The 115,343-nt window shown below is 61.1% G+C and carries 89 protein-coding genes and 2 pseudogenes (2 of these 91 only partly in view); 40 read left to right on the top strand and 51 right to left on the bottom strand.

Features of this window, described 5'->3' with window-relative positions; all coding sequences use genetic code 11:
- From Q7F16_RS03635 to Q7F16_RS03600, 8 genes are all read left to right on the top strand, one after another.
- On the top strand, positions 1 to 348 hold the final stretch of the coding sequence (locus tag Q7F16_RS03635) for an efflux RND transporter permease subunit (RefSeq protein WP_409556986.1). 2,733 nt of this gene lie to the left of the window's left edge; the window shows 348 of its 3,081 coding nt (coding positions 2,734–3,081); the start codon falls outside the window, past its left edge; its stop codon occupies positions 346 to 348.
- A 52-nt stretch (positions 349 to 400) separates the two neighbouring features.
- Positions 401 to 1,693: a beta-ketoacyl-ACP synthase II gene (fabF, locus tag Q7F16_RS03630; RefSeq protein ID WP_046064262.1), complete on the top strand. Its 1,293-nt coding sequence runs from the start codon at positions 401 to 403 to the stop codon at positions 1,691 to 1,693.
- Between the two features lie 984 nt (positions 1,694 to 2,677).
- On the top strand, positions 2,678 to 4,393 hold the full coding sequence (locus Q7F16_RS03625; protein WP_409556985.1) for a type I secretion system permease/ATPase: 1,716 nt from the start codon (positions 2,678 to 2,680) through the stop codon (positions 4,391 to 4,393).
- Positions 4,394 to 4,412: 19 nt separating this feature from the next.
- Complete coding sequence (locus tag Q7F16_RS03620) at positions 4,413 to 5,723, top strand: HlyD family type I secretion periplasmic adaptor subunit (RefSeq protein WP_413211829.1); 1,311 nt, start codon at positions 4,413 to 4,415, stop codon at positions 5,721 to 5,723.
- Position 5,724: 1 nt separating this feature from the next.
- The gene (locus Q7F16_RS03615; protein WP_409556983.1) at positions 5,725 to 7,065 is read left to right on the top strand and encodes a TolC family protein; all 1,341 of its coding nucleotides are present in this window, start codon (positions 5,725 to 5,727) and stop codon (positions 7,063 to 7,065) included.
- Between the two features lie 91 nt (positions 7,066 to 7,156).
- Positions 7,157 to 9,778, top strand: a complete 2,622-nt coding sequence (locus Q7F16_RS03610; RefSeq protein WP_409557461.1) for a M10 family metallopeptidase C-terminal domain-containing protein — start codon at positions 7,157 to 7,159, stop codon at positions 9,776 to 9,778.
- Between the two features lie 147 nt (positions 9,779 to 9,925).
- Entirely contained in the window at positions 9,926 to 10,912 is a 987-nt protein-coding gene (acuI, locus tag Q7F16_RS03605; protein WP_409556981.1) for an acrylyl-CoA reductase (NADPH), read from the top strand.
- Positions 10,909 to 11,316, top strand: coding sequence for a hypothetical protein (locus Q7F16_RS03600; protein ID WP_046064268.1), 408 nt, complete (start codon positions 10,909 to 10,911; stop codon positions 11,314 to 11,316). Before acuI ends, Q7F16_RS03600 begins: the two co-directional genes overlap by 4 nt.
- A gap of 38 nt (positions 11,317 to 11,354) precedes the next feature.
- Here Q7F16_RS03600 and Q7F16_RS03595 read toward each other — a convergent pair whose 3' ends face one another.
- From Q7F16_RS03595 to Q7F16_RS03585, 3 genes are all read right to left on the bottom strand, one after another.
- Positions 11,355 to 11,918: a cytochrome b gene (locus tag Q7F16_RS03595; RefSeq protein ID WP_046064269.1), complete on the bottom strand. Its 564-nt coding sequence runs from the start codon at positions 11,916 to 11,918 to the stop codon at positions 11,355 to 11,357.
- A gap of 98 nt (positions 11,919 to 12,016) precedes the next feature.
- Entirely contained in the window at positions 12,017 to 13,471 is a 1,455-nt protein-coding gene (locus Q7F16_RS03590) for an aldehyde dehydrogenase family protein (protein WP_409556980.1), read from the bottom strand.
- A gap of 44 nt (positions 13,472 to 13,515) precedes the next feature.
- Positions 13,516 to 14,889, bottom strand: a complete 1,374-nt coding sequence (locus Q7F16_RS03585) for an aspartate aminotransferase family protein (protein WP_024618791.1) — start codon at positions 14,887 to 14,889, stop codon at positions 13,516 to 13,518.
- A gap of 215 nt (positions 14,890 to 15,104) precedes the next feature.
- On the opposite strand from Q7F16_RS03585, the gene Q7F16_RS03580 reads away from it, so the two are divergent.
- From Q7F16_RS03580 to Q7F16_RS03570, 3 genes are all read left to right on the top strand, one after another.
- Positions 15,105 to 16,073, top strand: coding sequence for a helix-turn-helix domain-containing protein (locus Q7F16_RS03580; RefSeq protein ID WP_046064340.1), 969 nt, complete (start codon positions 15,105 to 15,107; stop codon positions 16,071 to 16,073).
- A gap of 198 nt (positions 16,074 to 16,271) precedes the next feature.
- The gene (locus Q7F16_RS03575; RefSeq protein ID WP_046064272.1) at positions 16,272 to 17,720 is read left to right on the top strand and encodes an APC family permease; all 1,449 of its coding nucleotides are present in this window, start codon (positions 16,272 to 16,274) and stop codon (positions 17,718 to 17,720) included.
- Positions 17,721 to 17,839: 119 nt separating this feature from the next.
- Complete coding sequence (locus Q7F16_RS03570; protein ID WP_409556979.1) at positions 17,840 to 18,547, top strand: haloacid dehalogenase type II; 708 nt, start codon at positions 17,840 to 17,842, stop codon at positions 18,545 to 18,547.
- Positions 18,548 to 18,649: 102 nt separating this feature from the next.
- Here the strand turns inward: Q7F16_RS03570 and Q7F16_RS03565 are convergent, their stop codons facing one another.
- Positions 18,650 to 19,642 carry a ribose-phosphate diphosphokinase gene (locus tag Q7F16_RS03565; RefSeq protein ID WP_409556978.1) on the bottom strand — a complete coding sequence of 331 codons (993 nt, stop codon included), beginning with the start codon at positions 19,640 to 19,642 and terminating at the stop codon, positions 18,650 to 18,652.
- Positions 19,643 to 19,754: 112 nt separating this feature from the next.
- On the bottom strand, positions 19,755 to 20,321 hold the full coding sequence (locus tag Q7F16_RS03560; RefSeq protein WP_046064275.1) for a phosphoribosyltransferase family protein: 567 nt from the start codon (positions 20,319 to 20,321) through the stop codon (positions 19,755 to 19,757).
- Positions 20,322 to 20,663: 342 nt separating this feature from the next.
- Between Q7F16_RS03560 and Q7F16_RS03555 the strand changes: the two genes are divergently transcribed.
- Together Q7F16_RS03555 and Q7F16_RS03550 are read left to right on the top strand one after the other, a co-directional pair.
- Complete coding sequence (locus tag Q7F16_RS03555) at positions 20,664 to 21,560, top strand: universal stress protein (RefSeq protein ID WP_046064276.1); 897 nt, start codon at positions 20,664 to 20,666, stop codon at positions 21,558 to 21,560.
- Between the two features lie 55 nt (positions 21,561 to 21,615).
- Positions 21,616 to 22,320 (top strand): phosphoribosyltransferase, encoded by a 705-nt coding sequence (locus Q7F16_RS03550; protein WP_409556977.1) that lies wholly within the window; start codon positions 21,616 to 21,618, stop codon positions 22,318 to 22,320.
- Positions 22,321 to 22,452: 132 nt separating this feature from the next.
- Here the strand turns inward: Q7F16_RS03550 and Q7F16_RS03545 are convergent, their stop codons facing one another.
- The 6 genes from Q7F16_RS03545 to oxdA all read right to left on the bottom strand — a co-directional run bounded on the left by Q7F16_RS03545 (position 22,453) and on the right by oxdA (position 28,772).
- Entirely contained in the window at positions 22,453 to 23,703 is a 1,251-nt protein-coding gene (locus Q7F16_RS03545) for a GTP-binding protein (RefSeq protein WP_046064278.1), read from the bottom strand.
- A complete protein-coding gene (gene nthB / locus Q7F16_RS03540) occupies positions 23,700 to 24,344 on the bottom strand; it encodes a nitrile hydratase subunit beta (RefSeq protein WP_046064279.1) in 645 nt (214 codons plus the stop codon). Before nthB ends, Q7F16_RS03545 begins: the two co-directional genes overlap by 4 nt.
- 37 nt (positions 24,345 to 24,381) lie before the next feature.
- A complete protein-coding gene (nthA, locus tag Q7F16_RS03535) occupies positions 24,382 to 24,984 on the bottom strand; it encodes a nitrile hydratase subunit alpha (RefSeq protein ID WP_046064280.1) in 603 nt (200 codons plus the stop codon).
- Between the two features lie 93 nt (positions 24,985 to 25,077).
- Entirely contained in the window at positions 25,078 to 26,592 is a 1,515-nt protein-coding gene (locus tag Q7F16_RS03530) for an amidase (protein WP_046064281.1), read from the bottom strand.
- 116 nt (positions 26,593 to 26,708) lie between these two features.
- Positions 26,709 to 27,578: a transporter gene (locus Q7F16_RS03525; RefSeq protein ID WP_409556976.1), complete on the bottom strand. Its 870-nt coding sequence runs from the start codon at positions 27,576 to 27,578 to the stop codon at positions 26,709 to 26,711.
- Positions 27,579 to 27,713: 135 nt separating this feature from the next.
- Complete coding sequence (oxdA, locus tag Q7F16_RS03520; RefSeq protein ID WP_409556975.1) at positions 27,714 to 28,772, bottom strand: aliphatic aldoxime dehydratase; 1,059 nt, start codon at positions 28,770 to 28,772, stop codon at positions 27,714 to 27,716.
- Between the two features lie 521 nt (positions 28,773 to 29,293).
- Between oxdA and Q7F16_RS03515 the strand changes: the two genes are divergently transcribed.
- Positions 29,294 to 30,229, top strand: a complete 936-nt coding sequence (locus Q7F16_RS03515; RefSeq protein ID WP_046064284.1) for a helix-turn-helix domain-containing protein — start codon at positions 29,294 to 29,296, stop codon at positions 30,227 to 30,229.
- Between the two features lie 233 nt (positions 30,230 to 30,462).
- Here Q7F16_RS03515 and Q7F16_RS03510 read toward each other — a convergent pair whose 3' ends face one another.
- Together Q7F16_RS03510 and Q7F16_RS03505 are read right to left on the bottom strand one after the other, a co-directional pair.
- Positions 30,463 to 31,173, bottom strand: a complete 711-nt coding sequence (locus Q7F16_RS03510; protein ID WP_200899360.1) for a hypothetical protein — start codon at positions 31,171 to 31,173, stop codon at positions 30,463 to 30,465.
- A 148-nt stretch (positions 31,174 to 31,321) separates the two neighbouring features.
- Positions 31,322 to 32,506: an aldo/keto reductase gene (locus tag Q7F16_RS03505; protein ID WP_409556974.1), complete on the bottom strand. Its 1,185-nt coding sequence runs from the start codon at positions 32,504 to 32,506 to the stop codon at positions 31,322 to 31,324.
- Between the two features lie 187 nt (positions 32,507 to 32,693).
- Here Q7F16_RS03505 and Q7F16_RS03500 point away from each other — a divergent pair, with 187 nt between their 5' ends.
- A complete protein-coding gene (locus Q7F16_RS03500) occupies positions 32,694 to 33,674 on the top strand; it encodes an AraC family transcriptional regulator (protein ID WP_172436032.1) in 981 nt (326 codons plus the stop codon).
- Between the two features lie 133 nt (positions 33,675 to 33,807).
- On the opposite strand, the gene Q7F16_RS03495 is transcribed toward Q7F16_RS03500, so the two are convergent.
- From Q7F16_RS03495 to Q7F16_RS03480, 4 genes are all read right to left on the bottom strand, one after another.
- A complete protein-coding gene (locus tag Q7F16_RS03495) occupies positions 33,808 to 34,830 on the bottom strand; it encodes a transketolase family protein (RefSeq protein WP_409556973.1) in 1,023 nt (340 codons plus the stop codon).
- Entirely contained in the window at positions 34,827 to 35,675 is an 849-nt protein-coding gene (locus Q7F16_RS03490) for a transketolase (RefSeq protein WP_046064288.1), read from the bottom strand. Before Q7F16_RS03490 ends, Q7F16_RS03495 begins: the two co-directional genes overlap by 4 nt.
- A gap of 16 nt (positions 35,676 to 35,691) precedes the next feature.
- The gene (locus Q7F16_RS03485) at positions 35,692 to 36,993 is read right to left on the bottom strand and encodes an MFS transporter (RefSeq protein ID WP_046064289.1); all 1,302 of its coding nucleotides are present in this window, start codon (positions 36,991 to 36,993) and stop codon (positions 35,692 to 35,694) included.
- A gap of 95 nt (positions 36,994 to 37,088) precedes the next feature.
- Positions 37,089 to 37,838 carry an SDR family NAD(P)-dependent oxidoreductase gene (locus Q7F16_RS03480; RefSeq protein WP_409556972.1) on the bottom strand — a complete coding sequence of 250 codons (750 nt, stop codon included), beginning with the start codon at positions 37,836 to 37,838 and terminating at the stop codon, positions 37,089 to 37,091.
- 189 nt (positions 37,839 to 38,027) lie between these two features.
- Between Q7F16_RS03480 and Q7F16_RS03475 the strand changes: the two genes are divergently transcribed.
- Together Q7F16_RS03475 and Q7F16_RS03470 are read left to right on the top strand one after the other, a co-directional pair.
- Complete coding sequence (locus Q7F16_RS03475) at positions 38,028 to 38,945, top strand: LysR substrate-binding domain-containing protein (RefSeq protein WP_409556995.1); 918 nt, start codon at positions 38,028 to 38,030, stop codon at positions 38,943 to 38,945.
- 338 nt (positions 38,946 to 39,283) lie between these two features.
- Positions 39,284 to 40,327, top strand: coding sequence for an NAD-dependent epimerase/dehydratase family protein (locus Q7F16_RS03470; protein ID WP_409556971.1), 1,044 nt, complete (start codon positions 39,284 to 39,286; stop codon positions 40,325 to 40,327).
- Positions 40,328 to 40,388: 61 nt separating this feature from the next.
- Here Q7F16_RS03470 and Q7F16_RS03465 read toward each other — a convergent pair.
- The 3 genes and pseudogenes from Q7F16_RS03465 to Q7F16_RS03455 form a co-directional block, all read right to left on the bottom strand.
- Positions 40,389 to 40,649 (bottom strand): annotated as a pseudogene (locus Q7F16_RS03465) (MerR family transcriptional regulator); the annotation flags it as partial.
- A gap of 30 nt (positions 40,650 to 40,679) precedes the next feature.
- Positions 40,680 to 40,837 (bottom strand): annotated as a pseudogene (locus tag Q7F16_RS03460) (aldehyde dehydrogenase family protein); the annotation flags it as partial.
- Positions 40,838 to 40,926: 89 nt separating this feature from the next.
- Entirely contained in the window at positions 40,927 to 41,841 is a 915-nt protein-coding gene (locus tag Q7F16_RS03455) for a LysR family transcriptional regulator (protein WP_014338228.1), read from the bottom strand.
- Between the two features lie 257 nt (positions 41,842 to 42,098).
- Here Q7F16_RS03455 and Q7F16_RS03450 point away from each other — a divergent pair, with 257 nt between their 5' ends.
- The 4 genes from Q7F16_RS03450 to pgm all read left to right on the top strand — a co-directional run bounded on the left by Q7F16_RS03450 (position 42,099) and on the right by pgm (position 48,526).
- A complete protein-coding gene (locus Q7F16_RS03450; protein ID WP_046064292.1) occupies positions 42,099 to 43,124 on the top strand; it encodes a zinc-dependent alcohol dehydrogenase family protein in 1,026 nt (341 codons plus the stop codon).
- Positions 43,125 to 43,803: 679 nt separating this feature from the next.
- A complete protein-coding gene (locus Q7F16_RS03445) occupies positions 43,804 to 45,294 on the top strand; it encodes a hypothetical protein (RefSeq protein WP_409556970.1) in 1,491 nt (496 codons plus the stop codon).
- Positions 45,295 to 45,390: 96 nt separating this feature from the next.
- Positions 45,391 to 46,788, top strand: coding sequence for an aminotransferase-like domain-containing protein (locus Q7F16_RS03440; RefSeq protein ID WP_046064294.1), 1,398 nt, complete (start codon positions 45,391 to 45,393; stop codon positions 46,786 to 46,788).
- Between the two features lie 91 nt (positions 46,789 to 46,879).
- Positions 46,880 to 48,526 carry a phosphoglucomutase (alpha-D-glucose-1,6-bisphosphate-dependent) gene (gene pgm / locus Q7F16_RS03435; RefSeq protein ID WP_409556969.1) on the top strand — a complete coding sequence of 549 codons (1,647 nt, stop codon included), beginning with the start codon at positions 46,880 to 46,882 and terminating at the stop codon, positions 48,524 to 48,526.
- A 133-nt stretch (positions 48,527 to 48,659) separates the two neighbouring features.
- On the opposite strand, the gene Q7F16_RS03430 is transcribed toward pgm, so the two are convergent.
- Positions 48,660 to 49,355, bottom strand: a complete 696-nt coding sequence (locus Q7F16_RS03430; RefSeq protein WP_409556968.1) for a pirin family protein — start codon at positions 49,353 to 49,355, stop codon at positions 48,660 to 48,662.
- Positions 49,356 to 49,592: 237 nt separating this feature from the next.
- Here Q7F16_RS03430 and Q7F16_RS03425 point away from each other — a divergent pair, with 237 nt between their 5' ends.
- On the top strand, positions 49,593 to 52,064 hold the full coding sequence (locus tag Q7F16_RS03425; protein ID WP_409556994.1) for a UvrD-helicase domain-containing protein: 2,472 nt from the start codon (positions 49,593 to 49,595) through the stop codon (positions 52,062 to 52,064).
- Positions 52,065 to 52,140: 76 nt separating this feature from the next.
- Here the strand turns inward: Q7F16_RS03425 and Q7F16_RS03420 are convergent, their stop codons facing one another.
- Positions 52,141 to 52,578 (bottom strand): Lrp/AsnC family transcriptional regulator, encoded by a 438-nt coding sequence (locus Q7F16_RS03420; RefSeq protein ID WP_003202176.1) that lies wholly within the window; start codon positions 52,576 to 52,578, stop codon positions 52,141 to 52,143.
- Positions 52,579 to 52,711: 133 nt separating this feature from the next.
- On the opposite strand from Q7F16_RS03420, the gene Q7F16_RS03415 reads away from it, so the two are divergent.
- A complete protein-coding gene (locus Q7F16_RS03415; RefSeq protein ID WP_014338235.1) occupies positions 52,712 to 53,605 on the top strand; it encodes a DMT family transporter in 894 nt (297 codons plus the stop codon).
- A gap of 18 nt (positions 53,606 to 53,623) precedes the next feature.
- On the opposite strand, the gene Q7F16_RS03410 is transcribed toward Q7F16_RS03415, so the two are convergent.
- From Q7F16_RS03410 to Q7F16_RS03335, 16 genes are all read right to left on the bottom strand, one after another.
- Positions 53,624 to 55,249, bottom strand: a complete 1,626-nt coding sequence (locus Q7F16_RS03410) for an NADP-dependent glyceraldehyde-3-phosphate dehydrogenase (protein ID WP_046064299.1) — start codon at positions 55,247 to 55,249, stop codon at positions 53,624 to 53,626.
- A gap of 263 nt (positions 55,250 to 55,512) precedes the next feature.
- Complete coding sequence (locus tag Q7F16_RS03405) at positions 55,513 to 56,430, bottom strand: autotransporter domain-containing protein (protein ID WP_409556967.1); 918 nt, start codon at positions 56,428 to 56,430, stop codon at positions 55,513 to 55,515.
- Positions 56,431 to 56,724: 294 nt separating this feature from the next.
- Entirely contained in the window at positions 56,725 to 59,148 is a 2,424-nt protein-coding gene (locus Q7F16_RS03400) for an autotransporter family protein (protein WP_046064301.1), read from the bottom strand.
- Positions 59,149 to 59,327: 179 nt separating this feature from the next.
- Positions 59,328 to 60,092 carry an endonuclease/exonuclease/phosphatase family protein gene (locus Q7F16_RS03395; RefSeq protein WP_046064302.1) on the bottom strand — a complete coding sequence of 255 codons (765 nt, stop codon included), beginning with the start codon at positions 60,090 to 60,092 and terminating at the stop codon, positions 59,328 to 59,330.
- 253 nt (positions 60,093 to 60,345) lie between these two features.
- Positions 60,346 to 61,110 carry a PIG-L deacetylase family protein gene (locus Q7F16_RS03390; RefSeq protein ID WP_046064303.1) on the bottom strand — a complete coding sequence of 255 codons (765 nt, stop codon included), beginning with the start codon at positions 61,108 to 61,110 and terminating at the stop codon, positions 60,346 to 60,348.
- Positions 61,111 to 61,361: 251 nt separating this feature from the next.
- Positions 61,362 to 63,521 (bottom strand): glycogen debranching protein GlgX, encoded by a 2,160-nt coding sequence (glgX, locus tag Q7F16_RS03385; protein ID WP_409556966.1) that lies wholly within the window; start codon positions 63,519 to 63,521, stop codon positions 61,362 to 61,364.
- 244 nt (positions 63,522 to 63,765) lie between these two features.
- The gene (locus Q7F16_RS03380; RefSeq protein ID WP_046064305.1) at positions 63,766 to 64,089 is read right to left on the bottom strand and encodes a DUF2934 domain-containing protein; all 324 of its coding nucleotides are present in this window, start codon (positions 64,087 to 64,089) and stop codon (positions 63,766 to 63,768) included.
- Positions 64,090 to 64,109: 20 nt separating this feature from the next.
- The gene (locus tag Q7F16_RS03375; RefSeq protein ID WP_409556965.1) at positions 64,110 to 66,896 is read right to left on the bottom strand and encodes a malto-oligosyltrehalose synthase; all 2,787 of its coding nucleotides are present in this window, start codon (positions 66,894 to 66,896) and stop codon (positions 64,110 to 64,112) included.
- Positions 66,893 to 68,971 (bottom strand): 4-alpha-glucanotransferase, encoded by a 2,079-nt coding sequence (malQ, locus tag Q7F16_RS03370; RefSeq protein ID WP_409556964.1) that lies wholly within the window; start codon positions 68,969 to 68,971, stop codon positions 66,893 to 66,895. Before malQ ends, Q7F16_RS03375 begins: the two co-directional genes overlap by 4 nt.
- Positions 68,968 to 70,770 carry a malto-oligosyltrehalose trehalohydrolase gene (gene treZ, locus Q7F16_RS03365; RefSeq protein ID WP_409556963.1) on the bottom strand — a complete coding sequence of 601 codons (1,803 nt, stop codon included), beginning with the start codon at positions 70,768 to 70,770 and terminating at the stop codon, positions 68,968 to 68,970. Before treZ ends, malQ begins: the two co-directional genes overlap by 4 nt.
- Before the next feature lie 7 nt (positions 70,771 to 70,777).
- Positions 70,778 to 72,349 (bottom strand): glycogen synthase GlgA, encoded by a 1,572-nt coding sequence (gene glgA, locus Q7F16_RS03360; protein WP_409556962.1) that lies wholly within the window; start codon positions 72,347 to 72,349, stop codon positions 70,778 to 70,780.
- 633 nt (positions 72,350 to 72,982) lie between these two features.
- A complete protein-coding gene (locus Q7F16_RS03355) occupies positions 72,983 to 73,945 on the bottom strand; it encodes a D-2-hydroxyacid dehydrogenase family protein (protein WP_046064309.1) in 963 nt (320 codons plus the stop codon).
- An 11-nt stretch (positions 73,946 to 73,956) separates the two neighbouring features.
- Complete coding sequence (locus Q7F16_RS03350; protein WP_046064310.1) at positions 73,957 to 74,988, bottom strand: alpha/beta fold hydrolase; 1,032 nt, start codon at positions 74,986 to 74,988, stop codon at positions 73,957 to 73,959.
- An 85-nt stretch (positions 74,989 to 75,073) separates the two neighbouring features.
- Positions 75,074 to 75,508, bottom strand: coding sequence for a YqaA family protein (locus Q7F16_RS03345; RefSeq protein ID WP_046064311.1), 435 nt, complete (start codon positions 75,506 to 75,508; stop codon positions 75,074 to 75,076).
- The gene (locus Q7F16_RS03340) at positions 75,508 to 75,954 is read right to left on the bottom strand and encodes a DUF411 domain-containing protein (RefSeq protein WP_046064312.1); all 447 of its coding nucleotides are present in this window, start codon (positions 75,952 to 75,954) and stop codon (positions 75,508 to 75,510) included. The genes Q7F16_RS03345 and Q7F16_RS03340 overlap by 1 nt, the downstream gene beginning before the upstream one ends.
- A gap of 527 nt (positions 75,955 to 76,481) precedes the next feature.
- A complete protein-coding gene (locus tag Q7F16_RS03335; protein ID WP_014338251.1) occupies positions 76,482 to 76,619 on the bottom strand; it encodes a hypothetical protein in 138 nt (45 codons plus the stop codon).
- A gap of 150 nt (positions 76,620 to 76,769) precedes the next feature.
- Here Q7F16_RS03335 and Q7F16_RS03330 point away from each other — a divergent pair, with 150 nt between their 5' ends.
- Entirely contained in the window at positions 76,770 to 76,958 is a 189-nt protein-coding gene (locus Q7F16_RS03330; RefSeq protein ID WP_003202135.1) for a hypothetical protein, read from the top strand.
- A gap of 9 nt (positions 76,959 to 76,967) precedes the next feature.
- On the opposite strand, the gene Q7F16_RS03325 is transcribed toward Q7F16_RS03330, so the two are convergent.
- Positions 76,968 to 77,348, bottom strand: coding sequence for a fe2+ zn2+ uptake regulation protein (locus tag Q7F16_RS03325; protein WP_046064314.1), 381 nt, complete (start codon positions 77,346 to 77,348; stop codon positions 76,968 to 76,970).
- A 296-nt stretch (positions 77,349 to 77,644) separates the two neighbouring features.
- On the opposite strand from Q7F16_RS03325, the gene pvdQ reads away from it, so the two are divergent.
- The gene (pvdQ, locus tag Q7F16_RS03320; protein ID WP_409556961.1) at positions 77,645 to 79,993 is read left to right on the top strand and encodes a bifunctional acylase PvdQ; all 2,349 of its coding nucleotides are present in this window, start codon (positions 77,645 to 77,647) and stop codon (positions 79,991 to 79,993) included.
- A gap of 136 nt (positions 79,994 to 80,129) precedes the next feature.
- On the opposite strand, the gene Q7F16_RS03315 is transcribed toward pvdQ, so the two are convergent.
- On the bottom strand, positions 80,130 to 81,131 hold the full coding sequence (locus tag Q7F16_RS03315) for a FecR family protein (protein ID WP_409556960.1): 1,002 nt from the start codon (positions 81,129 to 81,131) through the stop codon (positions 80,130 to 80,132).
- Between the two features lie 160 nt (positions 81,132 to 81,291).
- Complete coding sequence (locus Q7F16_RS03310; protein ID WP_409556959.1) at positions 81,292 to 86,124, bottom strand: dermonecrotic toxin domain-containing protein; 4,833 nt, start codon at positions 86,122 to 86,124, stop codon at positions 81,292 to 81,294.
- Between the two features lie 233 nt (positions 86,125 to 86,357).
- Between Q7F16_RS03310 and Q7F16_RS03305 the strand changes: the two genes are divergently transcribed.
- Both Q7F16_RS03305 and Q7F16_RS03300 read left to right on the top strand, forming a co-directional pair.
- On the top strand, positions 86,358 to 87,389 hold the full coding sequence (locus tag Q7F16_RS03305; RefSeq protein ID WP_046064318.1) for an Ldh family oxidoreductase: 1,032 nt from the start codon (positions 86,358 to 86,360) through the stop codon (positions 87,387 to 87,389).
- Between the two features lie 100 nt (positions 87,390 to 87,489).
- The gene (locus tag Q7F16_RS03300; protein ID WP_046064319.1) at positions 87,490 to 88,203 is read left to right on the top strand and encodes a GntR family transcriptional regulator; all 714 of its coding nucleotides are present in this window, start codon (positions 87,490 to 87,492) and stop codon (positions 88,201 to 88,203) included.
- Between the two features lie 148 nt (positions 88,204 to 88,351).
- Here the strand turns inward: Q7F16_RS03300 and Q7F16_RS03295 are convergent, their stop codons facing one another.
- The 3 genes from Q7F16_RS03295 to Q7F16_RS03285 form a co-directional block, all read right to left on the bottom strand.
- The gene (locus Q7F16_RS03295) at positions 88,352 to 89,302 is read right to left on the bottom strand and encodes a PDR/VanB family oxidoreductase (RefSeq protein ID WP_409556958.1); all 951 of its coding nucleotides are present in this window, start codon (positions 89,300 to 89,302) and stop codon (positions 88,352 to 88,354) included.
- Positions 89,299 to 90,384: an aromatic ring-hydroxylating oxygenase subunit alpha gene (locus Q7F16_RS03290; RefSeq protein ID WP_046064321.1), complete on the bottom strand. Its 1,086-nt coding sequence runs from the start codon at positions 90,382 to 90,384 to the stop codon at positions 89,299 to 89,301. Before Q7F16_RS03290 ends, Q7F16_RS03295 begins: the two co-directional genes overlap by 4 nt.
- Positions 90,385 to 90,522: 138 nt before the next feature.
- Positions 90,523 to 91,428: a LysR substrate-binding domain-containing protein gene (locus tag Q7F16_RS03285; RefSeq protein WP_014338259.1), complete on the bottom strand. Its 906-nt coding sequence runs from the start codon at positions 91,426 to 91,428 to the stop codon at positions 90,523 to 90,525.
- Between the two features lie 157 nt (positions 91,429 to 91,585).
- Between Q7F16_RS03285 and Q7F16_RS03280 the strand changes: the two genes are divergently transcribed.
- The 8 genes from Q7F16_RS03280 to Q7F16_RS03245 all read left to right on the top strand — a co-directional run bounded on the left by Q7F16_RS03280 (position 91,586) and on the right by Q7F16_RS03245 (position 98,174).
- Positions 91,586 to 92,710: an NAD(P)/FAD-dependent oxidoreductase gene (locus Q7F16_RS03280; RefSeq protein WP_409556957.1), complete on the top strand. Its 1,125-nt coding sequence runs from the start codon at positions 91,586 to 91,588 to the stop codon at positions 92,708 to 92,710.
- Positions 92,700 to 93,029, top strand: coding sequence for a (2Fe-2S)-binding protein (locus Q7F16_RS03275; protein WP_409556956.1), 330 nt, complete (start codon positions 92,700 to 92,702; stop codon positions 93,027 to 93,029). Before Q7F16_RS03280 ends, Q7F16_RS03275 begins: the two co-directional genes overlap by 11 nt.
- Entirely contained in the window at positions 93,022 to 94,395 is a 1,374-nt protein-coding gene (locus tag Q7F16_RS03270; protein ID WP_409556955.1) for an FAD/NAD(P)-dependent oxidoreductase, read from the top strand. The genes Q7F16_RS03275 and Q7F16_RS03270 overlap by 8 nt, the downstream gene beginning before the upstream one ends.
- The gene (locus tag Q7F16_RS03265) at positions 94,392 to 94,742 is read left to right on the top strand and encodes a RidA family protein (protein WP_046064324.1); all 351 of its coding nucleotides are present in this window, start codon (positions 94,392 to 94,394) and stop codon (positions 94,740 to 94,742) included. Before Q7F16_RS03270 ends, Q7F16_RS03265 begins: the two co-directional genes overlap by 4 nt.
- A 144-nt stretch (positions 94,743 to 94,886) precedes the next feature.
- Complete coding sequence (locus tag Q7F16_RS03260) at positions 94,887 to 95,669, top strand: ABC transporter substrate-binding protein (protein ID WP_003202106.1); 783 nt, start codon at positions 94,887 to 94,889, stop codon at positions 95,667 to 95,669.
- Positions 95,670 to 95,726: 57 nt separating this feature from the next.
- Positions 95,727 to 96,152: a GlcG/HbpS family heme-binding protein gene (locus tag Q7F16_RS03255; RefSeq protein ID WP_003202104.1), complete on the top strand. Its 426-nt coding sequence runs from the start codon at positions 95,727 to 95,729 to the stop codon at positions 96,150 to 96,152.
- 528 nt (positions 96,153 to 96,680) lie between these two features.
- Entirely contained in the window at positions 96,681 to 97,517 is an 837-nt protein-coding gene (locus tag Q7F16_RS03250) for an AraC family transcriptional regulator (RefSeq protein ID WP_046064325.1), read from the top strand.
- 54 nt (positions 97,518 to 97,571) lie between these two features.
- Positions 97,572 to 98,174 carry a LysE family translocator gene (locus Q7F16_RS03245; RefSeq protein WP_003202101.1) on the top strand — a complete coding sequence of 201 codons (603 nt, stop codon included), beginning with the start codon at positions 97,572 to 97,574 and terminating at the stop codon, positions 98,172 to 98,174.
- Positions 98,175 to 98,233: 59 nt separating this feature from the next.
- Here the strand turns inward: Q7F16_RS03245 and aldA are convergent, their stop codons facing one another.
- From aldA to Q7F16_RS03225, 4 genes are read right to left on the bottom strand one after another with little or no spacing between them, the layout of a single operon-like run.
- A complete protein-coding gene (gene aldA, locus Q7F16_RS03240; RefSeq protein ID WP_046064326.1) occupies positions 98,234 to 99,667 on the bottom strand; it encodes an aldehyde dehydrogenase in 1,434 nt (477 codons plus the stop codon).
- An 11-nt stretch (positions 99,668 to 99,678) separates the two neighbouring features.
- Positions 99,679 to 100,479 (bottom strand): aldolase/citrate lyase family protein, encoded by an 801-nt coding sequence (locus tag Q7F16_RS03235; protein WP_095974352.1) that lies wholly within the window; start codon positions 100,477 to 100,479, stop codon positions 99,679 to 99,681.
- The gene (rhmD, locus tag Q7F16_RS03230) at positions 100,476 to 101,675 is read right to left on the bottom strand and encodes an L-rhamnonate dehydratase (protein WP_095974353.1); all 1,200 of its coding nucleotides are present in this window, start codon (positions 101,673 to 101,675) and stop codon (positions 100,476 to 100,478) included. The genes Q7F16_RS03235 and rhmD overlap by 4 nt, the downstream gene beginning before the upstream one ends.
- A 17-nt stretch (positions 101,676 to 101,692) precedes the next feature.
- A complete protein-coding gene (locus Q7F16_RS03225; RefSeq protein ID WP_046064329.1) occupies positions 101,693 to 102,988 on the bottom strand; it encodes an MFS transporter in 1,296 nt (431 codons plus the stop codon).
- Positions 102,989 to 103,111: 123 nt separating this feature from the next.
- Between Q7F16_RS03225 and Q7F16_RS03220 the strand changes: the two genes are divergently transcribed.
- The gene (locus Q7F16_RS03220; RefSeq protein ID WP_046064330.1) at positions 103,112 to 104,053 is read left to right on the top strand and encodes a LysR family transcriptional regulator; all 942 of its coding nucleotides are present in this window, start codon (positions 103,112 to 103,114) and stop codon (positions 104,051 to 104,053) included.
- Between the two features lie 140 nt (positions 104,054 to 104,193).
- Positions 104,194 to 109,296 (top strand): dermonecrotic toxin domain-containing protein, encoded by a 5,103-nt coding sequence (locus Q7F16_RS03215; RefSeq protein ID WP_409556954.1) that lies wholly within the window; start codon positions 104,194 to 104,196, stop codon positions 109,294 to 109,296.
- 161 nt (positions 109,297 to 109,457) lie between these two features.
- Here the strand turns inward: Q7F16_RS03215 and Q7F16_RS03210 are convergent, their stop codons facing one another.
- Together Q7F16_RS03210 and Q7F16_RS03205 are read right to left on the bottom strand one after the other, a co-directional pair.
- Entirely contained in the window at positions 109,458 to 110,405 is a 948-nt protein-coding gene (locus Q7F16_RS03210) for a class I SAM-dependent methyltransferase (protein WP_046064332.1), read from the bottom strand.
- Positions 110,406 to 110,512: 107 nt separating this feature from the next.
- Positions 110,513 to 111,196 carry a murein L,D-transpeptidase catalytic domain family protein gene (locus Q7F16_RS03205; protein WP_409556993.1) on the bottom strand — a complete coding sequence of 228 codons (684 nt, stop codon included), beginning with the start codon at positions 111,194 to 111,196 and terminating at the stop codon, positions 110,513 to 110,515.
- Between the two features lie 162 nt (positions 111,197 to 111,358).
- Here Q7F16_RS03205 and Q7F16_RS03200 point away from each other — a divergent pair, with 162 nt between their 5' ends.
- A complete protein-coding gene (locus Q7F16_RS03200; RefSeq protein ID WP_409556953.1) occupies positions 111,359 to 112,921 on the top strand; it encodes a L,D-transpeptidase family protein in 1,563 nt (520 codons plus the stop codon).
- A gap of 2 nt (positions 112,922 to 112,923) precedes the next feature.
- On the opposite strand, the gene Q7F16_RS03195 is transcribed toward Q7F16_RS03200, so the two are convergent.
- Positions 112,924 to 113,550: an NAD(P)H-dependent oxidoreductase gene (locus tag Q7F16_RS03195; RefSeq protein WP_409556952.1), complete on the bottom strand. Its 627-nt coding sequence runs from the start codon at positions 113,548 to 113,550 to the stop codon at positions 112,924 to 112,926.
- A gap of 100 nt (positions 113,551 to 113,650) precedes the next feature.
- Between Q7F16_RS03195 and Q7F16_RS03190 the strand changes: the two genes are divergently transcribed.
- Both Q7F16_RS03190 and nirB read left to right on the top strand, forming a co-directional pair.
- On the top strand, positions 113,651 to 114,274 hold the full coding sequence (locus tag Q7F16_RS03190; RefSeq protein WP_046064335.1) for a TetR/AcrR family transcriptional regulator: 624 nt from the start codon (positions 113,651 to 113,653) through the stop codon (positions 114,272 to 114,274).
- Between the two features lie 586 nt (positions 114,275 to 114,860).
- Positions 114,861 to 115,343 carry the 5' end (the start) of a nitrite reductase large subunit NirB gene (gene nirB, locus Q7F16_RS03185; protein WP_046064336.1) on the top strand. Its footprint extends 2,079 nt past the window's final position, so only the first 483 of its 2,562 coding nucleotides appear in the window; the start codon lies at positions 114,861 to 114,863; its stop codon lies beyond the right edge, outside the window.

Below are 115,343 nucleotides of genomic sequence, written 5' to 3'. Positions count from 1 at the left end.
AACGCCCTGGTCGGCCTGATCGCACTGTCGGGCATCCTGATGCGCAACACACTGATCCTGATCGGGCAGATCCATCACAACAAACAAGAAGGGCTGGAGCCCTTCCATGCGGTCATTGAGGCCACGGTGCAACGGGCCCGTCCGGTCCTGCTGACGGCACTGGCGGCCATCCTGGCTTTCATTCCGCTGACGCATTCGGTGTTCTGGGGCACGTTGGCCTACACACTGATCGGTGGCACGTTCGTGGGCACCATCATGACGCTGGTGTTCCTGCCAGCGATGTATTCCATCTGGTTCAGGATCCGTCCTGACCATTCAGCACACGCTCAGACAGCACCGCAGGTTTAAGCCCGTGCACTTGTGCTTTTTAGTGAACATTGACTGATATGAAGAGGTTCCAATGATGACTTCCCAAGGGCAAAAACGCATCGTCGTCACCGGCGTGGGCATTGTCGGCCCATTGGGCTGTGGCGTTGAAGAAGTCTGGCAGCGGTTGTTGGCCGGGCGCTCCGGCATTCGCCTCCTGTCGGGCGATATCACCGAGGGGACGGGCGTAGCCGTGGGCGGCCAGGTGCCGTCGCTGGAAGAGGACCCCATCGCCGGTTACGACCCGGAGCGCATCATCCCGGCCAAGGATCGCAAGAAGATGGACCGCTTCATCGAGTTCGCGCTGGTGGCGGCAGAAGAAGCGTTGCAGCAGGCCGGCTGGCAACCGGCCGATGCCCACGACCAGGAGCGGACGGCGACCCTCATCGCCTCGGGCGTGGGTGGCTTTGGCGCGATTGCCGGCGCCGTACGCACCACCGATGAGCGTGGCCCGCGGCGATTGTCGCCGTTCACGGCGCCGGCTTTTCTCGCCAACATGGCGGCCGGGCACGTATCCATCCGGCACGGTTTCAAAGGCCCGCTCGGTGCGCCGGTCACCGCCTGCGCGGCGGGTGTGCAGGCCATTGGCGACGCGGCCAGGCTCATTCGCAGTGGCGAAGCGGATATCGCCATATGCGGTGGTACGGAAGCGGCGATAGACCGCGTGACCTTGGGTTGTTTTGCCGCCGCCCGTGCGCTCTCCACCGGTTTTGCCGAACGTCCGCAAGAGGCTTCGCGGCCCTTTGATCGTGATCGCGACGGTTTTGTCATGGCCGAGGGCGCCGGGTTGCTGGTGATCGAGTCGCTGGAGCACGCCCTCGCACGTGGCGCCAAGCCCTTGGCAGAGCTGGTGGGTTATGGCACCAGTGCCGACGCCTACCACCTGACGGCGGGCCCGGAAGACGGCAACGGCGCCCGGCGTGCGATGGAACAGGCGCTGCGCCAGGCCTCTGTCAGCCCCTCGGATGTGCAACATATCAATGCTCACGCGACGTCCACCCAGGTTGGTGATAACGGCGAGCTGACTGCGATTCGCTCGGTGTTCGGGCGCGATTCCGATGTGGCGATCACCTCCACCAAGTCGGCCACCGGGCATCTGCTGGGGGCGGCTGGCGGTATCGAGGCTATTTTTACGGTGTTGGCGCTTCGGGACCAGATCGTTCCGCCTACCCTGAACCTGGTTCATCCTGATGAGGCTGCATTGGGGCTTGATCTGGTTGGCTTGGAGGCCAGGCAGATGCCGATTACCTATGCGCTTTCCAATGGGTTTGGGTTTGGTGGGGTTAATGCCAGCGTGTTGTTTCGTCGTTGGGGGGCTGAGGTTTAGGGGGCGTGTGTATATCCGTTGCTGCGGTAACGGCCGCTTATGGTTCCGCCCTGACGGCGGGTCACTTTTGGAAAGCGCCAAAAGTAACCAAAAGCGCTTTGCCCCACCACTCGGCACCTCGCCTAGGCTCGGTGTGCCCTCACTCCGGCATTGCTCCGTGGGCCCGCCGCGAAGGGCCATCCATGGCCCAGCGCGGCTATCCCGGCATCCATGCCGGGATGCCCACTCCACAATGCCTGCGTTCGGCCATCGTGGTTAACTGGGCCTTCAGATCAAAAGCAAAGGCGAGGCGGCCTGAGAGCCGACCTGGTTCTTCGTGGACCGCGTTCCTCCTGTGGGAGCGAGCTTGCTCGCGATGACGTCGGTCCATCCAACATCACTGCAAACTGAACCACCGCTATCGCGAGCAAGCTCGCTCCTACAGTGGGCTTCGGGTGTTCACATTGTCTGAGTACGACACAAGAACCTGTGGGAGCGAGCTTGCTCGCGATGACGTCGGCACATCCAACATCACTGCAAACTGATCCACCGCCTTCGCGAGCAAGCCCGCTCCCACAGTGGGCTTCGGGTGTTCACATTGTCTGAGTACGACACAAGAACCTGTGGGAGCGAGCTTGCTCGCGATGACGTCGGTACATCCAGCATCGCTGCAAACTGATCCACCGCCTTCGCGAGCAAGCCTGCTCCGCATCTCAAAAGTGAGCAACTGCAGCCCACACCGCAGAAATGGATATACCCACCAGTCCGTCTGGAAAAGCCAAGTAGATACCAGGCTTCCCCAACCCAACCTCGACGTAATCGCATGACCCATACCCCGTTACGCCAATTTTCCTTAAGAACCGATCAAGCGTGCCGATACAGCACGGTAGATCCGATTGCGCGGGTGCTCCAGTGGTGTTCCGCCGAAAGATATTCCAGGCGCTCACGCACCTGTCCCTTGTGATTTTTCAGGTTTGATCAGCATCGGACCTCAGGTAATGAACCATGTCAGCCCACGTCAGGACCGAACTGGAAGGCGCCCTTGCCGTCTGCAAAGGTAGTTTTCTTTCCGTTGGTTTTTTCAGTTTTTTCGTCAACTTGTTGATGCTGGTTCCTTCGTTCTACATGCTGCAGGTGTATGACCGCGCGGTAGGCAGCGCCAGCCTGTCCACGCTGTTGATGCTGACGCTGATCATGTTGCTGTTGATGGTCACGATGGGTGGCTTGGAGTGGGTCCGTTCGCGAATCATGGTGCGAATCAGCACTCGCCTGGACACGCTGCTGAGCCAGCGTCTGTTCGACGCCAGTTTCAAGCAGGCGCTCAATACCAGTGGCATGCATGCCACCGCCCAGCCTTTGAACGACCTGAACGGTTTGCGCCAGTTCCTGACTGGCAACGGCCTGTTTGCGTTTTTCGACGCGCCGTGGATCCCGATCTACCTGGCCGTCATGTTCATGTTTCACCCCTGGTACGGCTGGATGGGGATCGTGAGTGCCACGTTGCTGGGGGCGCTGGCCTTCGCCAATGAAAAACTCACCCACGCGCCGCTGCAGGCGGCCAATCGTGAACAGATGGCGGCCTCTGCGTTCACCCACAAAAGCCTGCGCAATGCTGAAGTGGTGGAGTCCATGGGCATGCTGGCCAGCCTGCGCCAGCACTGGAGCGGGCGAACCCACAAGGTCCTCGCGCTGCAAAGCCTGGCCAGCGACCGCGCCGCGACCATGACGTCGTTATCCAGGACATTCCGCCAGATCGTTCAGTCGCTGGTGTTGGGCCTGGGCGCCTATTTGGTGATCAATCACGAGATTTCGTCCGGGCTGATGATTGCCGGCTCCATCTTGCTGGGGCGTGCGTTGGCGCCCATCGATCAGTTGATCGGCGTATGGAAAGGCTTTCTGGGCGCCCGCTCGCAATATGCCCGGCTGCACGAATTGCTGCTCAAGATTGCCGCCGAACCTGAACGCATGTCGTTACCGGCGCCTGAGGGGGAGATCCGCGTCGAGGGTCTTTCGGCGGGATCCCCGGACGCTCGTAAACCGATTATTCGCGGCGTGGACTTTCAGGTGGCCGCGGGCGAAGTCGTGGGCATCGTTGGTCCCAGCGGCGCTGGAAAGTCGACACTCGCCAGGGCGCTGCTGGGCGTCTGGCCAAGCCTGGCCGGGACCGTGCGCCTGGACGGCGCGGACATCAGCCAATGGCGTCGGGAGGAGTTGGGCCCTTACATCGGCTATCTGCCACAGGACATCGAGTTGTTCGAGGGCACCATCAGCCAGAACATTTCCCGCTTCGGCCCGGTGAACGCACCTGCCGTGGTCGCTGCCGCGCGCATGGCGGGTGTGCATGAGCTGGTGCTGCAACTGCCCGATGGCTACGACACTTTGATCGGCGCCAATGGCGGTGGATTGTCCGGCGGCCAGCGGCAACGTATCGGCCTGGCGCGCGCCTTGTACGGTGAGCCGCGCCTGGTGGTGCTCGATGAACCAAACTCCAACCTTGATGACGCCGGCGAAAAAATGCTCGCCGAGGCGCTGCAAAAGCTCAAGCAGAGCAGGGCCACGGTGTTTGTCATTACCCATCGACCCGGGGTGTTGGCGCAGGTGGATAAATTGCTGGTTCTCAATCATGGCGAACTGAGTCTGTACGGGCCGCGGGACCAGGTCCTGGCGCGCCTGCGAGACGTAACGCCCGCGGCCCGCCAGGCTGCCGCGATTCAACCGTAGGAAGTGGATGAGCGATTTCATGCAAAACAGTCAACACTCGTCCACTGCGTTGCTTGTCGATGACACGCCGGTAAGGCGCGTCGGCTACCTCATGCTGCTGGTCACCTTTGGCCTGTTCGGTGGTTGGGCTGCGTTGGCCCCGCTCGACAGCTCGGCACTTGCGCCGGGCGTGGTCACGGTCAAAAGCTACCGCAAGACGGTGCAGCACCTGGAAGGCGGCATCGTGCGCGAACTGCGCGTGCACGACGGGGACTTGGTAAAAACCGGTGATGTGCTGCTGGTGCTCGACAGCACCCAGGCGCGTTCGGACATGGAAATGACGCGCAGCCAGTTGATCGCCGCGCTCCAGTTGCAGGCCCGCTTGGAGGCTGAACGTGACGCACTGCCCGAGCCTGTGGCGGTGCCCGCCCTGGATCCTGCCGACCCGCGAGTACAGGAGGCCCGCGACAGCGAAGCCCGGATCTTCCAGACCCGACGGACCTCGTTGATGGGCGAAATCGGCTTGCAGGAAAAGACCATCGGACAAATCGAAGAACAGATACGCGGCTTCAAGACCATTATTGGCAGCAAGCAGACGCTGGTGGCTTCCTATCAAGAAGAAATAGTCGATTTGCGGGCGCTGCTTGCCGAAGGCTACGTGGACAAACAGCGTCTGCGCGAGCAGGAGCGCAGCCTCTCTCGCCTGCAAACCGAAATAGCCGAAAGCCAGTCCGAGATCGCGCAAGCGCGGGTCCATATCGACGAGGCGAGATTGAAGATACTGCAGTTGAAAAAGGCCTTCGCCAGTGAAGTAGCCGGCCTGTTGGGCGATGCGCGGAGCAAGGTGTACGAACTGCGCGAGCGACTGGCCACCCTGCAGGACCGCGATCAGCGTACCGATATCCTCGCGCCCGAGTCAGGAATGGTCATGGGCATGACGGTCCACACCCTCGGCGCGGTGGTCAGCCCAGGCACTGCGCTGCTGGACATCGTCCCGGCCAACGAGGAGCTGATCGTCGAGGCGCAAGTGTCGCCGATGGACATCGACCGCATCGCCTTGGGCAAGTTGGCGGACATTCGCTTCAGCGCGTTCAAGAGCAGCACCACGCCCGTCATCGAGGGGCGGTTGGTGCAGATTTCCGCCGACCGCCTGATCAACAAGGACACCGGCACGGCTTATTACCTGGCCCGCGTGGCCCTGACGGACAAAGGGCGTCAGACGCTCGGCAACCTGACCCTGGTGCCGGGAATGCCTGTCGAAGTGCTGGTCAATACGGGTGCACGAACGCTGTTGCAGTACTTGATACAGCCTGCGAGCAATGTGTTCGCCCGTTCGTTGATCGAGGACTGAGATGAAGCTCCTGATCACGCTGTGCCTGGCCTTCATGCCACTGGGAGCGCTCGCTGACGAGACGTATGTCGACCTGTGGCAATTACATCAGGAGGCGCAGGGGGCTGATCCGCGCGTCCTGCGGGCACAAGCCCTGGTTCGAAGCGGCGAGGGCAAGGAGCGCGCGGCCTTTGGTCAATTGTTGCCACAGCTCAACGCCAGCGGCAGCGTCAACCGCAGTCGACGCGACGACGACCTGGACCGTATCCAGTACAACGGCAAACGCATGGCCGTGATGCTCAATCAGGTGATCTACGATCCGCAGGTCTGGCGCAGTTACCAGAAGTACATCGAGTTGGCCCGGCAGAGTGGCTACGAGTCGGCCGATACGCAGGTGCAGGCCAGTATTGATTTGTCCGAGCGTTACTTCGCCGTGCTTGCGGCGGAGGACGAGTTATCGCTGGTGCGCAGCGAGCTAGAGGCGACCGAACGTAACCTCAAGCGAGTCAAGGCCTTGTACGCGCGGCAGATGGCGATGGTGACCGATGCACTCGATCTTGAGGCGCGAGTGGATGCGCTCAAGGCTGACGAGATCGAAGCCAGCAACAAAGTCCTGGTCAGTCGTGAAGCCATTTCCGAACTGGTGGGGCGCGATGTCAGCGAGCGGTTCAAGCGCATCGGCGACAATCCAGCCTTCAACCTGCCGGCCCAGGCGCAAGATTACTGGGTGCAGTCAGCGCTCGACAGTAACCCGGCATTGCACGCCCGCGAGCACAGCGTGCGCGCCGCCGAAGCGGCTATCGATGAAAACAAGGCGGGTCACCTTCCTCGACTGGGCCTGAACTTGACGGCGCAACGCAGTGATATCGGCTATGAAGGCGCCGTGACGCCTCGCTCGGATAACCTCGTCGCGTCCCTGGACTTGCAGGTGCCGCTCTACAGCGGCGGCTCCACCCGGGCACGGGTATCGAGCTCCGAAAGTGACAAGGAAGCCGCCCAGCAAGAGCTGGAAGCCTTGCGTCGCCAGGTCATCAAGGAAACCCGCACCGCTTATCTCGGCATGACGGCCGAACTCAGTCGGATCAAGGCAACACGTCGCGCGCTGGAATCGGCTGAAAAGTCTCGGGTAGCCACGGAAAAAGCCTTCGGCTATGGCGTCAAGAATGCAGTCGATGTGCTGGACAGTATCAAGGACGAGTTTCGTGCTCGGCGTGATTTCTATCAGTCCCAATACCAGTTCGTGACCAGCTTGCTAGTGTTGCACCGCTGGAGCGGAAGATTGGGAGATGGGGATATTCGCCGGGCCAATGAATGGTTGGTTGCGCCATCGTCGCCGGATTCCGGATCAAAAAGCAGTGGCTAAGTGATATCAATGCTGCTGTTTCTCATGCAAAATAACCCCTATGTAGCGGCCGCATCCAGGAAGGTCCGCAGATAGCCCACAGGAAACATACATGCCCAGTCCATTAGGTTACTCATCCATTTCGTACGCAAAGCTGACCGGCAACGCACAGGTCAATAGCTTGCTTTACGGCACTTATTGGGCTGGCAACTTGAGCACCACGTCCCTGACGTACAGCTTCATGACCATGAGCTCGTATTTCGCCAGCGATTACAGCAGCGATAATGAATATGAGGCCGGCTACGTCCTCTCGTCGGCGCAGAAAAATGGCATTGTCAGTGCGCTAGGTACATGGAGTTCGGTTGCCAACATCAAATTCCAACAGGTCAGCGAGACGGCCAGTAACGTTGGCGACTTGCGATTCGGCGGTTACCTGTACATGGACGATGACACCGCTGCCTGGGGCTATTTCCCCGGTAGGACCCCCAGCGCGGGTGATGTCTGGCTGGGGCCGGTCACGAACAATCCCGCGCCTGCCAAGGGCACCTACGATTACCTGGTCTTCATGCATGAGATCGGCCACGCCCTGGGTCTCAAGCATCCGTTCTCGACAAGTGCGTCGAATTCCACGGTGCTTTCTGCTCAGTTCGATGATGTTCGTTACACGATCATGAGCTACAACACCGCGTACTCCTATGAGCCTACTACCCCCATGCTGCTGGATATTGCCGCCATCCAGAGTCTCTATGGCGCAAACACCCAGTGGCAGGCGGGTAATAACACCTACAGCTGGGCCGTCGGCCAATCGGTTTTCGAGACGATCTGGGACGCGGGCGGTATTGACACGATCAACGCGAGCAATCAGCTGGCAGCGGTGCGCATCAACCTGAATGAGGGCCAGTTCAGCAAGATCGGCCAAGCGTTTCTGAAAACCGACACCCAGACGGCCTTCAATGAAGGATTGGCAATTGCCTACGGTGCCAAAATTGAGAACGCAGTCGGCTCGGCCAATAACGACAGCCTCATCGGCAATGCGTTGGCCAACATTCTGGACGGTCGTGCCGGTAGGGACACGATGATCGGTGGCACCGGCAGTGACACCTACGTGGTCGACAATCTCAATGACGTTGTCAGCGAAACCAGCACCCTGGCCAGCGAAATCGATACCGTACGCTCTTCGGTGAGCTGGAGCCTGGGCGCTAACCTGGAAAACCTGTCCCTGACCGGCATTGCCCATCTCAATGCCACCGGCAACACCCTGGGCAACGTAATCGCCGGTAATGCCGGCAACAACGTGCTCAACGGTGGTGTCGGGCGGGATACGCTGATCGGCGGGGCGGGGAACGACACCTATATTCTCGACAATCTTGGCGACAAGGTCACCGAACTCACCAACGCGGGCGTCGACCTGATACGCACCTTGGTCAGCTACACCCTGTCGACCAATGTCGAGAATGGCCAACTTCTTGGTGCTGGCGCCCTCGATCTGGTCGGCAATACCTTGAACAACAGCCTGGTGGGCAACAGCGCTGCCAACGTGCTCAATGGCCTGGGCGGCGCGGATATCCTGGACGGTGGTGCCGGGATCGACACGCTCATCGGCGGCACCGGTAATGACACCTACGTGGTCGATAACCTCAGGGACGTCGTCAGCGAAACCAGCACCCTGGCCAGCGAAATCGACACCGTTCGCTCTTCGGTGAGCTGGAGCCTGGGCGCCAACCTGGAAAATCTCACATTGACCGGCACTGCCCACGTCAATGCCAGCGGCAACACCCTGGCCAACGTAATTGCCGGTAATGCCGGCAACAACGTGCTCAACGGTGGTGTCGGGCGGGATACGCTGATCGGCGGGGCGGGGAATGACACCTATATTCTCGACAACCTTGGCGACAAGGTTACCGAACTCGCTAATGCAGGCGTTGACCTGATACGCACCTCGGTCAGCTACACCTTGTCGACCAACGTCGAGAATGGCCAGTTGCTTGGCGTTACCGCCCTCAATCTGGTCGGCAATGCCCTGAACAACAGCCTGGTGGGCAACAGCGCTGCCAACGTGCTCAATGGCCTGGGCGGCGCGGATATCCTGGACGGTGGTGCCGGGATCGACACGCTCATCGGCGGCACCGGTAATGACACCTACGTGGTCGATAACCTCAGGGACGTCGTCAGCGAAACCAGCACCCTGGCCAGCGAAATCGACACCGTTCGCTCTTCGGTGAGCTGGAGCCTGGGCGCTAACCTGGAGAATCTCACGCTGACCGGCACGACCAATCTCAATGGTATCGGCAACACGCTGAACAACGTACTGATCGGCAATGCCGGCAACAACGTGCTCAACGGTGGTGTCGGGCGGGATACGTTGAGCGGCGGAGCGGGGAACGACACGCTGATTGGCGGGATTGGCACTGACGCTCTCACTGGCGGTGTCGGCGCCGACCGGTTTGTTTTCGGTGCGTTGAATGAGCTGGGCATAGGCAGTGGTCGTGACGTCATTTTCGACTTCAGTCGCCTTCAGGGCGACAAAATTGACCTCTCGAAATTCGATGCCAATGTCCTGACCGCTACGGTTAATAAGTTCAGTTTCATCGACTCGAATGAGTTCACGAGCGCAGGACAATTGCGCTTCGTCGACCAGATACTTTACGGTAACGTCAACGGCGACCTGGGGGCGGATTTTGAAATCCAACTGGTGGGTGTCAGTACCCTTAATGCCACCGATCTGATTGCCTGATAGAGCACTTCGGGGGCCTGAGGGAATGATCAGGGCCCTGAACCATTGAGCGCTCAGTGTCCCGGCGGGCGCTCATTCAAGAAAAACCATGAACCCCATGGCGAGGAAGCACGCTGACCATCCGTTTGAACGAACAGGATAAAAACCATGACATTCAAAGCGCTGCTCTCGAGCAAAACCGGCGATGCGATCTCGACCCATCTGGTCGACTTCAAGGAAGAGGACCTGATGCCCGGTGACGTCACCGTCGCGATCGAGTTCTCGACCGTGAACTACAAGGACGCCATGGCCCTGAGCGGACGCTCCCCCGTCATTCGTCAGTTTCCGCTGATTCCGGGCATCGACTTCGCCGGTATCGTCGAGACGTCAAGTCACCCGGGGTTCGGGGCCGGCGACCGGGTGCTGGTCAACGGCTGGGGGCTGAGTCAGACCCACCACGGTGGCTTTGCGCAGAAGGCGCGGGTGAGCGGTGACTGGCTGGTAAAAGTCCCGGAGGTATTCTCGACCCAGGCGGCCATGGCCATCGGCACCGCAGGCTACACGGCGATGCTCAGTGTCCTGGCATTGGAGCATGGCGGGCTGACCCCGGATCGAGGCGATATCCTGGTCACCGGTGCCAGCGGCGGCGCCGGCTCGGTGGCCATCGCACTGCTGTCGGGCCTGGGCTATCGAGTGATCGCCTCGACCGGACGGCAAGAGGAGGGCGACTACTTGCGCGACCTTGGGGCGACGCAGGTCATCGACCGCAACACCTTGTCGCAGCCGGGCGCGCCAATCGCCAAGGAGCGCTGGGCTGGCGTCATTGATTCAGTGGGCAGCCACACTTTGACCAATGCCTTGGCACAGACCCAATATCGCGGCGTTGTCGCTGCCTTCGGCCTGGCCCAGGGCGCGGATCTGCCCGGCTCGGTACTGCCTTTCATCCTGCGCAACGTGACCCTGGCCGGTATCGATTCGGTCAATGCTCCGCAAGCGGTGCGCCTGCAGGCATGGTCGCGACTCGCCCAGGACCTTGATTTGAGCAAGCTGGCCCGCACCACCCAGATGGTTGGCTTGGCAGAGGTGCCGGCCGTTGCCGCTCGGGTACTGGAAGGCAAGGTGCGCGGGCGCACTGTCGTGGACGTGAATGCATGAGCAACGCTTCTCGCGCTTTTCGCTACCTGGCGAGCTTTTCGGCGCTGTTGTTTTTTGCGTTGGCGGCCATCTGGTTGTTCGCGCCGGCCACGTTGCTGGCCAATTGGGGCGTGATCTTCGATGGCGGTACCACGGGGTTGGTAGGCCGGCGTGCGGCACCACTCTACGTGGGCATTGGTGTCGCGTTGCTGTTGGCATGCAATGCGCCGCCCTCGCCGGGACGAGCCGCCGTGGTGGCGGGGTTTGTCACCACGTGCCTGCTGCTTGCGCTGCTGGGGCTGGGCGAGTGGGCCGTGGGACATGTGGAGTCGGGCATCTTGCCAGCGGTGCTGGTGGAAGTTGCCCTGGGGCTGGCGTTCTTGTTTGTCGTAGGTGCCGAAGGTGGGGCAAAGGCTCAGCGCTGAACATCTGGGGACCGCGCCGATGCCTCGTCAAGTCAGCGTCACAGCATGCGGCGCAGGACGTCGTTTCGAGGGTCACGGTCATAAAACCGGTGCTTGAGGGCGCCGGCAATATGCACCAGGATCAGACCGAGCAGCGTATAGGCGAGCACTTTGTGCAGCCATTGAAAGACGACGAACCAGTCGTCATTCTTGGCCAGCAGCTCGGGAAGGTTCACCCCAAAAAAGAACACCCCGTCACTCATCGTGTAGGTACTCGACATCGAATAGCCCATCAACGGCACGATCACCAACAGCGCATACAAGGTACGGTGCGCGAGCCTTGACGAAACCCGCTCATATCGCGCAAGCGTCTCTGGCGGTTGTGGCAGCCTGGCCGTTTTCACCCGCAGGGCGATCTGGACCAGCACCACCAGGAATGCCAGCACCCCAAAGGATTTGTGCCACGGGTAATAGAGCTCATATTTGCTTGCCACTTCGTCGTCGAGCCCGGTCATGTGCCAGCCTGCCCAGAGGAGGCCGGCGATGAGCACGGCGCGCACCCAGTGCAAAATCCGCAGGGACGTCGGATACCGATCAATTATTGTTTGATTTGCCGGATTCATCGCGGTCTCTCCATCCATCATCAAGGCATCGGAAATGCACGTTTGAACGGCCACCCTCTACGACACAGGGGTGGTCCGGTCAGTGCGGTTTTTTGTTCTCAGCTGGGTAGCAATACGGTAATGACTTTCTCCTCGGTATAGGCCAACGCGCCGCTAAATCCGCCTTCACGGCCAACGCCGCTGGACTTGACGCCGCCCCAGGGCAGGTTGGCGTCCAGCGGGCTCCAGCAGTTGATGCCCACGGCACCGGCCTTGACCGCTGCGGCGACGCGGTGCGCTCGCACCAGGTCGCTCGTCCAGACCGTGGCCGCCAGGCCGTAGTTGGAATCGTTGGCCAGCGCGATCGCCTCGTCCTCGCTGTCGAACGTGATCACCGTGCCGACGGGGCCGAAGATCTCGTCCCGGGCGATCGCCATGTCATTGCTGGCATGGGCGAAGATCGTCGGGCGGACAAACCAGCCCCGCTCAGGGCTTGATACGCCGCCGGCCAACAGGGTGGCTCCTTGGTCGATGCCCAGTTGGATGTAGCGGTTGACGCGATCCAATTGCGCCTTCTTGGCCACCGGCCCCATCTGTATGTCGGGTTGGCGAGGGTCGCCGACCTTGACGGCCCGCGCGGCATCGGCAAGCGCTGCGGCGAAGCGATCAGCGATGTTGCGTTGGACCAGGATGCGCGAGCCAGCCGCGCAGGTCTGTCCCTGGTTGGCGAACAGGCCGAGCGAGCAGCCGAACAGCGCGTCCTCGAACGAGGCGTCGTCGAAGACAATCTGTGGGCTCTTGCCGCCCAGCTCCAGTGCCACGTGCTTGAAAAGTACACCAGCGGTGCGTTGGATTTCGCGTCCGGCCTCGGGGCTGCCGGTGAAGCTGATCTTGGCGACGTGTGGGTGCTCGCACAAGGCGCGCCCCACCTCGTTGCCGTAGCCGGTGACCACGTTGATCACGCCGTCGGGGAAGCCCGCTTCCTGAGCCAGCGCCGCCAGGTGCAGGGCCGACTGTGGCGTCTCTTCCGAAGGCTTGATGACCACGGTGCAGCCGGCCGCCAGCAAAGCGGCGAGCTTCCAGACTGTGATCATCAGCGGCGAGTTCCAGGGAACGATCGCGCCAACCACGCCCACCGGCTCGCGGATCGTGTACGAGAGGGCCTTGGTGCCGAAGTAGCCGCCGGTGGGAATGGTGCGGCCCTCCAGCTGGTTGGCCCAGCCGGCGGCGGCGCGCAGGTTGGCGATGGCATTGGGTACGTCCAGCCGGCGCGGCTCGATCGGTGAGCGCCCGATGGCATTGGCGTCCAAGTCAGCCAGCACGTCGGTGTCGCGCTCCACCAGGTCCGCCAGCTTCGACAACAGTCGTGCACGCTGGGCGCCGTCGAGCTGGCTCCAGGCGCCACCTTCAAGTTGGCTGAGTGCCGCCGCTACGGCACGGTCCACGTCCTCGGCGGTGCCGCGCGCGGAGCTGCCGTAGATCTGTTCTGTCACGGGGTCGACGAGTGTGATGCGACGCCCGTCGGAGGCCTCGAAGGACGCGCCTTCGATGAAGTGGTTCAAGTGTTGAGTCATTTTGCAGTCCCTGATTGATGTGGAGTAGTCGGGGTATACACACCTCATCCCTTGAGGGAGGCCAGGGCGTCGCCAAAGATGTCCAATGCCTTGAAGAACAGCGCGCGCGAGATCGTCAACGAAGGCATGACACGCATCACGTTGCTGTAGCGCCCGCAGGGAATCATCAGCACGCCGTGGCTCAGCAGGTAACCCATGAGTTGGCCGATCTTTTCCGGTGCCAGTGGCGCCTTGGTGACCGGGTCCTCGACCAGCTCGATCCCGATCATCAGGCCGCGACCGCGGACTTCACCGACCAACGGGCTGCCGAAGCCACGGATACGTTCCTGCGCTTCGAGCCCCAGCGTGTGAGCGCGGTTGAGCAGATCGAGCTCCGGGTCCTGGAGGATGCTGATGTTGGTCAGCGCCACGGCCGCGGACAACGAGTTGGCGGCGAAGGTGTTGGGCATCGATCCGTCAGGAATCGCGGCTGCCAGGTCCGAACGCATGATCAGGCCCGCCATCGGCAAGTCGCTGCCGATGCCCTTGCCGAAGGTGAGCATGTCGGGCTTCACGCCCGAGTGCTCGACCGCCCACATCTTGCCGGTACGTCCCGCGCCGGACTGCACTTCATCGACGATCAGCAGCGCGCCGCTGCGATCGCAGGCCTTGCGCAACAGTTGCAGGAACTCGGGTGAGGGTGGCACGTAACCGCCTTCGCCCTGCACCGGTTCCACGATCACGGCGGCCACGTCATCGGCGGCGGTGTAGGGGGTATTCAGCAGGTAATCCACGTAGTCGCCGGCAATCTGCTCGGCGCTTTTGTGCGTGGTGTCGAAGGGGAAACGATAGGCATAAGGGTAGGGCGCATGAATGACCCCGCCCATCTGGGCGCCGTAGCCCTTGCGGTAGGCCGTGCCTGTGGTCAGCGCACCGGAGGCGTTCCACACGCCGTGGTAGCCGCCGTGGAAGGCGATGATCTGGTGCCGCCCGGTGACGCGTTTGGCGAACTTGATCGCCGCTTCCAGCGCATCGCTGCCGCTTTGCGTGAAGAAGGTGATGCAGTCACCGCGCAAGCCGTCGGGCGCGATCTCGGAGAGCTTGGCGGCCAGTTCGGTGCGCCGGGTGCTGTTGACTTCCAAGGCATGCATCAGCACTTCGGACTGTTCGCGAATGGCCTGCACCACCTTCGGATGGCAACGGCCTACGCTGCTGACGCCCACGCCAGCGGACAGGTCGATGTAGGTGTTGCCATCGGCGTCCTTGAAGGTCGCGCCGAAGGCCCGGTCCATGGCCACAGGCATGCGTGCGCCGCCGCGAGCCATCGACTCGGTACGCGCCGACAGCGCCAGGGCCTCGGTGGTCCTTGGGCCGGGAATGGCGGTGGTAATTTGCGGGGCATCGGCGAAATGGAGGGATTCTAGTTTGGCTTCACTCATGACGGTCTCTCAGGATGTCGGTTTCAGTGTCCCGATCATCCTCGTGGCCCGTGCCTGGCCGGTAGCCCGAATCGGCACATTGGGCGGGCCGTCTAGAGCGTCAGCACCAGCGCACTGACATGATTTAAAGAGAATTTGCATAATTCTCTTATTGTGAGAATATCGCGCAACGAGGCATTCTAAGAACAAGAATATTGGCCGAGGCTTTCGTCATCATGAAAAATCAGAACATCAGCCATTTTCGTGACATCCATGTCCACGCCGCCACCGTCCAGGAGTGGAACCAGGACTACAACCAGTTAACCGCTGGTACGGCCGAGAGTTCGCTCATCCAGTTGTCGACAGGGCGTTGCCACGTATTCCGCGAGCAGATCAACCAACGCGTGGTGCAGCATGGCGTGGCCCCCCGAGGCAAGATGTGCTTTGCCGTGCCCATCACCGTCCCGGGTTCTATTCGGATGCAGGGTCGGGAGGTGGACGAGAGCAGCCTGTTCTTTCTTCATGGCGGCGAAGAGTTCATGTTCCACATGCCGATGGGCATGGAGCTGCTGGCGATCACCTTCGAACGTGAGTTGTTCGAGCAGGCGTTGGCGCAAACCGCATCGGCCAAGGAAATCAGCCAGTTACTCCGCCAACCCGTAATCAGGCTCCCCGCGCAACGCTACGCTGACGCTCGACGTCGGATGCTGGCGGCATTCTCCCAGGCGCTCTCGAACGAAGAACTCGACAATGCGCAAGATCGGGAGCTGGAACTGGAACAGGCCATGCTCGACGAGCTGCTGCAACTCATGACCGACCCGGCCTGTGACAAGCAGCAGCGTTCGCCAAGCTCCACGCGCAGCTTCATTGTCGAGAAATGCCATCGCCTGGCGACCGCAGAGCTGAACAACGTGCCCAGCGTCGACGAGTTGTGCCAGCGACTCCAGGTGAGTCGACGTACCGTGCAGAACAGCTTCCGCTCGGTTGCCGAGACGACCCCGCTCAATTACCTGCGCTCCGTGCGGCTCAACGGTGTACGCCGGACCTTGATGTCCACCCGGGCGTCGCATCTCTCGATCGGCGATGCCGCCGCCCAATGGGGTTTCTATCACCTCAGCCATTTTGCAGCGCAATACCAGGAACTGTTCGCCGAGTTGCCTTCCCATACGGCCCGTGCGGCCATCAACGACCGCGCGCCTGCCTGAATACTGGTGGATGGATAACGGTCATCTGTTTTTTTGAGAAGAGGCCTCTGGTTACCGATTTGGGATAGTGGGGTGTTCAGGGAGAGGCATAGGATCGAATCCAGCGTGCGACAAGAACAATAACGCTATTCGGTGACGGTGAGTGGTTGACTGCATCGATCCTACAGCGCCTGCCTCATACAATAAGGTCAAGAAAACATGAGTGTACCTCTCCCGGTCAACAGCTCCACGGAGCTCAAGCGTGGGGCCCTGGGTGTCGGCTTCATCATCTTCTTCGTGGTTTCGGCGGCGAGCCCCTTGAGTGTCATCGCCGGCGGCTTTCCCATTGGCATCATGCTGGGCAACGGTGCCGGCACGCCGGCGTTGCTGATCCTGGCTCTGCTGGTGTTACTGGCGTTCTCGGTGGGCTACACGACCATGTCCCGGCACGTCACCAACGCTGGCGGTTTCTATGCGTTCACCTCGCGCGGCCTGGGTGGCCTGGCCGGTGGGGCGGCGGGGGTGCTGGCGATGTTTGCCTACAACATCCTCCAGGTCGGCCTGTATGGCATGTTCGGTGGGGTGGTCAGCGGCACGATGGAAAGCGTGTTCGGCCTGGTGTTGCCTTGGTGGTCGTATTCGCTGATGGCGATGGCCAGCATTGCGATTCTCGGCTATCGCAAGATCGATCTGTCGGCGCGGGTGTTGTCGGTCATTGTGATCGCCGAATATCTGGCGATCCTGCTCCTGGACTTCGCCATTCTCAGGACCGGCGGCGACAGTGGCATCAATCTCGACGCGTTTGCGGGCCGCCACGTGTTCAGCGGCACTCCGTCGATCGGCCTGCTGTTCTGTTTCGCCGCGTTTATCGGCTTCGAGGCCACCACCATCTACGGCGAAGAGGCCAAGAACCCGCAACGTACGATCCCGATTGCCACCTACTGTTCGGTCTTGCTGATCGGTGGGTTCTACGCGCTGTCGGTCTGGTCGATGGTGATTGGCGTCGGGGCGGACAAAATCGTCTCCACGCTTCAGGCCTTGCAGGACCCGACGACGTTTATCTATGGCATGTCCGATCACTTTGTCGGCCCGCACCTGACTCAGGTCATCCGCGTGCTGTTCATGGTCAGCATCTACGCCGGGCTGCTGGCGTTCCACAATGCCGCGGCCCGTTACTTCTACGCCATCGGGCGTGACGGCTTGCTACCCAGCCGGTTGGGGACCACCCATCGCGTCCATCAGAGCCCGCACATGGGCTCGGCGTTGCAGAGCTTGATCTCCGCCGTGGTCGTGCTGATTTTCGCCGCGATGGATGCCGATCCGATCCTGCAGCTGTTCGCCTGGCTGTCCAACCTGGCGACGCTTTGCGTGATTTTGCTGATGGCGCTCACGTCCGCCGCGGTCTGGGTCTTTGCCCAGCGCCACCCCGAGCTCAAGCTGGGAATCTGGCGTGGACGGATTTTCCCGGGGTTCTCTTGCATTGCGCTACTGGCGGTCTTGTTTATCGCGGTGGTGCATTTCGATGTGCTGACGGGCGCGAGCAAGGCCTTGTCGTACGGCCTCTGCGCCATCATTCCCGCAGCCCTGCTGGCTGGCGTGTTCCTCGCGGCGCGACTGCGCAAAGTAGCGCCGCAACGGTATCGGGTGTTGGGCAGTCACAAGCTATAGGAGCGGCGCAGTATCGATGGCGCTTGAAAAGGATAAGGCTAAGCTCATTGGGTTCCCGCGTTCCAGAGCCTCGGCGGCCGGTGTGCCAGGCTGGACCTAAATAGCAGAGGAGTCTTGCGATGACGCTTCCACGAGCGTTGGCATTCGATGTGTTCGGTACCGTAGTTGACTGGCATTCAGGCATCGCACGTGAGGCGAGTCCATTCGTGTCGACCTACTTGCCCGCTGTCAGCCCCGCAGAATTTGCAATGCAATGGCGCCGATTGTATGCGCCAGCGCTGCGCGAGTGCATCAAGGGGCATGGAGGCTTCGTCGTGCTGGACACATTGCACTACGAGACGCTGGTTCAGTTGTTGACGAATTACGGCCTGGAAGTCGACCAGCTTGCCCCCGAGGCATTGCACACGCTTGCCCATGGCTGGCGTCGCCTGGACCCTTGGCCTGACGTGGCCGAGGGCCTGGCCTTGCTGCGCCGACGCTTTGCTGTGGTGACCTTGTCCAATGCCAATGTGGCCTTGATGATCGCCATGAACCGCTACAACGGTTTGCAGTGGGACGCGCTGCTGGGGGCGGAATTCGCGCAAACCTACAAACCGAATCCTGCCGCCTACCTGTCCACGGCCAGGGCACTGGACATCAAACCCGCTGAACTCTGCCTGGTGGCCTGTCATCACAGCGATCTTGCTGCCGCCAGGGATTGCGGCCTGATGACGGCCTATATCGACCGGCCCATGGAGTACGGTGGAGCACCTGCCCCCGATGCAGCCCAAGCCCAGGATTGGGATTGGCAGGCGGATAGTTTCATCGATCTTGCTCGTAGGCTCTGAAAAATGTTCGTTGGTTTGAGGGAGGCGTTCAACCGAAATCGCCAGCAGCACCACTTGTTCGCCTTCTCGTACAGAATGGAATCATTCCTGTTCTGCATGTTGTCATCGATGCAGCGACAGGCTGGGCATGCCGTTTCCTGCAAATGCACCATTTTCCGCCAGGAACGTAGCGATCAGACCGGTGCTGTCGAGCACCTGCAAGTGCTGTGCGACGCAGTCGGGCGACAGGCGAAACGGCGCAACGGTGTCTGTAATCGCGATGTGTTCGAAGATCGGTGGCTCGAACAGTTGAGGGCCAGTGGTAAACAAACCATGGGTGGCGGCGGCGAACAAACGTGTGGCACCGGCCTTCTGACAAGCCAGGCCAGCACGTTTGAGCGTGTCCCCCGTGCTGATCAGGTCATCGAAAACAATGGCGGTCTTGCCGGCAACATCGCCGATCAGCAGGGTGCCCGTGAGGGTGGTATGGGCACGGTGCTTTTCCATCAAGGCGCTGCCGACTGTACGTCCCAGTTGCTGCTCCAAGGCCTGGCGAAAGTGTTCGGCGCGCTTGGTACCCCCGGAGTCTGGAGACACCGTCACCACGGCGGCGTCGCCCACCCGCGTGGCGAAATGCTCGGCGAACAGTTCCGCACACTGCAGATTCCATGCAGGCAGGCGAAATGCGTTATCGAACGCAGCTGGATTGTGCACGTCCAGGGTCAGCAGGCGATCCACGCCACTGGCTTCGAAAAACGACGCCACGTAGCGCGTGATGGTCGGGTCTTGAGGCTGGCTGCGGCGGTCCTTGCGCCCGTAGCAGAGGTAAGGGCAAACCACCTGCACCTGGCGCGCGCCGGCATCCTTGAGGGCGCCGCAAAAAAACAGCAGGCGACACAGCTTATCGTTGGCGCTCTGCCGGCCATCGCCATACAAGGAATGGAAGACTACGACCTCGCGCCCGTTTACCGGATCCAACGGGCGGCATTTGTGTTCGCCGTCTTCATAGTCACGTTCCTCATGGCGTGCCAACGGGCAGCCAAGCCGTTGAGCCACGCGAGCGGCATAATGCTCGCTGCCTTGCAGGGCAAAAAGAAGCGGGGGCAGGGTGAGCATGCAAGACTCCTCTGAGGCTGCCGGCAAGGCGCCTCATTTCAGTGGCACGTATCCCTGTGCATTTTTGCCATTGCGAGCCTGCCTGGCCCGCCGGCCTTGATCGAGCGCATCCTCAACGGGCGGCGCCATGGCGCACCACCTCAATGCAATATTCCTCTTCGAAGGGCGGCACATGGCATTCGACGATGTCATCGGCAGCGACCTGCAAATGTATGCCAACAATGTCGGCCCGAATCGGTTGCTGGCAGACATGCCGGTCCACCAGCACGGCGGTATGGACACGACGAGCTCCCAGTTGCGCCAGGTACGCGCAAGTGCGCAAGAGCGAATGGCCTTCGAAGAGTACATCGTCGACCACCAGCAAAGTGGTATTGGCCAGGTCGAGACCGCCCAGGGCCGGGTTTTCGGTCAATTGGGTGTAGGTATGCAGCACTTGCAGGTCGTCGGCGTAGCGCTTGACCCGGAGAGGGTAAAGAGGCAATTGCGGCTGGCCGGTCAGATGGGCAATGTACTCGCGCAACCGTTGCGCCAGCGGTTCGCCCCGGCGCTGGATACCAATCAGTGCCGCGTGAGTCGGGGGCAGGAGGGTCGCGGCCTTGCGCGCCATTGCCTGCAGCACGTCATCCAGCTCGCTGCTGTCATACAGGCGCACCCGCTGACTTGCCAATAGGATCGTCATCGCCTTTCTCCTGTCCGTAAACCATGGGTTAGGTACCCAGGCTCTGCACAGTTGTGCGTGGGTTTCCAACCAAGGTAATCCGGTTGTCATTGACGAGATTGACATTGATCAATCTCGGTCCAAACAAAGGCCGGTCATTGGCGGGGGCGAACCACCAGCCCGTCCCGACGCGCATGCGTCGTTGAGGCCCTGCCGACAAAAGTACTTGATATATATCAACGCCACGGTTGCCCTGACGGAGGATGGTGAACCTACAACGAAGGTGCCCGTTGCAGCGGCAAACACGACAGTGGCCCGCCGTGGCAGGCAGTGACAAACGTGCAAGTTCCATGGAGTCCGATCATGAGCCAGTATCAACGGTTATTGCTGATCATCAACCCGGCCCTGCGCCAGTCCCAAGCCCTGGAACACGCTGCGGCCCTGGCCAAGGCCAGCGGTGCGAGCTTGCACATCGCGGCCTTGATCCCGTCCTGGAAACTGTTGTCACTGCTTGAAGAGGGTGACCGGGAACAGGCGCGCGAAGGCTACCTGCAAGACCATCGCGATTGGCTCAAAAGCCAGGCGAATCACCTGCGCGAAAGAGGCATCGAGGTGACCGCGGAGGTGACCTGGGCCGATGACATGCAACAAGACATCCTCGATCACGTCGCCGAAATGCAGCCTGACCTGCTGATCAAGCAGGTGCAGCACGAATCAGCGGTAAAGCGGGCTTTTCTCACCCCGCTGGACTGGCGCTTGCTGCGTCACTGCCCGGTACCGGTGTACCTGCTGAGTGAAAGTGAAGGTGACCTGCCCCTGCCGCGCAAGGTCGTGGCGGCGGTCGATGCGTCCAATACCCTGGCGCAGGACAACGAGCTCAATGAGCGGATCATCCAGCAGGCATGCGGGCTCGCCATCCAATGTGATGCCGAGTTGCACCTGCTGTACGCCTGCGACATCTCGATGGTGTACATGGGCGATATGGGCGGCGGCGGTCTAACGCTCTCGGACCTGGGCGCGCAGTTGCGCAAAGAACATGCAACATCCTTTTTCGACCTGGCTGACCGATATGGCGTGGCCGCTGACCGACGTCATTTCATTGAAGGGCACCCTGTGGCGGTGCTGAGTGCGTTCGCCGATGAGCAGCATATGGATGTGATTGTGATGGGCAGGGTCCAGTCCCATGGCCTGGAAAAGCTTTTGGGCAGCACGACCGAACATACCCTCTACCAGGTGCCTTGTAGCGTTCTAGCCATCTAGCGCGGCCAGGATCGTCCATAACGAAGCGACAGCATCATTGCCTCAGGAGGTTCCCATGATTCAGAGCCCCTCATTGCAAACCACTTTGCCGAACCGCACCGAGGCCGGGCGGCGACTGGTGGAACCCTTGCTCAAGTACGCCAACAGACCTGACGTCATCGTCCTCGCCTTGCCCCGTGGTGGCGTCCCGGTGGCTTATGAAGTCGCTACCGCCCTGAAGGTTCGCCTGGACCTGATGTTGGTACGCAAGCTCGGCATCCCGTCGCACCCGGAGTTTGCCATGGGCGCCATTGCCAGCGGTGGCATACAAATCCTCAATGACGACGCGTTGCGGGTGCATCCGATCGATCGCGCCAGTTTCGAGGCCGTGGTCGCCCGGGAAACGCAGGAATTATCCCGGCGTGAACAGGTGTATCGAGGAAACCGCCCGCCGTTGCAGCTCAAGGACCAGGTCGTGATCCTGGTCGACGACGGCCTGGCAACCGGTTCCTCCGTGATGGCTGCGGTCCATGCGGTACGCGCGCAGTCCCCGGCGCGCATCGTTGTCGCGGTGCCGGTTGCTCCGCTGGAAACGGTCGAGGCTTTGCGCTGCGAAGTGAATGAAGTGATTTGCCCGCTCATTCCCGAGTGGATGATGTCGATCGGTTACTGGTATTTGAGTTTTGCCCAGACTTCGGACGAAGAAGTCATCGATCTCATGCACCGGGCCTGGCAGCGGGAAGCGTCGAGCGGTTGTATGGCGGAGCGTCCCGACGCTTGAACCCAGTAGGCGCGGATGCGGCGGCGGTCGGTCGGGGCGGGCGCCTGATCAGGTTGTTCCGGCCTGTCGGCGAGCGGCACCAATACCCAGCGGGTGGCGAACATGGAACACCTCTACCTCGGTCAAATGGGATCAGCCTGCAAGAAGGGGCGTCGGGCGTGCCGACAAGGCCCTGTTGTCAAAGGCTGTCGCTCCCGGCAAGGCTTGCCAGGCCTGCGGGCCTGCGGCGATTTCCTGAGCACTTAGCAGGCAGTTGTCGAGCTCGCGCTGTAATGCGTGGGTATCGAGGTCCTGGCCGATGAAGACCAACTCCTGCCGACAGTCGCCGACAATGCTGTCCCACTTGGCCATGATGCTATGCAACCTGTATTCATCCTGCGGCCATTGCGACTGCTCGATGAAATTCCACCAGCGCCCGACATAGTCCCATTGGAACTGCTTGCCACTTTGTGCCAGCAGGCCGGTTTCCAGGTGTCGGCTGGCGAGCCAGAAGTAACCTTTGCTGCGCAACAGGCGCCCGTTGCTCCAGGGCCGCTGGAGAAAGTCGAATAGTCGCTGCGGGTGAAACGGCGCACGCTCGCGGTACACCCAGGACGTCACCCCATAGGTGTCCGACTCAGAGGCCGTCGCGTCGCTAGCCTCCATCTTCCTCATCCAACCCGGCGAGGCTGCAAGGCTGGGTAAATCAAACAGGTGGGTACCGAGGATGCCAGATAACTCAACGTTGCCGTGAGCAATCGGCACGATCCGTGCGGTGGGGTTAAGGCCTGCGAGGATCGCATGCACGTTCTGGTAACCAGGCTCATCGAGCAGGTCCAGTTTGTTGACGAGAATGACGTTGGCGTACTCCACCTGTTCGATCAGAAGGTCTGCCAGAGGGCGCTTGGGCGTGTCCGCCTGTGCGTCATCTCGGGCGACGGTGTCCGGCGATTCGAGCAACGCCTGAAAACGACTGCCATCGACCACCGTCACCAAGGTATCGAGCCGTGCCAGTTCGCTGAGGCTGAAGCCCTCGGCGTCAAGGAACGCGAATGTCTCCGCGACCGGCATCGGCTCAGAGATGCCCGTGGATTCTATGAGCAGGTAATCGAAACGCTGTTGGCGGGCCAGGATGCTGATCTGCTCCAGCAGGTCGGCGCGCAGTGTGCAGCAGATACAGCCATTGCTCATCTCGATCAACTCATCGCGACCACGGTGCAGCGATACGTCGCGCTGCACCTCTTCGGCATCGATGTTGACCTCGCTCATGTCATTGACGATGACCGCCACGCGCAGGCCTTCGCGATTGCGCAGGATATGGTTGAGCAGAGTGGTCTTGCCGGCGCCGAGGAAGCCGGAAAGCACCGTCACCGGCAGTCGGCCCGCCTGGGCGCCGTCAATCATGGGGTCACCCTATCCAGGTAGCTTTCGAACAGGTCGACCACCACGAAGCCATCATCTGCCGCGTCTCCCCACAGCTCTTTCACGGAAAACTCGACGTGGTAGGTCGGCTGATGCGCCGCGCTCGTATCGCCATGGCCAATCGCGTCCGGGAACGGCCACTTTTCCGATGTGCGATGCACGACCACGCCTTCCTTGCCGCGCACGTAGGCAGGCATGCGGATATGCCCGGCCACATACTCGTCTCGCACCACAACCCGGTCGCCCACTTCAAAGGGGGCGCGGCCGGTGATCGCCGAGCGTCCGTTGGAATGCGCGGGGTTCGCCAGCTTGAAGTGCGAACCCAAGGCCTGATCGAGCTCCGCCTGGGTAATCACACCTGTTTCGACCAACAGGGTGGCGGTCGCAATGACGTAACGCTCGTAGTACTGCGTGCCGACGTGTTGACGAACATCCAGGCGTTCGACAGCGTGGCGCACTTCGTCCACGCTGAACTTCTTCAAGTGATCGGCACCGATAAACATCAAGCTGTAGGCCAGGTGTTCCCAGTCCTGCTTGAACACCTGTTTGTAGCTCAGGCTATTGATGGTGTGAGGGACTTTGCCAAAGCCTTGGAAACCGCCGAGATCGTGAAAGCCATCCATAATAGATACTCCGGGAATTGATGATGGGTTGTGTTTCTCAGCCAACGCGGGGCAGGGCGACGCCAATCAGCACGTCTTTGGTCACCAGTTTCTGAAGCTGCTCTTCACTCATGTGCTCGGAGCCTTCAGGTCTTACCGGCAACACCAGGTAGCGGCTTTCGGCGCTGGTATCCCAGACCTTGACCACCACGTCGCTTGGCAACTCCGTCCCCAGTTCGCGTAGGACGGTTCGGCCCTCCCGGACCAGGCGCGCACGAAATTCAAAGCCCTTGTACCACTCAGGTGGCAGGCCGAGGACGGGCCAGTTGGTGCAGGAGCAAAGGCTGCAGACAATGACGTTCTTCACCTCTGGCGTATCTTCCAGCGCGACAATGTATTCACCCTGCGGGCCGGTATAGCCGAACTGGGCACACGCGGCTGTTCCATCCTTGAGTAACAGTGCCCGGAACTGCGGATCGACCCACGCCTTGGCGACCACGCGGGCACCGTTCTCCGGGCTCCAGCCGTGCTCCATCAATTGAGTCAACTGCTCGACGTAGCCCTCCGGGATGAGCTCCTTGCTCTTGAGAACTTGAAACAATGCCCATGCGCGCTCACCGGGGGTTGAAGTCGTCGCAGTGGTGGGAATAGATGTACTCATTGGGTATCTCCTATCAGTCACGCGGTTGTGGAGTTATTGAAACGTGCCAATCTTTCTTATTGTTCTTCAGGCGGTCGAAGCGCCTGTGAAGGCTCAGAGCGCGCGCCAGTCCACCGAGGCTTCAAACGCTGCTGCGGCCTGGTAGATCGTGCCTTCGGCATAGTGCTTGGCGACCAGCATTAGCCCAACAGGCAGGCCGTCCACCAAGCCGCACGGAATCGACATGGCGGGATGCCCGGTGATGTCCTGTGGTGCGGTGTTGCCGATCATTTCCAGCGCGCGCGCCACGTATTCAGTGATCGAGCAATCCGCTGCCGGATGGGGTTGGGCCGTGATGGGCGTGGTCGGCATCACCAGCAGGTCATAGGTCTGCAGCGCCTTGTCATAGCCTTGCCGGGCAAAACGGGCGAGGTTTTGTGCCTTGGCGTAATAACGCCCGTTGTAGTGCGTCAGGCCGTATTGGCCAACGAACATACAGAGCTTGAGCGACGCGGATAATTGGTCAGCCTGCTCGCGCCAGCCGGCTTGTTTGTCCAGCAGGCCGACGTCGTAAAGGCCTTTCCAGTTAAACCCCGCGCCATTGCCATGCATCATCTGCATGGTCAAACCTTCGCAACCGATGGGGTGCCACAATGACCCCGCCAGGTCATGTTCGGGAACTGACACCGGCTCCACATGCGCACCCAACGCCTCGAGACGGACGATGGCTTCGCGCACCTTGTCCGCCACGCGGAGATCCTGGTTGGCCAGCGCAAACCCTTCTTGCACTACGCCGATTCTGAGCCCGTTGACGCCCCGCGCCAGGTAGCTGCAATAGTCATCGACCTGGGGCGCTGCCTGGCGTGGGTCGAGTCCGTCAGATCCGGCCATGGCCTGCAGCATCAATGCGTTGTCGCGCACGTTGGCGGTGATGGGCCCGACATGATCGATCGTGGCTTCAATCGCCATGATGCCGGTATAGGGCACCAGACCATGAGTCGGCTTCATGCCGTAGGTCCCGCAGAAGGCCGACGGAATGCGTATGGACCCGCCTTGATCACCGCCGACGGCGATGTCCACCTCACCGGCGGCGACCAATGCCGCACTGCCCGATGAAGAGCCGCCAGCGGCATAACCATGACGATGAGGGTTGTGCACCGGCGCTGGATCAGACGTATGGCTGCCCCCCGACAGGCAGTAGTGCTCGCAGGTGGCTTTGCCGAGGATGGTCGCGCCGGCATCGAGCAAACGCGTGACCACGGTGGCATCGAACTCCGGTACAAAGCCTTCCAGCGGTGCGGCTCCGTTCATCATGGGCACGCCGGCCAAGGAGATGTTGTCTTTGAGCGCGACGGTTTTGCCGGCCAGCAGGCCCTCACGGGCACCATTCACTTCAGTCCGGTAGTACCAGGCGTTCAGCGGGTTTTCCTTGGCCGAGGGGCGATAGCCTGAACTGCGGTCGTAGCTAACGGGTGGGACGAAATCACACAACTCGTCGACCAAATCGTATGCATCGAAACTCGGTTGCATCAGATCCAGGTAGGACGCGGCCTGCTCGTGCGTCAGTTGCATGTTCAACTGACGCGCGATGGCTAAAAGCTGATCAAGCGTAGGACGAATAATGGCCATGATTTTCCTGTCTTTTATCAATTCAATCCGGTGGCAATGGGACCCAAATTAAGCATCTATCGCCGTCTGCGCATGGTTGAGCAGGACACTCACTTGGTTGAACAGGACATCGAGATTCAGAACACTTTCAAGACGCGCAGATTCAGTCGCGCGCCTTCCTTGAAGCCTTGTTCCACCTCTATGTCCCTGCCGAGCTGTGCCTGGATCTGCAGCGTTGGATCGACAAAGTGAGTGACAGTGAAACGTGCGTAGGACGTCGAGACGCCGTCGTGCTGGTCAACACCGTCCACGGTCGTCGCGGCCCCGGTGACGTACCCCCCGCCGAGCGCGAACGTAGTGCTTGGCGTCCAGTTGTAGCGCACGGCGGCCTGATACTCGTACCGCGTGTTTTCTTCGAGTTTCGCGCTGGTAGCGCCGTAGTCATTATTGGTCGACACCCAGGACACGTCCGCGACGGTGTCCAACGCCCATTGCGCTGAGAAGTGATGGATGTAGGCCGCTTGCAACGTCGCCCGCCAGCGGTTCTCGCCCAGGTTCAAGGCATCATTTTTGTTGTAGCTGCCGATGGGGATGTACAGATACGGGGCCAGGGAAAACACATCTTTGTTCGCAGTGGGTAGCGTCCACTTGAGAGGCGCGGTGAGAATCGGGTCTCCCACGCCATGGGTGTCGCCCAGCGCCCCGGCGTCGCCCGAGGCGTTCATGTAGCCGAACGGCAGCAGTATCTGCGGTTCCCATGAAAGGTTTTCCGAAAGGCCTATGGCATGGATATAACGCAGGATGCCCACGTCGGAGCGGAGCTTGGCGTTGTCGGAGGCTCGATGGCCGTTCTGATAAAGCTCAGACCGATCCGCGTGTTGGTAGTAAAACAGCACGGCATTGGCCCCGGCGGGCAGCGGCTCGAAATCCCCCGGCGCGACTTCAAGGGCCTGGCTTTTAACAAACGGCAACATACCCAGCACAAGAACAATTCGACTCAATTTCATGATCAAATTCCTGGCAAAAAGTGGCCCCTACCCCATGCGCTAGAGATGAGGGACCCAAAAAATGATGGCGTGAATTCACGTGCAGGCGGGGACAAGGAGCCTCCTCATCCAGGCTGCATTTGTCGGCGTTGAGTGTCAGGCTGGTGCGGCAACGGCATCGCGCAGCATTCCGGTGTGCGGATGGCAGTTGATGTATTCGAAGATCTGGCTCTTGGCGTCCGATACCGACACTTCGTGGTACAGCCGCAACTTTTTCAGACCCGCGGCCACGCGGAAGAACGTCACGAAAATGCGTAAGTGGGTAGGGTGGGATTCGGCCCAGCGTTCGAGTTTCTCCACCGAGCGCCAGTGACCGATGTTGTAGCTCACGTCGAGAAAGTTGCCGTCCAGGTCGATGTTGCGCACGAACCGGTTGCTGTAGCAGCCCAACGGTTGGCCGTTATCGCGCAGGAAGTCCATGCCGTCCTGCAAGGTCGGCAAAATTTCGTCGAGGTACAGCGAGCGTTCATCCGCCTCGGCATCCGCCCAGTCCTGGCCTGAACGGATCAGCGTGAGGTTGTCATGCCCCAGGACCACGACCCGTCCGCCCTGGGCAGGGTCACCCGCGATCACTTGCAGCTCGCTCGCAGGCTTCATCCAGTCGGTCTGGGAGATCGGAAAACGGTCGCGCATCGATCCCCAATAACCGTGCTCTTCGATCTCGTCACTGGTCGCATCCATGACCGCGCCGACACCGGGCAGGTTGTCCTGGAAGGCGTACAACGTCTCGAACTGCTCGGCGCGCGGTGCGGTGATTTCGCGGAAATAGCCAAGGCCTTCGCAGAGTCGATCCGGTGAACTCCACCAGTCATTCACCTGGGAGGAGCGCAACCAGCGACAGTGGGCAGCAGGGTCTTTCCAGTACCCGACCACAATCAAATTATCAAAGCCGCTGCTGTCGGTGTGATGGGTCAAATCATGGGTCTGCGGGCCATCGGCCAGGCTGAAACTGCCGACGATGTGACGCATGACCTGAAGCGCGGCGTCGCGCTGTGCCTCGCCACGGTATTGCACACCAAGGTAAGCCATCACCACTTGTTGCAACTGCTCGCTGGCGCGAGCAACCCACATCGGAAAGGGCGGTTGGTACTCTTCGGGCACGCGGCGAGACAGGGTGCGTGGGCATTTGAGATGTGTGTCGATTGCAGATTCCATCTTGGGCTCCTCGTTATTTTCGTTCAGGCCTGCGGGTGGGCGTCAGCGCGCTGGCGGTGGGTCGCGCTTGGCGATCTGTCGTCGGTGCTGCAGCCTCATGGCTCCCCATTCAATCAACCAATAAGCCGACTCTTCAGGCACAAGGTCGCGCCTCTGCAGAAGCCAGGAGCAATCAGCCAATCGTTGTGAACACTGTCGATGCATGACGTGCCTCATCAGCGGGGTATGAGCTGCTGTGAGGTGGAAATTAGGCTGGACGGCGAGGGGGCGCTTGGTTCGTCGAGACAACCGTTTGGTTGTAAAAGACATGCTGGAACTGCCGGCCCGCCGATGATCGGCGTTGGTGCACGGCTGCCTATAAATGGGCATGTCGAGGGCGCCAATTGCCACCCCGGCTCGCGAATAACCAGGCTGGGAGCCTGGGTCCGACGAGAATGCGCTTGGCCTATTAATTGCTGACAGTGACAGGCCAGTTACATCTTCTCGCGCTGTTACTACATCGCTGTACCGAGGTCAGTGTCATGAACCCAAGCACTCAGTATTCGACCCTTGCCGTTCCTGCACCACGTCGCTTTGATTACTGGAAAGAAGTGGTCTGTCGCCATTGCCTGGCGGCCGATAGCAAACCCTTGTCCCAGAGCAGTTTCGACGGCGCGCTCGCGGTTAATACCGTCGGCGATCTGGACCTCTGTTCGCTGTCCTCGCCACTGCATTATTGGGAGCGTTCCGAGCGGCACCTGCGCAGCGGTCCGGCCGAAGATTTGTGGTTGGGTTTCGCCCGAAATGGCCATGGACAAATTGAACAAGGCACAAGAAAAGCCAACCTGGCCGCGGGCAATTTGTTTCTTTATGACGCAACTCAGGCGTTTCGATTCAGCTTCGGTGGTACCGAAAACCACTTGGTGCGTATTCCGCGAGCCTTGCTCACCGAGCGGCTACCGCGTGTAGCGGAATACACCGCGATGGTCCTCGATGACCGGCGCCCTGGCGTCATTCCCTTGCGTGAAATGCTGCGTCAGGCCGCGTGCACGCCGGCGTCATTGCAGGATGAGCACATCGCCAAGCGTTACTCAGCGGCATTGCTCGACCTGCTGGTGATCAGCCTGGAGCTCCAGGACCTGAATACAACCCATCAGGAACTGGACCTGTACGGCCGCATCATGAAGTACATCCAACGGCATTTGACCGAGCCGGACCTGTCGATTGAGGTCATCGCCCAGGCGCACAATGTATCCACTCGAACCGTTACGCGGGCGTTCGCCCGCTACCAGAAGACCCCCGTTGCGGAGATTTGGAAAGAGCGCCTGAATGCCAGCCGTGAAGCGATTGAGCGCGGCCAGGTGCGCAGTGTGTCCCAGGCGGCGCTGGACTTCGGCTTTTCTGACTTTTCCCATTTCAGCCATGCGTTTCGAAAGGCGTTTGGTGTGGCACCGAATACGCTTTTGCGCCGGAATTGACTTGCGGCGACTGTTATTGCTCGACAGCAGCGGAAGTACCTGATTGAGGCCGCAGATGCGCAGTTCACTGCGGCCCAGGTGCGCTTTTGCGGTGGGGATGAATTTTTCGTATGCATCTTCTAAATTGCGCCGCGAGTCGTACGCCAGCAGCGTCATGGATACTCCGTGCAGGTGGCTGGACTCGCCTCAATTGCCCAGGCAGTTACAAGCAATATCCAAGATGACCTTTATTTTTAAGTCGGAGGACTGAACGAAGGACGTTTTCTTACTTTCGCTGCAGAGTTTAACCAGAGCAGAATGGCTGCGAGAGAGGCGGTTATTATCAGCGTAAGCCACATGATGACCAAGAGGGTGAAGGTGACACTATTGTTTAACTCGCGAAGAATGCCGAAGGCAAAAGCTGTGTACCAAGACACACCCGAAACTGCACCTGATGCGAGAAACAAGGTAGCTCTCCTGAGGGAGACTCCAAAGAGCAGGGGGCGACTCAAGTCGCGCAGTGCTTCTGGCAATACAAACGCGTGAATGATTATTCCATTGATGGTCAGTACGGCCACCACAATGACCTTCGCCCAGAGTTTAGGATTTTCAAACTTTTCCGGCGACTCCATCGCATAAAGAGCAAGGAAGCCAAGGCCTGAAAGCCACAGGAGGCATAGTCCAAGAGTGACCGCGTCGCTGATGAAGTGAAAGGTACGTCCGATTTCAACGGGGAGGCTACCCCTACGCATCCAACGCAAAATCCAGAGGTCCAGCATCGTCGCCCCGCCGAGACCGAAACACATACCGAGCAGGTGTAAACCTACAAGGAGTGTCAGAACCTTCAACTGTGGGAGTGGATCAGGCAACGGAACGCTAAGCGCAAGTGTGTCCGCGAGTATGTGACCACTGCTGGAGAGTGCAAGTAGGCCGCCGAAAATCATGAGAGACGTTCGTGTTTTCATTTATTACGACCTTAGGCTCGCGTTCTTATTTGAACGCGTGCACAGTTTATTTGCTGGAGAATAAAGTCCTTGAATTCTCAATGTTATGGATATAAGTGGTGGTCGTGAAAGGAAGTTAAAGCTTGCTCCGGTAAAACGCCAATAAAGCTCAGGAAGGAACCGGTGCTTGAGCATCAATCAAACTCTGGCTCTTCAGCTCCTCCCAAAAGGCTGCCGGAATACCGACCTTCATCGCCTGTACATTGGAAACTACCTGCCCCGGCGAACGCGCCCCCGGAATGATCGCGGACACTTGTGGATGTGCCGCTGCAAACTGCAAGGCGGCAGTATGAATGTCGATGCCATGTCGGCTGGCAACCGCCATGATTCGCGCGCGCTTTTCTACCGCACCGGCAGGTAGATCCTGGCTGAAGTTATATCGGTTGCGACCGCCCAGAAATCCATCATTCAAAGGGGTTCCAACGACGATGCTGGTGCCTTTTCGTTTCAACGCCGGAAAGGTGCTGCGCAACGCATCGCCGTGGTCTAGGAGGGAATACTGGCAGGCGAGCAACACGATGTCGGGCGTCGGGTCATTACTGGCCAGTGCCTGAACCACGGCGTTCGGCGTATTGACGCCGAAGCCCCATGCCTTGATGAGCCCTTCATCACGCATCTTCTCAAGCTCAACCATCGCCCCTGTGCGCGCAATTCGATACGCCGCTTCCCATCCGCCTTCCAGCTCAGTGTTATCGGGCGAGATGTCGTGGATAAAAACGATATCGATACGTGGTAGCCCCAGACGCTGCAGACTGTCTTCCACGGAACGTCGCGTGCCTGCTGCGGTGTAGTCATATCGGTAGTTGAAGGGGGCTGGCGACTTCCAGATGGCATGGTCCGCGCGCAGGCCACCCGCAGCCGTCAATACGCGACCGACCTTGGTGGAGATCACATAGTCGTCTGGATCTTTGTCATGAAGGAAGCGGCCCAGACGATATTCACTCAAGCCAAACCCATAGAACGGCGACGTGTCGTAAAGCCTTACACCCGCATCCCAAGCAGCCTGCAGAACCAAGTCCGCCTGTTCGTCGCTGATCGGCGCAAAAATATTGCCGATCTGCGTCCCACCCATACCAAATCGTTGAGGTGTCATGTATCTCATTGTGTGGGAGGGCAGATTGAGGGGCAGGTCTGCGCGCACGAGCCGCCCTTGCGTAGGCATCACGCTTCCGCGCTCTGTCAGCGAAGAGGGCGCTGGGGCTGTAGCCGCCGAACTTGCGACACTCAATGCTGGCAGCAAAGCGGCTGCAACAGCACCCGTCGCCGAATAGGTAAGAAAATCTCGTCTGTCCATCCAACTTTCCTTTCGCGACTGAGGTTTACGGGTTCATCGAAGCCGGTATTCGTACTAGAAGTTAGAACAACGAGGGTTGGCCGGGTGACCCTAATGCGCCATATCTTTTGCACAATCCTGCGGATGCACTTGTGCTGGTCACACACTCTCAGCAGACTCGAACATTCCGTAAATAGGGGGGCATGTAATGACGAGCGGTTCCTTCTCGCAATTCCGTTCCAGCCATGTGCATTCCCTGAGCGTGCACGAACCCGCTCAGCCCAACGAACGCCTCCAGGCACTCAGACGGCTTATCGAAAAAGTCACTTTGCAGATTGGCTTGGCCGAGGCTTGCACGACGTCGATTCCAGGTTTGGCCTTTTATCGAGTGGCCGAACTGGGTACGCCCAAGTACTGCATTTATGAGCCTTGCGTGGCCATCATTCTGCAGGGCGCGAAGGAGATCGCGTTCGGCGAGCAAGCCTGTGAGTTCGGGCAAGGGGCGTTTTTTGTCACTTCGGTCGATATACCCACACTGGCTCGCGTTAACGCGGCTAGTGAGCAAACCCCTTATTTATCAGTTGTGTTGAAGCTCGATTTTGCCATGCTCAACGAGGTGATCCTGACCCTGGAATCGCCAAAGCAGGAAATGGCTACTGAGGCGCGGGGCTTCGTATCCGGTGTGGCGACGAGTGAGATGCTCGATGCGTTCGCTCGACTCGCCACGCTGATCGAACGGCCGCTTGAAGCAGGCTTGATGTCGGGCCTTATCAAGCGGGAGATATACGGTAGGCTGCTGCTCAGTGAAGCGGGGCATTTGTTGCGCAGCGTCACTCGCGATGGTTACCGAGACAAGGGCATCGTGAGAGCCATTGAGTGGCTGAAATATCACTACGACAAGCCGCTGCACGTGGCCGAGCTCGCCGAACGATCAGGAATGGCCAGCTCTACCTTGCATCACCGGTTTCGCAAGCTGACAGGCACCAGCCCCATTCAGTATCAAAAGTCGTTGCGGCTGCAAGCCGCGCGCAGCCTGATGTTGACCGATAGGCTAGACGTGAACACCGCCGCGTTGCGCGTCGGCTATGAAAGCGTCGCCCAGTTCAGCCGCGAATATGCCCGACGTTTCGGAGCCCCACCCTCCAGAGATATCAAGCACGCACGGGAAAATGGTGGGCGGCTCGACTAACCGCGCCAGGCGTGATTCGAGTATATGTACTTGAAGTCCGCGGCCAAGCGCGTCGGTTCGGCGGAGCCAGATAATGATGTGACTAACACCTCCTTGCCAAGGGGCTGATTCAGCCCCCAGCAAGTTCTAAACCCTATAACCAACCCTTGATCTGCGCGCACACAGCCTGGGTGGAAATACCGTAGCGATCATGCAACGTCGGCAGCGCGCCAGCATCGAGAAACGCGTCCGGCAGCGCTATTTGCCTGAACGTCGGCGTGACCCCATTGCGCAACAGCACGGTTGCCACCGCTTCGCCCAATCCACCAATGATGGAGTGGTTTTCGGCAGTCACTACCAGTCGTCCCGGCTTTCTGGCCTCAGCCAGAATAGCCTGCTCATCCAAGGGCTTGATGGTGGGAACGTGAAGCACCGCGACATCCACGCCATCAGCCTGAAGTTCCTTGGCGGCTTCCAACGCGCGCATTGTCATCAAACCGGTGGAAATGATTAAAACCTCATTGCCCGTACGCAGGGTCTTGGCTTTGCCGATCTCGAATTCATAGCCATATTCATCGAGCACCAGCGGTACGTTGCCGCGCAGTAACCGCATGTAGACTGGCCCTTGATGCGCGGCAATGGCGGGCACTGCCTGTTCGATTTCCAGGGCATCGCAGGGATCGACGATCATCAGGTTCGGCATGGCCCGGAAGATTGCCAAATCATCCGTTGCCTGGTGGCTGGGGCCGTACCCGGTGGTCAGTCCAGGCAGGCCGCAGACGATTTTGACGTTGAGGTTTTCCTCGGCAATCGCCATGCAGATGAAGTCATAGGCCCGGCGCGAAGCAAACACCGCATAAGTGGTCGCGAAGGGCACGAACCCCTCCCGAGCCATGCCCGCCGCCGCGCTCATCAACAACTGCTCGGCCATGCCCATCTGGTAGAAACGCTCCGGGTGCGCCTTGGCAAAAATGTGCAGATCGGTGTATTTGGACAAGTCAGCCGATAAGCCCACGATATCCTGGCGCTGGTCTGCGAGGGCGGCCAATGCGTGGCCAAAGGGCGCCGATTTGGTGGCCTGACCTTCAGCCGCAATCGAGGCAATCATCGCGGAGGTTGTCAGTTTTTTCTTCACTGCCGCGGGCACCTGAACGTTAGTGTTGTGTGTGTTGTTCATACGGTCTTGCCTTCTTCGAGGTTGTTCAGCGCCACATCCCATTCATGCTCGTCAACGCGGATGAAGTGAGTCTTTTCACGGGTTTCCAGGAACGGCACGCCTTTGCCCATCTTGGTATCGCAGATGATGACGCGCGGTTGTGCGGCGGGATGGCTGCGGGCCGCGTCGAACGCTTTGACCAATGCGTCCAGGTCGTTGCCGTCTACGCGCTGGGTGAACCAGCCAAAGGCTTGCCATCGGTCAACGATGGGTTCAAATGCCAGCACCTCGCTGGAGTGTCCGTCGGCTTGCTGGTTATTCACGTCGACGATGGCGATCAGGTTGTCGAGTTTCCAGTGCGAAGCGGACATCACCGCTTCCCAGGTGGAGCCCTCATTCAGCTCGCCATCCGATAGCAGGTTGTAAACGAATGAGGCGGATTGCTTGCGCTTCAAACCCAGGCAGGCGCCCACCGCGATGCCCAGTCCCTGGCCCAGCGAGCCACCGGTGATTTCCATGCCGGGGGTGTACGTGGCCATGCCGGACATGGGCAGGCGGCTGTCATCCGAACCGTAGGTTTCAAGCTCATCGAGTGGAATGATTTCAGCCTCGATCAACGCCGCATACAGCGCGATCGCGTAGTGGCCGATGGAGAGATAAAAGCGATCACGCGGTTCCCATTCGGGGTTATCGGGCTTGTAGTTCAAGGCATGAAAGTACGACACGGCCAGCAAGTCTGCCGCCCCCAGCGCCTGACCAACATAGCCCTGGCCCTGGACTTGCCCCATGCGCAAGGCATGGCGGCGAATGTTATGGGCGCGCTGCACCAGTGTGGTGGACGATGCGCGAGATAATGTGACAGTCATGGAATTCTCCGTTAACTCAACGATTGACCGAAGCAGCAGGAATGCGCAGCACCAGACAGGCACCGATGCACAGCACACCGGTAATCAGGTACATGCCGATGGCGCTCGAACCGGTTGTGGTGGTGATCCAACCAATCAGGTAGGGCGAGCAGAACCCCGCGAGATTGGCAAAACTGTTGATTCCGGCGATCCCGGCAGCGGCGGAGACACCACCGAGCAAGGTTGTTGGCAGCATCCAGAACAGTGAAGACGCCGACAGCACGCCTGCTGCTGCAAGGCACAGGCACAACACCGACAGCATCAGGTTGGTGCCGAACACCGCCGCCAACGTGAGGCCCAGCGCGCCGGCAATCATTGGCCCGACCAGGTGCCAGCGGCGCTCCTGGTGCTTGTCGCCGCTACGCCCCATCAGCACCATCGCAACGATGGCGCACAGGTAGGGGAGACTGGTGAGCAAGCCGATGTGCATCGGATCGGCTACGCCTGCGTTACGGATAAGCGTCGGCAGCCAAAAGGTGATCGCGTACTGGCCCATGACCACGCAAAAGTAGATGCAGGCGAGAATCCACAGGCGACGGTCCCGCAGGAACGCCCCGACCGATGCATGAGTGACTTTGCGGCTGTTGTCCTCAGCCAGTTCTTTGCTGACCAGCGCTTTTTCTTCATCGGTGAGCCACGTCGCCTGGTGGACGCCATCTTTGAGATAAGCCAGCACCATCAGGCCAACGACGACGGTCGGAATGGCTTCGATCACGAACATCCACTGCCAGCCCGCCCAGCCTTGAAAACCTGCGAACTGGGTCATGATGTAGCCTGAGAGCGGCCCGCCGATCATTCCTGAGAGCGGGATGGCGATGAACCACAGCACGGTCATTTTTGCGCGGCGGTAGGAGGGGAACCAGTAAGTGAGGTAGAGCAGCAAGCCCGGCGCGAGACCGGCTTCGGCGATACCGAGCAGAAAGCGCAGTGTATAGAACTGCCAGGCCGTTTCTACGAAGGCGAAGAGGGCGGAGATGATGCCCCACGAAATCATGATGCGCGCGATCCAGCGACGGGCACCGACCTTGTGGAGGATGAGGTTGCTTGGCACTTCGCAGAGAAAATAACCAAGAAAGAACATGCCCGCGCCGAGCCCGTATACGGTCTCGCTCAGGGACAGGTCGTTCATCATCTGAAGCTTTGCAAACCCGACATTTACCCGGTCCAGGTAAGCGCACAGGTAGCACAGCATCAGGAAAGGCATCAATCGCCAGGCGGTTTTTCGATACGCGCTGGAGCGTACGGTGGACACAGCGTCGAGCGTCATGGTGGTCATCATGAGGGTCTGATCTCTTGTTTTTATAGAACGCCGGGCCTGAAGCCCGACGTATCGTCGATCCAGAACTGAATGGACAGCGGTGGTGACACCTGTTGTCAGTGGATCAACATGCCGCCGTTTACATCGAGCGTGATGCCGGTGAGGTAGGAGGACAAGTCGCTGGCGAGAAACAGTGCCGCATTGGCAACATCCTGCGCTGCGCCAAGCCGGCCCAACGGGATGCTTTCGATGATTGCGTGGCGACGCTCATCCTGCATCAGGCCGCCGGTGATGTCGGTGTGGATCAAACCTGGTGTGATGGAGTTGACGCGAATGTTGTCTGCGCCAAATTCGCGTGCCATGGCCTTGCCCAGTCCGAGCACACCGGCTTTCGCTGCACTGTAGTGCGGGCCGCCGAAAATGCCGCCGCCACGTTGGGCCGATACGGATGACATGCAGACGATGCTGCCCGAAGCCTGAGTGCGCATCACCGGAATGACCGCCTGCGACATCAACAGTGTGCCGCGCAGGCTTACATCCAGGACCTTGTCGTAATCGCCCGGGCGAATGTCCAGGGTCTTGATCGGCTGCGTGATGCCGGCATTGTTGATGAGTATGTCGATACGGCCGTAGTGCTCGATAACCTTGGCGACGGCTGCTTTGACCTGCGTCTCATCGGCGACGTTGGCAGCCAGGCCCAGATGGCCTTCGCCGAGGGTGGCCGCAGCGACACGGGCGGCGGACTCGTCGAGATCCAGGATAACAACGCGGGCGCCGTGTCTGGCGAAGGTAACAGCCGTTGCGCGGCCGATACCACGTTCGGATGCAGCGCCAGTAATAATCGCGACTTTGCCTTGAAGAAGCATGAGGGGTACCTCTGATTGTTTTTATGGTTCGATTCAGCGATCGATGGCTCAGAGTGGTCCCCGTGAACATGCCGAGCAATAACGCAAACGTCACTGCTACATGAATAAAATTCAGCACTCGTCAATGCAGACCGCAGATGCTTGAATGGCACTCCCGCGTTCGAGCCCAAAACAATAGGCTGGATAATGATGCGCCAGGACGATATCCCTTCATCCAAGCTGCCACCGCTGAGAGCCATTCAAGCCTTCGAGCAAACCGCGCGTTTTGGCAACCTGGCAAGAGCCGCCGAAGTGCTGGACCTCACGCCGTCGGCGATCAGCCACCAACTGGCCAAACTGGAGGTCATGATCGGTCGACAGTTGTTTGTGCGGGCAGCGCGTGGGGTGACGCTGACACCGGTGGGTGAGCAGTACTTGAAGGACATTTCCGGTTTGTTGCAGAGCCTTGAGGTCGCTACCGAGCGGGCGGCGAGTGACGTTAGCCTGGATTGCCTGCGGCTGCATTCCTCCCCCAGTTTTGGCTTGCTCTGGCTGATGCCCCGGCTGGAGTCATTTCGCTTGAGCAACCCGGACATCCAAATCAATTTGTCTTGTTCCTATGAATCGCTGCATTTCAGCCAGGACAAGATCGATGTCGATATTCGCCACGGCCGGCCGAATTGGCCCAGCTATGAAGTGCGCACCGTGCGTAACGAGAGCTTCGCTGTGCTGGCCTCGCCCACGCTGATCGCACGCTGCGCGGTAAAAAACGCAGCCGATCTTCTGGCTGAAGATCTGATTCTTTCCGAAGCGACCTTGCTCAGATGGCCTGAGTGGTTCGCTCAGCATGGTCTGGCGCGCCCCGAAAAACCCTACGCTTTGAGTTTTGACCGATCCTACATGAGCTTGGAAGCGGCGAGTCACGGTTTGGGATTCGCCCTGGAAAGCACGCTGCTGGCGCAAAAGTACCTCGCCAGCGGTTCGCTGGTTGAGGTCGCCCCCGAAGCCTTGAGTTCTCCAGTAGCTGCCCACCATCTAGTGTTCCCGAAGGCTCACTCCAGTTTTCCCAGAGTCAGGCGATTTTTGGGTTGGATGGAAGGGGAGTTGGGGCATGGCTTTGTGTTTTAACGTTATGGCTGTCCGAAGGGCGGCCGCTGTGATTTCAGCAATTGAATGCGATTGGTGAGGCGTGTGCGATGTCGCATTAAAGGCTCTCAGGATCGCCGAAGAACATTTTGACTTGGCTCTAGGACGATTGTTTCAGGTGGAAACAAAAGAGCTATGCCCCCACCGGCTGTGCTAGCAATCGTGAATGGCGATTTCTGATAACACCAATGTGGCTTTGGCTGGCTTTCAGTGGACTTCCTTCCACGCCGAGTCATCTGGGTACTTGACTCTGCCCCATGGGACACCTCGTATGCTTTTTTCCAGCGCCCACTCTGGCGCGCTGCCAACAAGGAGTTCCTGTGAAAAGTTTATGTCTGGTGACAGGTGCCAACGGCCATTTGGGCAACACCTTGCTGCGAGCGCTGCTCGATCAGGGCTATCGGGTCCGAGCCGGCGTTCGTGATATCCGTAACCACACACCCTTTGTCGGGCTGGACTGCGAGTTGGTGTATGCCGAGCTGCTAGACAGTGCGGCCTTGGACAAGGCGCTGGAGGGGGTGCAGGTGCTGTTTCAAGTGGCTGCCGTGTTCAAGCACTGGGCTCGCAACCCGGAGGCCGAGATTGTCGAGCCGAATATTCAAGGCACGCGACGTGTGCTGCAAGCCGCTTCACGGGCGGGTGTGCAGCGTGTGGTCTACGTCAGTTCGGTGGCCGCCGTCGGTCATGATGGTACGGCGCTGGATGAGGCCCACTGGAATACGGAAAGCGAAAACGCCTACTACAAATCGAAGATTCTCTCCGAGCAGGCGGCCTGGCAGTGCGCTGAGACGTTGGGGTTGAACATGGTGTCGGTATTACCTTCGGCCATGGTTGGCCCCAATGCCGGCAACCTAACCGATACCATGGGATTTCTTCAGTCGGTTCGCCAGCGGCAGATGCCCTTTGACCCGGGGTTTCGTTTCAACTTCGTGGATGTTCGCGATGTGGCCGAGGGGATGATACTCGCCGCCGAAAAGGGTCGGCCAGGGCAGCGTTATATCCTGGCCAATGAGCGTTCGTCGCCGCTCAGCGATTTGATCGAGGCTGCCAACACCCAAGCGCCTGGGTATCGCCAGCCTGTCTCAGCACCACGCTGGTTACTGATGGGCGTGGCGTGGCTCCAGGAACGCTGGGCGCAACGAGTTGGCAAACCCGCCCAGTTACTCTTGAGCCAGGTGCGCCTGTTTCACAACGTGGCGCAGGAATACGACATCACCAAGGCGAAAAACGAGTTGGGATTCAACCCTCGGCCGCCTGAAGTGGCCTTGAGGCAAGCGTTTGCTTATCTGTACAGGCAGGCGCATCAACCTTATGAAGACCTGCGACAGGGCGAGGCGCAAACATTGAGTTCATCTCGCTTTTAAGTTCAATCAAGTGAAGATCAAGCGCCTGCAGTTCTGCGATCCTGTCCCGGACCTGCTGGCGCTTGTCGTCGACTGCCTGGTTGGCCAATGCCAGCGGAAAGGATTTCAACTTGTTTTTTGCGGCAATCAGCGGGTTCATCTCGGCCAGCTTGAACCCGGCAGTCTGCGCTTTGCGGATCAGATGGACGATTTCCAAGTGATGAGCATTGTAGAGGCGATACCGCCCCTCACGCTCTGGCTCGCTGATCAGGCCCATTTGCTCGTACAGTCGAATGGCTTTTGGGGTGCAGCCGGTCAGTTCGGCGAGTCGTCCAATGAACATCTGTCAATTCCTTAAATGTCGAGGTTGGGCTCAGTAGCCAATCATCAACGACTTCAGCTCGAAGTAATCATCAACGAATGCGCTGCCGAACTGCCGGCCTATCCCCGAGGATTTTTGCCGCCAAAAGGCTCCACTGGGTCCAGGATCGTGCTGGCTTCGATGGCGGGCACCATGCGCAGGGTTTTGCCCCCAATGGAGCAATCCACCGGAAGTGAATGGAGCTCCATGGTTTGTGGAAAGGCAGAAATGATCAGCCGAACAGCCTGCCAGACGACGTCTAAAGACTCTCAGGATCCCCAAAAAACATCTGAATCCGCGACCGCAACCAGCGCTCCCCAGGGTCGTTATCCTGGGAGCCGCGCCAGGCCATATGCAGCTCGAAGCTGCGCACTGGTATGGGCGGGTCTTCGGCGCGTACGCCGCCGGCGGCGGTCAGCGCGTCGGCGGTGTAGTCGGGCACGGTGGCGATGATGTCGGTGCCCGACAGCAGCGTGCTCAGGCCGTTGAATTGCGGCACGGCCAGCACCACGTGGCGCTTGCGGTCGAGCTTCGCCAGCTCTTCATCGATGAAGCCGCTCAAGTCACCTGCGAAGGACACCAGGGCATGGGGACGAGCGCAGAATTCATCCAGGGTCAGTCGTCCCGGCGCGGTGTCGGCCCGCAATACTTTGGGCATGCTGCGCCGCAAGACCTTGCGCTTGGCGTTGGCCGGCAGGTCGTCGGTGTAGCTGACGCCGATGGAGATTTCACCGGACGCCAGCAAGCCGGGCATCAGAATGTAGTTGACCCGGCGCACCACCAGCACGATGCCGGGTGCTTCGGCCCGCAGGCGCTTGAGCAGCATCGGCAGCAGGGCGAATTCGGCGTCGTCCGACAGGCCAATGCGAAACACCGAGGTGCTGGTGGCTGGGTCGAATTCCGCCGCGCGGCTGACCGCCGTGGAAATCGAATCCAGGGCTGGGGAGAGCAGGGCGAAGATCTCGACCGCCCGGGCCGAAGGCTCCATGCTCCGGCCGGTGCGTACGAACAACGGGTCATCGAACAGGCTGCGCAGGCGCGACAGCGCGGCGCTGATGGCCGGTTGGCCTAGGAACAGTTTCTCGGCCGCGCGAGTCACACTGCGTTCATGCATCAATGTTTCGAACACGATCAACAGGTTCAGATCGACACGCCGCAGGTCATTACGATTCATCTGGGGTCCTGGCAGATTCGGCAAGCTTGACGTGAGCGGCCATATGGGAACAATGGCCGGCATGAATCTTACGGGGAAAGGCTGGTACTCTGCACCGGCTAATTGAGTTTTCTTAGGTTAAGTCCTACAGGAGTGGTTGGTTTTTCTTACTGCGGAATCAATGACAGGCATGTCGACTATTAATAGCCACTGATGGTCTTGGGTACAAAGCCCGGATAGAGTTCATGGCATTAGAGGTTACTTTGACGAGGTTTGCGATGTCCCGCACGATCCGTTTTCACAAGTTTGGTGGTGCCGAGGTGCTCAAATGCGAAGAGCATGCGGCGGCTCTTCCTGCGCCAGGAGAAGTGCAGGTCCGTGTCGAAGCGATCGGCATCAGTTGGTACGACACCTTGTGGCGCCAGAACCTGGCGTCGTCCCAGGCGCGCCTGCCTTCGGGCCTGGGCCATGAAATGGCCGGCGTGGTAACGGCCGTCGGCGACGGCGTCGATGACTTGGCCGTGGGCGACAAGGTCGCCAGCTTCCCGGCCGAGAGCCCGAACGATTATCCGGTGTACGGTGAAGTCATCGTGCTGCCACGCACCGCACTGACCCGTTATCCCGACGTGCTCAGCCCGATCGAAGCTGCCGTACATTACACGCCGCTGCTGATCGCGTATTTCGCCTATATCGACCTGGCACGGGTCAAACCGGGGCAATTCGCCCTGGTCACCGATGCCAGTCATTGCGCCGGTCCTTCCTTTGTACAACTGGGCAAGGCCCTGGGTGTACGGGTGATCGCGGCCACCAAGACGGCTGACGAGCGTGAGTACCTGTTGTCGCTGGGCGCCGAGAAGGTCATCGTCACCGAAGAGCAGGACTTGCTGATGCAAATCAACAAGCTCACCGACAACCGTGGCGTCGATGTGGTATTCGATGGCCTCGGCGGGCCGCAGATGTCGCTGCTGGGCGACGTGCTGGCACCGCGTGGCAGCCTGGTGCTGTATGGCTTGCAGGGCGGCAACCAGACGCCGTTTCCAGCCTGCGCGGCGTTCCAGAAGAACATTCAGTTCTTTGTGCACTGCATCGGCAATTTCACTGGCAAGCCGGAACTGGGCATTCTCCAGGACCAGGTGGCCTTGCAACGAGCATTGCGCGATATCAATCAACTGACCGCCGACCGGGTGCTGTTGCCACTCAAGACTCGGGTCTTCCCGTTCTCCGAGTTTGTCGAGGCTCACCGCTACATGGGCGAATGCCCTTGCCGTGAACGCGTTGCCCTTCAGGTCGTCGACCCGGCCTGAATCCTGTCTTGCGCAAGAGTCATCGCCCCGGCTCTTGCGCCGCCTTCGTCCTGCCCCCCCATCCTTTCTCACGGTACCTCCCGCCTGGCGGTGCTGCGTTCGTACCTCACCCTCTCGCGCCTTGAACGGCCTGTCCGGGTTCGCTCAAGACTGAAACGGTTTGTCGGCCAACATCTGAACTGGTTTTTGCCCTCAATCTGTATCTTCTAATCATTGTTTAAGTCTTGATAATTGAACGCTGATTTCCATATCAAGGAAGAAGTCGTGGTGCGGTATAACTTTTTCGAAGGTCTTCATCCTTCAAGATGCATTCAAGGGGCAATGAGCGTTAATGGGTGCAAGGCTATCTATCGACCCTGGGGAAAACAGGGCGGGGTAGCGGGCCAATTAAAGTTCGGCAAGTTCTTTATTTCTCGTACTCATTGTCTGTGGGACGTTGTCAGAATTCTCCTAGGACGTGCCGACAGGTCGGCTATACCCTTTGTTTTAAGGGGTTTCGTCGGAAATCTGAAGAGGCGCGAGCCGGCTCCCGGTATATGTATCAAATAATTACGACAAGCAATGCTTGAACGTATTGCTAATACTCTTTGAGTACTAGAACAACTCTCTTGACCAACACGTCGCGCAGTCACGTTGGTGCGGGTGCGACGCCGATAGTTGAATTTCCAGGTAAATGGCTATGAGTGCAATTCATGAGCAGGCAATGACTCACGTGTATCAACAGATACTGCAACGACTGTTGGGTTTTTATTCCAGGGCAGAACGTACCGCGTTGCAGCTTTTGATCCAGCGTTTAATTGTCGCCGCCGGAGGCATCGAGCGGATTGGTGATTATCGCGTGTTGACGGTCCAGAATGGGAGCAGGGAAAGTTTTTATGTGCTGACCGCCTTGCGGGCCGCGCAGCTGAGTATCGCGGGGCGGCATCCGGTGACCTTCACCTTGCGCGTCGCCACGCCACGCCTGAGCGAAACCACCCAGGCGACGCTGGAAAACATCCACCGCTGCTACAGCGCGCTGTTTGTCTACGATGATCCGCGGGTCGAATTGCTGATGGCGGATAATCGCGAGGTGTTGCCGTTCAATCATCGGCAGCCCTTGTCGGTGGCGGGGCACGAAGCCAATCGCATGGACCTGCTGGTCCTGGGCCACCTTCGTGCGGTCGACAGCCCCTTGGAAATGGGGGATGACGGCTACCTGGCGATGGCCGAGTTCTATCGGCACATGGCCCGCTGGGGGGCGGGCGTGGATTCGCTGGTCAGCAGCGATACGCCGCGCCAGCAAAAACAGTTCATATCGGGCCTTCGCCGCGCGACTCGCAAGATCGGCCTGCTGACCGAGCACGCCTGCGGTTTCGACAACCTCTTTACCCACCTCGATACCCTGGGCGGTGATGTCTACCGGCATTTCTACGGGCCGGATCGCCTCGGTGCCTGGAGGCCCGAAGGTCATTTCGAGGCCTGCCGGCGAGTGGGCCACGTCGGCATCGACGACCTGATCGTCGATCGTTCGGAGGGAACCAACTGGCCGCTCTTCAACGAGTTCCTGCGGGTGCAGACCGAGGGGCTTGTTCCCTCGGCGCCTGAAAACGAATACCTCAGCCCGCTGCTGTCTGCCCATTTGCACGGCCTGCAGGCCTGCTACCTGCACGGCCGCAGCTATGAAACCGGCTACGGGGACTACGCGCAGCGGGCGATCATGATCATGCATCGCAAGCAACTGTCGGAACACGCCTGCGAGCAGGCTCGGGCGCTGTTCGGCTCGCCGTCGTCGATTCCCGAGCGTCGTGCCTACGCCGCCCTTGAAGCGCAAAAGATCCTGGGGCTCAGTGAAACGCAACTGGTGTGCATGCTGTTCGCACCCTTCGTGGGGCAGGGCGCGGGCCTGGAGGATTTCCTGCGTTGCTGCCACCCCGGCATGCTGGTGGCGATGCCGGACCTGCACAAGGCCATGCAGGGCGCTACCGTCGCCGATCAGGTAGCGCAGTGGATGGTCGATGTCAGCGGCTTGCCCATCGATATCCTTGGCAAGCTGTACCGGGCGAGTGTCTCACTGCCCGAACAACCGGAAAGCTCCCCGGGCGCCGATCCGCAGCAGGCCAATGACGGCGTTGACGCTGCAGAAGGCGGATCGGCTGCCGATGGGTTGCACGAACGCTCGGCAAGGCATTGAGGAACGAGGTTTGACGGACTCATCTACCTCGTCCCCAGTCCTTGTACCCGGCGTTGCGACTGAGCCGACTGCGACCTGCTGTCCTGGCCTGAGCCGATGAAAGGTTGCCGGGAGACAGACTTCGCCTACCAGGCGGTTTATCGTTACCTGACCACGCTGATCAACGAACTGGAGGTTGATGTGCGGGTTCGCCTGCCGTCGCTGCGGCAACTGGCCGAGCGTCTGAACGTGTCGATATCGACCATCCAGTACGCGTATTCGCTGCTGGAAAAGGAAGGGCGGGTCTATTCGATCGCCAAGTCCGGGTACTACGCGCTGCCAGTGCCCAGCATGACCACCCTGGATGGCGGTGACGATTTGCTCGAGACCCTGTACGTCAATGCCCGACGGCCAGGTATGCAAGTACTTAGTGCGGACGAGCCGGCGTCGATGCAGCCACTGGACAGCCCGCTGTTGCTGCTTGAGCGCGAATTGCTGCGCCAGTACCCACGTTCCTCGCAGACACCTTCGCAACCTTGGGGCGAACTGGAGCTTCGCACCGCGCTCGCGGCCCGCTACACCTCTTCGCCGGCCCGCTGTTGGAATGCCGATGACGTCTACATTGGCGCCGACCTGCGGGGCGTCCTGGAGATCCTGATCGCGGTACTGGCACTCAGGGGCGCCGCGGTGCTGATCGAATCGCCCTGCGATTGGGCAGTGTTACGCCTGCTGCAGGCGGCGGAAGTCAACGTCATCGAGCTGCCATTGCTGGCCAGCGGGGAACTCAATGTCGAGCAGTTGGAACAACTGCTGGTGAACGAAACGGTACGCCTGGTGGTGCTGTCGTCGGTCTTGAATATGCCGAGGGGGACGCTCGTTCCTGAAGAGAACCGTCGCGCCATCGCGCATCTGCTGGAGCGGCACGGAACTTGGGTGCTGGAGAACGACAGCCATACGGACCTGGCGTTCGAGGCGAGGGTGACACCTTTTCGCGACTTGCTCGACCCGGACCGGCTGATCGTCTATTCGACGTTCGAGAAAACCATCGGGCCAGAGGCGCCGTATGGCTACGTGTTGTCGCGCCAGTTGACCCTGCACCTGCAACGACATTTTCTGTTGCGTGCGTTTCGCTTGTCGCCGATTCGCCAGAAAGCCATCGCCCGGCTGTACAGCAATGGTCGGATTGACCAGCACTTGCTGGTGTTGCGGCGCCTGTTGCGCGAGAGTGCGGTTTCAACCACCCACTTGCTGCGCGAACGGCTGGGAGACAGCCTGCAATGGGCAGAGCCCGAAGGTGGCGCGACGATCTGGATGCAATCGACGCGGCGGGTTGACTTGCGGCGGGTTTTCCATCGGCTGCTTGCCCAGCGAATCGTCATCGCGCCGGGGGAGTTGTTCAGCCTCCAGGGCCTGTATGCACAACATATGCGCTTGACCCATGCCCTGAATGGACCACAGGACATGGACGCAGCGCTCTGCGCGCTGGGCGATGCCTTGAGGCTTGAACAATCGTAATCGGCGGCGATGGATCGAACCCATCGCGCCATGGTCGAACTGTCAGTAAACTGCACCCCATTTCCCGAGCCACTCCACTCAGAGGTTTTGCATGACAGTCAGTCCATTTGCGGGCAAGCCGGCACCGGCAGAGTTGTTGATCGATATCCCGCGACTGGTGACGGCCTACTACACCGGCCGACCCGATGCCTCGGTTGCGACCCAGCGCGTGGCTTTTGGCACCTCCGGGCACCGTGGCAGTTCCTTTGACCTGGGCTTCAATGAGTGGCATGTGCTGGCAATCAGCCAAGCGATCTGCCTGTACCGCGAAGCCCAGGGCATCAACGGGCCACTGTTCGTCGGCATCGACACCCACGCGCTGTCGACCCCGGCGGGTGCCAGCGCGCTGGAAGTATTCGCGGCCAATGGCGTCACCGTAATGATCGCCGAGGGTGATGAATACACCCCGACACCGGCGATTTCCCACGCCATTCTCTGCTACAACCGTGGTCGCACCTCGGGCCTGGCGGACGGTATCGTCATCACGCCGTCCCACAACCCACCGCAAAGCGGCGGCTACAAGTACAACCCTACCAACGGCGGCCCGGCCGATACCCACATCACCAAATGGATCGAAGCCAAGGCCAACGAACTGCTGGCCAACCAGCTCGCCGGCGTCAAGCGCGTCAGCTACGAGCAAGCCTTGAAGGCCGACACCACCCACCGTCACGACTACGTCAACACCTACGTGGCGGACCTGGCCAATGTCATCGATTTCGATGCCATCCGCGCTGCCGGGCTGCATTTGGGCGTCGATCCGTTGGGTGGCGCGGGCGTGCGCTACTGGCCGGCCATTGCCGAGCATTACCGCCTGGACCTGGAAGTGGTGAACACCCATGTGGATTCCACCTTCCGCTTCATGACCGTCGACTGGGACGGGCAGATCCGCATGGACCCGTCCTCCAGCCATGCGATGCAAGGGTTGATTGGCCTGAAGGAGCGTTTCGATGTGGCCTTTGCCTGCGACCCGGACCATGACCGCCATGGCATCGTGACGCCGTCCGGTGGCCTGTTGGCGCCGAACAACTATCTGGCGGTCTCGATCGACTACCTGTTCCAGAATCGCCCGCAATGGCGCGCCGATGCCGCCGTGGGCAAGACGGTGGTCAGCAGCGGCCTGATCGATCGCGTGGCCAAGCGCCTGGGTCGCCGGCTCTATGAAGTGCCGGTGGGCTTCAAGTGGTTTGCCGACGGCCTGTTCGATGGTTCCCTGGGCTTTGGTGGTGAAGAAAGTGCCGGTGCTTCGTTCCTGCGCAAGGACGGCGGCGTCTGGAGTACCGACAAGGACGGCCTGATCCCGGCGTTGCTGGCAGCTGAAATGACGGCACGCACCGGTCGCGACCCGAGCCAGGCCTACCGCGCATTGACTGACGAGCTGGGCGAGCCGTTCTCGGTACGCGTCGATGCCAAGGCCAGCCCGCAGCAGAAGGCGCTGTTGAGCAAGTTATCGCCGGATCAGGTGACGTCTACCGAACTGGCCGGGGAGAAGATCCAGAGCATCCTCAGCCATGCGCCGGGCAATGACCAGGCCATTGGCGGGCTCAAGGTAATGACCGAAAACGGCTGGTTTGCGGCACGCCCATCCGGCACCGAGGATATCTACAAGATCTACGCCGAAAGCTTCGTTGGCGATGCGCACCTCAAGCAATTGGTGGCTGAGGCGCAAACGTTGGTGGATGGGGCTATCACCAGCAAGTGACTCCGTTGGCAAGCCTTGTCCCAACTATGTGGGAGCAAGGCTTGCCCGCGATCCAGGCGACGCGGTCTTTAAATCGAGGCCCGTTTCGCGAGCAAGCTTCGCTCCCACACAAATCCCCTCGCCACAAGACCAATCAGGCCAGGTCCACGAGCACGATTTCGCTATCTTCTATAGCTGTCACTCGTAAGATCTGTTCATCTTCAATCGCAACCCCATCTCGAGCTTGTACGCGCAACCCATTGATTTCTATCAGTCCTGTGGCCGGTACCAGATAAGCTCGACGTGCGATGTCCAGCCGATACTCCGCACTTTCACCCGCCTTGAGATTGGCCGCTACCAGTCGTGCGTCGGCGCGAATGCGCAGGCTTTGGTCATCGCCGGCCTTGCCACTGGCCAAGGTCACGAAGCCTTCGCGCGAGTCCTTGGGAAACGGTTTGGCGCCCCATGACGGTGCCAGGCCTTCTTCGTTGGGGATGATCCATATCTGGAAAATGCGAGTGGCCGTCGATTCCAGGTTGTATTCGCTATGGGCAATCCCGGTGCCCGCGCTCATGACCTGTACATCACCGGCCTCCGTGCGGCCCTTGTTACCCAGATTGTCCTGGTGGCTGATCGCGCCTTCGCGCACATAGGTGATGATTTCCATGTCCCGGTGCGGGTGTTGAGGAAAACCGCTGCCGGGGGCGATGACATCATCGTTCCAGACCCGCAAGTTGCCCCAATGCATGCGCCGTGGGTCGTAATACTCGGCGAACGAAAAATGATGGTGGGCATCCAACCAGCCGTGGTTGGCGGCGCCCAAGGTGGCGAAGGGCCTGAGTTCGAGCATGTTCGTGTCCTTTTCGCTAAGCAGCGAAAGCGATGGTTGATAGGGCTATTTTCGCCAAGGAACACATCGATAAAAAGCGTAAAAAACGCGTCAAAGCTATCGTTTATTTAGATATGAAACCGCGAGCCAACTTTCACTTCATCGCCTAAACCCATGACTTAAAAGCTTTTGGGTGGAACCCGGCGGCAAATACAGACACCATAGCCGTCATGGTTCATGAACACCGGAGTCATCAGCGTGGCGCAACACACTCCCGATCTTCCCCCCGAGCTTTTATCCCTGGCCCAGATGCCGCTGTTCAAGCGCCTGGCAGCCCGGTTCTTCGGCCATGGCCTGACACGCCTGCGAGCCCAACATCGCGCCTCTTGGTTGCATGGCCAGGCCGACGGTTTCCGCAGTGGTCATACCGCCGGTTTTGACTATGGCTACAAGGAAGGTCGGGCCGAAGGGCTTGAGGAGGGCCGTCAGGTCCTGCTGATCCGTGATTCGCGCAGCACGGAGCATCCGGCACCGCAGGTCGATGATCTGCTGTTCGATGACTGGCGCCTGCCGCTGACCGCTGAGCTGAAGAAACGCATCAAGGCAGATGTCGCCCGATTGCTGCCGGCCCATGCACAACCCAGTGCCGCGCAATGGAAAATGATTTTCAGCGACACGCCCTCGACCTCGGTGGTCGCCGGGGCCGGGGCGGGCAAGTCCACCACCCTGATGCTGCGCATTGTGCTGCTGTCCCATTACCTGGGTTTCGAACTGGACTCGATGACCGTGGTGACGTTTACCCGGGAGTCGCGCAAGGATTTCATCCAGAAAATGATCGAGGTGTTTGCCCTGTGGGGGCGAACCGTCAGCCTCAAGGAAGCTCGTGACCTGGTGCGGACATTCCATTCGCGCATCTTGCCCATGGTCCGCAGCCTGCCTGGGTTCGAGCGGCTCCAGGCCTTCGAGACCCTGAGCCATCGCGCCGAAGCGGGTGAGGATGATGCCCAGGGCAATCCCTTTGATTTGCGCATCAACGACGCCCAGCGCCAGCAACTCAACGCCTGTTATTACAGCCTTTACCAGCGTGACGCGCGTTTCCGTGAGCTGATCCTGCCGTTGTCCCGCCACGCGCTGCAACTCAAGGAGCTGGAACGTGATCACCCGGATGTGCAAAAGCGCGTCGCCGTGACCGAGCTGGCAGCCCAGCGCGACGAAGAATTGTGCGATGCCGTCGAAGACCTGTGGTTGCGCGCCGGTGCCTGGCCGATCAAGGGTATCGAGCCGAAACGACAAACGTTCGAAATCAATGGTTCGACGTTCCACTGTCATGGCTACGCGCCTTCCCTGGGTGCCTGGGTGATACTGGGGTTCGATCCACGGGAAGACGCCCGGCTCAGTCGTCCGGGCGCCAAGTTGAGTATCCGCGCGGAATGGGCGGTCAAGCGCACACTGTTTCAAGCTTTCTGTCGTAAGCCATTGATATGGTTTGAAAGTTATGAGGCGTCAAAACGTGTATTGGCGTCGATGGCCGGTGACGCCAGCGCCGGGCCAGGGTTCGACTATAAGGTCAAGGGCGAACTGGGTTCGGCGCCATTGCTGGACTGTTTTGTCGCGGCGGCAGGCTTTATCGAGAACCTTGGCCTGGACGTCCCGGATGCCGTGGGCCGGATGTCCTTTGCCCAGGATGACCCTGATCGGTACTTTTTCGAGGCGCTGAGCCGCTTCTGGCGGGCATTCGAAGACCATTTGCTTGATCAATCGCCGCCGGTCATGACCTACAACCGCATGTTTGCGCTGTTCAGCGAGCACTCACCGGAAAATTTCAAGTTGCTGGGGGATGCGTTGCTCAGGCCGCTTTCGCACCTGATGGTCGACGAATTCCAGGACGTGTCGCCGCAGATCGTCTCCTGGCTGCGCGCCAGTCTTCGGGAAATACGCAGCCGTGGGCCCGCGATGCACGTGGGGCGCGGCGCCCAGCGCTCTTCTTTGTTGTGTGTAGGGGACGATTGGCAATCGATCTATGGCTGGCGCGGCAGTTCACCGAGCTATTTCATGGCCTTCAACAAGCAATTCCCGTCGCCGACGACGACTCGGGTCATGCTCACTGACAACTACCGCAGCCACCAACACATCATCGATGCGGCCGAGCATATTGTTCGCGCCGCTGCGGCTATCCCAGGCAAGAAGGCCAAGGCCAGCGGTGTGCCTCGCTCGCTGAGCCCGGTCAATGTATTGGACCGAGACGACGAAGGGTTGGCGCGGCGACTGGATGAACACTACCGCAAGGGCGATTCGATCTTGATGTTGTATCGAAAAGGCAGCGATAAGTTATTGATAGAAAAGTATATTCAGCCAACAGTTAATGTGGATTCTAGCTTGCCGTACGAAGCGCGGCGGCTCAGGCAAATGACTTACCACAGTGCCAAGGGGCTCCAGGCCGATGCGGTGTTCCTTCTGGGCGACTGCCAGCACCTGAGCAGTTCACCCTACAAGAACCAGGTCTATCGAATGGCCGGGCTAGGCCAGGACGGTGACGCCGAAGCTTACGACTCGGCGCAAAAGGACGAAATCCTGCGCCTGGCGTATGTGGGTATCACACGTGCGGTGCAGCACTGTTACTGGTACGTCGATGGTCAGGACGGCCAGGCGGCCAACGGACCCAAAGCCTCGGATCGTATTGCCACGGATAAGCCCTTTTTTGCTGACCATCGCCGTATTCGTAAAGGATAAGGCTTGGTGTGTCTATCCGTTGCAACGGTAACCCTGTGGGAGCGAGCTTGCTCGCTCCCACAGGGGGAATACGTTCTTACGCCATCGGCGGCAACCGTCGCTTGACGGGCGTCTTCTTGACGATGGCCGTATTGGTCTCGGCGTGGACATTGAGCTTGTCCAGCAAGGTATCCAACTGTTCCATCGAGCGCACGTGCAAGCGGGCGATGAAGCAGTCGTCGCCGGTCACCTTGTCGCATTCGGTGAATTCAGCGATGGCCTGGATCTGCCGTTCCACCTCCTGCAATTGCCCCGGCAGCGGGCGGATACGCACGATGGCCTGGAGTTGATAGCCGAAACACTTGGGGTCCACTTCGACGGTATAGCCCCTGAGCACACCACGTTCTTCGAGCCGGCGAAGACGTTCGGCGACACTGGGGGAGGACAGGCCACTGAGGTTTGCCAGGGCCTTGAGGGAGCGTCGGGAGTCTTCCATCAGGGCACTGATGAGGATCTGGTCAATATCGTCAGTCATTTCAGCTCCATTAGGTGAATGCGCGAAGTTGCCTTGATAAAAAAGGTCGAATTGCAGTTTAGCCTTTTTCAAACCATGGAGAAGGCCCTGGTCGGCTCGGCATACTGTGCCCACTTGCTGAAGGAGCCTTAAGATGGACAAGACCTTACGCCGCGGTTCGCTGGAAATGACCGCCGCCATGCTGATCTCCGGAACCATTGGTTGGTTCGTGCTGGTTTCCGGCCTGCCGGTGCTGGATGTGGTGTTCTGGCGCTGCGTGTTCGGTGCCGCGACCTTGCTGCTGATCTGCGCCGGTTTCGGCTTTTTGCGCCCTGGCATCCTCACCCGTACCACCTTCCTGCTGGCGGTCCTCAGCGGTGTAGCGATCGTCGGTAACTGGGTACTGTTGTTTGCCTCTTATTCCCGCGCCTCGATTGCCATCGGCACGGCGGTGTACAACGTCCAGCCGTTCATGTTGGTGGGGCTGGCGGCGTTGTTCCTGGGGGAAAAAATCACCGCGCAGAAGCTGTTCTGGCTGGCGGTGTCGTTTCTCGGAATGCTGGCCATCGTCAGTGCCCATGGTGAGCAAGGGCAGGGTGGTGGCGACTATCTGTTGGGCATCGCCTTGGCGCTGGGCGCCGCGTTGCTGTACGCCATCGCGGCCTTGATCATCAAGCGCCTGACCGGCACGCCGCCTCATCTGATCGCGCTGATCCAGGTCAGCACCGGCGTGTTGCTGTTGGCACCCTGGGCGAACTTCTCGGCGTTGCCGCAACACGCCCAGGCCTGGGCCAGCCTGTTGACCCTGGGTGTGGTGCACACTGGCGTGATGTACGTGTTGCTGTACAGCGCTATACAACGGTTGCCGACCGCGTTGACCGGGGCGCTGTCGTTCATCTACCCGATCGCGGCGATTTTCGTCGACTGGTTCGCCTTCGGCCATCGCCTTGAGCCGCTGCAATGGCTGGGCGTGGCGGCGATCCTGCTGGCGGCTGCCGGCATGCAACAGGGCTGGGGCATCAAGTCGCGGCGCCCAGCCCTGTCGTAGCCCACGTTCGGGCGTGGATCAGAAGATGTAGTCAGTGGTCAGGAAGTTGGAATCCCGCTCACGGATAATGTCGCTGATCAACGCCTTGTTGCTCTCCTGGAACTTGGTCGCCACCAGCGTGCGGATGGAAAAGGTGCGCAGCGCATCGTGGACCGACAAGGTGCCCTCGGCCGAATTCTTCCGGCCATTGAACGGGAACGTGTCCGGGCCACGCTGGCACTGGGCGTTGATGTTGATGCGGCCGACCTGGTTGGCGAAGATATCCACCAGCTTGCCGACTTGTGCCGGGTTGGTGCCGAAAATGCTGAGCTGCTGGCCGAAGTCGGACTCCAGTACGTAATCGATTACGGTATTGAGGTCGCGGTACGGCACGATGGGCACGACCGGGCCGAACTGTTCCTCATGGTAGACCCGCATCGCGGTGTTCACCGGGTACAGCACCGCCGGGTAGAAGAACGAGCTGCGTGATTCGCCGCCATGGGCATTCTTCACTTCTGCACCCTTGGCGAGCGCATCGGCGACCAGCGAATGCAAGTAATCGACCTTGCTCGCTTCGGGCAATGGCGTCAGCGCCACACCGTCCTCCCAGGGCATGCCGGGTTTCAGGCTGGCGAGCCTGGCGTTGAACTTCTCGATGAACGCCGGCGCCACATCTTCATGGACAAACAGGATTTTCAGCGCCGTGCAGCGCTGGCCGTTGAATGACAGCGAGCCGGTCAGCGCCTCGTTGACCGCGTTGTCCAGGTCGACGTCCGGCAGCACCAGCCCGGGGTTCTTCGCATCCAGCCCCAGGGCGGCACGCAAACGGTGTGGCCGCGGGTGAAGCTTCTTCAGGTCACTGGCCGCTTTATTGGTGCCGATAAAGGCGAAGATGTCGATCTTGCCGCTGGCCATCAGCGCGCTGACAGTCTCGCGGCCGCTGCCGTAGATCACGTTGATCACGCCTGCCGGGAAGCTGTCGCGGAAGGCTTCGAGCAACGGCCGCACCAGCAGGACGCCGAGCTTGGCCGGTTTGAATACCACGGTGTTGCCCATGATCAAGGCCGGGATCAGCGTGGTGAAGGTTTCGTTCAGCGGATAGTTGTAGGGGCCCATGCACAAGGCCACGCCCAGCGGCACGCGCCGGATCTGCCCGAGTGTGTCCTGTTCCAGCTCGAAACGGCTGGAGCGGCGGTCCAGTTCCTTGAGGGCGTTGATGGTGTCGACGATGTAGTCGCAGGTGCGGTCGAACTCCTTCTGGGAATCCTTGAGGTTCTTGCCGATCTCCCACATCAGCAACTTGACCACGGCCTCGCGTTGCTCGCGCATGCGCGCCAGGAAGGTTTCCACGTGGCGGATGCGCTCGGCGACGCGCATCGTCGGCCACTGGCCCTGGCCGCGATCGTAAGCCCGCACGGCAGCGTCCAGGGCGGTGAGGGCGGTTTCGGCGTCCAGCAGCGGTGTGCTGCCGAGAATCACTTGCTCATCGCCCAGTTCACCCGTCAGGTAAACGGGGCTGCGGACGACGGCCAGTGGCCCTTGCCAGGTTTCCAGGACGCCGTCGACCAGGTATTCGCGCTGTTCGATCCGGCCTTCGAGGCGATAGGCCTGCGGGATGTCGGCGGCGCCGGGAAACAGGTTGGCGAGGAAGGGGGCGGTGGTCATGTCGTTACTCCATCAATGAAATGAGCCAGGGGCAGACGGCTTGCAGGTATAAATCGCTTTTAGCGTTATACGCCTTAATGGAGGTGTTTTTTAAGTGGCGGCAGATTGCTTGCGCCGGGCTTATGTAGGCGCTGTGTAGGAGCTGACGAGTGCAACGAGGCTGCGATCTTTCCCCAGACACTTGAGTCCCAAGCGAAAGATCAAAAGATCGCAGCCTTCGGCAGCTCCTACACACGCGGGGACTATCGACTACAGAGTCGGCATTACCAGCGCATCCGCACCCCCATGCTGGTAATGATGCCGTTGAGGTCGTTGTCGTCGACGTCACTGCTGTAATCGGCACTGACATACAGGCTTACCGCCGGCGTGACCCGGGCCACCAGGCCCAGGCCGACTTCGACGGTGGAGGACTTTCGGCTGCTGCTGATCTTGTCGACCTTATCCAGGGACAAGGTATCGGCGCTCTGGACCGTATGCCACAGGTTGGTTCGCACATAGGGCTCCATGCCGAGACCGTTGACTTGGTAATTGCCTTTGAGTCGTGCGCCGACGCGGCCACTCCAACTGTTCAGTTCATTGCCGGTACCGCTTTCGGCATTCGGTGTGTCGAGGGTGATGCGTTGGTTGATCAACTGCGCCTGGGGTTCGACGACCCAGTGGGTCCCGATGCCAATCGGAAAGCCGCCTTCGACCGAAAGCGTCACGGCATTGCCTTCGCTGGCCTGGCGCTGGCCTTGTTCGGTGCGGCTGTAGCCATTGACCCGGCCGCCGCTGGCGCTCAGGTCCACGTGCCAGCCGGCGGGGCCGGTCAGGCTCCAATACGCGCCGAGGCTCGAGCCTGTCAGGTTCAGGGCATCTTTGCCCGGTTCGGCCATCGCAGGCGTTACCAGCAGGCCACTTCCCGTTGAAATGATCTGGTTTTGCCCGCTGATCAGGCCCACGCGCTGGGTATGGCCGCTGTCGTTGCGCAATGTGAACAGGGCGGGGCTCTTGCCGGAGGCGGGGTCACTGCCGATGAATGCGGTATTGAGGTTGTCGGACTGTGCTCGGCCATACCAGGGCTGCACTGTCTCCTCGGCAGGCCAGGCCTGTACCTCCATGGAGGAAAGCAGCAACAACGAAGTGGAGAGGGTGTGGAGGGTGGCGGTGGAGATATCTTGCGGACGGAGGGAAGTTTTCATGGGGGCCTGCCTTGCAATCGCATGCGTTTCTCGCTTTTTGGCGTCTCTCCTACCCCGAATGAGGGGCGACCGAATGGATTGAGGCAAGCCTTTGGCGGCCCGTCTTGGCGGGTTCCAGAGGCCTGCCCCTGACTGTATTTCCGGGGGTAGTACGGTGTAGTCAAGAAGACCGATGGCGGCGCGTCAAGAAAATGAACGATGAATGGCAAGATGAAATCAGCGTCAATAAGACGCTGATTTCAATTGGTTATTAAGGCGAGCATTTGGGCGTCAAATCATCGTCGCAGAACCTGCCTACCAGCTGATCCGTACACCGAGATTGCCCGACACACTGCGTTGCTGACGGCTGTCGAGGTTGTTGCTGTAGTCCGCTCCGGCGTAGACGCTGACCGCGGGCGCCAGGCTCACGATGACGCCGACACCCAGGTCGCCGGTGGACGCGCGCTGCTGGGTCTCGACCCGCTCAGTGTCGTCGAATGTCACCGTATCGGTGCCGGAAAACGTGTGCCAGAGGTTGGCGCGCAGATACGGTTCCACGGGTATGCCGCTGACCTGATAACGGCCCTTGAGGCGAGCGCCGAGTCGGCCGGTCCAGGCACTGTCGGAATCGAACTCGACCCTTGAGACCCCATCGTCCTGGGTATCCAGGGAGACCTTCTGGTGGATGATCTGCACCTGGGGCTCGAGGACCCAGTCGGCGGCCACCGCGAAGGGGTAACCGGCTTCGGCCGAGAGGGTCAGGGCGTGCCCGCGATTATCGATTTTCAGGCCGCGTTCGGAGCGATTGTCGCCGTCCAGTCGCGTGCCCATCACCACGGCGTCGACGTAACCGCCAGTGGGATCGGTGAGCGTCCAGTAGAGCCCGTAGCTGTCGCCGTCGAGTTCTATCTTGCCGGCGCGTCGGCCTTCGAAACCCAGGTTGAACCCATCGACGTTACCGTTCAATTCGGTACGGCCGACGAAAAAACCAATGCGCTGGGTCTGTCCACTGGACAGCGGAGAGCTGTACAGGTCATTGCCCACCTGGAAGCCCTTGATCGACCCATCGAACCGCGGCGTCACCGTGCCGGCCCAGGTTTGATCCAGGTCCTTGCCATAGACCCGGCCCCAGCCCGCGCCGAACGCGCCGTTTTCCGTGAGCAGGCGCTGGTCGCCCTGGCGGTCATGGAACGTGCCCAGGGCCATCAGGGTCAGTTGTGCTGCTGCCGGGGGCAATACCGACCAGGTTGGCACTTCCGGCCGGTACAGAGGAATGGGTGCCGCACCGGGTACTGCGGCCGGCAGTACGGGCAACGTCGGGCTGGGCGCCGCTACCGGTCCGGCAACCAAGGTGGAGCGCAGGTACCAGTTGTTTTCATTGCCGGTCGCGCCGCCTCTGAACAGGCGGTAATCGAACGCGCCGGCCGAGACCGCTTGCGCCAGCGAAAAGGCGCCGGTATCACTGACTGCGCCGCCCTGGGCCTGGACCACTTCGATGCCGTCCTGGGTCGTTCGTGCGCCCGTGCCGCCCAGGCTTGTGACCGTGATGGCGGTACTGCCGGTGAGTGTCCCGCCATTGACCACCAGCTTGTCACTGGGGGAGTCGTCGGCGCCGAGTACCGTTTGCAGGTGCAACTGGCCGTTGTTACCGACGTAGTTGCCCTGGACAGTGAGGGTGTCGTTGGTGCGGGTGTTGCCCTGGGTAAGGTCTACGGTGCCGGCGTTGTTGAGCGTCGCCAACTGACCGGCAGTAAAAGGGGCAAGGACGCCTTGGGTCGACGTTAGCGTACTGCCGGATTCTATGTTGAGCGTCCCGGTGGCGGTGGCGCTGTCACCCAAGCTCAGGGTGTCGTCAAGGTCCAGTTGCGAGCCTTGGGTGAGGTTGACTGTCTCCCAATTGAGGTAGCGAGCGCCGGTGCTGGAGGTGCTGCCACTGAACGTCAACGCGTCCTGGCCCAATCCACCGTCCACGCTGGGTGTAGTGGCGAGGAGGGTTTCATCGAGGTTGCTCAACAATGCGGTGTCGCTACCGTCGCCCATCAGGACGGCCGAGTGGATAAGGCCGCCGCTCCACTGTAGCTGGTCATCGCCGGCACTGGCCCGGACCTCGCCGATGATTTCGCCACCGCTGACGGTAATGCTGTCATTGCCGCCGCTGACGCTGACATTGCCGCCGATGCGACCTGCGGAGAGAATGATGGTGTCCTGGCCGAAACCGGTCACCAGGTTGCCGATGATCTGTCCGCCCGACATATCGAAAACGTTGTCATCGAGTTTCATGTCGACTCGGCCAATGGTGCCGCCGGTCATCTTCGCGACGTCGCCGTCTTCGAACGCGTCGACGATGGTCCCGCCAGTCATCAAGAACGTATCGAGGCCGTCACCTTGGGCCAGGGACAGGATCCTGCCGCCATTCATGATGAAGTCGTCCACGCCGGAGCCTTGCTGGACATCACCGTCAATCACGCCGTTGGCATTGATCACGATGCGGTCGACGCCGGTGCCGAACGTGACGTCGCCGCTAATGACACCACTGCCGTTGGCGGGCATGGTCAGGATGTTGTTACCCGAAAGGTCTGTCAGCCCGGGACTGGTGCCGCTGTCGCAGACATAGGTGTCATCGCCTGCGGTTGGTGTCAGCGTGCAAGCCGCCATGGCGGCTGGAACGGGCAACAGGAAGGGGGCTGATACCCACACAGCGTTGAGCAGCCGATTGAATCCTCTATCGTGCCGAATCATGTGCTATCCCTCTGCGTCGGCATCTCATCAATGCCGGTTTCAGCATCGGTTGCACAACAGATGGCACACAGGGCCTGGCAACGCTCGCTGTATGGGATGGCACCCTAGCAATGAAAAACCAGCGTCGCTACTGTCAGAACTTACAGGTCAGCGCGCAGAAAGAGCCGCAAAGGCCCGCCCTACAAATGCACTTCCACCGAAAGTGGCAGGTGGTCGCTCAGGTGCGTCCAGGGTTTGTTGCCCAGGATTTGCGGGGCGTGGCTGCTGGCGTTGCGCAGGTAAATGCGGTCCAGGCGCAACAGCGGGAAGCGGGCCGGATAGGTCCTGGCGGGGCGGCCGTGGTGGTGCTCGAAGGCTTCATGCAGATAGCCACGGCGAGCGAGGGTGAGATTGCCACGCAGTTGCCAGTCGTTGAAGTCGCCGGCGATGATCACCGGGGCGTCCTCGGGCAACGAATCGAGCAGTTGGCAGAGCAGTTTGAGCTGTAGTTGACGATGGCTTTCCAGAAGGCTCAGGTGCACGCAGATCCCGTGGACAGCAGCGTGGCCGGGCACATCCAGCACACAGTGCAACAACCCGCGCCGCTCCGGGCCGGTGATGGACACATCGAGATTGCGGAACTGGCGGATCGGGTATTTGGAGAGCAGGGCGTTGCCATGGTGGCCATCGGGGTAGACCGCATTGCGGCCATAGGCGAAATCGCTCCACATGCTGTCGGCGAGGAATTCGTACTGGGAGGTCTGGGGCCAGTTGTCGTAGCGTGACGCGTGTCGGTCATGTTCGCCCAGCACCTCTTGCAGGAACACCAGATCGGCACCGGTACTGCGCACCGCTTCGCGCAGCTCGGGCAGGATGAAGCGACGGTTGAGGGCGGTGAAACCCTTATGGGTGTTGACCGTCAGGACCCGCAGTCGATGAACCGCCGCAGGCAGGTCCGATGGCATGGGTGCGACGGTCCGCCAATCGGGATCTTGAGTCACGTTCCCTCCTGAATCAGACGTACCTGTTCATGCGACTGACCCAAGGCGCCGGCAGTTCCGGATTTTTCATGTCCTTGCCGGTCGCCATCGCGAGCAAGCTCGCTCCCACAGAGTTCGGTGGCGCACACAGACATTGCATCCCTGCGCAGGCCTACTGTGGGAGCGAGCTTGCTCGCGATAGCGGTGTATCTGAACCACCGCCATCACAGGCAGGTGTTCAGATGAAGACAATCTCATACGGCAGCCCCATCCGATCCAGGATGACCCGGGGCACCAGCGGGGCGATGCCACTTGCCGGTTCGCCGTTGAGTTGGCTGACGTAGGCGTACATGGCGTGACGCTTGCGGGCGGTGGTCCAGACGTCGAGGCGCAGTTTGCGGGCCCGGTGCCAGGGGATTTTATTTTGCTCGCGGACCGGCCAGTGCCAGGCCCACACCGGCAGTTCGTTGAACGCCACCCCGATCCTGTCGGCGGCCAGGGCCCCGGCGCGTCCGACGCTGTCGTGGTCGCTGTCGCCATCCTGGCGCCAGGTGCTGAACACCACGTCACCGGGGCGCAGGTGACGTGCAATAAAGTCGGCGAGCTCGGCTTCGTGTTCGGCCAGGGCCTTTTCCGGGAAACCGCCGCGCACCCATTGCAGGCCATGGGTTGCGATTCCCAGGCGATGCAGGGCATCCACGCTTTCCTGGGGGTGAGGGCGGTGTGTACGCAGGCGTTCGTCGGTCCACAACGGTGAGCCGGGGTGGGTCAGGGCTCCATCGGTGACCGAGATCAGCAACATGGGCTGGTCCAGGTTGCTCAGCAACTGCAGCAACCCGCCGCAGGCCCCGACCTCATCGCCCGGGTGCGGGGCGAGGATGACCGCACGGGCGCCAGCGGGAATGAGCGTCTGAGTACTGATGATCGGAATATCGGCCAGTTGCGCAGCACTGTTCCATATTTGCGGATGCTGCCGGCCAGGCAAGCGAGAGGCAGGTTTCATAAGAGACGTCCTTGTTTGTATTCAATCTTTCAGCCATGTACCGGGCCTACTGTCCGATGACGCCCGCGTGGGTATGGCTGCGATTCACAGCGCTCCGAATCCTGGAGACTACCGCATGTGAAGTATTGACCATGTCGGTCGATTCGTCTTGCGAGATGTGTGTCTGAACTGCATTTTTTTCTTCAAACTGGGCTGTGTGCATCGAAAAAACCGCGTCCTTGCGGTCTCTCTGGCGGCTTACAACCGGTACTTCATTCCTCTTCTTCGCGTTGCAGTTCGAACAGCAGCAGCGAGCGCCCGGTGACGGAGTATTCGGAATCGAAATCGAAGCGCTCCTGGCCACGAACAGTCGGCTGGTTGGTGTCGACCATGCAGGTCCAGAAACTGCCCTCGGGTACTTCCGGCAGGCTGAAGTTGACGATGTCATGGTGTGCGTTGACCACCAGCAGCAGCGTTGCATCGCCGCCCTTGCGCCGAATGCCGGTTTCCTGGGCACGGCCGTCCATCAACATGCCGAGGCAGCGACCATGGCTGTCCTGCCATTGCTCAATGGTCATTTCGCTGCCGTCGGGGGATAGCCAGGTCACGTCCTTGACGCCGATATCCTCGTTGTAGTTACCCACCAGGAACCGTCCGCGCCGCAGGATCGGGTAGGTCAGGCGCAACTTGATCAGGCGCTTGACGAACTTGAGCAGCGTCGCGCCATCCTCGCTCAGGTCCCAGTTGACCCAGCCGATCTCACTGTCCTGGCAGTAGGCATTGTTATTGCCATGCTGGGTACGGGCAAATTCATCGCCGGCGACGATCATCGGCGTGCCTTGGGCCAGCAGCAGGGTGGCGAAGAAGTTACGCATCTGTCGATGGCGCAGCGCGTTGATCTCTGGATCGTCCGTCGGGCCTTCGACGCCATGGTTCCAGGACAGGTTGTTATTGCTGCCGTCCTGGTTGTTCTCGTCGTTGGCTTCGTTGTGCTTGTCGTTGTACGACACCAGGTCATGCAAGGTGAAACCGTCATGGGCGGTGACGAAGTTCACCGAGGCGTACGGACGCCGGCCACGCTGGTTGAACATTTCCCCCGAAGCCGTCATTCGGCTGGCGAAATCGGCAAGCTGGCCGTCGTCGCCCTTCCAGAAGGCGCGCACTGTGTCGCGGAACTTGTCGTTCCACTCGACCCAGCCCGGCGGGAAGCGTCCCACCTGGTAGCCCCCGGGACCACAATCCCAAGGCTCGGCGATCATTTTCACCTGGCGCAGCACCGGGTCCTGGCGACAGGCCACGAGGAAGCTGTGGCGCTCGTCGAAGCCGTCATGGTAACGGCCCAGGATGGTCGCCAGGTCGAAGCGGAAGCCATCGACGTGCATCTCCGTGGCCCAATAGCGCAGGGAGTCGGTGACCATTTGCAGAACGCAAGGATGGCTCAGGTCCAGGGTATTGCCGGTGCCGGAATCGTTGATGTAGTAGCGTTTGTCGTCGGGCATCAGCCGGTAGTACGAAGCGTTATCGATGCCGCGCATGGACAGGGTGGGGCCCTGTTCGTTGCCTTCGGCGGTGTGGTTGTAGACCACGTCGAGGATGACTTCCAGATTGGCCTCGTGCAGGTGTGCGACCATCTCCTTGAACTCGGCGATCTTGCCACTGGCCAGGTAGCGTGGGTCCGGGGCAAAGAAGGCGATGCTGTTGTAGCCCCAGTAGTTGGTCATGCCTTTGTGCAGCAGGTGCTGATCATTGACGAAGGCATGGATGGGCAGTAGTTCCATCGAAGAGACACCCAGCTTGCGGATATGCTCCAGCACATCGTCGACCATCAGCCCGGCGAACGTACCGCGCAGGTTCTCGGGTACCGAAGGGTGACGCATGGTGAGGCCGCGCACGTGGGTCTCGTACAGGATGGTCTTGTCCCAGGGCACGCTGACGCGATGGTCGTGGCCCCAGGTGTGTGCGGGGTCGATGACCTTGCACTTGGGGACGAACGGAGCACTGTCGCGCTCATCGAAACTGAGGTCGCCATCGGGATGGCCGATGGTGTAGCCGAACAGGGCTTCGGACCACTTCAATTGGCCGACCAGTTGCTTGGCATACGGGTCGATCAGCAGCTTGTTCGGGTTGAAACGGTGGCCGTTCGCCGGGTCGTATGCGCCGTAGACACGATAGCCATAGATCAACCCTGGATGGGCGTCCGGCAGATAGCCGTGGTAAATCTCGTCGGTGTACTCCGGCAATTCGATGCGTTCGAGTTCGACTTCGCCGGCATCATCGAAAATGCACAGTTCCACCTTGGTGGCATTGGCTGAAAACAGCGCGAAATTGACCCCGAGGCCATCCCAGGTTGCACCCAGTGGAAAAGGCAGCCCCTCACGAATCCGCGAAGCCTCGATCACGGGCGGCGGCGTGGTTTTGTTTGGACGGGTCATAGTTGCTCCTGCAAAAGACAGACAGATACAGCGATGCGGTTCACTTGGGGTGGATGGCTCCACCCTTCACCTGTGGCGAGGGGATTTAGCGAAACGTCGCACCGCCCCGCTATGTGGGACAACGTTGCTTCTCTGTGGGAGCAAGGCGCCCGCGATGAAGCGATGCACTCCTTCAGAAATCGAGGCGCCTGTTTCGCGAGCAAGCTTTGCTCCCACCTGGCAAGGAGACCGATAGGGGGATGAATCAAACCGCCGGCGGCTTGCGTGTGGCCCGCGGCTTCTTGTCTGCGGTGGTCGCAGCAGCTTTGGCCGCGGGCTTGGCCTTGGGCGTGGTAGTTTTTGCCGCTGTCTTGGTCGGGGTGCTCTTGGCGGCAGCAGGCTTGGCGCCATCGGTTTTGCTGGCCGCTGATTTGCTCGCCGCCTTGGGCGGCTTGCTCGGCGCCAGGGCTTCGGCTTCGGCCAGTTTGCGCGCCATCTCCCAATGGCGTTTCTCCTGCCCGGCGGGCTTACCCTCGGACTCCCAGATCTGATAGGCGAATTCGCGAATGCGTTTATCGTCGGTACTCATCGCAGTGCTCCTGATTCAACTCAAGGTTGGATAAAGACATTGACCGGGAAAGTCCCCAGCGCGGTGCTGATCAGCAGCTCCCTTTGGGGTGTGACTGTTGCGCTTGAAAAAAGTCCCTTCAGTTTTTCATCCTCGGCGGCGAACGGTAACGACACACGGGTATCGCCCCAATCCGACGCAGCCACCAGCGGCACGGCACTGTTTTCCAGCAACGACGCCGCATGGACAGGTACAACAATAATCGCCCGTTGTTGCGAGTCTTCACGCATGAAGGCCAGTACCCGTTGGGCCTGCTCGCCGAGCACTTCCAGGGGTTGGTAGCGACCCTGGCGCCATAGCTGCGGATACTCGGCTCGCACGGCCAGCGTCCTGGCGATCAATGCCTGTTTGACTCGGCCGTCCCGCCAATCGCGTATCAACGCGGCTGGCGTGCTGTCGGCCCGTAACGCCTCGCGGCGTGCCTGGAAGTCCACCGGGCGACGGTTATCCGGGTCCACCAGGCTGAAATCCCAGAACTCGTTGCCTTGGTACAGGTCCGGTACGCCGGGTACGGTCATGTGCAGCAAGGTTTGCGCCAGACTGTTGAGGGCGCCTGCCGGGGCGATGGCCTGGACCGCCTCGGCGATGACGCTGCGCAAGGGCAACCCCTCATCGCCCAGCAGCAACCGTTCGAGGAACATCTGGGTGGCTTGCTCATAAGCGTCGTTGACCGCCGCCCAGCTGCTTTGCAGCTTGGCTTCGCGCAGGGCCTTGCGCTGCCATTGCCACAGGCGCTCGTTGTATGCGGCCAGGGCCTTGTGGTCCTGGAGGTCCAGGTCCAGTGGCCAGCTGCCGAGCAGCGCCTGGTACAGAATCAGTTCATCACCGGCCGAGGGCGCCGCCGGGTCGCTGTGCAGCGAAGGCGAAAGGATGCGCCATTGCTCCACGCAGGCGGTGTACCAATCGGCGCGTTCGCTGAGCACGGCCAGCCTGGCGCGGGTGTCTTCGCCGCGCTTGTGGTCGTGGGTAGCGGTGGTGATCAGGTTGTCGGGAAAATGCTCGAGTCGATCGAGGCCTGCTTGATGGAACTCCTGCGCCGGGGCGCTGAAGCGCTCGGTGTTATAGCCCACGTCATTGCGCGACAACAGCACCGCCGAGCGATAGAGCGCGGTGTCCTCCACGGCTTTGGCGGCGGCCGGCGAGGTCAGTTGCTGGAAACGCACGCAGGCATGGCGCAGGCGTTTACGCTGGCTACCGCGCGGGCGTTGCCGCCAGGGCATCCCACCAAGCCAGCCGGCCAGGCAATCGAGCACTGGCCAGTCGGCTTCGCTGAGGGTCTGCCGGGCGCCTTCCAGGGCCTGGTTGAAAAACACCTCGTCTTCGGCGGAGCGGCCCAAGGGTGTGATGTAGGTGCGATACACCGGAAAGTGCACGATCAGTTCCTGCAAGGCCCGCCGAATCGCGCCCAGGGTCAGGTCGCGGGTCATCACATCGTCCCGGGCCACTTGCAGCAGGGCTTGGGCGACGCTTTCGAAGTCTCCGGCCAGCGACCCATTGAGGATCTGCTGGCGGGCCAGGCGGGCTTCTTCGATGAAGTGCGCTGGCCGCTCACTGTGCCGGTTCCAGAATTCGGCGAGGGGGGCGGCGCCGGCCGGGTCATGCTGGAGCAGCGAGACCTGGTTCATGAACTCGTAACCGGTGCTGCCGTCGATGTTCCAGTCCCGCCGCAACGTCTCGCCATCGCCAAGGATCTTCTCGACGAAAATCGGCAGGTGTCGGGTCGGTGACAGTGAATCGACCCGTCTGCGCAATTTGCGGCAGTAACCACGAGGGTCGGCAAGGCCGTCGATGTGATCGATGCGCAGGCCGTCCACCAGTCCTTCGCCGATCAATTGGAAAATCTTTGCGTGGGTCGCCTCGAATACCGCTGGACGCTCGACCCGCAGCCCACCCAGTTCGTTGACATCGAAAAAGCGCCGCCAGTTGATGTCGTCCGCTGCCGTGCGCCAGCTGGCGAGTCGGTAGCTCTGGCGCTCCAGCAACTGATGCAGGCGTTCGAACCCCTCGGGCTGTGTAGAGTCGTAGCCAGCCAGGTTGTCCTCGATGGCGGCGAAGATGTCCGCTTGTGCCGCCAGGTCCTGCAACTCGGTTTGCAGCGGGCGGGCGAGGGTGTGGGCGTCGGTCTGGTAATTCAGCGTGGTGAAGCGCTCGGCCAGGGCCTTGAGCGCTTCGGCCTGCTCGGCGGGCAGGGTTTCGGCGGGCTTGAGCAGCTCGCCGTAGTGCATCGGGCAAATCGGGAAGCGGTGTTCGTAGTGCTCGACGTAGAAACTGCCGTGGGCGGCATCGAAGCGCAATTGCAAGGTGCCTTCCTGCAATGCCACGCCGTAGTCGCTGCCCAGGAACGGCAACAGCAATTGGCCTTCCATCAGTGGGTCGGGGGAGTGCCACTGGATGTCGAAGAACTCGCCGTAGGGGCTCAAGCGCCCCCATTCGAGCAAGTCCAGCCACCAGGGGTTGTCATTGCCGCCGACGGCCATGTGATTGGACACGATGTCGAGGATCAGGCCCATCTGGTGCTCGCGCAAGGTCGCGACCAGGCGCTTGAGCGCGGCTTCGCCACCCAGTTCGGGGTTGACCAGGGTGGGGTCGACGACATCGTAGCCGTGCATGGACCCGGCCCGGGCCTTGAGCAGCGGCGAGGCATAAATGTGGCTGATGCCCAGCGAGGCGAAGTACGGCACCTGGGGGATGGCATCGTCCAGGGTGAAGCCTTTATGAAACTGCAGGCGCAATGTTGCTCGCAGGGGTTGGATCAACGGCTGTTTCATCGGTCACGCTCGTTCGCCTGAAGCCTCGCGCAGGCGAGTATTTCCAGACGCCGGGCAGCGTCCGGGTGATCCAGCAACGCCTGGCTTGGCCCGGCCAGGCGGCGGCGCCAATTGGGGTGGGTGTCGATGGTGCCTGGCAGGTTGGCTTGCTCCTCGATGCCCAGGGCGTCTTCGAGCGGCAACAGCACCAGCGGCGCGCGGGTGTGGCCGAGGAAGCGCACGCTGGCATCGAGCACCTGGTCGGTCTCGCGGTGTTCTTCGCGAAAGTTCTGCGGGTCCTGGTTCAGCACGTGGCGCAGGCCTTCGCGTTCGCGCTCGCGGTGTTTGCGCCAGTCCATTTCGGTATGGGAATCGATCAGGTCCAGCCGGGCGTTCCAGTCGATGTCGTGACCGTGCCACCAGCCATTGAGCGTCGGCAAGTCATGGGTGCTGGTGGTGGCCAGGGCATTGTCCGGCCAGTCGAGAATTGGCTTGAAGTGGGTATTGTCCTGTTCGAACAACAACACGCGCATGCCCAGGATCGAGCGGGCAATGAGTTTGTCACGCAGGCCGTCGGGCACGGTGCCGAGGTCTTCGCCGAGCACGATGGCCTGATGACGATGGGATTCGAGCGCCAATAGGCGCAGCAGGTCGTCCACCGGGTAATACAGGTAGGCGCCATCGCGAGGTGGGGCGTCGTTAGGGATCACCCAGAGCCGTTGCAAACCCATGACATGATCGATGCGCAAGCCGCCGGCGTGGGCGAAGTTGGCCCGCAGCATTTCAATGAAGGCGCGAAAGCCGTTGCGCACCAGGCCTTCCGGGGCGAACGCCGAGATCCCCCAGCCTTGGCCGGAGCGGTTGAGAATGTCCGGCGGGGCGCCCACGGTCAGCGAGGCGAGCAGTTCGTCCTGCCGGCTCCAGGCCTGGCTGCCACCGCCATCGGCACCCACTGCCAGGTCGGCGATCAGACCGATGCCCATGCCGCTGGATCGGGCTGCGCTCTGGGCGCGCTCCAGGCAGCGGGCAATCAACCATTGGCAAAAAGCGTAGAAGCCGATCTCATCGGCATTTTCTTCGGCGAAATGGGCCAGGGCCGCGCTGCGCGGATCGCGCCATTCTTCCGGCCAGTGGCGCCAGTCGAGGCTTTCGCCACGGGCGGCGCGTTCGGCCTGCAAGGCCTCGAAGCGGCAATGATTTTCCAGGGCTTCGCCGCTGGTGTGGCGGAAACTGCTGAAGTCCTCATGCAGCGGATGCTCACCCTGGCTGAAGCCGTCGTACAGGGCGCGCAGGATCTTCTGCTTGGCCTGGGCGGCGACCGGCCAGTCGATCAGCGGCTGCTCTTCCAGGGTGCGCAGTTGATTGGTCAAGCCGGTGGCGTCGATGGCGGTGCGCAGCGCACGTTCACCGAGGATGGTGCCCGGTGCGGCGTACAGGCTGTTGAAAAACAGTCGGCTCGACGGTGAGTAGGGGCTGTAGCGCCCGGTGTCGCTGCTGAACATCGCGTGCATCGGGCTGATGGCAACGGCCTCGGCGCCGCGCTCGCCGGCCACCCGTGCCAGCTCCTCCAAGGCCTGGGTGTCACCGAAGCCACCGTCACCGGGGCGGCGCAGGGCATACAGTTGCGCGCTCAGGCCCCAGGCCCGTGGCGTCGGATCGTCCACCGCATCGGCCACGCTGTAGCAGCGGGCCGGCGCAACGGCCAGGGTGAAATGCTGGTCCTGGATGCTGACGTGCTGATAACCCACCGGGACCATCCCCGGCAGCTTGGCATCGGCATCGAGGTTCAGGTTCAGTGTCGCGCCATCTTCGAGTTTGATTTCGCAGGGTGTCCCCGCATCGAAGTAGCGGCTCAAGTCCAGGCTGACTCCGACGTCGGCGGTGATCAGCGGTGGCAATTGATGGTTCTGTTGAGCTTCCTGCAACTGCAGCAGGCTGGCGTCGATTTCCTGGGCGCTGCCGGCGGGATGGCCCAGGCCGGTGAGGACCGAACGCAAGACGGCCGGCGAGACTTTCTGGGCCCGGCCATTGGCATCGATCCAATCCACCGCCAGGCCCGCTCGGCTGGCGAGGATTTCCAGTTGCGCATCGCTCATAGGCGCTCTCCAGTGATGTTGGGCAAGGTTGTCGCCTGCGTCAGACTGACCAGCGCGCTGTAGGGCGCAAGGACGCCCTGTTGCAACAGACCCATGACCTGCTGCGGATGTTCGAAAAGAATGCGTGCCTCTTCCGGGGCATTGTGTTCGACGGGCTGATCGCCGAGGTTGAAATCGATGCGCAACACACTGCCATCGCCCAGTCGCCAGCGTGCGCTGATGGCGCCATGGCCCAGCACATCGGCGCCCAGGGCCTGGGCACCGGGCAGGCGCGGGACGATCTCTTCACGGCGGATTTTCAGCAGTTGCCGATACAACGCCTCGTTGGCCTGTTGCTCCGGGCCTTGCGATTCCAGGCTTGGGCGTGAAGCCTCGAAGGTGCTGGCGGCGTTGGGGTCGGGAATTCGTTCGCGCTTCTGCGGATCGGCAAAGGCAGTGAAGGCCTTGAACTCGTTGCGTCGGCCTTCGCGCACCAGCTCTGCCAGCTCGCCGTGGTGGCTGGTAAAGAACAGGAACGGTTGTTCGGCTGCCACCTCATCGCCCATGAACAGCAGCGGGATCATCGGTGACAGCAGCAACAAGACTGTCGCTGCCTGCAGGGCCTGAGGCGCGGCGAGCTGATGCAGGCGTTCGCCCAGGGCACGGTTGCCGATCTGGTCATGGTTCTGCAGGAACAGCACGAACGCGCTCGGCGGCAGGTGACCGCTGGGCTCGCCCCGGGCTTCGCCATGGCGATTGAGATGACCCTGGAAGACGAAACCCTGGCTCAGGCAACGGGCCAGTTGTTCGGTCGGCTGCTGGGCATAGTCGGCGTAGTAGGCGTCGGTCTCACCGGTCAGCAGCACGTGCAGGGCATTGTGCCCGTCGTCGTTCCACTGGGCGTCGTAGCGGTGCTCCAGCAGGTGGGCCTGGTTGTGTTCGTTTTCCACGGTCAACCAGACATGCCGGATCGGGTCCACCTGCTCGCGCACCCGGGTCGCCAGCTCCTGGAGAAAATCCGGGTCTTCAATGGCGTGTACCGCGTCCAGGCGCAGGCCGTCGAAACGGTACTCCAGCAGCCACATGAGCGCATTGTCGATGAAGAAGTCCCGCACTTCGCGGCGGCGGAAATCAATCGCCGCGCCCCAGGGCGTGTGCTTGTCTTCACGGAAGAAGCCCTTGGCATAACGGTGCAGGTAGTTGCCGTCGGGGCCGAAGTGGTTGTAGACCACATCGAGGATGACGGACAGCCCATGGCCGTGGGCGCTGTCGATCAGATGCTTGAGCTGTTCGGGCGTGCCGTAGGAGGCCTGGGGTGCGTAGGGCAGGACGCCGTCGTAGCCCCAGTTGCGATCACCGGGAAACTGCGCCAATGGCATCAGCTCGATGGCGGTGATGCCCAGCCCGGTCAGGTGTGCCAGATGCTGTTCGACGCCTTCGAAACCACCCAGGGCGCCCACGTGCAACTCGTAGATCACCGCTTCGTGCCAGGGGCGACCGGACCATTGGGTGTGTCGCCATGAGTAGGCATGTGGGTCGACCACCACGCTGTGGCGGTCGATGTCGCCGGCCTGGGCGCGCGAGGCCGGGTCCGGCACCTCCAGCTCTCCATCGATGTTGTAGCGGTAGCGGGTGCCGGCGGGGCAACGGGTCTGGATCATGAACCAGCCGTCGGCTTGGGGCAGTAGCGGTATTGAATCTCCAGTGTCGAGCTCGACACTGACAAAAAATGCATCCGGGGCCCAGAGGGCGAAGCGGGTGTGCTCGTCATCCAGCATGACCGCCCCGTGGGTCCATGTCTCAGGCGTCCTTGACGTCATTGTTACCTCATTGTCTGGCCGATTTTCCCAGTGATTTAGCCACCAGCTGTTCGTAGAGTTCGGCGTAGGGTTCCACGGCCTGGCACCAGTTGAACGGCGCCGACATGGCCCGGCAGCGCATGGCGTTGAGCAGGTCGGGGAACTCGAAGACCTTGAAGGCCCGGCTCAGGGCCTGTTTGTAGCTTTCCACGGTGGACTCATCGAACAGGAAACCGGTGATGCCATCTTCGATGGTGTCCGCCAACCCTCCGGTATTGCGCGCCACCGGCAGCGAGCCGAAGCGCTGGGCGTACATCTGGCTCAAGCCGCAGGGCTCGTAGCGCGACGGCATCAGCAGGAAGTCGCTGCCGGCGAACATCCGCCGCGCATCGGTTTCGTTGAAGCCGATGCGCACGCCGATGCGTCCGGGGAAGCGCAGGGCCAGTTCACGCATGGCCTGTTCTTCCTCCGGTTCGCCACGGCCGATGATGGCGATCTGGCCGCGGGACTCGACGATGAACTCGGCGACCGCTTCGGTCAGGTCCAGGCCTTTCTGGTAGACCAGGCGCGAAACCACGGCGAACAGCGGGCCAGTGGAGTCGTCGAGGCCAAACAGCTCACGCACATGGGACGCGTTGACCGCCTTGCCTTCCCAGTCGCCCATGGCGAACTGACGGAACAGGTGGGTGTCGGTGGCCGAATCCCAGCTTTCATCGATACCGTTGGGGATGCCGCTGAGCAACCCTTGTTGGGTCTTGGCAGCGAGGAAGCCGTCGAGCCCGCAACCAAACGCCGGGGTGGTGATCTCCTGGGCGTAGGTGGCACTGACGGTGGTGATATGGCTGGAGTAGGCCATGCCGGCCTTGAGGAACGACAGTTTGCCGTAGAACTCCATGCCTTCCTGTTGCAGGGCGTGTTCGGGGATGCCCAGCTCCGGGCAGGACGCCAGGCTGACGACGCCCTGGTAGGCCAGGTTGTGAATGGTAAACAGGGTCGGGGTGCGTTGCCCGCGCCAGTGCATATAGGCCGGTGCCAACCCGGCTGGCCAATCGTGGGCGTGGACCAGGTCCGGGCACCAGTGGATCTGTGCGAGGTTGGCGGCGATGTCGGCTGCAGCGAGGCCCAGGCGGGCGAAGCGAATGTGGTTGTCGGGCCAGTCGCGACCGTTGTTGGCACCGTAGGGGGAGCCTTCGCGGGCAAACAGTTCCGGGCAGATCAGGACGTAGATCACCAGGCCGTCAGCCATGTCCATACGCCCGATCTTGCAGGGTGGCAGTGCTGCGTGGCCGCCCAGTTCGCCGATGATGTGGATCGGATTGCCGCTGTTCATCACTTGCGGATAGCCGGGGATCAGCACCCGGACATCATGCAGCCCGGCCATGGCCCGGGGCAGTGCGGAGGAGACATCGCCCAGGCCGCCGGTCTTGACCAGGTCGGCGATTTCCGAGGTGACGAACAATACTTTCTTGCGGTTGGGATTCTGTCGAACGACGGGGAGCAGTGCCTTGCCGCCGGTGGCCAGCACCGGTGCCGTTGGCGATTCGGCCGCGGGCGGTAGTTGAGAACGAACTTGTTGTGGTTCCAAGGCAGCACTGATCATAAATATCTCCCATTTTCTCGATCTGTTTCCGGCAAGCGCCAGAGCTGTTGTTTCATTGGCCAAATCCTGCGGCCAGGCGCACAAGCGCTACACAAGGAAAGCGAACGGCTACCCAATGCGGCGAAGCGAATCAGCTGAAGGAGCTGTTGCAATGACCAGTGCAAGGACTGCACCAGTCGCGGTTGCCCTACCTCTAACCTGACCTGTCGCCGTTGCGAAAAGTTTCGACTTTTTTTCGTCTGGATGACCGGTTGGTTTTCCCCCCGGTTAGGCAGTCTAGGTCAGAACGTAGAGCGGTGCGGCTCGGTTCGTCGCATTGTCCGACAATCACGGTTTTTGTCGGCAATCTCTTACACGACAAAGGGGGATACGCACCGACGAAGTGCAGTTTTCTGAAAAGAAAAATGTGTATGGGGACGGGGTTGTTTCATTGGCGTGCGCGATGGAATGGCGTGATGCACCATTGGAGGGCGGGTGGCATGGAGGCGTTTTAATGGCCAATAAAACACAATGTCTCCTGTGGGAGCGAGCTTGCTCGCGATAGCGGTGTGCCAGTCACAAACCTTGCAACTGATCCGCCGCTATCGCTAGCAAGCTCGCTCCCACAAGGGGAGGTGTGTTGATGCTCCAGGTTCAGCCTGCCGGCGTCAGCAACCGGATCGGCTGGCCCGCCGCCCAGGCCAGCAGGTCTTCGATCATCAGGGAATAGAACTGCTGGTAATTCTGTCGGCTGACGTAACCCAGGTGAGGCGTGGCCAGTACGTTTTCCAGGGTTCGGAATGGATGGGCGGCGGGCAAGGGCTCCTGGGCGAATACGTCCAGGGCGGCGCCGGCCAGACGCTGGTGCTGCAGAGCGTCGATCAGGGCGGGTTCATCGACGATCGGCCCGCGGGAGGTGTTGACCAGCAACGCCTCGGGTTTCATCCAGGCCAGTGTCTGGGCATCCACCAGGCCGCGGGTGCGTTCGCCGAGCACCAGGTGGATCGAGAGAATGTCGGCCTGCTCGAACAGCGCTTGTTTGCTGACGTAGGTCACGCCCACTTCGGCGGCGCGCTCGGCGCTGAGGTTCTGGCTCCAGGCGATGACCCGCATGCCGAACACCCGGCCGAACTGCGCCACCCGGGTACCGATGCTGCCCAGGCCGAGGATTGCCAATGTCTTGCCGTGCAAGTCGCCGCCCAGGCCTTGCTGCCACAGACCGGCGCGCAGGGCATTGGCTTCCTGCACCAGGTTGCGGGTCAGGGCCATGATCAGCGCCCAGGTCAGTTCGGGCGCGGCGTGCTTGTAGCTGTCGGTGCCACACACCTGGATACCCAGCTCGGCGGCGGCCTTCAGGTCCAGGGCGGCATTGCGCATGCCGCCGGTGAGCAGCAGCTTGAGATTGGGCAGGCGGCGCAGCAGGCCCTCGTCGAACACCGTGCGTTCACGCATCACGCAGATCACTTCGAAGCGCTGCAAGCGCTCGGCAAGGGTGTCGCGGTCAGCGGGATAGTCGTGGAGAAACGTCACTTGGCCGACACCGTCCAGTACCGACCAATCGACCACGCCACGTGCCACATCTTGCCAATCGTCTATGACTGCTATTTGCACCGCCATGGAACACCTCGTCAGGGAATGGGTTTGTCCAGCCAGCCCAACAGGGCCTTGTGGAACCGGTCCGGCTCTTCCATCTGTGGGGCATGCCCCAGATTGGGGAACTCCACCAGGGTCGAGCGCGGAATCAGCCCGGCGACCTGCTTGCCCAGTACCTCGTAGTGGCCCAATTTGGCCTTGACCGCTGGCGGCGCGATGTCGCTGCCGATGGCGGTGGTGTCGGAGGTGCCGATCAGCAGCAGGGTGGGCACGGTCAGGTCCTTGAATTCGTAATAGACCGGCTGGGTGAAGATCATGTCGTAGATCAGCGCCGAGTTCCACGCCACTTGCGTGTGTCCCGGGCCTTTGTTCAAGCCAGCGAGCATATCCACCCAACGGTCGAACTCAGGTTTCCAGCGGCCGCCGTAGTAGGTCGTGCGCTCGTAATTGCGAATGCCCTCGGCGGTGACTTTCAGCTCCCGCGCGTACCATTGGTCCACGGTGCGATAGGGCACGCCCAGGGCTTTCCAGTCTTCCAGGCCGATGGGGTTGACCATCGCCAGGCGTTCGACCTGGTCGGGAAACTGCAAGGCGTAGCGGGTGGCGAGCATGCCGCCGGTGGAATGGCCGAGGACGACGGCTTTCTGTACGCCGAGGGTTTTGAGCAAGGCCTGGGTATTGCTCGCCAGTTGCTGGAAGCTGTACTGGTAATACCCGGGTTTGCTCGATGTGCAGAAGCCGACCTGGTCGGCTGCGATGACCCGGTATCCGGCCTCGCTGAGGGCCTTGATCGAATCGCCCCAAGTGGCGGCGCAGAAATTCTTGCCGTGCATCAGCACCACCGTGCGGCCATTGACCTTGCCTTGGGCCGGCACATCCATATAGCCCATCTGCAACGACTGGCCCTGGGACTGGAAGGCGAAGTGCTTGAGGGTATAGGGATGTTCGAAGCCCTCCAACTGTGCACCGTAGGCCGGGCCTTCCGGCGGATTGGCGGCCTGGGCAAACAGGGGCAGGGCGGCGGTGAGGAACAGGCTGGGCAACCAGCGCGCGGTGGTGCGGGACATGGTCAATCTCCTTGTGGCCGCCGCCGATCCTGGCGCGACCCGATTATGGCGACATTAACCACAGGCAACCGAACGGCCCGAACGTTCAGTCCATCCAGCCCAGTGTCGCCAAAGCGAGAACACCGTAGCGCAGGCCCTTGGCAAGGGTCACGATCAGCAGGAAGCGCCGCCACGGTTCGCCCATCACCCCGGCCACCAGGGTCAACGGGTCACCGATGATGGGCAGCCAACTGAGCAGCAGCGACCAGCGGCCGAAGCGTTGGTAGTGCACGCGAGCCTTGTCCAGGTGGGCCGGGCTGACCGGAAACCAGCGCCGATCCTTGAAGTGTTCCAGGCGCGTGCCCAGCCACCAGTTCACCAGCGAACCCAGGACATTGCCAGTCGTGGCGACCCCCAGCAGCAACCAGGCCTCATGGCGTTCGCTGAGCAACAGGCCGACCAACAGTGCCTCCGATTGCAGTGGCAACAAGGTTGCCGCGCCGAAAGCCGCCAGGAACAAGCCGATATAGGCTTCGCCCATCAGTGGGCCGGGTAATCCGCCACTACGGTTTGGGTCCCGTCTTTTTTCAGGCCAATCACTTGATAAGCATCGCTCATGCCGTCCATTTCCATGCCGGGCGAGCCCATGGGCATGCCCGGTGCGGCCACGCCGAGCAAGTCATCGCGCTTGCTCAAGGCCAGCACCTGATCGGCCGGGACATGGCCTTCGACGAATTTGCCGTTGATCTCGGCGGTGTGGCAGGAACGCAGGTTCGGCGCGACCCCCAGGCGCTGCTTGACCGAACTCATGTCGGCCTCGACATGGTCGTTGACCTTGAAGCCATTTTCTTGCAGATGTGAAATCCATTTTTTGCAGCAGCCGCAGTTGGCGTCGCGGTGCACATCAATGGTGATCGGTTCGGCGGCCTGGGCCAGGGTGGTCATGAACAGGGCGCTCAAGGCGAGCAGGTGCAGGGGGTTGGCCATGGAGGTGGTCTCGTGTCGAACGGTTTGGAGAGAGGATAACAGAGTAGCGAGCGCGAGCTGACGGGGGGCTGAGGCGGGGATTACAGAATTGTCAGGTTGCAAGGGCGAATAAAGTCCTGTGGGCGAGCTTGCTCGCGAAGGCATCAGCCCATTCGACATCCATCGAGGCTGACCCCGCCATCGCGAGCAAGCTCGCTCCCACAATGGGATCTGAGTACGACCGGGAGAACCAGGCCGGCTGTCAGGCCGCCTCGCGAGCAAGCTTTGCTCCCACAGGTCCTGCTCAAACAGATCTGACGGGTGTACGACCGCAAGAGCCAGGTCGGCTGTCAGGCCGCCGTCCACCAGCTCCTCCACCATGTGACGGATTTGCACCATGCTGCGATTGATTTTCTCCGTCACCGCGCTCTGTTGCTCGGCGGCGGTGGCGATTTGGGTGCTCAGGCTGTTGATCTGGCTGACGGAGCCGGCCATTTTCCTCGGTCCGGATGGTGATACGTCGGGCCAGGTCGGCGCCAGGGGGGCAGTTAGCGGGGCATGTCGAAGCCCGGGCCGCCACGGTGATCAGGTCGATCCCCATGACCGCGGTCATGGGGGAAAAACAGGCAGCCACTCAGGGTCAGGGTGGACAACAAGGCAAGCAACAGGCTGATACGACGAAACATACATAATTCCTCATGATTAACCGCCGCGGTTGCGCGAATACGCTCCTTCGGCTGTACCATGGGACCCCGTTGGCAGCCCGTCATTCCCGCAATACGGTATGGGCTTGGCAAGTCTTCGGATACAGAACGGATACATTCAGGAAATTGGCAATGACTCATTCACAACGTTTGAAATACTCGATTCTGATCGTCCTCGTCGTCCTGGCAATCATGCTGGGACTGTCCTGGATGCAGGGCAAGGGCATGATCAGCGAGCAGCTGTTTCAATACATCGCCATCGCCGTAGCGGTCATCGTGGTGGTGATCAACGGCGTGATGCGGCGCAAGGTCAAGTCCTGAGCGCCGGCTTCAATCCTCGGCCTGGAGCACGGCCATCGCACTGGGGTGCAGGCAGTAGCTTTTATCCGGGTTGAGGGTGACAACGCCCTCGCTGCACAGGCGCTTCAACACTTCACGCACGCTGAGAAAGGACAATGGAATGTCCAGCCCCAACAACTGGCTGTGCACCCCGCGCACGCCCAGGCTGCGGTTTTCGTGAGCGGCCTTGAGCAGCGCGTCGATGACTTTGAGGCGAATCAGGCTGGTCCTGAGCCCGAAGCTCTTGAGCAAACGCCTGATGTGGTCATTGCCGCCTCGCTCCGTCGGCCTGTCGAATACACGGTGGGGGGCGCTCAGCGAGACGCCGGTCGCCCTTGGCTTGCCCTCCATGGGCAGTTGCGCGTTACGCATGCAAAAACTCCTTACCAGCCTGATCAGAAAAGGTCACGGATACTCTCCTGTAATAGGACGAACGAGGACGCGCAATCATGAGGGCGATGATGTGAAAAAATTGCCCCTGCTTCGTCAAACCCCCGTGTTCAAACGGTCGCCAGCCATTAATTTTTTTTCATCCGGTTCGTTTTCAAGGTAGGCACATTCCGGTTCAGCACGCGGCATGTGATTTCCCAGGCGGGCCGAGTGTTTGTCTACTGGCGCACCGGTAGCCGTCCTGGTTTCTGAAGTTTTCATCAGGAGTGAACGTGAGAATGTCCGGGCAGTTATCGAGGATTGGCCTCGCAGGCGCTTTTCTGGGGATCGCCCTCGGGCTCAGCCCCGTGGTCAATGCGCAAGACGATGGGGAGCAGGCCAGTGCCGAGATCCGTCGCACCCGTTTTGGCGTACCGCATATCCGGGCCCAGGACGAACGCGGGCTGGGTTATGGCATCGGCTATGCCTATGCCCAGGACAACCTGTGCCTGTTGGCCAATGAGATTGTCACGGTGAACGCCCAGCGCTCGCGCTATTTCGGGCCGGAGCAGGTCACAGTCGAGGAGCGGGAGAACCGCGTCAGCGATCTGTTCTTCAGCTGGCTCAACACGCCGCAAGCGGTTTCCGCTTTCTGGCAGGCCCAGACACCTCAAGTGCAGCAACTGGTCGAAGGCTACGTGGCGGGCTACAACCGTGCCCTGGTCGAGCGCAAGGCCAAAGGCCTGCCCGAACAATGTGCCAGCGAGTGGGTGCGGCCGATCACGGCGCTGGACCTGGTCAAGTTGACCCGTCGGCTGTTGGTGGAAGGCGGCGTCGGCCAATTCGCCGAGGCCCTGGCCGGCGCGCAACCGCCCCAGGCGACGGCGCTGACGGGCACCCCGGTCACCGGTTTCGCGGCCGCCGCAACCCGGCAGCAGCGTTTTGCCCTGGAGCGCGGCAGCAATGCGCTGGCCATCGGCAGCGAGCGCTCGTTCAACGGCCGCGGGATGTTGCTGGCAAACCCACATTTTCCGTGGGTGGGCGGGATGCGTTTCTACCAGATGCACCTGACCATTCCCGGCAAGCTGGACGTCATGGGCGCGGCGCTGCCAGGCCTGCCGATGATCAACATCGGTTTCAGCCAGCACCTGGCCTGGACCCACACCGTCGACAGCTCGAAACATTTCACCCTGTACCGCCTGCAACTCGACCCTAAGGACCCGACCCGCTATCTGCTCGACGGCAAGTCTGTGCCGATGAGCCAGCAGACGGTCGGGGTGGACGTCAAGCAACCTGACGGCCAGGTGCAGACGATTTCCCGAGTGGTCTATGCCTCGCAGTTCGGCCCGATCGTGCAATGGCCTGGCCGGCTGGACTGGGATAACCGGTTCGCCTACAGCCTGCGGGATGCGAACCTGGACAATGATCGCGTGCTGGCCCAGTGGTACGCCATGAACCAGGCGGTCACGCTCAAGGATTTGCAGGACGCCGTCCATAAGATCCAGGGCATTCCCTGGGTCAATACCCTGGCGGTGGACGACCAGGGGCAAAGCCTCTACATGAACGTGTCGGTGGTGCCGAACGTCGACGCCGATAAACTGGCTCGGTGCAGCGATCCCCGGGTCGGACTGAAACTGATCGTGCTGGATGGTGCTCGTAGCGAATGTGCCTGGGACATCGATTCCAACGCCGTACAAAAAGGCACTTATGCCGCCGACAAGCTTCCGCAGTTGCTGCGCCGCGATTATGTGCAGAACTCCAACGATTCGGCCTGGATGGTCAACCCTTCGCAGCCGCTGTCCGGTTACTCCCCGTTGATCAGCCAGCAAGGCCAACCCCTGGGACTGCGGGCGCGTTTTGCGCTGGACCGGATGGGTAAGCTGGCCAAGGATGGGCCGGTGAAGGTGGAGGATTTGCAGCGCATGGTCATGGACGATCAGGTTTACCTGGCTGACCAGGTGATGCCGGACCTGCTCGGCGTGTGCGCCGGTGACCTGGGGGGCGATGCGTCGGCATTGGTCGAGGCGTGTGCCAGCCTCAAGGCCTGGGATCGCAAGGCCGGCCTGAATAGCGGCCTGGGGTTCGTGCATTTCCAGCACATCATGGACCGGCTGCAGGCGGTGCCTGATTCATGGCGCGTCGCGTTCGATCCCAAAGATCCGCAACACACACCGCGTGGCCTGGCGATTGAGCGGCCAGCCGTGCTCAAGGCCGTGCGCGATGCCATGCTGGCTTCGGTGGAGGCAGTGAAGGTCGCCGGCTTGTCGAAGGACAGCCAATGGCAGGACGTCCAGGTGGCCAGCAGCGGCAACCGACAGACACCGATCCACGGCGGCCCCGGGGAGTTGGGTATCTACAACGCGATCCAGAGTGTGCCCGGGGCGAACGGCAAGCGGGAGGTGGTCAGCGGGACCAGCTATCTGCAAGTGGTGACGTTTGACGGCAAAGGTCCGCAGGCTCTGGGATTGCTGGCATTCTCCCTCTCCAGCGACCCGGCGTCGCCTTATTCGGCCGACCAGACTCAGGCGTTTTCGCAGAAGCAGTGGAGTGTGCTGCCATTCACCGAACAGCAGATCAAGGCCGATCCGCACTATCAGGCGCTGATTATTCGCGAGCGTGATGAGACGGGCAGGGTGGCGACGCAATAGCCGCTGGTGTGCGGTCACATTCAAACTGGATGCAGGCTGATCCACCGCTTTCGCGAGCAAGCTCGCTCCCACAGGGGATTTTTGTTGGCCGGGAAGTCGCAGGCTGGCACCGATTCAAGCTGTGGGAGCAAAGCTTTCAGTGAGTGGCCGGTCGTTGTCCGATGGAGTTGAGGACCGGGTTGCCGTCCTTGTTCTGGGTCAGGTAGACCGGCAGGACTTTTGGCAGCGAAGGCACCAGGTTCTGCACTTCGCTGATGTTGTAGACGCCACCGATACGCAGGCCGCCGGTGCTGTTGTCGGCCAGCATGACGGGACGGTCGAGGTAGCGGTTGATCAGCGGCAGTGCGTCGCTCAGGGCGAGGTTGTCCAGCACCAGTTTGCCGTTGCGCCACGCCAGTGAGCTGTCATTGGGGGCTGTCTCACGGACTTGCGGCTGATGGTCGCCCGCCTTGTAGCTGGCCTGCATGCCCGGGGAAAGCGACAGGCCGTTACTGGTGAGTGCCTGGTTGCTGGTCACCCTCACCGAACCCTCCAGCAGCGTGACCAACACCTGGTCCTGGTACATCCATACGTTGAAGCGAGTACCGGTCACGCGCACCTGACCTTGGCCGGCCCGAACGACAAACGGGTGCTGTTGGTCATGGCTGACGTCAAAAAACGCCTCGCCCTTTTCCAGCGTCACCCGGCGCTCGTTTTTGTAGTTGGCAAATACCAGCTCACTGCCCAGGTTGAGTTCGACCTCGCTGCCATCGCCCAGGGTGACATGGCGTACGCTGGTACCGGCTTCGAAGCGCTGGTAGGAATTGGCAATCCAGCCCAGGTTCCAACCGGTGTAGGCAGCCAGGGGCATGCCCACTACAAACACCGCAGCGGCGACCGCCAAACGGCTCCAACGCGACCGGGGGCGGCGCGCTGGAACAGCCGGCGCCGACTCGACGCGCGGCAGATGATCGGCAACAGCCCAGATCTCCAGCATGGCTTCGTATTCGAACGCATGCAGGGGATCGGCATCGTGCCACTGCTTGAACGCCTGCCGTTCGGCATCGGTGCAATCGACGGCATGCAAACGCATGCACCAATGGGCAGCGGCATCGGTAATGGCGTCGTATTCGGCTTCCGAGAGGGTATGTTCGGTCATTGACTCTTCCTGGTTTGCCGCATTCTAACCTTCGGCATGCGCTGCCGAGAACAGCCGTCATGGCGTTTACGCATCAATGAGCCTGTTTTTTCACACAAACATTCGTCGTGGCTTACCGTCGCATACATTGCGTGAAAAAAAGATCAACAACTCAAACCCATCAAGGCACGGCAATTTGCCGGGACGGGCTTGGGTCGAGTTGGCGTCCCAATTCACAAATCAAGAGCGTGAGCGAGTCGGCGTTGCGAAGTATGACGTCGATGCGCTTGTCCGGCAAAATCGGATCGAGAAAATCATCGCGCGCGTTATCCATGGTTCTGGCGCCGGTAATCTTCAGGATTTCCCGGGTGGTTTCCCTGTACCCGGGCAGCAGCTCCAGCTTCTTGTAGGTGTTATCCCTGCTGTCCCATTGGGTGAACAGTTTTGACTTGGGTGTGGTCAATGAAAGCCCGTTGAGTTGCAGGTCCTTTTGCTTGTTGTATTGCAACTTTCCGGCGTAAGTCGCTGTTGAAATCAGATCGAGAAATGGCAGTGCGGCGTCCAGGTAGATGATGTCGAACGTATTGAACAACTGATGGGAAATTTCGTGGATGAAGGTCGCCCCCTGGGCATGCGCATCGACATTGAAGAACTCGGGTACGACGGCCTTGTACCAATCCAGGCCCATGTCGAAGAAAAACTGCGTGATATAGATTCGTCCCACGGCTGCCGGCTCGAGTACGAAGGCGGTTGCTCTATCTTCCAGGTGCTTGAGGTTGCCGATCACGATGCGGTCGGCATTCTGTAGTGCCCAGGATGGATCGGCCAACGCCCGGCATATGGGCAAGATCGCCGTCTCTATCTTGCTGATAAGACGAGCGTCGATGCTGTTGACCCCAAAAAACATTCTCAGGAAATTATCCAGCCGAGAGCCCGCAAGTGGTTGTCGTTTGAATTGATCAAAGTTGTGAAGGGCATTGAAGGAGTAGAACCTCGCGGTCTCCAGTGCCTGCATGATCACGTTTGCACGGTACGGATATTTCCTGCGTATCTCAGCCATGCCCTTTGCTTCGATATTCAGTGAACCCTTGGCCTTGAAGTCGCTGTAGGTGACGGCCATTTTCGATCCGGCCTTGCCAAAGCGTATGGTCTGGCGTTGCGGATCAAGTTCCCATGTCCGGCCGTCAGGCGACTTTTTCAAGAACGGCCCCTCTGCATGCTCATGCACGATTCGCCAGGTTTGGCCGGCTTGCGCTACTTGGAAGACTTTACCGGCAAGGGGGATATACAGCCTGCCGTTTTCCAGTGCCTTGTAGGTTCCGGTCATCAGGTCCAGTTGCAGCTCCGACAGGCTGATGCCCATGGCCTCGAAGACGTTCAGGTCGGTACGGATCTGGGCGGTGGAAGCGATGTCCTTCCAGCGATTGGCCAACGTGGCTCCTCGGGAGAGCGGTTCAATGGGATCGAGAAGACCGAATGTATCCTCGCGATTCATCAGGCCCAGCGACACCATCTCCGCGGCGCCAGCGATAAAGTCGTGCAGGCCTGTTTTCCAGTCATGCTGCTGCAAGGCTTCGGCTGAGGCCTTGAAGTCCTGGTAGCTGTCCCAAAGCGTTTCGATAAACGTCAGTTTGCCCGACAACTGCCCCTCCACCAACTTGATGCCGGAGCTGAACAGGTGCAGGACCGTTCCCCAGTCAAACTGTCGGCTTTCATTGGTTTGTGTGGTCAGCATGTCTGATAACAATGCCGCATTGTCGTCGAACAATGTGTCGAGCAGGTTGGTCTGGATAGGGTTCGAGGCCAGGGTGATTTCCGATCGCTGCCCGAGCGTGGCGGCGAACAGGTGCCTGAATGTGGCCTGCTGGTGCTCGGGAAGTCGGCGAATGAGAAGATCCTGAAGCATCCCTGGCGTATTGAATGCGGCAATGACACTTTGTTCATCCTGGAATTCGGTGAAGTGATGACCCTCATGGTAGGGCGAATACAGGACTTGAGGACTTGTCGCATCGACGCTCGAACCGATCAAGTAGAGCCCCTGCGCTTTAACCGGCACTGCACCGCCGGTCTTGATCAACTCCAGCGGGCGAATAAACGCGTTGGCACCATCAACTGCTTTGCGAGCGATGGCATCGGGCATGTCCACCACCTGACGGATCAGATCAAAGGCCAGGGGGGAAAGGTGTTGTTGCAGATAGCGTGCGTGAGCGTATTGCAGCAACTGCCAGGGCATTTGTTGGCGGAAGGCTGTTTTTCTTTGCTGGGCGTGCGCGGTGGTACCGGACAGTTTTTGCGTTACCTGTGTTTTATAGTCAGTCGAGATATCCAAAGAGGACAACATCTGCCTGACAGCGGTCTCGTTCAGGCCGTCCGGCAGTTTCTGCGTGGACGTTGAAGAAACCTTGAACCCTTCCCGGGTCACTTCGATGTGATGCAAGGCAAAGTCGGTCAGCGAGCTTGCCGGCCCGACGATGGCGAGGTTGGGTGTGATCTGGATGGTGTCGGGGTCAAGGTTGTTTGTTGCGAAGCGTGCGCTCAGCAGCGCTTTCAATTTATTACGCACATAGGTGCGCAGCGGCTCGATGCCGTCCAGATAGTCCTTGCCATCGACCACGCTGTTTTTATATTGCTCAAGCAACTCGACGTGCAGGCGTTGATCGTCAAGTGCCGCTGTACCGAGCCAGGCGGGAAGTTTCTGTTGCTGCTTATTGGCCTGGGCAATGTGGGTGGCGCGCTTGAGGTTGGTGGGCGCGCCTTTGTTCAGCAATGCCTGAAGGCTTCTCGACAGTGCCTTGCCGGTCAATTGCCAGCTCCCGGCCTTCAAGGTGCTCAGATAAGCATGCTCGGCCTCAAAGTGTTTGATGAACGAATTCATCCGATTTACCAGCACGTTGTCCTCGATCAGTTCATACGCCTGGAGTTGATAGTGGCCATGAGGTTGGCGTTGGGCCGGCGTGAGGTTGGCGAGCAAGCCAAAGCGTTTCCGGGGGTCGAGCAGGTGCCGATTCAATTGCCGGGTGGCAACTTCGACGGAGGAAAAAGCCTGCAAGCCATCGGCGGGCGTCCAGAGGATTGCCATGCCCGAATAGGGTGTATCGAGGCCTCCGCGCTCGGTTAATAAAAAGCAGTTGGCAAGGGGCAGATAAACCGTTCGGCCTTCTTCGCTACAGGCCAGCGTCAATGAATAGACATCCGGCCGAAAGCCCCTGACGCCGATACGTTGTGCGCGGTCCGGGTATTCTGAGTCGTAGGCGAAAACCGTTCTGATCAGGTCATTCGCAATCGACGGCAGGCTCGCGTTAAGTTCCCTGAGTTCGGCCTCGGCACGTATTCCCAAGGAAAAAACATTGGTCAGTTCCGCCAGTAATTGCCTGAGCCCATTGTGCAGCGAAACGTTGTGGGACATCGGCAACCGGGTAAAGAGACTGTCGAAAGCCGCTTCGACATCGGTGTAGCTCTTGACCTTTCTTTGCATCTGATCAGCCATGAAGTTGGACGGGCGCAGACTTCCATGAAAAGCGGGATGCGTCCCCCAGTGTCCGGCAGTAGGCTGGTCCAATAGGCTTTTGTTGATGAGGCTGCGTATATCCAATGCCTTGTCGATGAGCGGGTGGATGTCGACATCACCCTGGCGAGACATCTCCAATGCGTAATGGAGATTGTTCTTCTGTTTCCCGATGATGGCGTTCGCCAGGGATTCGGACACTGGCAAGTCCAGTGGCTTGCCCGATATCTGTGGCTCGTCAAAGCGCAGGAAACGATTGCGCTCCTCCAGACTCAGGAGGCTATAGAGCGCTTCCTTTTGTGCGGTGCTTGCGGGGTTACCGAACAGCGCAGCCTTGAAACCGAGGTGGTTGTCTATCTTCTGAAGACCCTGCATGGGGGTATAGAGATAGTTTCCTTTGGCGCTGATCATCAAGGAACCTGCAAGTTCTACAAAGTGCGGCTCATGTTCCCAGAGGCGAATCGTTTCGATGAACAACAGTGTCTCGTCCCGGCGGGAGGGCCTGAACAATCGGAGCAGTTCACGACTTTGCTCATCCGTCAGGTGCCTTTTCTCCCGTTCGACCAGGATGGTTGCCCAGAGTCCATCGTGGATGACTTGTGAAAGCAGTTTGCGCCGAGACATATAAAAGTGGGTCGTCGTGTTCTCCCAAAAGGCATCGAGGCAGCTGATAAGCGTCGGAATCAGTTTCCTGGCAATGTCTTTTATGATGTTTTCCCATTGCTGCGGGGTATAGGGCGATGCGGGCGTACCCGGATGAGTCAGATCGATGTCATGCCCTACAGGCCAACCCTGATGATGGAAATAGCCCAAGATGGCATCGCTCAGAGGGATGCTTTCGGTCACCTGGATTGCCCTTGGATTTCCCGGGTAAACCCCCTTGCTGAAGGCCACCCGGATCTGTCGATGATCCAGGTCCGGCAGTGCCTCGTTCAATATCTGGTCAAGCATCGATCTTAACGAGGGCAACTTGATCAGTTCATTCACCATGGCCAGGGCATTGAGGCTCTGGGCATGCTCGATGGATTCGAGCTGGGTCTTGAAAACATCTTCTTCGATGAGTTGCCGGGTCTGCCTGATGTCGGTGGTGCTGTTCAGTTCGCTGCGCTGGGAAATCGACAAGAGACGGAACAGGTCGTCGCGTTGCGCAGTGTCCCGGCGCATCTGGTCAATCTTTTCTTCGAGGGATACCAGGTTGTCGAATTTTTTGATTCCACCACTTGGCGTGTAGAGGAACACCGGGTGGGTGCTGGTTTCGCTGCTGTTCGACGAGGTGCTGAGGACAAAGCAGCCAGCCAGTGCAATGGGTGGTTTTTCATCGGCTTGCAACAGAATGGTTTCGGCGAACATCGGGGGTGTCTGCGCTGCGCGCTGGGTGTGGTCGGGCAGGGCGATATGCTGCAACCAGTCGAGGTCTGCCTGCGTCAGGCCATGGGTGGCGGTCAATTCGTCCAGGCGATGGGCGTGCAATACCTCGGGAAATAAAAGTGGCGTGGTTTCAGTGAGCATCGTGGCTTCTCGATCAGGGCGCCTCAAGGCGGCGCGAACGTGGAGGAAGCCGCCAGACTAGGCACCGATGAATGAGCAAAGGTGGTACATAGTTACCGCATGCTGGTTTTCGACCTGCCAGGCCGGGCAGATGCCGTGGACAAGGATTGACAGTGCGCGCCTGAAACGGTGTTTAATCACCCGGCGGGTCCTTTACGCTGTTGCTACCTCCAACAATCATTCTGGAGCTTCAGATGTCTGCGCCATCCGATCATGCCGCTTCTTGCACCTTGTCTTTTGATGCTCTGGTGAGCTTGCTGGAGAAAATTTTCCTGCGTCATGGCACGTCGACCGAAGTCGCTCGGTGCCTGGCTGAAAACTGCGCCGGGGCCGAGCGCGACGGCGCCCACAGCCATGGGGTGTTTCGCATTCCCGGTTATGTCTCGACACTCGACAGCGGTTGGGTCAACGGCAAGGCCGTGCCGATGGTCGAGGACGTGGCGTCAGGGTTTGTCGCCGTGGACGCCGGCAACGGGTTTGCCCAGCCCGCCCTGGCCGCAGCGCGTCCATTGCTGGTGGCGAAGGCCCGCAGCGCCGGCATTGCCGTCCTGGCCATTCGCAACTCCCATCACTTTGCCGCCCTCTGGCCGGATGTCGAGCCGTTTGCCTATGAAGGCCTGGTTGCGTTGAGTGTGGTCAACAGCATGACGTGTGTGGTGCCCCATGGCGCGGACCGTCCATTGTTCGGCACCAATCCCATTGCCTTCGCCGCACCACGGGCTGACGGTGAGCCGATTGTCTTCGACCTCGCCACCAGCGCCATTGCCCACGGCGACGTACAGATTGCTGCACGCAAGGGCGAGTTGTTGCCGCCAGGAATGGGCGTGGACAGCCTTGGCCAGCCGACTCGCGACCCCAAGGCGATTCTCGAAGGTGGAGCGCTCTTGCCCTTTGGCGGGCACAAGGGCTCGGCGCTGTCGATGATGGTCGAGTTGCTGGCGGCAGCCCTGACTGGCGGCAATTTTTCCTTCGAATTCGATTGGCACAACCATCCGGGTGCCAAGACCCCGTGGACCGGTCAGTTGCTGATCGTGATCGACCCGAGCAAGACCACCGGGCAAAACTTCGCCGAGCGCAGCCAGGAGCTGGTCAGGCAGATGCATGGCGTCGGGTTGCGGCGCTTGCCGGGAGACCGTCGCCATCGCGAACGCAGCAAATCCAATGAGCATGGGATTAGCTTGGACGAGCAGACCCTGGCGCAGTTGCGCGAGTTGGCAGGGATTTGAACGACCCGCAGTGGCAGCCAATCTGGCTGTCACTGCCTTGCCGTGACACGCTGCGTCAAGCCTTCTACTATGACGGCTTCTTTTCTGTGGAATCGCCTGGATGAGTAAGCCCGGCCAAACGGTGCTGGTTGCGCTGCGCAAGATGATCGCCTCGGGCGAGTTGGCCGCTGGCGAGCGCCTGATGGAAATCCCCACGGCCGAGTTGTTCGGCGTTTCGCGCATGCCGGTGCGCATGGCGTTCCGCACCCTGGAGCAGGAAGGGTTGCTGGTGCGCTTCGGCGGACGAGGTTTCCAGGTGCGTTCGGTCAGTGCCGAGCAGATCGCCGGGGCCGTGGAGGTGCGTGGCGTGCTGGAAGGCCTGGCTGCACGGCAGACGGCTGAGCATGGCTTGTCTGAGGAGGCCCGCGCGATACTCGAGCAATGCCTGGTGCAGGGCGATGAACTGTTCGCCAAGGGCTATGTGACCGAGGATGACCTGGAGGTCTATCACGACCTCAACATGCGCTTTCACCAGGTGATCGTCGAAGGCAGCCACAACCCGGCGATTGCCGATGCCCTGGCCCGCAACGATCATCTGCCATTCGCCTCAGTCACCGCCCTGGCGGTGGATCGCCAGAACATGTCCGGCGAATTTCGCCGCTTCAACTATGCCCATATGCAACACCATTCGGTGTTCGACGCCCTGATCAACCGCCAGAGCGGCCGCGCCGAGGCAATCATGCGCGAGCATGCCAACGCGACCCTGCGCTACGCCGAAGTCTTCGGCTCGACGCTGGCTGACGAGCGGATGACGGTGATTCTTCGTTCGGAGTAACCCGCCCGGTTGCAGGTAACAGCTGGATTGTCATTCACCACCAATCCCCTGTGGGAGCGAGCTTGCTCGCGATAGCGGTGGGTCAGTCAACATCAATGCAACTGAGCCGACGCCATCGCGAGCAGGCTCGCTCCCACAATGTCCTGTGTTAGAGGTCCAGTACCAGCATCGGTGTCTTGGACCTGGAGCAACACGGCGTGAACTGGTCGTTGCAGGCCTGTTCAGCCTCGGTCAGGAACATGTCCCGATGCTCCGGCACACCTTCCAGCACACGCGTCAGGCAGGTGCCGCAGACACCTTGTTCGCACGAGATCGGGATCTCGATGCCATGGCGCTCCAGCGCCTGCACCACACTGCAGTCCGCCGGCACGTCGAACACTTGGCCGCTGCGGGCCAGCTTGACCGAAAAGCTGCCATCGGCGCGGGTGTCGGTAGGGGCGGCGGCGAAGTATTCGCGGTGCAGGCAGGCTTCCTCCCAACCCTGGTTCTTGGCGGTGTCGAGGATGTGTTGCATGAACCCGCCAGGGCCGCAGACATAGAGGTGCACTTCGTTACCGGGCGCGGCCAGCACTCTGGCGGCGTCGAGCAGGGTTTCAGGTTCTTCATCGAAATGCAGGAAGACCCGGTCGGCATAAGGAGACTGGCGCAGGCGCTCGACAAAGGCCGCACGGTCCCGGGCGCGGGCGCAGTAATGCAGCTCGAACGCCGCGCCGCTCTGGGCCAGGTGCTCGGCCATGCACAGGATCGGCGTAATGCCGATGCCGCCGGCAAACAGCAGGCTGCGCCGGGCTTGCGGAGCGAGAGTGAACAGGTTGCGCGGTTCGCTGATGTGCAAGCGCATACCTGGCTGGATCAGCTCATGCAGGCTGCGCGAACCACCGCGGGACGCCGGATCCTTGAGCACGCCGATGAGGTAGCGGTGCCGCTCCTCGGGATGGTTGCACAGTGAGTACTGGCGAATCAGCCCGCCAGGCAAGTGCACATCGATATGGGCGCCGGCGGTGAAGGCCGGCAACAGCTGGCCATCGACACGGGTCAATTCGTAGCTGCAGATATCGAGGGCCTCGTTGTGTCGCGCCGCGACCTGGACTTCGATCATGGCCGTTGCTCCGCCAGCTGTGGTTGATGGCTGCTGGCGATCAACCCGGCCTGTTCTTCCCGTTCCCGTGCGATCCAGCGCTCCAGCACCCGGCGGGACTGTACGCCGCCCGCGTCGATGTTGAGCTTGAGCAAGTTGCGTTGCGGATGGTCCAGCAGGTTGCGCTGTTGGCGTTCGAGCATTTCCAGGTCCTCGCTGAAAATCTTGCCCTGGCCTTCGCGAATGGACGCGGTGAGGGCGTCATCCTGGGGTTGGAAGTGCCGGGCCATGCCCCAGAAGTACCAGATCGACGTCTCGGTTTCCGGTGTGATGAAATCCACCACGATACTCGACGCCTTGAATTGCGGCGCGGCGTGATAGCCGCCGTTGCCGGCATGGGCCACGCCGACTTCGATCAGCACATGGCTGGGTGGGGTGAAACGGCAGATCTGCCAGCGATCCACCGGCACGTCATCGGCCAGGTTGTTGCCGCGCAAGGCCATGCGCCAGAACGGCGGGGCCATGATGTTTTCCATGTGCCGGGCGGTGACCACTTCATCGCCCTCGACCGTAGTCACCGGCGGCGCCTCGTCGATTTCCTTCTGGCCGATGCTCGAGGCGTGGACGTAGGTTTCGTGGGTCAGGTCCATCAGGTTGTCGATCATCAGGCGATAGTCGCACTGGATATGGAACAGGCCGCCACCGTAGGCCCATTCATTGCTTTCGGCCCATTCCAGATGATGGATCAGCGCCGGGTCGGCCAGCGCCTGGTCACCGGGCCAGACCCAGATGAACCCATGCCGTTCCTGTACCGCAAAGGTCTTGTTGCAAGGGAAGCCTCGTACCCGTTGCCCCGGCATCTCGACGGTCTTGCCGTCGCAGCCCATCACCAAGCCGTGATAGCCGCACACCAGGTTGCCGTTTTCGACATAACCCAAGGAGAGCGGGGCGCCGCGATGGGGGCAGAAGTCTTCCACCGCCGCGACCTTGCCTTCATGCCCCCGGTAAAAAACCATCTTCTCACCACAGATCTGGCGCCCCAGGGGCTTGTCGGCGATTTCATCGGGGGTGCAGGCAACGTACCAGGCATTTTTGGGGTACATGAGGGATCTCCAGGCGGATGTTGTTCTTGTCTGTGGATCCATTAACTCTCTTAACTAATTTAGTTGTCAACGGTATTGCCGGATAAATAGCCAATTTATCTGATCAGTGGATCCATTGGTGGGCGATTGGCGGTCACATCAGAACCGATAGGCCGCCGGCACCTGCGCTTCGATGAACCGCTGCATGTGCTCCAGAAAGCTGGCTTGCAGCCTGGAAACCGGCCCCTGGATGGGCAGGAGCATGCTGAAGTCCATTTCTATCGCCGGTTCGAAGGCCCGGAAGACGATGCCCTGGCCGCGGTACTCGACGGCACTGATGGCATCCACAAGTGCCACGCCCAGGCCCTGTTCCACAAACGCGCACATGGGCAGCGAGAGTTGGGTTTCCAGGCGCAGTTCGCGGTCTACACCATGGGCGGCGAAGATCGCATCGATGTGCTGGCGCGAGGCAATCGACTGTGGGTAGGAAATGAACGGTTCGCCCTGCAAGTCTTCCGGGCGGATCGTCGCCTGGTTCTGCAAGCGATGGCCGGCGGGCAGGGCGCAGAGCATGCGCGTGGCCAGCAATTTTTCCGCGCGAGGGCTGGGGTACGTATTGGGCAGCACGATCAGGCCCAGGTCGCAGCGCTGGCCCACCACCAGGTCCACGACTTCCCGGGACGAATGCACCACCAGCGATATCTGCACTTGATCGTGTTCGGCCATGAACGCGGCAATTGCCCGGGGCACGAACGACAAACCCATGGCCGGTGCGCAGGCAATGTGCAGTGAACCGCGCTTGAGCGTGCGGATGTCCTGGGCGGTACGCGCAATGCGCTCCACGCCCAACAACGAACGTTGCACTTCCTGATACAGGGTCATGGCCTCGGCAGTGGGTTGCAGTCGCCCCTTGACCCGGTCGAACAGGCTGAATCCGATGTCCTCTTCCAGGCTGGCTATCAGCCGGGTCGCCGCCGGCTGCGAGATGTGCAGCATTTCGGCGGCCCGGGTCACGGTCTGGCCCAGGATCACGGCGCGAAAGGCTTCCAACTGACGGAGGTTCATAGGCCAATCCAATCCATAACAAAAAGACATGAGATTGCCAAAATAAAGCATTTTTCAAGGCGTTGTCATGGCCCTAGGATCGAGCGCAACCACTTAATCCAGCCATGGGCCGGCGCCTGATTGAATGAGTAGCGCCGAAAACAGCGATAAGAAAGCCATGCAAAAAACTGATGTTATTGTCGTAGGGGGGGGGCTGGTAGGGATGTCCATCGCCTATGGGCTGGCCTTGCTCGGGCGTCAGGTGAGCGTGCTCGACGAAGGCGACGACGCCATTCGCGCTGCTCGGGGCAACTTTGGCTTGCTTTGGGTCCAGGGCAAGGGCTACCGGATGAGCCCTTATGCGCAATGGACGCGGGAATCGGTGGCGCTCTGGCCTCGATTCGCCGCGGCGTTGCAATCCGATACCGGCATCGACGTCCACCTGCGCCAACAGGGTGGCTTCCAGTTGTGCCTGAGCGACGTGGAAATGGCCGAGGAAAGTCATCGACTGGGTTGGCTGCGTGACGCCTTTGCTGGCGACTACCCCTTTGAACTGCTGGACGCCACGCAACTGCGCGCCCGCTTGCCCGGCATTGGGCCTGATGTAGTGGGCGGCTGTTTTTCGCCCATGGACGGCCACGTCAACCCGCTCAAGCTGCTGCGCTCGCTCTACGCCGCCTGCCAGGCTCGCGGGGTCAAGCTCATCAACGGCCATCACATCGAGGCTATCGACACGGGCACCAAGGGCTTCGAACTGCGGGCAGGAGAGCAGCGCTGGGCTGCCCGCCAGGTGGTCCTGGCCGCTGGCCTCGGCAATCGGACGCTGGGGGCCAGGGTAGGGTTGGACGTGCCGGTGCAGCCGAACCGTGGGCAGATTCTGGTCACCGAGCGGCTTGAGCCCTTTCTGCAGTACCCCACTACCTATGTCCGCCAGACCGACGAGGGCACGCTGCAACTGGGTGATTCCCACGAGTCAACGGGCTTCGATGACGGCACCGGCAGCCAGGTCATGGCGGCTATTGCCCGGCGCGCGGTGCAGTGTTTTCCGCGGTTGGGCCTGGTACGACTGGTGCGGGCCTGGGGGGCGCTGCGGGTGATGAGCGCCGATGGCTTTCCGATCTACGAAATGCCCCAGAGCTGCCCGGGGCTGTCGATTGTCAGCTGCCACAGTGGTGTGACGCTGGCCGCCGCTCACGCCTTGCGCCTGGCGCCCTGGATCGCCGGCGAATTCGATGACCCGGCGGTGAAGCCATTCGGGCTGCACCGTTTCAACCTGCAAGCAGAGGTGCGCCATGTCGGCTGACAGTCTGTTCCGGCCATTGGCTTCGGAAGATCACACCGTGCAGATCGAATTCGAAGGCAAACCGCTCACGGTACCCGCCGAGGTATCCCTGGCGGCGGCGCTGTTGGCCTGTGGCATTCGCCACACCCGCGAAAGCGCGATCAACGGTCGCCCCGGCGCCCCTTATTGCATGATGGGCGCGTGCTTCGAATGCCTGGTGGAGGTGGACGGACAAGCCAATGCCCAGGCTTGCCTGGTGCCGGTGCGTTCCGGCATGCGCGTGCGTCGCCAACGCGGAGCCGCTTGCCTGGCACCGTGGCAGGAGGGCGGCGATGAGTAATGCAGTCATCGACCTGATCATTATCGGCGCGGGTCCGGCGGGAATGAGCGCTGCGCTCGAAGCCAGGGCCCACGGCCTGTCGGTCGTCGTGCTGGATGAACAGGCCAGCCCGGGTGGGCAGATTTATCGCCAGGTGCTCCAGGCTGACGCGCGCCGACGTGCCGTGTTGGGTGACGACTACGTGGCCGGGGCGAAATTGGCCGCCGAGTTTTTGCAATGCGGTGCCCGCTATCTGCCCAACGCAGCCATCTGGCAGGTGACGCCGCAGCGTCAGGTGCACTACCTGTTCGAGGGGCGTGCCGAAGTCTTGCAAGGGCGCCATCTGTTGATTGCCACGGGGGCCTTCGAACGGCCGATGCCGATTCCCGGCTGGACCTTGCCGGGCGTCATGACCGCCGGGGCCGGGCAGATACTGCTCAAGAGCGCTGCCATGGTGCCGGCCACTCCAGTGGTGCTGGCCGGGTGTGGTCCATTGCTCTACTTGCTGGCGGTGCAATACCTGCGCGCCGGGATCGCGCTTGAAGCCCTGGTGGATACCAGCCATCGAAGCGATCTGCTGCGGGCCTGGCGGCAAGTGCCCAGTGCGCTGCGCGGCTGGCGCGACCTGCTCAAAGGACTGGGGCTGCTGGCGGAGCTCAAGCGTGCCGGCGTCCAGCATTTTCGCGGTGCTTGCAACCTGCAGGTTGACGGCACGGATCGGGCCTGCGCCTTGAGCTTCGACAGTCAAGGCCGCTCGCAGCGCATTTGCGCCGATTTGATTCTGTTGCATCAAGGCGTGGTGCCGAACACCCAGGTCAGTTGGTCGTTGCGTCTGGAGCACGACTGGAATGAACAGCAACTGTGCTGGATTACGCGCCGCAATCAATGGGGTGAAAGCAGCGTGCCGGGCATTTTTATCGCCGGTGACGGTGGCGCCATCGGCGGGGCCCAGGTGGCGCAATTGGAGGGGCGCCTGGCCGCGTTGGCAATCGCCGGCCAGCCGGCGCACGCGCGCGCTCTGCAGCGGCTGTTACGCCGCGCCCGCGCCGCACGGCCTCTGCTCGACACCCTGTATCGCCCCCGGTCCCAGAATCGTATCCCCGCTGATGACGTCACGGTGTGCCGCTGCGAAGAGGTCAGTGCTGGCGACATTCGCCGTTACGTCGACCTGGGTTGCCTGGGGCCCAACCAGACCAAGGCCTTCGGCCGTTGCGGCATGGGCCCGTGCCAGGGGCGCCAATGCGGTCTGAGCGTCACTGAAATCATCGCCGAACGCCGCCGCGTGTCACCCGCCGAGGTGGGCTATTACCGCATCCGTTCGCCCCTCAAACCCATCACGCTCGCCCAATTGGCCGGCGAGCGTCTTTCCGTCGAGGAACCTTCATGAGTATTCAACGCATCGAAAGCAACCCACGCCTGAGCCGCAGTGTCGTGCACAACGGCGTGGCCTGGCTCAGCGGCGTCGTGGCCACCGATTGCAGTCAGGACATCCAGGGCCAGACCCGTCAGGTGCTGCAGCGGATCGATGAGCTGCTGGCCGCGTCGGGCAGCGACAAGCACAGACTGCTCAGTGTGCAGATCTGGATGAAGGACATGGGCCGGGATTTCGCCGCGATGAACGCGCTGTGGAGCGAGTGGCTCGATGCCACGCAGACGCCAGCGCGGGCCACGGCCCAGGTGGCATTCGACGACCCGGAAATTTTGCTGGAGCTGATTGTCACGGCGGCGGTCTGAGGCCGTCGGCCGGATCACCGTTGTGCTGTCACCGGGCAGGCGACCACCAGAGTAACCGCCCGGGCTTGTTCACATTGCTGCTGCCATAACGGACGACTTCTGTGGAGCGTCCGAAATCAATAACATCGCATCTGGAGCAAATGAATGAACGTTAAACGCATCGCCTTGAAACTGGGCCTCGTCTCGCTGCTGGCTTTCGGTACGAGCCTGCAAGCCGCCGAGTCATCGTTGCGCATCGGCATTGAGGCGGCTTATCCGCCCTTTGCCTCGAAAACCCCGGACAACGCCATCGTCGGTTTCGACTACGACATCGGCCAGGCACTTTGCGCCGAGATGAAAGTCCGTTGTGTCTGGCAGGAACAGGAATTCGACGGTTTGATTCCAGCGCTCAAGGTGAAGAAAGTCGACGCGGTGATTTCCTCCATGTCCATCACCCCCGAGCGGTTGAAGTCGGTGGACTTCACCGATCGCTACTACCGCATCCCGGCGCGCCTGGTGTTTCGCAAGGGCAGTGGCATCAACGATATTCCGGCACAACTCAAAGGAAAGCGGATCGGGGTGCAGCGGGCGACCAACTTCGATCGGTATGTCACCGATCGCTTTGCCCCGGCGGGCGCCGAGGTAGTGCGCTATGGTTCGCAAAACGAAATATTCCTCGACCTGCTGGGCGGGCGCCTGGACGCGACCATGGCCAGTTCGGTGGTGATCGACGAGAGCCTGCTCAAGCGTCCCGAGGGCAAGGATTTCGAGTTTGTCGGGCCCAATTTCACCGAGGAACAATACTTCGGCACGGGCATCGGCATTGCGGTACGCAAGAACGATACGCTGGCGAGCCGCTTCAATCAGGCGCTGGCGACCATTCGCGCCAACGGCACTTACGATCGGATTCGCCAGAAGTACTTTGACTTCGATATCTACGGCGAATAATCCTCGGCCCGTGGGTTTTGTCTCGCGGGCTTGCTGTTGCACAACACGGAGTGATTCATGAAGACCAAAGCGGTACTCACTGAGCAGGACGTTGCGCAATTGCTGGTGGCGGCCAAGGAGCTGGCTCACCAGCGTCAATGGGCGGTATCGGTTTGTGTGGTGGACGACGGTGGTCATCCCCTGGGGCTGCTGCGCCTGGACGATGCCTCGCCATTGTCGGCCTATATCGCTACCGAAAAAGCCCGCACGGCCGCCATGGGGCGGCGTGATAGCAAGGTTTTCGAAGACATGATCAATGGTGGTCGTTACGCGTTTCTCAGCGCTCCGCATCTGCAGGGCATGCTTGAAGGTGGGGTGACCATTCGTCATGACGGCCAGTGCATTGGTGCCATCGGGGTGTCAGGGGTCAAGGCTGAGCAGGATGCTGAACTGGCTCGTTTGGCGGTGGAGACGGTGTTGCCGGCGATCACTCCGGATGCCTGAGGAGGGATCGGACAGTTTTGTTGACTGGGTACATATCCATTGCTGCGCTAACGGCTACTTATGGTTCCGCTCTTACAGCGGCTCACTTTTGAAGAGCCCGGAAGCCGGCCCAGTCAAAAGTAAGCAAAACGCTTTTGCCCCACCACTCGGTGCCTCGCCTAGGCTCGGCATGCCCGAGGCGGCCTTATAGCCGACCTGGTTCTTGGTGGAGACCACATTTCTCCTGTGGGAGCAAAGCTTGCTCGCGAAGACGGCGGCACATTTAATGTTGATGCAAGCTGACCCACCGCTATCGCGAGCAAGCTCGCTCCCACATTGGAACTGTGCGGCCCAGGACTCTCCACCTGACACAAACCTCCCTGTGGGAGCGAGCTTGCTCGCGATGCGGTGGGTCAGTTACAGATGCATCCACAGACCGAACACCATCGCCAGCAGACCCAAATTCCAAAAGGCCTGCACAAATCTTCCAGACACTCACCTCATCAGCAGTTAATCTGCCAAGAGCACATTCACCAAGCGGGACAGGGCATGACTACGCGCAACTGGATCGATCTCAAGCAGGACGCCACGTCCGGGATCGAGACCGTGCGCGCGCATTTCGAGGGGCATGCCTATGATCCCCATTGGCATGACGCCTACCTGGTGGGCGTGACCGAGCAGGGGGTGCAGCAGTTTCATTGCCGGCGCCAGCAACACAACAGCACGCCGGGTAAAGTGTTCCTGCTCGAGCCCGGCGAGCTGCATGACGGCAACGCTCCCCACGACCATGGGTTTACCTACCGCACGTTGTACCTGGAACCTCAGTGGCTGGAGCGCGAGTTGCGTTCCTTGTTCGACGTGGCGCCGGACAACGCCCAGTTGGGGTTCGCCGCCACCCTGACCGACGATGCGCGGCTGGCGAGTGCCACGGCCATGGCCTTCCAGAGCCTGCACGAGCAGGAGATCCGCATCGTGCGCCAGACGGCCCTCGATACGCTGTTGGCCAACCTGACCCAACACCTGCACTGGCGGGCGCGGATCAACCCGGATCCGCGGCTGCCATTGGTGGCGCAGCAGGCCCGGGATTATCTGCACAGTCATCTGAGCGAAGACATCGGGCTGGATGACCTGGCGCAGGTCACCGGCGTGGATCGTTTCCGCCTGACCCGTGCGTTCAAGGCGGCTTTCGGCCTGGCGCCCCATGCCTATCTGATCCAGTTGCGCCTGGCCCGCGCCCGGCGCCTGCTGGCGCGTGGCGAGAGTGCCGTGGCAGTGGCGGCCATGCTCGGTTTTGCCGACCAAAGCCACTTGGGCCGCTGGTTCCAGCGCGCCTATCGCCTGAGCCCGGCGGACTACCGCAAGCGCTGCTCAATTGTTCCAGACTGACCACGGCTTCATGGGGATGATCAAGCGATCGATCATTCACCGAGATCTTGCTCCATGGACCAGTTACTGCCGTTTGCCTTGTTCGCGTTTGTCGCCTCCATCACCCCGGGCCCGACCAATATCCTGGTGCTGAGCCATAGCTCGCGCTTCGGCCTGGCAACCACTGTGCCGATCATCCTCGGTGCCTGCGCGGCGGCGGCCTTGCTGGTGCTTTTGGTCGGTACCGGGTTGGGGGACGTGCTGGCGCGCCATGCCACGATTCAAACGCTGCTCTCATGGGCGGGCATCGCCTGGTTGAGTTGGATGGCCTGGCAGATTTTCAGCGCACCGGCCCAGGCCATCGACCCGGACCGTCCCGTCGAAGGCCCGCGGCTGGGCTTGGCGGGGGCTGCCGGGTTGCAGTTGGTGAACCCGAAAACCTGGATGATGGCGTTGGCGGTGGTCAGCGTCTTCGCGGGAGCGGAGGCCGACCGCACCGTGCGGGTCCTCTGGCTATCCCTGGCATTTTTCGCCATTTCGATCCCGTGCATGACCGCCTGGGCCTACCTGGGCCGCGGCGCCGCACGGTTCTGCCGCTCCGCCGTGGCGATGGGACGGTTCAATCGGGTCATGGCGGTGATGCTGCTGGTATCGGCGTGGTTGACCTTGGTGGTCTGAGTCTCGAGGGAGCAGGCTCCCGCAGGGGGGCGAAGTTCCCCCCTGAAGGCAATCGCCGGTCAGCTTTGCAAGTACACCGCATGGGTATGGGTGTACTCGTACAACCCATGCTTGCCATCGGCCCCGCCAACCCCGGACTTGCGTACTCCGGCATGGAACCCCTGCATGGCTTCGAAGTTTTCGCGGTTGACGTAGGTCTCGCCAAAGTCCAGGCCCCGAATGGCATGCATGGCGCGACCCAGGTCCCGGGTATAGACTGAAGAAGTCAGGCCATAGTCGCAGTCGTTGGCCAGGGCGATCGCTTCGTCCAGGTCGTCGACGATCTGGATGGGCAGTACCGGACCGAAGATTTCCTCGCGCATGATGTCCATCGAGGCGTTGCAACCGGCCAGTACGGTGGGTTGAAAGTGGAAACCGTCGGGGCGGTCTGCCACATGGCCTCCGCTGATCAGGCTGGCACCTTGCTGCAGGGCGGTCCGCACTTTGCGCTCGATGCTGTCCAGGCCTTGGCGGTTGATCAACGGGCCCATCTCGACATCGGGCTCGGCCAGCGGGTCGCCGTAACGGGTGGCGGACATGGCCGCGCTGATGCGTTCGATGAATTGATCGGCGACCTTGCGCTCCACGTAGACCCGCTCGGCACAGTTGCAGACCTGACCGGTGTTGATGATCCGTGAGTCGCGAATCGCCTTGACCGCCAACGCCAGGTCAGCGTCCGCCAACACAATGGCCGGGGCCTTGCCGCCCAGTTCCAGGTTGAGTTTGGTGATGTTCGCCGCAGCAGCCGTCATGATCCGCGAGCCGGTATCGACGCTGCCGGTAAAGCTGATCATGTCCACGCCTTTGTGACCGCTCAAGGCCGCGCCCACCTGGCCGTCGCCACACACCACGTTGAATACGCCGGGCGGCAAGTCGGTCTCGGCCACCAACCGGGCGAATTCGAAGCAGTTGTTCGGGGTTTCTTCGCTGGGCTTGATGACAATGGTGTTGCCGGTCAACAGGGCCGGAGCCATCTTGCGGGCGATCAAAAAGAACGGGAAGTTCCACGGCAGGATGCCGGCCACCACGCCCAAGGGTTTGCGGAACAGGAAGATGTTTTCCCCGGGGCGGTCGCTGGTGATGATTTCCCCTTCGATGCGCCGGGCCCACTCGGCCATGTAGTCGAGGTAGTCGGCGGTGAAGTTCACCTCCACTTCGGCCAGGGCGCTGATCTTGCCTTGTTCCAGGGTGATGGTGCGCGCCAGGTGCGCAACGTTCTCCCGCAGTTTGCCGGCGATGCGTCGCAGGTAACCGGCGCGTTCGATGGCCGGTTTCGCCGACCAGGCTTTCTGCGCGGCGCGGGCGCCAGCCAAAGCCTGATCGACATCGGCGGCGGTGGAGGCCGGGACCCGGGACAACAGTGCACCGGTGGCCGGGTTGTACACGTCCAGGTGTGCTTCGCTGTGGGTGAACTGGCCGTTGATGAAGTTCTGGATCACAGGAACGGATGACATGGCAGGCTCCTTCAGTAAGTGCGCGACGGCGCTTGAACGGTGGCAGGTTCGCGATAGCGGGCGAGGGTGGCCTGGGCGCTCTGGCGCAGCAGGCTGATGTCGATGGCCACAGCAATGAACTGGCAGCCCCAGGCCTGATAGCGACGCGCATCGGCTTCGTTGGGCGCCAGGATGCCGCAGGCCTTGCCCGCCGCGAGGGTGGCGTCAACCGCGTGCCGGATGCGCTCCTGTACCTCGGGATGTCCCGGGTTGCCTGCATGGCCGAGGCCGATGGACAGGTCGGCGGGGCCGATGAATACCGCGTCCACGCCCTCGACGGCAGCGATGGCTTCGACGTTTTCCACGCCCGTTCGCGATTCCACCTGGACAATCAGGCACAGTTCTTCGTGGGCGGTGCTGAGGTAGTTCGCTACACCGTCCCAACGAGTGGCGCGGGTCAGGCCGCCGCCCACACCACGAATACCATGGGGTGGATAACGCATGGCGCGCACCAGGGCCTGGGCCTGCTCGGCGGTTTCGACCATGGGAATCATCAGGGTCTGGGCACCGACATCCAGCAACTGCTTGATCAGGTTGGCGTCGCCGGTCACCGCCCGCACCACCGGCGCGGTGGCATAGGGCGCCACGGCCTGGAGCTGGCCGAGTACGCTGGGGACGGTGTTGGGCGCGTGTTCGCCATCGATCAGCATCCAGTCGTAACCGGTGCCGGCGATGATCTCGGCGGCATAGCCGGTGGCGAAACCGGCCCAGATGCCGTACTGGGTTTGCGTTGAGGTCAGCGCGGCCTTGAAGGCGTTGCGGGGCATGTTCATGGCGTGCTCCTTTCGCGCTGATAAGGTCGGTGCAACTGGCAATCCGGATTGAGTTCCACGCCGAAGCCAGGCTGGTCAAGGACCGACAGGCGCATGCGGCCTTCCACCGGCACCGGTTCGCCCAGCAATTGCGGATGGAACATCGGCACCACTTCGTCGGCCTTGGGCGCCATCATCAGGAACTCGGCGAACGGGCTGTTATGTCGGGTGGCGACGAAGTGATAACTGTAGACCGAGGAGCCGTGGGGGATCACCAGCGCGTTGTGGGCGTCGGCCAGGGCCGAGATCTTCACCAGTTCGGTGAGGCCGCCGCACCAGCCAACGTCCGGCTGGATGATGTCGCAGCAACCCATCTCCAGCAGCATGCGAAAGCCCCAACGGGTGGCCTCATGCTCACCGGTGGTCACCAGCATGCCCTTGGGCACGTTGTTGCGCAGCGCGGCGTAGCCCCAGTAGTCGTCGGGCGGCAATGCCTCTTCGATCCACTTCAAACCGTGCTCGTGGGCGCCGACCGCGAGTTTGGTGGCGTAGTTGAGGTCCAGGCTCATCCAGCAATCGAGCATCAGCCAGAAATCGGGACCGACCCGCTCGCGCATGGTTGCCAGGGCTTCGAGATTCTTGCGCAGGCCTTCCTCGCCTTCGGCCGGGCCGTGATGCAAAGGCATCTTGCCGCCGATGAAACCCATTTTCTGCGCCAGGTCCGGTCGCGCGCCGGTGGCATAGAACTGCAATTCGTCACGCACCGCGCCGCCGAGCAATTGATGCACCGGCTCCTGGCGGATCTTGCCGAGCAAGTCCCAGAGCGCCAGGTCCACGCCGGAAATCGTGTTGATCACCAGGCCCTTGCGGCCGTAGTAGAGCGTCGACTGGTACATCTGGTCCCAGATCTTCTCGATGTCGGTCACCCGGGCGCCTTCGACGAATCGTGCCAGGTGCTTTTCAACGATGTAGGCCGCGGGCTCGCCACCGGTGGTCACGGCGAACCCGACGGTGCCATCGCTGGCTTCGATTTCCACCACCAGGGTGCCGAGCACATTGATGCCGAAACTGCGGCGGCTCTGGCGGTAGTCCGGGTACTTGCTCATGGGCGTGGCGATGTGATCGTCGATCCAGTGGCCATCGGCCTGATCGTGATAATCCGCGCCGCCGCCTCGAAGCACGAAGGCGCGAACGTGTTTGATTGTGGGAATACCCATGTATGCAGCTCCTTGAGTTAAACAGTGGCGGGCGTCTTTGAAGCGCGTTGGCCGGGCGAGTGGATACCCAGCACCAGCAACGCAGCGATAACGGTGGTAACCGAGAGCAGGTAGAGGCCCGCGGCGGGGGAGTGGAAGGCGCCTTCGGCCCAATTCTTCAGCACCGGGGCGATAAAGCCGCCGAGGGCGCCAAAGGAATTGATCAACGCGATGCCGGCTGCTGCCGCGCTGCCGGCCAGGTAGCTGGACGGAAAGGTCCAGAACACCGGCTGCACGGCGATGAAGCCGGAAGCGGCGAAGCACAAGGCGACGATTCCCAGCAATGGGCTGGAAACGCTCACCGAGCAGGCGATCCCGGCGGCCGCCATCAGCAGGGTCAGCGCGGCGGTACGGCGGCGCTGGCCGGTGCGGTCGCTGTAACCGGGAATCAGGTAGGCTGCGCACAGGGCGCAGATCCATGGAATTGCCGTGACCAGTCCCACCATCAACCCGACCTTGCTGCCCAACAGACCGCCGACCTGGGTCGGCAGGTAAAACACCACGCCATAGACGCTGGCCTGGATCAGCAGGTAAATCAGGCACAGGTACAACACAGAGGGTTGGCACAGCACGCTGAGCAGGCTGCGGCCGTGGGATTGTTTGTGCTGGTCCTCGGCATCGAGCAGCGCCTGGACCTGCTGGCGCTCTTCGACCGTCAGCCATTTAGCATCGGCGGGGCGGTTGTCCAGGTACCAATAGGCCCAGATGCCCACAGCCGAGGCCATCAGGCCTTCAACGGCGAACAACCACTGCCAGCCGTGAACACCGGCAAAACCGTCCAGCTCCAACAATAGGCCCGACAGCGGGCTGCCGAAGATGAACGCCAGCGGCGCGCCGAAGTAGAAGAAGCCCATGGCCTTGCCCCGGGCCGCCGACGGGAACCAGTAGGTGAGGTAGAGAATGACGCCGGGAAAGAACCCGGCTTCGGCCACGCCCAGCAAGAAGCGCAGCACGTAGAAACTCGTTTCGTTATGGGCGAAGACCATGGCCGCCGACACCAGGCCCCAGGTCACCATGATCCGGCACATCCACAACCGGGCACCGACGCGGTGCAGGATCAGGTTGCTCGGCACCTCCAACAAGGCGTAGCCGGCGAAGAACACCCCGGCGCCAAAGGCGAACGCTGCATCGCCGATACCGGTATCGGCCTGGAAGGCTTGTTTGGCGAACCCGACGTTGGCGCGGTCGAGAAAGGCCATGATGTACATCAGCAACAGGAAGGGCAGCAGGCGCCAGGAAATCTTGGCCAGCACAGACGCAGGAAGAGTCTTCATCGCGGGGTTCCTTTAGCAGGTATTTGTTCTTATGGGCTGGACTGTACGGCCGGCTAACGATGCGTTACAAATCGAATCTCGCTAACAAGCGATACCCTCAAGGTATCGATAAAGAGGCCCTCGATGACCCATCCCGTGCTGTCCCGCAGCCTGCTCAACCGCCTGCGCTATAAACACCTGCACATGCTGGTGGCCCTGAGTGCCAGCCAGAACCTGCATCGGGCCTCCCAGAGCCTGAACATGTCGCAACCGGCGGCGACCCGGATGCTGCACGAGATCGAGGACATGTTCGGTTGCGACCTGTTCGAGCGCCTGCCCCGGGGCATGCGCCCGACTGCCTTGGGCCAGGAACTGATCCGCTTCGCCGAGTTGGCCCTCAGCGGCCTGGACCGCTGCGCCGAAGACCTGCTGGCGCGCCAGCAGGGTGGTTACGGCTATCTGTCGATCGGCACCATCATGGGCGCCGCACCGGACCTGGTGATGGACTCCATTGCCCGCATCAAGGCCCTCAACCCGCAACTGCGGATCCGCATCATGGGCGACACCAGCGACCAGGTGATCCAGTTGTTGGAACAGGGTCGTATCGACCTGGCCATCGCCCGACGCAACGCGGCCACCGACAGCGAGCATTACGAGTTCGAACAGTTGGGCAACGAACGCTTGCTGGTTGTGGTCCACGCCGGCCATCCCCTGGCGCGACGCAAGAAACTGGCGCTGGCTGAATTGGTCAGCGACTGGCCGTGGATCCTGCAACCGGAAACCAGCCCGGCACGCATCGGTCTCGATCAGGCCCTGCAACGCCTGGCGCTGCCAACGCCGGCGGACATCATCGAGTGCAGCTCGGTGTACTCCATGCAGCAACTGATTCAACTGACCGACGCGATCATGGTGCTCTCGGAAACCGCCTTGCGCGATTACCTGAAAATGGGCCTGGTGGTGGCGTTGCCGGTGGCGCTCGACGTGCAACTGGCGCCGTTCGGGTTACTGCGCCGCAAGGGTGAACCGGTGAGCCGGGAGTTGGGACTGTTCATCGATTTGCTGCGCAACAAGCGAGCGGGCGAGTGACGGACTGATTGGGACCGCAACCCCTTGCAACGGTTGAGCGGTTTCAAAAAGCGCCTGTTTTCGCGAGCATCGCAGGCACATCAATTCAGTGTGCCTCAGCAGCTCCAATGCTCAATCGACCCCAAGGAAGGAGGTCCATCATGTCCACTCAAGATACCCATGTCGATTTTATCCAGGCTAGGTTGCCCACCTGGCTGAAACGCGCGTCACGGGCCGACCAGGAGCGTTTCAAGGTCCTTACCCAGCAACTGCAGCGTGACAGTGACGCGCTCAATGCACTGCTTGTCGACCTGCCGGCACCGGAGACCTTCACGCGCAACTTGCTGCAAGCCCAGCCGGAAATACAAACCTGGCCAGCGGTGAATGGCACCGGCAGCACTGGCGATGCCATACGCCGTGCAAGAGTCCGGCGCGGCCCCTACCGCTATGAGCCCTCGCTGTCGGTGGTGGAGGCGGCCATGCGCAATTACGCGCCCGCCGAGGCGGTCACCGGCAGCGACTTCGACAGCAAGGGCCAGCTGTTCATTCAGGGAAAACCGCAAGAGTTCCACCCATGGGACGTCCCGTCGGATACCGTCTTATTACCCACGACCCCGGCTGAATTCGCCCGCCTGTGTCGGCGCGTGGATGCCGGCGGTGCTTACCGCAAGGTGCTTGAACGGCGGTTGCCGCGCATCGGCGCCGAGGTGCCTGCCGTTGCCAGCGCCTACATGGCGTATGCACGCAGCCTGCTGACCCATGATGCCTACGAGGCGAAGTTGGACGGGCGCCTTGATGAAACCGGTGAGCGCCTGCTGGCCTACGCCGGCATTCAACTTGAAGCCCGGTCCATTGCGCCGCAGGCCTGTGAGGTCAAGTCGCTGGAGCTGCTGTCCGTGCCGCTGTTCGGCGCCCGGGTGTATTGGGGCGTGCAAGGGGACGCCAGAGGTGTGCGCCCGATCGTCCTGCACATGCCCCATGATGCGGTGGCACCGCTCAAGCAATTCACCAGTTTGCAGGCCATGTCCGCGGAGTTGACCGAGCGGGTACGTAAACGCAGCTACCGAGAAAGCCTGATGCGCTACTTGCCGCTGCGGTTGCAGGCCTGGCTGGGGACGGCCCTGCATGATCAAGTGGAGTGGAGGCTGGAGACTCACCCGAATGTGCTACAGGAAATCCATGCCCGTATCACGGGGTGGCGCGAGGGCGAACGGGGCGAGGACGGCAGCCGCATTCGGATACCCACGCCCAAGGTGGCCTGGGGCTTGAATGATCTACGTGAGGCGCCTTGGCCATCCGGCTATCACGAATGGCGTGGCCATGCCTTGGCCAACGCCGCGGCGCTGATGGTCCCGACCCGGGACCAGGACTGGCGGGCGCTGTTGGCTCGCTTCGCGTACTGGGAAAGCCTTGTCGAGCGCACGCTCATGCTCGCGGCGACCTTCTTCCCGTTCTGCGCGCCCATCGGCATGACGGCGGCAGCGGTCGGGGGCGTGCGGCTGGTGTATGAAATCTTCGAAGGCATCCAGGCCTTCAACGAAGGTCATGCCCAGGAAGGCATCGAACACATCTTCAACGTGTTGTTCGGCGTTGCTCAAGGTGCCTACCTGGGGTTCGTCGGAGGGACGGTGGAACCCATGCCCGTGGGTGACGGCACCACGCGCCTGTGGAATGGCGATGTCCGGCCTTTTGAAGCGAGACACTCGCCGCCTGTGGAGGCGGAGCAGGACGCCTGGGGTGTCTGGCGCACGCCAAACGAGGCGTGGGTGCGAATCGAGGACCGTTACTTCGAAGTCAAAGGCACGGGCGATGCCTTGGACTTGCGCCTGCCTGCGGGACATAAAGGCGTGCGCCCGCCCCTGGAGTGGAGTCGTGCCCGTGGTTGGCAGTGGGCGCATCGCAACCCCTTGCAACGGGGCCGCCTGGAACTGCTGCGCAGCTTCGCCGAGACGCCGGCCGAGTTGGACGACAGGACGATCCTCGTTATGCAACGACAGGTCGGCATCAGCGACGCGCATCTGCGCTACTTGCAAGTAGAGGGGCAGCCGATGCCGGCGATACTCGCCAATGCCCTGGATGAGGCCAGGTGTTGGCAGCAGGTGCGGCACACCATGGAACGGTTGCTGCGCAATGAAACGCCGCAAAACGGGCACTTTCGCATCGTCCAGACCATTGTGGAGTTGCCGGGTTGGCCAAGCGATCTGACCTTGCGCTACCACGACGGTGTGACCCTTCATCCCATTGGTGACCTGGCCGACACGCGCTCGCTCTATCTGCGCAAAGCAGACCTGGAGCACGACGCGTGGGCCGAGCGTGTTCTGGCCGGCCTGAGCACGGCTGAACAGACTTCGCTGCTGGGCCAAGGCAGTCTTGGCTTACCGCCCGTGGAACGCAGTCGGCTGTTGGCCGGGCACTGGGCCAGGCATCTGCAGCGCAATACACGGCGGGTGATCGACGCCATGGTCCGTACCTCCGGGGCTGATCCCCTGGCCGTCCCACTGGTCCGGGCTTTTCCGGGCTTGCCGCAATCCATGGCCAACGAGCTTGCCAGCCAGGCCATCGGCCAGGACCGCGTGCGCCTGACTGAAGGCCGGGTAGGAGAAGGCTTGGGCAGTCAATGCGCCGAAGCCTTGCGCGAGTTGCGCCTGAGCCATGCCTTGCGAGCCCTGGAACGCGGTGAAAGCAGTGTCGATCGGGATCGCATCATCATGGGCCTGCTGGGCAGCACTCCCCAATTGCAAGGCCGGATGCGCCTGCGCCTGTTTCTGCGCGAGCTTGCGAATCCGCTGGAGGTGGGGGAAACCGGGCCGTTGAAGATCATCCGCCAGGAAGGCGAACAGTACCGCTCCTTTGACGAGGAGGGACATGAACTGGCGGATGCCCTTGACCTGGAAGCGGCGTTGCTCAGAGCGCTGCCGGACGACGCTCGCCGGGCGCTGGGCTTGAACATCTGGCAGGGCGACACCCTGCGGACCTGGTTGCTCGCACAAGCCCTTGATGATCGGCCAGGCCTGCGCCCCTATTTGCTGATAAAACCCCTGGGCACCCGTGGTGCCCGCCCGCAATGGTTGAACGGGCGCTTGGGTTATCCGTTCAGCGGGCGTGGACGGCTTCCCTTGCAGGTTTGGAGTGCAAGCCTGGAAGCGCGTCTTGAACGACTGTATCCGAGCTATGCCGGGAGTGAACTGGCACGGCTTCAAGAGACCCTGGCCAGACAAGCCAGTCGCCAGCGCTTGAGCCTGGAGAACCTGGTCGCCCAGCTGGAAAACCAATGGACCGCATTGGATCAGGAGCTGCGTCAGTGGGAGGTCCATGAGGGCGTTCATCATCCGGCCGAGAACAGCCTCGACACCGAGACACGGCTCTCGCTGCGCCGGGCCGTAGCCGCGGAAATTCGCCGCGCCTGGCGACGCGCACCGGATCCAGGTCAAGAGGGCAGTGAGCTGGCATTGCGGCTGGTGGGGTACAACATCGGTCGTCTGCCGCCGATCAGCACGAGTTTTGAACATATAGAAGAGTTGTTTCTGGTGAACATGGGCCTGAGCGAGGACCCTTCGACGTTCCTGCGGCTGTTCCCCAACATGGACACGCTGCACCTGCAAGGCAATAACCTCACCGCGGTGCCCATGGCCGCGGGTGAGCTGTCCGGGCTGATAGAGCTGTCACTGAGTAACAATCCGCTCATGATGGGCGCGGAGGTCTTTGCGCCCCTGCTCGGTGCCGGTTCTGCGCTGCATTTACGGACGCTGCACCTGTCTGGAATCAGCAGCGGCGGGGAGGCGGCGGCCAGTGCGGCCATGGTCGCCGCCATCGACCGCCTGGGCGGATTGATCTCCCTGCGTGATCTGGTATGGGCTGACAACTTGCATTTCACCCGCCAGGAGTTGCAGGCCATCACCGCGTTACCCGGGTTGCGTACATTGGACCTGGCGCGCTGTGGTCTGCGCCTGGATCAGCAGGGCAGTGCGTTCCTGCGTACCGCCATCGGCCTGGAGGACTTGCGCCTGAGCGGCAACAATTGCCGGGACCTGCCGGACTTGCCGGAACTTGTGAACCTGCAGGAGCTGGAGCTTTCCAGCACCGGGCTTGATCGAGTGCCGGCGCTGGTTCTGACGGTGTTATCCAGACCCTCATCCGACATGCTCATTATCGACCTCAGGGACAACCGTATCGCCAACATTCAGGATGACCTGTTGCCTGCCTTGGTCCAGTGGCCGAGGGAAGATCCGGTTGGGCTGTGGCTGGAGGATAATCCGTTGCCAAGCGCACAAATCCAGGCCCTTCGCGCAATGGTGCCCGAGGCTTTTCGCTACACCATCGACGATTGGCTGTATATCTCCCCCAGCCTTCAGCGGGCCTTGGAAGTTGCCCGCGATAACGCCGGAAACCGACGGTTCATCGATTGGTTCTCCGGCGCTATCCAGGAAGCCGATGCCCGTTCGTCTCTCGGGCTGCCCTTTGGGGATCGCCAGAGGGCGGCGGCTGTCTTGCAGCACTATATCGGGTACCAGAACGCTCATGCGCCCTTGCCGGATTTGGTCGCGGATTTCGATCAGCAACTGGGGCAACTGCGCGTGCGCCTGCAAGCTCGCAGTCTGGACCGGCAACAGCCAGACCTTGCTGAGCTGGAACTGCATTTCACGATGTTCGAAGCACTCCAGCGTGCTCGCCTCGAACAGCAAGGCGTACCTTTTGAAGGCTTCTTGATTGAGCACTACGCCTTCTGGAACCACATGCTGACGGAGCGTTATCCAAACATTGAGCAGCGTCAGGCGCATATGACCCGGGAGGTCTTCATCGACTGGCTCTGCGATGCCCAGGACACCTTCAACAACAATGATCAATCCCCTCGCACCGGAGAAATGACCTGGCGGCCGTACCTGGGGCTGATGTCCCGGGACTGGTCCGAAGGGCTGGCGGTCTGGGAAACGGTCGATGACGATTTGGTGGATGCGTTCAGTGGGCCGGTGAATCCATCCCGTTGGCCCCGGGTGCTGCTGGATAACCTGGCGCGACCGGATGCCGACCTGCCCAGCCCGCTGGAATCCGTCATGCAGGGCGACCGCACCGTCTGGCGCCGCGCAGGGCTTGAGGCCGTGGCGGATGTGGATTGGGCCGCGGGCCAGTCGGTGACGCTCACCGAAGATCAGTTGCGACGCACCATGGCGATCTATCGCTCGCTCAAGAGCCGGGAGGTCGAGGCGCTGGTGAGGCGGATAACGACTGAGCTGGTCAGCGCCTGGTGGACGACGGGAGCGCGATAGCCGTTGGTTGCCACTGAACCGGTGGCGAGGGAGCTTGCTCCCGCTGGGCTGCGCAGCAGTCCCTTTTTGTGAGCGCTTCGCACTCAAGCGGGAGCAAGCTCCCTCGCCACAGGGGCGGTGATGTTCTCAAATGAGCCGTGTTGCGGTTTGCTTCTGATGAGCTAGTGGCCAGGCGTAGTCTTGAAGACCAAGGCCTTGAGGCCACACTCCAGATCGACGTCAGGAAATTCCGGCGGATTTTCCAGGCGTTTCTCGAAGACCAGTCCCGGTGCTTGCTGGGTGACACCGTCGATGAGGAAGTCCGCGCCGGTGGCCGGGTCGTTGCTGCAGGCCAGGACGGTGCCGTGGGCAGTCAGCAGCTCCGGCAGGCGACGCAATACCCGCTGATAGTCCTTGGTCAGCAGGAAGCTGCCTTTCTGGAAGGTTGGTGGATCAATGATCACCAGGTCGTACGGGCCACTGTTGATCACCTTGCCCCAGGACTTGAACAAGTCGTGGCCGAGGAAACTCACCTGGCTCAGGTCGTGGCCATTGAGTCGATGGTTGTCGCGGCCTCGGCTCAGGGCCGCACGGGACATATCCAGGTTGACCACATGCTGCGCGCCGCCAGCGATGGCCGCCACCGAGAAGCCGCAGGTGTAGGCGAACAGGTTCAGTACCCGTTTGCCCTCGGCGTTGGCCCGGACCCAGTCGCGGCCATACCGCATGTCGAGGAACAGGCCGTTGTTCTGCTTCTTGCCCAGGTCGATCCGGTAACGCAGGCCACCTTCGGTCAGGGTCCATTCGTCAATGGGCTCGCCCACCAGCCATTGGGTGAGGCTTTGCGGCAGGTAGCGGTGCTGCACCGCCAGCGTATGGGCCTTGCTGTGTTGCCATGCCGGCGACGTAGTGAGCGCCAGCAGTGTCGCGATCAAATCATCCAGGTGCGTGGGGTCCGGTTCCTTGAACAGCGAGACCAGCACCACCCCTTGCAACCAGTCGACAGTGATTTGCTCCAGGCCCGGCCAGCAGCGCCCGCGGCCATGGAACAGGCGCCGGGTTTCTTCTGGCACCGACTCCAGGGCTGTCAGCAAATGGGCGTGAAGGGTTTGAAGGGCTACGCAGTTCATTCAGGCAACGCCAGGGATTCGAAAGGCCGGCATTTTAACCGCAGGCCACTGCGGCGCAATCCCTGTGGCGAGGGAGCTTGCTCCCGCTCGGCTGCGAAGCAGCGGCATCAACTGCCGCTTGTAGCCAAAATGCTGGCAACCTGTTGCGGCTGGCAGTTGAGGTACGCCGAACGCTTGAGCCAACTGGGGTCCGGGTACCAGGAAAACATGAATTGACCGCCCTTGAGCTTGTCGATCACCTGGCGCGCCACCTGGGGGCGTACGGCAGGGCAGCCCTGGCTGCGCCCGATGCGTCCCTGGCGCACGCTCCACAACGGGTTCACGTAGTCAGCGGCATGGATCACGATCGCCCGATCACGGGCCAGGTCATTGAAGCCTGGCTCAAGGCCGTCCATGCGTAGCGAATAGCCGTGGGCACCCTGGTAGCTTTCCTGGGTGCGAAACAGACCCAGGCTGGACTGGTAGCTGCCCAGGCGATTGGAAAATTGCGTCGCGAAGTTTTCCCCGGACTTTTGCCCGTGGGCCACCAGGTCGCGCAATACCAGCTTCTTCTGGCGCAGGTCGAAGATCCACAGGCGACGGGCGGTGGAGGGTTGCGAGTAGTCGATGACCGCCAGGTGGCGGGCTTGGCTGGCACCATTGGCGACCGCGCATTGCATGGCGCTCAAGGCACTTTTGAGCGCCAGGGGATTGAGTTCCGGCGCTGCGTGGGCGAGGCTGTGGTAGAGCGTTTGCGAATTCGTCTTTTTTTCCGCCAGCGCTGGGCTGCAAAAGACGCCCAGGCCCAGCATGACCAGACAGAATCGGCGCAAAAAGCCCTGTACAGGCGAAGCGTTTTCAGCGTGGTGTTCGTTCGCGGCATCCCGTCCGATTTTGTTTGTATGCATGATGGCGGGTCGTACCTGTCGCAAAATTCACCGTCAACGAGACGGCCATGGATTGGAGTAAAGCAGTTGTTCAAAAAGTCCGCATGTTACCTGAGCCTTTTATTGCTCACTGCGCCATTGGTCGCGACAGCCGAAGACAGCGATCCTGCATTCGTGCAGACCACACTGGCGCAACTGGCGGTCGCGTGCCCGGGCGTTGCGACGGGCGTCGACTTTCCGACGCTGCTCGACTTGCAGGCGTTCTATCAGCAAAACGCAGGCCAGGAAATCTGGACGGACGACGAACGACGGGGGGCGTTGCAGGTCCAGTTGCAACAATTGGCCGATGACGGCCTGGATCCAACACGCTATGGCCTGCCGGTCGAGGGTGCAGCCCAAGGCGCTCACTGTGTCGACATCGCCATCAGCCAGCGCTACCTGCAAGCCTTGCATGACCTGCGTTTTGGCTACCTGCCCCAGGCCCGGCTGGAGCCGGTATGGAAGGCCAATCCGTCACCACAGGATCATCAGGCCGTGGTGCTCGCCATCGCCGGGCTCGGTCTGCGGGACGTCGCCGCTGCTTTTGAACAGGCCCGGCCGAACCTGGACCTTTATCGCAACCTGCGCAGCCTCTATGCCCGGCTGCGGCAACAGCCTCTATCCGACTGGCAACCCGTGCCGGGCGGACCGCTGCTGCAACCGGACAAGCAGGACGCCCGAGTACCCGCCCTGGCCCAGCGACTGTTCAGCGAGGGTTACCTGAGTACACAGCCGCTGCTGACCGATGAGCACTACAGCCCCACACTGGTGGACGCGATGAAAAGCTTCCAGGCCCAGCATTCGCTGCAGGCCGATGGCGTGGTGGGGCCGTGGACCGTGACCGAGCTGAACATCAGCCCGGCCATGCGTCGCGAGCAGTTGCGCATCAATCTGGAACGCATGCGCTGGCTGGCCCAGGACGTGGAGAACGATAGCGTCCTGGTCAACGTGGCGGCGGCCCAGTTGACGGTTTATCGAGGCGGCGCGCCAGTCTGGCAAACCCGCACCCAGGTGGGCCGAGCGCAACGGCAGACACCGTTGCTCAAATCCCATGTCACCCGGCTGACGCTCAACCCGACCTGGACCATTCCGCCGACCATCATGCGCGAAGACAAACTGCCCGAGATTCGCCGCGATCCGGAGTTTCTCGCCCGCCACAACCTGCGGATCCTCGACAGTGAAGGCCTGCCGTTGCTGGCAGAGGATATCGACTGGGAACACCCGGGCAACCTCATGCTGCGCCAGGACCCTGGTCCGAAGAACCCGTTGGGCAAAATGGCGATCCGCTTTCCCAATCCGTTCTCGGTGTACTTGCATGACACACCGAGCCAGGCGCTGTTCAGCAAAGGCCCGCGGGCCTTCAGTTCAGGCTGCGTGCGGATCGAGCAAGTGATGCACCTGCGCGACTTGCTGGTCAGCCCGGCCGAACGCGCTCGCACCGATACGCTGCTGGCTACCGAGACGACCCATGAATTCCGGTTGGCCCGGCCCGTGCCGATCCTGCTGGGGTACTGGACAGCACAAGCGGACAGCCAGGGCCAGCCGTTGTACATCCCGGATATCTATGCTCGTGACGCGACACTGTCTGCTGCCCATGGTCGAGCACTCTGAGGTCACGCGCAGGCGGTGGCGGCGTGTGTGGTCTCGTCGAGCGTCGTGAACAGCCGCTGGCCGATAACACTGGCGGCCTGCAAATGCCGGTGCGGATCGACGGTTTCCGATTCGAGCAAACGTTGGGAGCTCACCACGCGGGCGCCGCAGTAATCGAAAATGCCATGGTCGATCTGCGTGGTCATCGCCTCGCCGTAGCCGTGGCGCTGGAAGCTGTCGGCATCGGCGCCGCCAACTGCCACCAGGTGCACCCGCAAGTGCTGCAGTTGTTGGACAAACGGCTTGTCGAGGCTGAAATCGAATGCCCAGCCGTTGGAAAACACCCGGTCGATCCAGCCCTTGAGCAGCGCCGGCATGGACCACCAGTAAATCGGATAGACCAGCACCAACGTATCGGCACGATCGATCCTGGCTTGTTCGGCCAGCACATCCGCGGGCGGCGACGCTTCGCGGTGGTGAACGGCATGGTCGGCGAAGCTGAAGCGCGGATCGAAACCTTCGGCGGCCAGGTCGGCGATCTCGAACGTATCGGCGGGGTTGGCGCGGGTGATGCCCTGGGCGATTTTTTCGGCCAGGCTGTGGGTGAGGGAACGAGGGTCGTGGTGAGCCACAACGATCAATGCATGCATGGCGAAACTCCTTCTGGTCACACAGTCAGGAAGACAGGTATGCTGGGTTAAGTTACGGTTGGTAAGTTACGGCTGGTAAGTTACGGTTGGTAAAGTTAGCATGTCAAGCACTGACGAAAATCCGCAGCCTTCACCTCGTCGTCGTTTATCCCGGCATGACCGGCAGCGACAATTGCTGGATGTCGCCTGGCGACTGGTGCGGGAGGAGGGCAGCGACGCCCTGACGCTGGCGCGGCTGGCAGATCAGGCGGGGGTGACCAAGCCCATCGTCTACGACCACTTCATCACCCGCTCCGGGTTGCTGGCGGCGCTGTACCAGGATTTCGACGCCCGCCAGACCGCGTTGATGGACGCGGCCCTGGACGCCAGCGACGCGACCCTGCAAAGCCGGGCGGCGGTGATTGCTTCTTCCTACGTCGAGTGCGTGCTGTTGCAAGGCCGGGAGATTCCCGGGGTGATCGCGGCGTTGACCAGCTCGCCGGAGCTGGAACGCATCAAGCGCGAATACGAGGGGATTTTCCTCGACAAGTGCCGCGCCGTGCTGGAACCGTTCGCCGGCACGAAGGGCATCACCCAGGCAGGTTTGCGGGCGATGCTGGGGGCTGCGGAGGCCCTGTCCAATGCCGCTGCCACTGGGGAAATCAGCGCTGGTGAGGCGAAGGAAGAGCTGCTGGTCAGTATCGTTGCGATGGTGGATAGGACCGCCAACATCCCTTCAAACTGAACCACCGCTATCGCGAGCAAGCTCGCTCCCACAGGAAATTTGTACCGCCCCCAACCCCACGACCACCACAATTACCCCTGTGGGAGCGAGCTTGCTCGCGATGACGGCGGCACATTCAGCCTCTTTGCCAACTGACCGAGGGATATCGAGAGCAAGCCCCTCTTGAGGGCAGGCTGCACTTTTATGAAGCCGCAGGCGGGGTAGTCGCACCATCGAAAGGCAATTGGCGGTGCTTGCGAAACGGCGGCAGGCGCCGGTTGGCTTGCGGTGACTGAGCTGGCGTCTTCGCGGGCAGGCCCGCTCCCACAGGGGATTAGCGGTGAATGCGCGACCGTGAATAGGGGCTGGACGAGGTTTGGCACGCTCGCTGCAAGAGACTAACCAGGCCCACCGCGAACACAGTCGAGTGGGCAGCCCCGTCGGTCAACGAAGATCGAGTGCCAGCAGGCCGGGGGACAACGGTAGGTCAGGGCGCAGTCGCCGGACCGATACCGCACAGAACAGGCAAAGACGCCTGGAACCGCAAGGTTTCAGGCGTCTTTTTTTTGCTTTCAAAATCGTGATGGGCTTTTGTCGGGTGCTTTTTATGAATTCCAACGTTGCTTCTCTGAACAAGCTGCAAACGCTGATCGTGATCGGCAATGGCATGGTCGGCCATCACTGCGTCGAGCAACTGATCGAGCGCGGTGCCCTCAATCATTACCATGTGCATGTGTTCAGCGAAGAGCCAATGCGTGCCTACGACCGTGTGCACCTGTCCGAGTACTTCTCGGGCCGCGATGCCGAGTCCCTGGCCCTTGGCGAAGCGTCGTTGTACCAGACCCCCGGCGTCACGTTGCACCTGGGTGTGCCGGTGCTGGAAATCGACCGTGACGCGCATCAGGTCGTGACCGCCCATGATCGCCTTCACTACGACAAGCTGGTGCTCGCCACCGGTTCCTACCCGTTCGTGCCACCGATCCAGGGCGCCGAAGGCGATTCATGCCTGGTCTATCGCACCCTGGAAGACTTGGACGCGATCCGCGCCGCCGCCAGCAATGCCCGTCGTGGCGTGGTGGTCGGTGGCGGC

Origin of the sequence: Pseudomonas sp. Lb2C2 (genome assembly GCF_052112205.1) — a bacterium.
Lineage (GTDB): Bacteria > Pseudomonadota > Gammaproteobacteria > Pseudomonadales > Pseudomonadaceae > Aquipseudomonas > Aquipseudomonas kilonensis.
The sequence above is the reverse complement of the archived record's forward strand: the minus strand, read 5'-3'. Positions and strand labels throughout refer to the sequence as shown.

Excerpts from the sequence above, each read along its gene's own strand:
- fabF (WP_046064262.1), top strand. The coding sequence starts at position 401 with ATGATGACTTCCCAAGGGCAAAAACGCATCGTCGTCACCGGCGTGGGC.
- Q7F16_RS03625 (WP_409556985.1), top strand. The coding sequence starts at position 2,678 with ATGTCAGCCCACGTCAGGACCGAACTGGAAGGCGCCCTTGCCGTCTGC.
- Q7F16_RS03620 (WP_413211829.1), top strand. The coding sequence starts at position 4,413 with ATGCAAAACAGTCAACACTCGTCCACTGCGTTGCTTGTCGATGACACG.
- Q7F16_RS03615 (WP_409556983.1), top strand. The coding sequence starts at position 5,725 with ATGAAGCTCCTGATCACGCTGTGCCTGGCCTTCATGCCACTGGGAGCG.
- Q7F16_RS03610 (WP_409557461.1), top strand. The coding sequence starts at position 7,157 with ATGCCCAGTCCATTAGGTTACTCATCCATTTCGTACGCAAAGCTGACC.
- acuI (WP_409556981.1), top strand. The coding sequence starts at position 9,926 with ATGACATTCAAAGCGCTGCTCTCGAGCAAAACCGGCGATGCGATCTCG.
- Q7F16_RS03600 (WP_046064268.1), top strand. The coding sequence starts at position 10,909 with ATGAGCAACGCTTCTCGCGCTTTTCGCTACCTGGCGAGCTTTTCGGCG.
- Q7F16_RS03595 (WP_046064269.1), bottom strand. The coding sequence starts at position 11,918 with ATGAATCCGGCAAATCAAACAATAATTGATCGGTATCCGACGTCCCTG.
- Q7F16_RS03590 (WP_409556980.1), bottom strand. The coding sequence starts at position 13,471 with ATGACTCAACACTTGAACCACTTCATCGAAGGCGCGTCCTTCGAGGCC.
- Q7F16_RS03585 (WP_024618791.1), bottom strand. The coding sequence starts at position 14,889 with ATGAGTGAAGCCAAACTAGAATCCCTCCATTTCGCCGATGCCCCGCAA.
- Q7F16_RS03580 (WP_046064340.1), top strand. The coding sequence starts at position 15,105 with ATGAAAAATCAGAACATCAGCCATTTTCGTGACATCCATGTCCACGCC.
- Q7F16_RS03575 (WP_046064272.1), top strand. The coding sequence starts at position 16,272 with ATGAGTGTACCTCTCCCGGTCAACAGCTCCACGGAGCTCAAGCGTGGG.
- Q7F16_RS03570 (WP_409556979.1), top strand. The coding sequence starts at position 17,840 with ATGACGCTTCCACGAGCGTTGGCATTCGATGTGTTCGGTACCGTAGTT.
- Q7F16_RS03565 (WP_409556978.1), bottom strand. The coding sequence starts at position 19,642 with ATGCTCACCCTGCCCCCGCTTCTTTTTGCCCTGCAAGGCAGCGAGCAT.
- Q7F16_RS03560 (WP_046064275.1), bottom strand. The coding sequence starts at position 20,321 with ATGACGATCCTATTGGCAAGTCAGCGGGTGCGCCTGTATGACAGCAGC.
- Q7F16_RS03555 (WP_046064276.1), top strand. The coding sequence starts at position 20,664 with ATGAGCCAGTATCAACGGTTATTGCTGATCATCAACCCGGCCCTGCGC.
- Q7F16_RS03550 (WP_409556977.1), top strand. The coding sequence starts at position 21,616 with ATGATTCAGAGCCCCTCATTGCAAACCACTTTGCCGAACCGCACCGAG.
- Q7F16_RS03545 (WP_046064278.1), bottom strand. The coding sequence starts at position 23,703 with ATGATTGACGGCGCCCAGGCGGGCCGACTGCCGGTGACGGTGCTTTCC.
- nthB (WP_046064279.1), bottom strand. The coding sequence starts at position 24,344 with ATGGATGGCTTTCACGATCTCGGCGGTTTCCAAGGCTTTGGCAAAGTC.
- nthA (WP_046064280.1), bottom strand. The coding sequence starts at position 24,984 with ATGAGTACATCTATTCCCACCACTGCGACGACTTCAACCCCCGGTGAG.
- Q7F16_RS03530 (WP_046064281.1), bottom strand. The coding sequence starts at position 26,592 with ATGGCCATTATTCGTCCTACGCTTGATCAGCTTTTAGCCATCGCGCGT.
- Q7F16_RS03525 (WP_409556976.1), bottom strand. The coding sequence starts at position 27,578 with ATGAAATTGAGTCGAATTGTTCTTGTGCTGGGTATGTTGCCGTTTGTT.
- oxdA (WP_409556975.1), bottom strand. The coding sequence starts at position 28,772 with ATGGAATCTGCAATCGACACACATCTCAAATGCCCACGCACCCTGTCT.
- Q7F16_RS03515 (WP_046064284.1), top strand. The coding sequence starts at position 29,294 with ATGAACCCAAGCACTCAGTATTCGACCCTTGCCGTTCCTGCACCACGT.
- Q7F16_RS03510 (WP_200899360.1), bottom strand. The coding sequence starts at position 31,173 with ATGAAAACACGAACGTCTCTCATGATTTTCGGCGGCCTACTTGCACTC.
- Q7F16_RS03505 (WP_409556974.1), bottom strand. The coding sequence starts at position 32,506 with ATGGACAGACGAGATTTTCTTACCTATTCGGCGACGGGTGCTGTTGCA.
- Q7F16_RS03500 (WP_172436032.1), top strand. The coding sequence starts at position 32,694 with ATGACGAGCGGTTCCTTCTCGCAATTCCGTTCCAGCCATGTGCATTCC.
- Q7F16_RS03495 (WP_409556973.1), bottom strand. The coding sequence starts at position 34,830 with ATGAACAACACACACAACACTAACGTTCAGGTGCCCGCGGCAGTGAAG.
- Q7F16_RS03490 (WP_046064288.1), bottom strand. The coding sequence starts at position 35,675 with ATGACTGTCACATTATCTCGCGCATCGTCCACCACACTGGTGCAGCGC.
- Q7F16_RS03485 (WP_046064289.1), bottom strand. The coding sequence starts at position 36,993 with ATGATGACCACCATGACGCTCGACGCTGTGTCCACCGTACGCTCCAGC.
- Q7F16_RS03480 (WP_409556972.1), bottom strand. The coding sequence starts at position 37,838 with ATGCTTCTTCAAGGCAAAGTCGCGATTATTACTGGCGCTGCATCCGAA.
- Q7F16_RS03475 (WP_409556995.1), top strand. The coding sequence starts at position 38,028 with ATGCGCCAGGACGATATCCCTTCATCCAAGCTGCCACCGCTGAGAGCC.
- Q7F16_RS03455 (WP_014338228.1), bottom strand. The coding sequence starts at position 41,841 with ATGAATCGTAATGACCTGCGGCGTGTCGATCTGAACCTGTTGATCGTG.
- Q7F16_RS03450 (WP_046064292.1), top strand. The coding sequence starts at position 42,099 with ATGTCCCGCACGATCCGTTTTCACAAGTTTGGTGGTGCCGAGGTGCTC.
- Q7F16_RS03445 (WP_409556970.1), top strand. The coding sequence starts at position 43,804 with ATGAGTGCAATTCATGAGCAGGCAATGACTCACGTGTATCAACAGATA.
- Q7F16_RS03440 (WP_046064294.1), top strand. The coding sequence starts at position 45,391 with ATGAAAGGTTGCCGGGAGACAGACTTCGCCTACCAGGCGGTTTATCGT.
- pgm (WP_409556969.1), top strand. The coding sequence starts at position 46,880 with ATGACAGTCAGTCCATTTGCGGGCAAGCCGGCACCGGCAGAGTTGTTG.
- Q7F16_RS03430 (WP_409556968.1), bottom strand. The coding sequence starts at position 49,355 with ATGCTCGAACTCAGGCCCTTCGCCACCTTGGGCGCCGCCAACCACGGC.
- Q7F16_RS03420 (WP_003202176.1), bottom strand. The coding sequence starts at position 52,578 with ATGACTGACGATATTGACCAGATCCTCATCAGTGCCCTGATGGAAGAC.
- Q7F16_RS03415 (WP_014338235.1), top strand. The coding sequence starts at position 52,712 with ATGGACAAGACCTTACGCCGCGGTTCGCTGGAAATGACCGCCGCCATG.
- Q7F16_RS03410 (WP_046064299.1), bottom strand. The coding sequence starts at position 55,249 with ATGACCACCGCCCCCTTCCTCGCCAACCTGTTTCCCGGCGCCGCCGAC.
- Q7F16_RS03405 (WP_409556967.1), bottom strand. The coding sequence starts at position 56,430 with ATGAAAACTTCCCTCCGTCCGCAAGATATCTCCACCGCCACCCTCCAC.
- Q7F16_RS03400 (WP_046064301.1), bottom strand. The coding sequence starts at position 59,148 with ATGATTCGGCACGATAGAGGATTCAATCGGCTGCTCAACGCTGTGTGG.
- Q7F16_RS03395 (WP_046064302.1), bottom strand. The coding sequence starts at position 60,092 with ATGCCATCGGACCTGCCTGCGGCGGTTCATCGACTGCGGGTCCTGACG.
- Q7F16_RS03390 (WP_046064303.1), bottom strand. The coding sequence starts at position 61,110 with ATGAAACCTGCCTCTCGCTTGCCTGGCCGGCAGCATCCGCAAATATGG.
- glgX (WP_409556966.1), bottom strand. The coding sequence starts at position 63,521 with ATGACCCGTCCAAACAAAACCACGCCGCCGCCCGTGATCGAGGCTTCG.
- Q7F16_RS03380 (WP_046064305.1), bottom strand. The coding sequence starts at position 64,089 with ATGAGTACCGACGATAAACGCATTCGCGAATTCGCCTATCAGATCTGG.
- Q7F16_RS03375 (WP_409556965.1), bottom strand. The coding sequence starts at position 66,896 with ATGAAACAGCCGTTGATCCAACCCCTGCGAGCAACATTGCGCCTGCAG.
- malQ (WP_409556964.1), bottom strand. The coding sequence starts at position 68,971 with ATGAGCGATGCGCAACTGGAAATCCTCGCCAGCCGAGCGGGCCTGGCG.
- treZ (WP_409556963.1), bottom strand. The coding sequence starts at position 70,770 with ATGACGTCAAGGACGCCTGAGACATGGACCCACGGGGCGGTCATGCTG.
- glgA (WP_409556962.1), bottom strand. The coding sequence starts at position 72,349 with ATGATCAGTGCTGCCTTGGAACCACAACAAGTTCGTTCTCAACTACCG.
- Q7F16_RS03355 (WP_046064309.1), bottom strand. The coding sequence starts at position 73,945 with ATGGCGGTGCAAATAGCAGTCATAGACGATTGGCAAGATGTGGCACGT.
- Q7F16_RS03350 (WP_046064310.1), bottom strand. The coding sequence starts at position 74,988 with ATGTCCCGCACCACCGCGCGCTGGTTGCCCAGCCTGTTCCTCACCGCC.
- Q7F16_RS03345 (WP_046064311.1), bottom strand. The coding sequence starts at position 75,508 with ATGGGCGAAGCCTATATCGGCTTGTTCCTGGCGGCTTTCGGCGCGGCA.
- Q7F16_RS03340 (WP_046064312.1), bottom strand. The coding sequence starts at position 75,954 with ATGGCCAACCCCCTGCACCTGCTCGCCTTGAGCGCCCTGTTCATGACC.
- Q7F16_RS03335 (WP_014338251.1), bottom strand. The coding sequence starts at position 76,619 with ATGTTTCGTCGTATCAGCCTGTTGCTTGCCTTGTTGTCCACCCTGACC.
- Q7F16_RS03330 (WP_003202135.1), top strand. The coding sequence starts at position 76,770 with ATGACTCATTCACAACGTTTGAAATACTCGATTCTGATCGTCCTCGTC.
- Q7F16_RS03325 (WP_046064314.1), bottom strand. The coding sequence starts at position 77,348 with ATGCGTAACGCGCAACTGCCCATGGAGGGCAAGCCAAGGGCGACCGGC.
- pvdQ (WP_409556961.1), top strand. The coding sequence starts at position 77,645 with ATGTCCGGGCAGTTATCGAGGATTGGCCTCGCAGGCGCTTTTCTGGGG.
- Q7F16_RS03315 (WP_409556960.1), bottom strand. The coding sequence starts at position 81,131 with ATGACCGAACATACCCTCTCGGAAGCCGAATACGACGCCATTACCGAT.
- Q7F16_RS03310 (WP_409556959.1), bottom strand. The coding sequence starts at position 86,124 with ATGCTCACTGAAACCACGCCACTTTTATTTCCCGAGGTATTGCACGCC.
- Q7F16_RS03305 (WP_046064318.1), top strand. The coding sequence starts at position 86,358 with ATGTCTGCGCCATCCGATCATGCCGCTTCTTGCACCTTGTCTTTTGAT.
- Q7F16_RS03300 (WP_046064319.1), top strand. The coding sequence starts at position 87,490 with ATGAGTAAGCCCGGCCAAACGGTGCTGGTTGCGCTGCGCAAGATGATC.
- Q7F16_RS03295 (WP_409556958.1), bottom strand. The coding sequence starts at position 89,302 with ATGATCGAAGTCCAGGTCGCGGCGCGACACAACGAGGCCCTCGATATC.
- Q7F16_RS03290 (WP_046064321.1), bottom strand. The coding sequence starts at position 90,384 with ATGTACCCCAAAAATGCCTGGTACGTTGCCTGCACCCCCGATGAAATC.
- Q7F16_RS03285 (WP_014338259.1), bottom strand. The coding sequence starts at position 91,428 with ATGAACCTCCGTCAGTTGGAAGCCTTTCGCGCCGTGATCCTGGGCCAG.
- Q7F16_RS03280 (WP_409556957.1), top strand. The coding sequence starts at position 91,586 with ATGCAAAAAACTGATGTTATTGTCGTAGGGGGGGGGCTGGTAGGGATG.
- Q7F16_RS03275 (WP_409556956.1), top strand. The coding sequence starts at position 92,700 with ATGTCGGCTGACAGTCTGTTCCGGCCATTGGCTTCGGAAGATCACACC.
- Q7F16_RS03270 (WP_409556955.1), top strand. The coding sequence starts at position 93,022 with ATGAGTAATGCAGTCATCGACCTGATCATTATCGGCGCGGGTCCGGCG.
- Q7F16_RS03265 (WP_046064324.1), top strand. The coding sequence starts at position 94,392 with ATGAGTATTCAACGCATCGAAAGCAACCCACGCCTGAGCCGCAGTGTC.
- Q7F16_RS03260 (WP_003202106.1), top strand. The coding sequence starts at position 94,887 with ATGAACGTTAAACGCATCGCCTTGAAACTGGGCCTCGTCTCGCTGCTG.
- Q7F16_RS03255 (WP_003202104.1), top strand. The coding sequence starts at position 95,727 with ATGAAGACCAAAGCGGTACTCACTGAGCAGGACGTTGCGCAATTGCTG.
- Q7F16_RS03250 (WP_046064325.1), top strand. The coding sequence starts at position 96,681 with ATGACTACGCGCAACTGGATCGATCTCAAGCAGGACGCCACGTCCGGG.
- Q7F16_RS03245 (WP_003202101.1), top strand. The coding sequence starts at position 97,572 with ATGGACCAGTTACTGCCGTTTGCCTTGTTCGCGTTTGTCGCCTCCATC.
- aldA (WP_046064326.1), bottom strand. The coding sequence starts at position 99,667 with ATGTCATCCGTTCCTGTGATCCAGAACTTCATCAACGGCCAGTTCACC.
- Q7F16_RS03235 (WP_095974352.1), bottom strand. The coding sequence starts at position 100,479 with ATGAACATGCCCCGCAACGCCTTCAAGGCCGCGCTGACCTCAACGCAA.
- rhmD (WP_095974353.1), bottom strand. The coding sequence starts at position 101,675 with ATGGGTATTCCCACAATCAAACACGTTCGCGCCTTCGTGCTTCGAGGC.
- Q7F16_RS03225 (WP_046064329.1), bottom strand. The coding sequence starts at position 102,988 with ATGAAGACTCTTCCTGCGTCTGTGCTGGCCAAGATTTCCTGGCGCCTG.
- Q7F16_RS03220 (WP_046064330.1), top strand. The coding sequence starts at position 103,112 with ATGACCCATCCCGTGCTGTCCCGCAGCCTGCTCAACCGCCTGCGCTAT.
- Q7F16_RS03215 (WP_409556954.1), top strand. The coding sequence starts at position 104,194 with ATGTCCACTCAAGATACCCATGTCGATTTTATCCAGGCTAGGTTGCCC.
- Q7F16_RS03210 (WP_046064332.1), bottom strand. The coding sequence starts at position 110,405 with ATGAACTGCGTAGCCCTTCAAACCCTTCACGCCCATTTGCTGACAGCC.
- Q7F16_RS03205 (WP_409556993.1), bottom strand. The coding sequence starts at position 111,196 with ATGCTGGGCCTGGGCGTCTTTTGCAGCCCAGCGCTGGCGGAAAAAAAG.
- Q7F16_RS03195 (WP_409556952.1), bottom strand. The coding sequence starts at position 113,550 with ATGCATGCATTGATCGTTGTGGCTCACCACGACCCTCGTTCCCTCACC.
- Q7F16_RS03190 (WP_046064335.1), top strand. The coding sequence starts at position 113,651 with ATGTCAAGCACTGACGAAAATCCGCAGCCTTCACCTCGTCGTCGTTTA.